Source organism: Halobacillus sp. B23F22_1 (assembly GCF_043497005.1).
GTDB lineage: Bacteria > Bacillota > Bacilli > Bacillales > Halobacillaceae > Halobacillus_A.
Genome location: NZ_JBIEKE010000001.1, coordinates 345,674 through 461,016, shown reverse-complemented (window position 1 = coordinate 461,016; position 115,343 = coordinate 345,674). Strand labels below are relative to the sequence as shown.

Genomic DNA, 115,343 nt, shown 5'->3' with positions numbered 1-115,343 from the left:
TCGCTCAAGCATTAGAGGAGGCTTGCCCTAATGGCGTTGATATTTATTTCGACAACGTAGGCGGAGATATTTCTGACGCTGTTTATCCATTACTCAATAAATTCGCGCGCATTGTGCAGTGTGGAGCCATCTCCTCTTACAATACGCCGAATGATCAAGGACCAAGAATTCATATGCAGCTCATCAAATCAAGTGCTCTTATAAAAGGGTTTACAGTCGGAGATTATCAAGAACGCTTTAATGAGGGATTCCAACACCTTTCTAAATGGCTGCAAGACGGAAAGCTAACGTATGAAGAAACAATTGTCGAAGGGTTCAATCAAATTCCAGATGCTTTCTTCGGCCTCTTCAAAGGGGAAAACTTAGGGAAGCAACTTGTGAAAGTAGCAGATCCAGAATAAACAAAAAGCGCAGGGGGCCTCTCCCCTACGCTTTTTCTACAGTAATACCAATTTCATTTAAAGCTTGTTTTAAATTCGCCCTCGTTTTAACTTGAGTAAAATTAACCCCTCTTTCTACAACAGAACGGGCAATTTCCGGACGGATGCCTGTAAGTGTAGTGTCCACACCTACTAATTCCAGCGAATGACTCACTTGGAAAAGAAAGTGGGCTACCGTAGCGTCAATTTCTGGAACGCCGGATATATCAATAAGTAAGTATTGAAGCTGATATTTTGCACTTTTCTCCAATGATTTTTCCATGATAAGCTGAGCACGATCTGGATCCAGTTCGCCAATGACTGGCAGCACAGCTACACGATCTGCAATAGGGACTACAGGAACAGATAATTGAGTTAATTTATCTTGTGCTTTCTCGTAGGCCTCATTATTATGCCGGATATAAATTTGACTAAATTGAAAAATAACTTGGTCTAATAACGGGTTTATAAATTTGTTAACATCTAAAACTGTGATGGCTGCAAACTGGTTTTCCTGCAGCTCTTCATCAAACGTTTTCCAAATCAGCGTTCGATAATATCCCATTGTGGCAATGGTTTCATTAAGAGGAACCCCTTTTTCCACTGCTTTTTCGCCAATTTCATTCGCCCAGTTCGTGACTTTCTCTTTCACTTCTTCATAATTTTCGAACAGCGATTCCCCAAGCAGTTGAAAAAAATAAGAACGCCACTCTCTAATTTGTTCCCGCGTTAAATCGGATTGATTTATACTTGATTCATAGGAATCTTGTTCATAATTCTCAATTTCTAAAGTAAGCTCATGTCTGAATTCAATAATACGGTTTCCAATATACTTTAATTCTTCTTTCATAAGTAAAGAATCTCCTTCGTTCTTTTTTTATATTATAAGTATTTTACATAATCATTGTAAAAAAATCAGTCATACCTTGGCTGATCATATTGACCAAACCACTCATAACGTCTGCTAGAGAACCATTTATATAAACGTACGCCCCATACTTTCATACCGGGGAAGTATAATATCAAACCAGGCATGAAGAAAAGAGGGAGCTGCAGCAAAATAAACCGGATTGAACGAAACCCTTCAAGTACTTTTCCTTGATCGGTTAAAAGATGAATCTCTTCAAGCAGCGGCCGTCCCTCCAAGTAAGGATACCGCCCGTTTTCATATACTTCTTGAGCGGAAACCCATTTCATACTAGCTGTCCAATCGAAGCGTTGAACCCACTTCTTAACATAATAGCAAAAAGGACATTGCGCATCGTAAAAAACGATATGTTTCATCTTTTGACCTCCTTACACTATCTCGACTTTAATCCACCCCCGTACTCCGTTGATCATCCATACCTCTTCACAAGTATGCAATTCACTTTTATAAATCTTTTTTTCTTTTATCTTTCTTTCTGAGAGCAATAATTCCCGTAACGTCCCTCTTAATAAACCTGAACTTACGGGCGGGGTGAAATATTCTCCACCTTGCTTGACGACTACATTAGCCATCGTAAACTCGGTCAATTCTTCCTTTGAATTCCATAACAACACGGAAAAGGCACCTTCCTGCTTGTGAACTTCGTATACAGCACGATGTGTCGTTTTATGGTATAAGAAAGGATCACTTTCGTCCACAGGTTTTTTCGCAAGCGCACAGATGACCCGTTCGGGAGGTGGTTGGATGGATTGCACCTCCCCCTCCACTTTTCCGCTTTCATCGAGGAGCAGCCTGACTTTAAAAAGGCCGCGTGGATTATCTTCCCGCCATTTATTAAGGATGTTATAAACGAATTTTTCATCATAACGAAAATTAAAATAATGAGCAGATTGTTTAAGACGCTCCATGTGATAAGAAAGAAGCGGATATTCTTTCCCTTCTAATTTCAAAGATTCCAATAATTGGAATTCCGGACGCTTCTCTACCAGCAATTGTGCTTTTGCCTTTATCTCTTCATATTCATTCATGGGGGTTGAGTCCCACGTTACGCCTCCTCCTGTACCGTAAGAAGCTTCGTTCCTATCCAGCATCACGGTTCTTATCGGAACATTAAACACAGCTTCTCCCAGCGGGGTCATAAATCCGACGGCTCCACAGTATACATCGCGGGGTGAGGTTTCTAAATCAGCTATGTATTCCATTGTTCTTACCTTTGGAGCCCCAGTAATCGAACCGCATGGAAACAATGCTTTAAAAATATTCCACATCGACTGATGATCTTCCAGTACAGCTTCAATCGTAGATGTCATTTGATGGACAGTAGGATACGTTTCAATCTCAAACAACTTAGGAACGCGAACGGATCCGGAGACAGCTACCTTTCCTATATCGTTCCTTAATAAATCTACAATCATAACGTTCTCGGCTCTCTCTTTCTCTGACTGCAGGAGAAACTGCTTTTGTTTTTCGTCTTCTTGCACCGTGCAGCCTCTTCGCGCTGTTCCTTTCATAGGTTTAGTTTTAATTTTTTTTCCCTTTTTACGAAAGAACAATTCAGGAGAAGCAGATACTACCCGGCGCCCATTACCAAAGTTTAAATAAGCACTGTACCCGGATTTTTGGTTATTGGTAAGCTGCTTATAAAATGAGAGATCGTCCCCATTAAAAGAAGCCCGAAGCTTTGTTGTATGATTAATTTGATACGTATCCCCGCGTTTAATCGCCCTTTTTATTTGGTTGATTCCTGTAGTATAGCTTTCTAAGTCACCTTCCATCTTCCATTTCGTAACTGTATATTCAGTCTCCCTGATCGCTGACTCTTCAGTCACCGGCTTTTCAAATACTCCGAACCAGGCAAGCGGCCACTTCGCTCCACTATTCACTTTATAAGAAGAGTCAAAAGCTGGTGCCGCTTCATAGGAAACGTATCCTGCAACATAACAACCTTCTGACAGAGCTTGTTCAACTTTTGTGAAAACACCTTCTACTTCATCTATTTTATGAGCCTCAACTACAAAAATAGGGTGAGAAAACTGTTGAGTTTGAATCTCTCCATTATCTTCTTCAAATTCAAACATCATGTGAACGTTACTCATACTGTCGTCCCCTTTGCTTTTTGGTTCATGAACTCAACCGCATGGTTGTAGACATTTTCCAACATTTCAAAACCATACTCCGTTAAAATAGCTTCCGGGTGAAATTGAAGTCCTTCAATAGGATATAAGTGATGGCGTACTGCCATTACTACTGAATCTTCGGACATCGCACTAATTTCTAAACAAACGGGCATGTCATCTAGAGGTGTGTGCAGGGAGTGATAACGCGTCACTTGAACGGGAGTTGCCAACTGTTGAAACACTGTTTTTCCGTCGTGAGTAATTTTAGTAACTTTTCCATGCATGGGCTGTGTACCTTCTTCTGTTCTCCCGCCGAAATGTTCGACAATTAATTGATGCCCCAAACAAACCCCTAATATGGGTACAGAACCTGCAAAATGTTGAAGTGCCTTTTTACAAATACCTGTCTCCCCTGGACACCCGGGTCCAGGAGAAAGAACGAGAAGGGTCGGCTTTTGTAAAATCAATTGTGCTAAGGTAATTTCATCGTTTCGAAATACAACAACATTACTTTCCAATTGTTTAAAATATTGAACTAAGTTATACGTAAAAGAATCATAGTTATCAATTATTACGATCATAGTTAACACCTTCGTTTTAATAATTATGCCGATTCCTATTATATCTATCCTTCCCTTACTTTTCACGCTAGATCTTTTTTCCTATTACATCCAGTACAACTATAATTTCACTTGAATGTATCTAATATTTTGATAAATCAGTTAAATATATTGAAAGACTTTCAAATAACATAGTATAATGAACTGTGTGTAAGCGTATACAAAAATAATTTACACATACAAAATTATAGGAGGGGTTAATATGAGTGCGATCTGGCTGGCTGTAGCTGGAGGTATCATATTCATACTAGGTTATAAGTACTACTCAAAATTTATCGCAGAGAAAATTTATCGATTAGATCCTAATTATACAACTCCTGCCCATCAATATAAGGATGGCGTAGATTTTGTTCCTACAAATAAATTTGTATTGTGGGGACACCACTTTACCTCGGTGGCCGGTGCGGCTCCGATTGTAGGACCTGCTATTGCAGTATACTGGGGCTGGCTTCCTGCACTCCTATGGGTCTTGCTCGGTACGGTTTTTGCAGCTGGTGTTCATGACTTTGGGACACTTGTTTTATCCGTCCGTAATAAAGGTCAATCCGTCGGTACTCTGGCAAATAAATTAATCGGCCAACGAGCTAAAATACTGTTCTTATTCATTATCTTACTTCTCGTCCTCATGGTAAACGCTGTTTTTGCCTGGGTTATTGCTAACTTGTTTATTTCATTTCCTGCTAGTGTTCTATCCGTGTTTATTCAGATTCCTCTTGCGATTTGGATTGGCTATAGTGTCTACAAACGTAAGAAGAGTATGCTTCTCCCTTCCATTGTAGCATTAGGTGTTATGTATCTAGCCGCTATTGTTGCAAGCTATGTACCCGCCCTGCAAATTGATTTAGTCCGTTATTTCGGTGGTGAAAACGCTTCAGGAATATTTGGTTTAAATGCCACAGCTTCAGCATTCTTTGTATGGATTATTGTGCTGATGGTTTATGTATATATTGCTTCTACCCTGCCCGTTTGGAAGCTGCTCCAGCCTCGTGATTATATTAACTCTCACCAATTAATTGTAGGTTTAGGACTGCTTTATTTAGGTTTATTATTTACAAACCCAGAAATTACTGCACCCGTAAGCAACAGCTCTGCAGATACTTCGTGGTTCCCGCTTCTTTTCATTACCATTGCGTGCGGCGCCATTTCCGGGTTCCATGGTCTCGTTGCTTCTGGTACGTCATCTAAGCAGTTAAATAAAGAAACGGATGCTCGATTTGTTGGTTATTTAGGTGCTGTTGGAGAAGGGGCATTAGCTTTAATCGCAATCATTGCCGTCATCACCTTCTTCCCTAGTACTGCCGAATTCTCTGCCACATACAGCGGATTCACAGCTGCAAACGGCGAAGGATTAGGCGTATTTATCCAGGGTGCAGGAGCACTAGCTGCCGGCTTAGGTATCCCTGCCTCAGTAGCATCAACAATTGTTTCTGTAATTGTTGTCAGCTTTGCAGCAACGACACTCGATTCATCTGTACGTCTCATGCGCTATATTATTGCTGAGCTTGGTACAGAATATAAAGTAACTCCATTAACAAAGACTCACGTTGCTACTACAGTCGCTGTTGTATCTAGTGCCGCTCTTACTCTTATCCCAGAAGGTCCAAATGGATTTGGTTCCGGCGGATACTTGCTGTGGCCGTTATTTGGTACTTCCAATCAATTGCTGGCTGGAATCAGTTTACTGTTAATCGCGATCTGGCTGAAACGTCAAGGCAGAAATTATTGGCCGGCCGTGATTCCAATGGCTTTCCTAATGTTTATGACCCTTTATGCCATGTTCCTTCAAGTTATGACGGAGTGGGCACCATGGGCCAACCAAAGTGACTGGCTGCTCTTCACGTTCGGGGCAATTATATTCGTATTTGCTTTGTGGATTATGTTCACAGCTGCTTCTGCTTTAATGGGCAGCAATAAAGATCGTATAGAAAAAAGTGCCTAAAAGTATTAAGAGAGTCGCGCATTAAATGTGCGGCTTTCTCTATTTACCTTGTTCTAATTCTTATGTGATAAGAAAGGAGCACGTTGTTATGGTAGAGGTTGTGATTATACGTCCTGAAAAAGAAATAGGCATGGGTTGTTGTGGAGGCGTATGCGGGGAGGGATTCATTGAAATGAAAGACGAATTTAATCATCATGATGAAGACCGTCAGCGAATGGGTGAGTTGTACAGAGCGCTAAGTAACCAATTTGGTAATCAGATTGAGATTACGTATGTAGACCCAAGAAATTTGTTTGCTATTGCCCTTTACTTTATAAAACAATTAAAATACCGGCACATTACTTTGATAGAGGCGGCTGAGAACTTAATTCGTCATATTAAGTACAATGCCGTTTTCGTGAATGGCAAATATTCTGAAGGTACTAAGGATTGTGATACACTTATTAAACAAATGTTAATTCTCGCTCCATAACGAACCTTTTTTAAAGAGGTGAATGAAATGTCTGAACGTAAATTTTCATTAAAACGACTATTTCAATTCTATGATGAAGTTCTAAGCCTCCCCCATAAGAATGAAGTAGCTCGAGAATTAAGAGATGAAGATGATCTTTTTCTTCTGCTCATCTACTCTGACATGCTTGGCATTCCTAATCCAGCCTTTTATTACACGTTAGAGCTTTATCCTTTTATTATTGAAAGGTTCCATGACTGGCACTTACGTATGGGTATGGAGAAATCACCATTGGATGGAATCAGGTGCTGCTAAGGAAGGAGTGACAAGTATGACTGACTTATCATCAAATAAAATTCTATTTGTCGGCGGTAAGGGCGGTGTAGGCAAATCAACTTCTTCTGCCGCTTTAGCTGTTGCCTATGCAAGAGCTGGGCACAAAACATTAGTCGTCTCCACTGACCCCGCCCATAATTTAGGAGATATTTTTCATAAAAAAATAAAACACGAAAAAACCGTGTTGGAAGAAAACTTATGGGGGATTGAAGTTGATCCTTCAAGAGAATCTAAGCGTTATATTCAAGGCGTAAAGGATAACTTGCAGGGATTGGTAAAATCTCGTATGGTCGAAGAAGTTCACAGGCAGATAGATATGGCCAGCGCTTCCCCGGGAGCGGATGAAGCTGCATTATTTGACCGGCTGATTTCCATTATTTTAGAAGAGGCCGATCAATTTGATAAAATCGTATTTGACACCGCCCCTACAGGCCACACCATTCGACTGCTGACGCTCCCGGAACTAATGAGTGTCTGGATCGACGGAATGCTTGAAAGAAGGCAGAAAATCACAGACAATTATACTCAGCTGCTGAATGATGGAGAACCTGTCGATGACCCCATTTATGATGTGTTACGAAAAAGGAAAGAAAAGTTCGCCGCTGTTCGCGATATCATTTTAGATCCTCAACAGACGGGATTCATTTTTGTACTTATCCCTGAACGTCTCCCGATTTTAGAGACACAGCAAGCGATTAAACAACTCGATCAGCACCACCTGAACATTAAAACGTTAATTGTCAATAAGGTGCTCCCTGAACATGCGGATGGCGTTTTCTTAGAAAAACGCAGAAAACAAGAAAGAAATTATTTAGATGAAATTGATCGAGTCTTTAAAAAGCAGCGGCTTATTAACGTACCTCTTTTTGAAGAGGATGTTTCCGACATGGACAAGCTGTCCATTTTTGCAGACCATTTAAGCAATTTAATGAAGGAGGAGACGCAATAATGAAAGCCATCAACCACTCAAATTATGAAGGCCTAAACGGATTATCCTATGAAGAAATGGACCTCCCCCCTGTGGAACCAAATACCGTGAGGGTGAAATTGAAAACAGCCGGAATGAACCGTAGAGATGTAGCCGTTACAAGCCGGCACAAAACGGATCAGCCACCGCTTATTTTAGGATCTGATGGAGCTGGTATTGTTGATGAGGTCGGAGCTGAAGTCGAACATGTTCAAAAAGGCGAAGAGGTCATTATAAACCCTGGTCTAGGGTGGAAACAAAACAGTGATGCTCCCCCTGCAAGCTTTGAAATTGTGGGCATGCCAGATCATGGCACATTCGCAGAGTACATTACGATTCCAGCTGATAACGTAGAACCGAAACCATCTCATCTAAACTGGGAAGAAGCAGGTGTACTATCTCTTGCTGCCCTTACTGCTTATCGAGTGTTGTTCACTCGTGCAAAAATTAAACAAGGTGATACCGTCATGCTGCCCGGCATCGGAAGCGGCGTACTTACATTTGCCTTAAAGTTTGCCAAAGCTGCAGGAGCACGTGTAATCGTCACCTCTCGAAGTGAGGAAAAACTAGAAAAAGCAAAAGAGCTAGGAGCAGACGAGGCGATTTTAACCCAATCGGACTGGAATGAAAAGTTAAAAGACGAGCAAGTCGATGTACTGGTTGAAAGTATTGGACGTGCTACTTTTGATAAATCATTACAAATCATTCGTAAAGGTGGGACAATTGTTACCTTTGGAGCGACTACAGAAGATGAGGTCGCAATTGATATTAGGAAGTTTTTCTACGGTCAATACAATCTCCTGGGCTCAACTATGGGAAGTGGCGAAGAATTTAAAGCGTTACTTCAGTTTATTGAACAGCATGACATTAAGCCTGAAGTCGACCGCATGTTTGAGCTTTCTGAATACAAGGAAGCTTTTGCATACCTCCGCGACTCCAAGAATTTTGGAAAAATCGGTTTCACTATCAGTTAAACTGAACCCTATGACGAGTCACGTCATAGGGTTTTTCATCACCTCTCGCACTTACTCATAAATCTTCTAAATTTCTCTTCATAAACCATTGCCAACCCAGGCTTTAAATTATAATATTAGTAGTATTGACATTGTGAATCGGTAAAGGAGAGCTAAAGGAGGGTTCTGCAGTGAGGTTATTAATTGTCGATGACGATGAAGCGATGAGAGAAATGATGAAGGATTTATGTGAAAGAGATGGTTTAACTGCGGACACTGCCGTGGATGGAAGAGATGGTTTATACTTATTTAACAAAAATCACTATGATATCTTAATCGTTGATTATCATATGCCTATTATGGATGGGTTGGAGCTGGTCAAACAAGTACGCTATGAAAATCAACAAATTCCCATTCTTGTCTTAACAGAAGATGATCGTTATGAAACGGCAGATGAGTTCCTCCAGGAAGGAGCGACAGACTTTGCTTTAAAGCCTATTAAAGCTCTTGATATCATCTCTCGCATTCACCTCCACATTCAAATTGTAAACATGAGAAACCGATTAAAAATTGAAGAAGATGTGTACACGGCTAAAGGTATAAGTAAAGGTACACTTGATTCCATTGCCGCTTACTTGAAGCAGCATCACACACCTAAATCAGTGGATGAGATCTCTTCAAGTGTTGGTTTGGCCTACCCGACTGTGTACCGTTATCTTATGCATTTGCTAGAGGATGGAAAAGTGAAACAAGTCGTCCGTCACCAAAAGATCGGGCGCCCTAAGAAGTTATATGAATGGTATACTCATTAAAAAATCGCCCGCTGTCAGGGTGATTTTTTAATAGGAAAGTTTTTTAGACATTTTATAAACAATTATGAGTCATTACGAACATTTTCTCTTATCATGATTTACTACTTGAACAAGTAGTGTCGAAATCCCCCTCTTAACACCTCTAAAACCCCCTCCCCTTTCCCAATAACATTTCATATGAAACCATGTTATCATAAAATTGTAACAATTTAGACATTACATAATTTTTTGCCCGGGCTCTTATGTAATCAACAAAAGGAGGACATTGAATGAAAAAGCAATGGAAGTGGATAGGATACATCCTATTATTAGCGCTTGCTTTATCCACAGCTCTCGGAAGCGCCGTAAGTGCCGATTCTAAAGAATCTCCGGTTGACGATTACTTAATTGGTTTTAAAAATGATGTTCAATCAAATTCCGTTAATCAATTAGGCGGCGAAGTTGAACATCAGTATAAACATATGAATGTAGTGAAAGCAAAACTTCCTGAACAGGCGGTTGACGCACTTTCAAACAATCCTAATGTAGACTTTGTAGAAAAAGACCAGGAAGCAAAAGCTTTGGCACAAACGACTCCAGAAGGCATTGAACAAATTAATGCTGATGATGTTCAAGACAGTGGGAATACTGGTTCCGGTGTAAAAGTAGCCGTATTGGATTCTGGAATTGAAGCTGCCCATGAAGATTTAAATGTTGCAGGCGGCGAAAGCTTTATTAGTGAAGAACCAGACCCATTTAACGATCAAAATGGTCATGGTACCCATGTTGCCGGTACAGTAGCTGGTGTTGATAATGACCTTGGCGTTCTTGGTGTAGCCCCTGAAACTGATCTTTATGCTGTTAAAGTACTTAATGGAGAAGGAAGCGGTTCTTACAGCGCTATCGCTGAAGGAATCGAATGGGCTATTGACAATGATATGGATGTTATTAATATGAGTCTTGGAGGACCAATCGGATCTTCAGCGCTTGAAGAAGCGGTCGATAACGCAGATGATAGTGGTGTCCTTGTTGTGGCTGCAGCAGGTAACGAAGGATCATTTGGTCCCTTCAACACGATTGGATACCCTGCAAAATATGATTCAGCTATGGCTGTCGGGGCTGTAGATAGTGACAATAATGTCGCTTCTTTCTCCAGCCGTGGAGAGGAATTAGAAGTTATGGCTCCAGGAGTAGATGTATTAAGTTCTATTCCTGAAAACTCTTATGATGAGTTTAACGGTACATCCATGGCCAGCCCTCATGTAGCTGGTGTGGCAGCTCTCGTTCTTGCTGACGATTCAAGCTTAAGTAATGATGAGGTTCGCACAGTATTAAACGAAACCGCTACTCCGCTTGGCGATTCCTTTGACTATGGTAATGGACTCGTCAATGCGGAGGCAGCTGTTCAATAAATTACCCCCCTTTTTATCCCTGAAAATTTTTTCCAGTAACCTTTAATGGTTACTGGTCTTTTTTTTAAGTGGCAGTGTTATGATAAATAGAATACAAGTTGGAGAAAGAGAGGGACAAAAATGCTGAACTTTTATAAGCGCATGTCTTCTGAGATTTATGACATTGACAAACCTATTGGTCATTCATTTGGGGATGTGGAGTTTTACAAAGAATGTTTGGATGGGGTCTCAGGACCTATTCTAGAACCTGCTGTAGGGACAGGAAGAATACTAATTCCATTACTTGAAGCAGGATTAGATGTGGAAGGATTCGATCTATCAGATGAAATGCTGGCCATATGTCGTAAAAATTGTGAAGAACATAACTTTTCGCCTCGCTTACACCAGGGGAGAATGGAGAGTTTTCCTACGGAGCGAAAATATGATGCGATCATAATCCCCACAGGCACCTTCTTACTCCTGCACAAGCGCAATGAATCCATTCAATCCCTGGAAGAATGTCACTCACACTTAAACAAAGAAGGTAAGCTCATTCTTGATGTCTTTGTTCCAAAAGAATTCTCTATAGGAAGAATTTCTACAAAAACATGGCATTTAGATAATGGAGATATCATTACTTTGGAAGACAAGCTGGTTGAGGTTGATTTCATTAATCAATACACGATTTCTCACAACCGCTATGAACGCTGGAGAGAAGGAAAGCTCGTTGAAACTGAATTGGAACAGTTCCCACTTCGATGGTATGGGGTAGAAGAGTTTCGCCTCCTCCTAAACAGCCTTGGCTTCGAAGACATCACTATATCTAGTGATTACTCCCGTTACAAGTCGCCTGCTCCATCCACTGAGATCATTACTTTTGAAGCTACAGCCGTGCATACATAAAAAGAGGGTGAACTTAAGTTCACCCTCTTTTTTATCTGCGTCGAAAAAATTCAAAAAACTCTATAAATGCTTGAAACATTGCCATGGACTGAAATGTGATAAGGCTCAACGCTGTTAACGAGAAAAACCCAATAAATAGAAATCGAGCAGCATGGATTCCATGTAACCAAGCCATATTAATTCCTCCTTATGGATACACCCTCTTCTAGCGGATATACCTATTCTACTCTTCTTTTGGTAAATTTCAAGCATTTTATTTGTCGAGCGACGTTAGTCAATTTCTTGATACCTATGGAACCAAGGCCGTGCACGTTCAAGCTGGCCAGCTAACTGAAACAGCGTGGCTTCATCTCCAAAACGTCCCATAAAATGAGAACCAATTGGCAAGTGATGGTCTCCCCAATATAAGGGAACACTCATCGCCGGCTGCCCGGTTACATTAGCTATTGGAGTTAAATGAGCATAATTTGCTGATACTTGTAATATCTCATCGACTGTTTTTTCATTTCCATCGTACTTCCCAAGTGGTAAAGGAGGCTTTAAATTAACGGGATGAAGTAATACATCATATTTTCTAAAGAAGTGATGAACTTTTACACTCTCATCAAATAGAAACTGCCGGGCTTCTTCATATTCAAAAACCGTATATTGACTACTCTTGTCGATAAGAGTATGCAACAATTTCTCCAAAGAATGCGAGTCAGCTTTTCTACCGTTTAAGCGGGCTGCATTCTTTACTGCTACCGCGCCGCCTACTACCCATACGGTCACATAAGCCTCCATAAATCGGTGTATATCAAATTCTGGATAAGCAATTTCTACTTCATGCCCCAGCTCTTCACATAATTTCGCTGTTGATTCAACCGCTTTTTGAACTTCCGGTTCGATGTTCATCACATCCCCAAAATCAGCCATATATGCGATTCGCAAAGGTTTGGGGTCCGTTTCTACGAATCTTTCAAACGGGGCATCTTGGTTTGGCGTGGAGAACGAATCACCAACTTGCGGTCCTTCCAAAACGTTTAATAAAGCAGCACTATCCCTGACGGAGCGAGTTAGTGAATGGTGAACAGCGACACTATTAATACGCATAGATAAAGGAGTTCTGCCGCGCGTCGGCTTCATGCCAAACACACCGCAGCATGAAGCTGGAATTCGGATAGAACCTCCCCCATCACTTGCGTGTGCAAAAGGGATCATCCCAGAAGCTACGGCCGCTGCTGCACCTCCGCTGGATCCGCCTGGTGAAAAGTCAGCGTTCCAAGGATTTTTGGCAAACCCTAAAAAACCTGACTCCGTCGCTGGTGTAAACCCAAACTCCGGGGTGTTCGTTTTCCCAATAATCGTCAATCCTGCACGTTTATAGCGTTTTACTACTTCATCGTCCCACGAAGCTGTATACCCTTCCATAACTTTGGATCCATAAGTGAGAGGCGTCCCTTTCACTGCGTTTAAATCTTTGATTAAAAAAGGAAAGCCTCCGAACCGCCCCGCACCTGGTTTAAATTCTTTTGGGAGATCTTCATAAATAGTATGAACCACTGCATTTAGACGATGATTACGTTCCGTTATCTTTTGTTGATAATAGTTCGTCAGCTCACTAAGTTTAACCTCTTTCTTTTGAAGAAGTGCGAGCTGAGCTAATCCATCAAGTTTCCGAAGTTCATTGAGCATTACATCTTCACTTCCTTTAAAAAGATCATGCTACGTAACTTATTTCTTTATTTTTTCTTGGATGGCTTCCATAGCTCCTAGATATCTTATTGTTTCTTTGTGGTACGTTTCTAAAGACTCTTGGTCCGCGACAGCTTTCATGAAGTTCTCTACCTGGAGGCTGTATTGATCTCCTTGTTCAACAAACTCTTTAACGCCTTGCTCATTTTCTACGGTTATTTTTCCTACATGATTCTTTTTATCAGGTCGGTAGGCATCTTGAACCTTAATGACTCCTTCTGCCCCAATTACTTCATACGTGTTTCTTCCCGCAGCATCAAAACTACAGTCTACCTGAACAACCACCCCATTTTCTAATAACAATGAAGCAGAGGAAGTGGTATCCACGTGATAATCTTCATCTAACTTAGCCGTCGCTGTTACACGCCTCACCTCTTGATCGATAAGGTGAAGGGCAGAATGGATTCCATAACACCCAACGTCCCAGAGCGCTCCTCCCCCTTTATCAGCATCAAGCCGAATGTTGTAATTTGACCGGTCAAATGAAAAAGAAAAACTTGCCCGAACTAAACTAACATCTCCAATCACGCCTGAATCTATCAGTTCTTTTACTTTTTGGTGCTGCGGGTGAAACTGATACATAAATGCTTCAAGAAAATATACACCGTTTCGATTGCATGCTTCGATCATTTCCTTAACATCAGATTGACGGAGAGCTGCAGGCTTTTCACAAAGAACATGCTTTCCCGCTTCCGCCGCTTTAATCGACCATTCTTTATGTAAGTGGTTAGGTAAAGGGATGTAAACAGCCTCTATGTTAGGATCCGCTAAAAGAGATTCATAGCTTTCATACGTATAAGGAATCTTAAACTGGTCTGCAAACTCTCTTGCTTTACCACTCTGGCTTGCAATAGCAAAAACCTCAGCCCCTTCTGTTCGTTGGATCGCTGGAATTAGAGTTTTCTTTGCTATACTGGCAGCACTCAATATGCCCCATTTCATCAATATCTTCCTCCCTGCTAGCATTTCATAAAATTATAACATTCCTTTTTAAAATTTGTTATTAATCACCTTATTTCAACACGGACAATGGAACAAGTTGTATAGTTTTATTTAACATCGTTCTATCTTTAGTCAGAACTTTTAACCTTCGAGCCTATAAAACTCATTGTTTTTATTTCAACCTACCCAAAATGCTCGGTTTATTTCGTGTCCAACCGGGAAAGTTATAAGCAAAGCGTTAGGAGATGATAATAGTGAATGGCACGTCACTTCGTTCCTCCCCTGTCTTTATTGCAATCGTGTGCATAGGTCCAATGACCTTCTTTTACACAAGCGGTTTTTTCATCGAAAATTTAATCCGCAGTTTGATCGCTTTTTTAATTGTTCCGCTTGCTATTCTCTTCGCGAATACCCGGCACTTTTGGTTTTTGCATTCCCTCCGATGGATGGTTTATTTTAGTCATAAGCTTCTTTTAAGTATAATTATTTTTACAGTTGGAGTTCTTCTGAGCTATGAGCTCTTAAACCTAATGCCTACTTCTATTGGTTTTATCATTCATGCGTTCATCTTGACTATTAGCTCTATGATTTACTGGGCGCCTTTACTCGTAAACTGTCCTTTTCGCAAACCTAGAGAGTATGCGGATAAAGTTGCTTATTTTACAGTCACTTGTTCCCTGTTTTTTATCTACCACCAAGGGACTTTTCTTTACTACGACAGCTCCCCTACTCTTGGCTTCATGATTGCCGGGTTAACGGTAATGCTCATCACCTTGCTCTACTTATTTATTGCGTGGTATCAATCGGAAGAGCAGATCGATCGTCCGACGGTAGAAGGACATATCCGTTCCATTCCAACTGAAAAAAACTCATAAAAAAGGACAGAAGTCTATGGAGGCCGCTGAAAAAGTTCCTTCTAACCTAAAGAGCTTCACGAATCGCTTTTCGGTGGATGCTTGCCGCGGTCACGGCCTCAGCTGACTTGGTCAAGAAGATCACTTGACCAAGTGGATCTTCGGCTCGCGCTGTTCCCGTGACGCACCGGACGTGCAAGTGTCGATGTTGGCCACAGGACGTGGCCGGTTTTAATCGACCAGGCGTCACCCCGAACGCTCAGCGTGGCACCAACAGAGATCCATTTAAAACCCATTCGTATGTTCAAATTTCTGCAGGAATAGAAGGCGCAGATCTCTTAATAGTTAGCAGAAAAGCGTCCTGTGTGGAAATTAAATTCCACACAGGACGCTTTTCTAAATCTATCTTTTATCGACCTTAAGTTTTTCAGTGGCCTCCGTCTAAGTCTGTCTTTTTTATGAGTTTAGCCTCTTGGAGTCATGAACATTTGAGTCCAATACGTGCCGTATCGATCGCCGCTCTCTTCTACATAACCGACTCCAATATGAGTGAAGTCTTCTTTCATTATGTTTTCGCGGTGACCAGGGCTGTTCATCCATCCTTCAACGACTTGCTCAGGACTGCGTTGTCCCGCAGCAATATTCTCACCTGCTGACCAATAGGTAAAGTCATACTGATCCATCATTTCAAAAGGAGAGCCGTAGGTAGGGGATGTATGATCAAAGTAATCATTATCCGCCATATCTTGGGATTTAAGACGAGCTAAATCACTTAATCGACCGTACATTTCCAGCGGGTCCAGATCCTCTTTGGCACGTTCTTCATTGACTAACTCCACCACTTCTTTTTCAAATTGAGAAGGGTCTTCATCCTCTAAAGAACTTTCCGAGGTGTCTTCTTGCTCATCTTGAATATTTTCTTCCTCTTTCAGCTGTTCATTCAGCTCTCTTTGTTTCGGCTGCCCATCTTCATTTGCTGGGAGCTCTTGAGGATTAAATAAACTTTTCAAGTTAGACTCGAATTCTTCCACCGTCACATCTTTTTCGGCTAACCAATCCTTTATTTGCATCGACCATTTATCGAACGTCGCTGTGCCCTCATTTTCTTTCTTCCACATTTGCTCAGCTAATGCGGGAGTGGCAACAGATACCATAAACAACACACCAATAAAGACAAGTACATATTTTTTAAGCATACAAGTCCACTCCTTCATGCTTGGTACCATTCAGTATTTCATTTCCACTGATTGACGTCTAGAGGATTTCCATTCATTTTATGATAAAAACTTATGGTACTGCCACCAATTATTTCTACTATTCCCTTTCGACCCTGTATCTAAAACAATTACAGGCTTGAGAACTAAATAAAAACATAAAATCATCCGAACGATTCTGTTGAAATCAGTTCGGATGATTCATGTTTAAAAGAATTTACAGAGTGAATACTTCACGACAGTCTCAGCTAAGACCTCTTTCCTGAGGAGACTTCGTATTTTGACTATTCTAATGATAAAGAGATTCGTTTAGCGGTACCGCAGTTTGCCTTTGATGACTTCACCTTTCTTTAAATGAAAATCATGGTCACGTGCAATTTTCTTTAATCTTTTTTCTTCCACAGGATTAACAAGAGATATCACGACTCCTGAAGAGGAACCAACTCTTGCTGTTCTGCCTGCCCGGTGAACATACGCTGAAAAGTCTTTAGGAACATCAAAGTTAACAATGCAGGTAATATCCGGGATATCAATTCCCCTTGCCGCTACATCCGTCGCAAGGAGCAGATTATACTCCCCGTTACGATATCCTCTTAAAGCTTTCGCACGCTGTTCTTTTTTAGCATCACTATGAAGAACTTCAAGCTCAATTCCTTTAAATCGAAGCTTTTCTGCATATACGTTTAAATTGCCAATATCGCGCATAAACGCTAGTCCTTTAAAATGATCCGTGTGTGCTAATTTTCTTAATACTTCCACCTTTTCACGATCTTCACAAGGTATATACAAATGCTCGACTTCCGGTTTCTGTGCTTCTTCCTTAACCCGTACAATTTCCGGCGACTTCATAAATTCGGAAGCTGTCTTCTCTACCTCTTCAGGCAAAGTTGCGGAATACAACAAGATCTGGCGTTCTTTCAAGGTGCTTTTAATAATATTTTGCACCATTTTTATGTGCTCTGGTACGAGAAGCTGGTCCGCCTCATCTAAAACGATCGTTTTAATTTCATGAGCCTTTAATTTTTTCTTTTGCATCAGCTCGTACACCCGTCCCGGGGTCCCAATAACAAGCTGAGGTTTCTTCTTTAATTTTTCGATTTGACGTTTTACATTTGCTCCGCCAATTAGCGTCGCACTTTGAACTCCACTGTCTTTCGACCAAGTTTGTACTTCTTGATGAATCTGCATGACAAGTTCATGAGAAGAGGCGAGGATAAGTACCTGGGTGTGTTTTTTCTTAGTATCAATGCTTTGTAGCATGGGCAGCAGATAAGCAAGGGTCTTCCCGCTTCCCGTAGGTGCTTCTGCAATGACATCTCTGCCCTTCAGCACGTAAGGAATACTTTCATTTTGAATCGTGGTCGGCTGGGAGAATTGCGATTGCTTCCAAGCTGTTTTAGCAAATGGCAGCATTTCTTGCAGCCATGCAGGTGTATTGTTGTTAGTCATTATTTTTAATCTCCTTCTCGTAAGGTGACGATTAATAAAAAAGAGGTCCCCTTTCAAAGCGAGACCTGTTTCCGCACATTACCGTTCTTTTATTATAACATTTCTCTTTCAGTAGTTGCCACTGTCACTCTCTTGCTCTATAAACTCTTTTAAGAGATGTAAATGATTTTCATCTTCTTTTTTAATAATTTTCTTAATCAGTGGCTGAGCCAGCTTGTTGCGAATCCCTTTCGTAAACAATTCTCCTACAAATTCAACCTTCGTCCCCTCTGTCGTTTCTACGAAGGTGTAGTGGTATCGGAGATCGAGTCCGTTCTGTTCACTGCTTGCAGTATAGGATTTATTTTGCTCGAAATCGGTAATTTCTATCGTAGAGGCTGCCTTTCTCCCTCGAATTTCCCGCACTTCTCTAAATTGATAGCCTTTACGTACAGGGCCATCTGTTAAAGGTTTAACTTCGACAACCGCATCCATGATTTTAGGACTTTTTGTAAAGTCTGTTGCGATTTGAAAAACTTCTTCTAACGGTTTCTTAATAATTACTGATCTTTCAAGGAAAGACATAACATTTCCTCCAATCATCGAATTTACTCTCTAACTAATTCGTCACGATTAAACAAACTCCTCTTCTTTTCAAGGCGCAAACCCATAAAAAGAAAGGATAAAGATGAGTAATGAAACGTAGCCGCACCCCGCAATCGTAATCACGATTGCTCCTTTAATAACGAAAAGGTTTTTTAAATCCGGCTTCCACTTATAAAGTTTATAAAACAAGAAGAGGATCGTTGGGATTATAAAAGCATAACCAAAAATGAGCACCCACTCAAAGAGAGCTGAAAAACCGCCTTCCATAGGACGATCATATAGCTGGTAACTGGCAGATATATAAAACAATCCTGTCATAAATACCATCGATAGCGAGATAAAGTAAAAGTAAGCTGAGTACTTCAGCTTTGGCCTCTCCCTATTAAACAAACTAAACAATCCTATGAGCATTAAAGCTAGTAGTAGAATTTTTAACAACTCGTTCACTCCTGTTACTAAATATGGAAAACATCTCCTATCAGGCTATCATAATGACTACAGGAGTAAAGAGACGTAAAGCAGCCAAGGGACGATACGTCCCTTGGCTGCTTTATCTAAAACATACCTGGACTCAGCATCTCAGGAATATAGAATGCTACTCCAGGAATAAATGAAATAACGGCTAATACGACTAAAACAATAGCTATATAAGGCATTACAGCGCCAAATGATCGTTCGATTGGCAGCTTGCCAATTTTCGCAGCTAGAAGCAGACATAATCCATAAGGAGGCGTCACTAACCCAATTGCTAATGTCATGATCGTAATAATGCCTAATAGAAGAGGGTCCACTCCGAAGCTCTCAGCTACGGGTAAGATGACAGGCACAAATAAAATCATTGCTGGAATTGCATCCATAAAGGCGCCCACAAAAAGGAAGAAAGCAATGATAATCAGTAGAAAAATCCACTTACTATCTACCGAACTAGCAAAAAACTGCTCTGTCCACGAAGCAAGTTGATAGTAACTCATCAACTCACCAAGGGCATTTGCTGCTGCAAGTGCGAATAAAGACAAGGAGCTTAACGTAAGCGTATCTACTAAAATCTTAGAAAAATGCTTAATTTTTAATGTCTTATAATAAAACATTCCAATTATTATTGTGTATATTGAGGCAAAAGCTGCTGCTTCTGTAGCAGTGAATATCCCCGATACAACACCGCCGATTAGAATAATCGGCGTAAATAAAGCCGGTATGACATCAAGAAATTGTTTTATAAAATTACGGAAAGAAGCTCGTTGATATACTGGATAATTTCGTTTCTTAGCCAATATATAAATCAATACCATCATTCCCCCGCCAATCAACACTCCTGGAATAATTCCTACAAGAAACAATGCTCCTACTGAAACATTTGTTAATCCTGCAAAAATAATCATGGGAATACTCGGCGGAATAATGACCCCTATAGTGGATGAAGCTGCCGTTACTCCGACAGCAGTGGCATTATCATACCCTTGTTTCTTCATATTAGGGATTAGAATTTTTCCTACACCAGCCGTGTCTGCCTGTGCCGCTCCTGATATACCGGCAAATAACATGGATACTAGAATGTTGGCATGAGCCAATCCCCCTCTTATATGTCCTACAACCGAAAGAGCAAAATCTATTAATTTTTGAGAAATCTGTCCGCTGTTCATTAGGTTAGCTGCCAATATAAACAGCGGTACAGATAATAGAACAAAGGAGTCTAAACCGTTTAACATTTTCACAGGCATTAAAGCTTCGGGGGTGTATGGAATATTCATAAATCCCAGCAAAGCTACGATTCCTATAACAAAGGCGATAGGGATCCCTAATATCATTAATAAAATAAACAGCCCCACCAATACCAGACCAATCATCAGGCAGACTCCTCTCTATTAAATGTTTTCACGTTGTTAAGCATATGAGCAATTGTATAAATGACCATCGTTCCTGCCATGGTTGGTATAGAAAGCCATACATATCCCATCTTCATTTCAGGGAGTGATTCCCACCTAAAGTTCCAAAAACTATTTACCACCATTATGCCTAAAATAAATAGCGTTACAGTAAATAGCAATAAGATGCTGTCATTAAACAAATATAGTGACTTCTTCTTTTTTCCTTTCAGCTTATTAAGGAGCAAATCAAACTGAAAATGATCTCTCTTATTAAGCATTACGGCCGCTCCCATAAAAACCGACCAAATAAATGAGTAGGTCGCTACTTCTTCGGTCCAAATCGCAGAGACCCCCATGAATCTAGTCAGTACTTGTATCACAATGGTGACAAAAAATACGATGAGGAACAGTATTCCTACAGCTAGTTGAGTACGTTCCAGTAGTTTAATAAACACCCTGCTCTCCTCCTTAAAAGCGTCCATTTGTTACAATCATGGTGAATCTTTTAAATCCTTTATTTCTGTTAGAAGTTTAACAGCACCAGGTCCAATATCCTCTGCCAATTTTTCTTGATAAGGTTCTGCTAATTCGATGAACGGTTCACGGTCGATTTCATTTACTTCAGCCCCTTCATCAATGGCTAACTCTTTGTACTCTTCTTCTTGTTCCATGTCTACTCTGCGTTCTTCTTCTACAGCTGCTTCTGCTGCTTGTAATACAATCTCCTGCTGTTCTTCGGTGTATTCATCAAACTTATTTCCGTTCATGAGCAAGAAACGTGTGGTGTAATCATGTGCAGTTTCAGTAATATATTTTCCGTTTTTTGTCTTATGGTGGTTTTGCTGAACAAAGTAAGGATATGAGTTTTCAGATGAATCCACGATCCCTTGCTGCAGACCTTGATACAGTTCACCCCAAGAAACATTCGTTGGAACGGCTCCTGCGGCTTCCCAGTATTCAGCAATGGCTCCGGAAGTTTGGGTACGGTACTTCATTCCTTTTAAATCATCTATCGACTCTAAAGGTTTTCCACCATAGTAATGACGAACACCTGCGCTCCAATATCCCATCATTTTAAAATCACCGTCTGATTTTTCTTGAATGGACTGTGCTACTTCTTCCCCTACTTCACCGTCAACCACTTGTTCCCAATGCTCATAATCCTCGAAAATGTAAGGCATTGCGAATAAGTCTATTTCTCTAATTCCTGTTTGAGACATAAATCCTGGAGAAACGAGCACAAGATCCGCTCCTCCGAGCTTAAGCTTCTCTACTAATTCTGATTCACTAGTACCTAGAGTACCTGCATGAACCTCTACTTCTATATCCCCGTTTGATTCTTTTTCGGCCACACGCTTAAACTCTTTCATGCCGAATTGGTACGGATTCTCAGGAGAAGTCTGATTATGAGCAGCAATAATCTTAATCTTTCCATCGTCATCATCCGGACCTCCTGCAGCATGACTGCAGCCACTAAGAACGAGCAAAGCCAAGATAATGACCAGCCAAACCGTTTTTTTCATGTAAACTCCCTCCTCCACTTGTTGAACACGCTTTCATAAAAAGGAAAACTTAATGGTTTTTTGAATATAACGTTCAGCTTCTATCGTTAACCTTTGATAATCTTCATCCGATGTTAATTGATCTGCTGCTACAAGCTGACTCCCTATACCGACAGCCTGCACTCCGGCATTAAAGTACTCCTCTAGGTTATCTAAGTGAATACCTCCTGTAGCCATAATCGGGATTTGCGGCAGCGGACCACGTATATTCTTAATATAGTCTGGTCCCATTGAGCCCGCAGGAAAAACTTTAACCATCTTCGCTCCTGCTTCAAATGCTGTTAACACTTCAGTAGGTGTCAGAGCTCCGCAGACAAAAGGTATGCCGTAGCGGTTAGCCATTTGGATGGCGCTCTTATTTAAAGTTGGGGAGACGAGAAACTGTGCACCAGCCCCAATAACAGATTTTGCTGTTTCTGGATCTAACACAGTTCCTGCGCCTACCAAAATATCAAGACTGCTATTTCTCACTTTTCTTATTAATGCTTCAACACCTGGTGTTTCAGCTGTTATTTCAATGATCTTTATGCCACCCTCGTAAAGAGATTCGGCAATAGGGAGTATATTATCTTCGTTTGCCTTTCGTATTACAGGAATGATTCTGGCTTGCTCTAATTGATGCATAGCTATATTCCTCCTATTCAAGATTTGCGTGACGGTTCGTCATTTCATCATTGTTTGTCTTCTTTGATTGATTAACAGCATAAATAATCACAGCATCCAAAAGTAAATGAAGAGATTGGTCGAATTGATTACCAAGAGGCTGAATCGTCTCAGGCTCTTCAGGGAGCCTCTTCTTCGTAGCAGCTTGAACTACGAGCACATGGTCACTAACTTCTCCCAGCCGTGATTCAGCATTCGTAGTGACAGCTGTGATTACCGCACCTTGACCCTTAGCTTTTTCTGCAAATTGACAAATTGATCCTGTGGAACCCGAACCTGAGATCGCTAGTAATAAATCTCCTTCATGAATACTCGGAGTGATCGTTTCACCTGTAACATACACTTCATATCCTGCATGCATCAACCTCATGGCAAAAGCTTTACCCATTAATCCAGAGCGTCCTTCTCCTGTAACAAAAATTCTTTCCGCGTTTTCAATCGATTGAGCTGCTTTTACCGCTTGGTCCTCGTCTACATTAGCAAGCACTTGACTCACTTCATAACTAACTGTGTGTATTGTTTGTTTCATACGAAAGGATAACCTCCTTCATTTGTTTAGCTGCTTGTCTACGGTATTTCTCTTTAGTAATAGCACTGCCTACAATTACGGTGTCCGGTTGGTGTGAAATAATGGCAGGTAATGACTGAAGGTTAATCCCACCCGCAACCGCAACTTCTAATTGAGGGGAGTCCTTTATAAGTTCAAATAAAGTATGGTCCAGTGCCCCGTTTTGCTGCATGTCTTTGCCAAAGTGAAGACTTACCAGGTCAATTCCTAAGGAACTGAGCTGTTCTACTCTTTTCGGATCCTTTACGTTTAGCAGATCGACCATAACGCGACCGTTATATTCCTTTGCTTTATGAATCATATCTACGATGGTTTGATCTGCAGAAAAAGCCATCACGGTCGTAATATCTGCCCCTGCTTCAAATGCCTGTACAGCTTCGTGCGATCCTGCATCACACGTTTTCATATCGGCTACGATTGTGGCGTTCGGATATTGGTTTCTAACCTTGCGTACGATCTCCATTCCATACTCTTTAATCACACCCGTTCCGACTTCAATCCAATCTACGTACCCGTTTGTTTCACTTAAAATCGTCAAACATTCTTCTTCCGACAACCGGTCAAGCGCAATTTGAAGATTCATATTCTCACCTCTCGATTAATTCCTTTTCTCCAAGCTTTATTAATACACTCTCAAGTTCGGGTAAGCCTTCATTATCTCCTGTAACACTGACGACCATTGACCCGATAACATTAGCCATTTGCAGGATTCGCTCAAGCGGCCACTGCTGCAGCAATCCATAAACAAAACCTGCGTCAAATCCGTCTCCTGCTCCTACTGTATCGACTACTTTACTTGGAGGGATCGCATCCGCTTGTATGGTTTCTCCTTGATGATATGCCACAGCTCCATTTTCCCCTTTTTTTATAGCAATGGTTGAAATGCCGTAGGATTTACAGATTTCTATCACTTTTTTAGTATCATGAGTATCAAATAAGAGCTCAGCTTCTTCATCACCGGTGAGCAGTACATCGACATAATCTAACAGCTCGGTTAGGCTGGACTTTGCTTGTTGTTTACTCCAGAGCTTCAAACGGATATTAGGGTCCAGAGAAACTATAGCCCCTGCATTTTTCGCCAAAGCAGCAGCTTTCTTTAACAGCGGGATATTCTTACTAGGATCTATCGCTGCAAATACGCCGCTAATATGAAGCAGTTTACAGTCAGTAAATGTTTGTTCGGTAAAAGAAGCTTCCGTTAATGCTTTTGTAGGGGAATTCTCTCGATAATAAAAGGTCTTTCCGCTTCCGTCCTCGTTGATTTCTTTAAAATTTAATGAAGTAGGATAGCCGTCCAACAAATTCACATTCGTTACGTCGATACCTTCTCCACGTGCAAAATTACGAACAAATTTACCAAATTCATCGTTTCCTAGTCTGCTGATCCACTCCGTCTTCAACCCAAGACGAGCACACCCAATTGCAAAATTGAATTCTGCTCCGCCTGCTTTGCGCTCAAATGATGTCGCAAAACGCATTGGCCCATGATGGGAAGGATTGAATGTTACCATTGCATCCCCGATCGTTATTACATCTCTATCCATTATTGATCTCCCCCTTTAACTGCTACAGAAGCACGTGGAATTAATTGAGGTTCAAACCGGTCATCAGGGCGGTCATCTTCTGGCTGTTTTTTATGAATTTTATCAAGCAAGACCTCAGCTGCTTTTTTCCCCATTTGAAAGGTCGGCTGCGCTACCGTTGTTAATGGCGGATTGTAAAAATCAGCGTAGGGGACGTCATCAATCCCAATTATAGAAAGGTCTTCAGGAATCGAAAGCTTAGTTTCTTTAACAAATGTTAAAACCTCTCTTAACACTCGATCATTTCCCGCTAATATCGCCTCTGGAGGATTGTCCTTTTGCCACATTTCTAAAAGAGTATCCTTCACTTCATGAGGCTCCACGCTCTTCACATATTCTTCAATAACATCCAATTCGAGAGAATGGTGGGCTTTTCTGAATCCTTCTATCCTTTCAACTCGCGGCGAGACATTATCCGCTATTGAAGCAGTGATCATAGCAATTCTTCGCCAGCCTTTCTCATAAAAGTGATTGACTGCCAGCACAGCAGCTTTCTCGTTTTTCAGCATTACTGAGGAAACAGGTATGTCTGTTACTGGCCGGTCTAAGAATACAACCGGGTATTTTTCGGCAAGCATTCTTTTATATAAATCTCGATTATTTCCTGTTGGAAAAATGATTAGCCCGTCAACTTGCTTAGCTCTTAACATTTCAATGTACTTTTTTTCTTTTGCAGGATCATCATCAGCGTTACAAATAATCGTGTGAAAGTCCGAAGAGTGGCACACATCTTCGATGGCTCTGCTCACTTCCGTAGAAAAAGTGTGCAGAATATTTGCCACAATGACACCGATCGTTTTTGTCGATTTCTGTTTTAGGCTTCTTGCTACAATATTAGGCTGATAGCCAAGTTCTTTGATAGCTTCTTCAATTCTAAGTTTCGTCTTCTCCCCCATATAGTCATAGCGTTTATTTAAATACTGAGAAACGGTACTTTTGGAAACGTTTGCTTGCTTAGCTACATCTGCCATTGTCACAGTTTTCATAATTACTACCCCAAATCATTACAAACTTTATACTAAATCGGTTTAGTAAATCGATTTAGTTTAGTATAAATATAATGAAAGCGTTTTACAACCTTTTTCGAACAAAAAATAATAGAAATCTTTTATAATGAAAAATAATTCACTTTAAAAAGGAGCTGTTTTTATGAAAAAAACTCTCGATCACATAGGTGTGGCTGTGCGTCAAATTGATGAAGCCGTTGACTTTTATATTCATGTTTTAGGAGCCACTATGATCGACCGTTACCGCAGCGAAGCCCCAGGTGTGGAAAGTGAAATTGCAATCTTAGACGTTGAAGGTGACCGCACCGAACTATTATGTCCGACCAATAATACAACTTCCCCTATCGCCCGCTTTATTAAGCAAAAAGGCAAGGGAGTACATCATATTGCCTACCGGGTAGACGATTTAGATGCTGCTATTAGTGAAGTGAAAGAACAAGGCATTCGAGTCATGGAGGATACGCGTCGGACGAATAAACACGGCAGACGATTAATATATTTAAACCCCGCGGATACAGAGGGTACCATAATTGAATACTGCGACTACCCAAACGGCTAGAAGGTATCCTTCTAGCTTTTTTACTATTCAAATGCATACTATTCCCCCTCTTCACTCAAGCTAATGAAGTAGAAGAGCTATGGAAGAGGTGGCAACATGGACTTTATATCAATCATTCCTTTTATTGTTGTAATTATTGCCGCAATTTGGACAAAACAGGTGATCCCCAGTTTATTATTTGGAGTAATTGTCGCTGGATACCTTGTTGATCCCCACTGGCTTAATGGAATGATCAAAACGCTGCAGTTCATAATGGAAGGATTATCGGATGAAAGCAACTTAAAAATTATTATTTTCTTATACGCTTTTTCTGCATTAATTGGCCTTGTGCGAATGTCAGGAGGTATTAAAGGTTTTGTCAAAGCTGCCACAGAACGAATTGAAAATAAACGTGGAGCTTTTATTTTGACATGGGTTTCTTCCGTAGGTACTTTTGCTGCTCCAAGCTTTCGAATTGTTACAATCGGCCCCGTCATGAAGGCTATGCGCAAGAAAATTCCGATGGCTAAACAAGAGCTCGCTTTCGTTATTGAAACCACTGCTACTCCACTAGTTGTGTTAATTCCTGTTGCTACAGCATTTGTCGGGTACATGACCTCAGTGGTTGATTTATCCTTACACCAAGCTGATGCGACAGGAGATGCTTATACCCTTTTCCTTCAAAGTATTCCCTTTAACTTTTTTGCCTTTGCTATGCTGATTCTTGGATTTTATTTGAGTTTTTTCCATAAGAGTAAAAAGTCAGCGAATGATAAAGAAAAAACACCCGAAGAAAAACAAGAGGAAGAAGACGATCAATGGGAGGACTGCCACCCTGCCGTAATGCGCGATCTGCCTGCTAAACCATGGAACTTAATCATTCCTCTCTTTAGTGTCATTGCCCTGACCTTCATCTTTATGTATGCAGTAGGGGTAGAAAATGGCAAGTCTGGTTTTGGGGCTTTAATTAATGATGGTGTATTAGACGCCATGGTTTTAGCGGTTGTCGTCACCATCGTTTGGTTTGTCGTCTATTTAAAGTTCAAAAAAGAACATTTAAAACGCATGATGGATGGTTTAATAGACGGTGGAAACGACATGATGAACGTTATTCTTTTACTTGCAATGGTGTGGGGGTTAAGTAAAGGAACTGAAGCCCTTGAGTTTGCGGATACCATCTCTAAGTGGTTCGATTGGATCCCCGGAAACTTTGTAGCTGTCGTGATTTTTGTCGTTGGATGTGGGTTATCTTATTTCATTGGCTCAGCCTGGGGCACGTGGGGGATTCTTATGCCGGTTGCCCTATCCATTGCTGTTACAGCCGGAGGCTCACTTCCTATTACGATCGGTGCCGTATTCGCAAGCGGCACATTCGGTGCTTTTTCCTCTCCTTTAAGCGATGACACGAATACATCTGCAGGCATTTTAAATTTAAATACGATAGAGTATGCAAAATTTAAGTTAAAGCCTGCATTAATTGCTGCGGGTGTTGCTGCCGCAGGATATCTCTTATTATCTTTCTTTGTTTAGGATTTTGTACACCCTCTTAATTCGTCTGTACCCCTCGTATAATCTAATAAGCTTTCACATCCAGGAGTTTTGACCGATATAAACCTTAGAGCTTACTTGCAGACGAAAACCTCATGTAAATGATTGGAGGGTGAACGATGAAGTTATTATTAGAAAATTGTAAGAAGCCGCTAGTCATGGTGGCAGCGGTTCTTCTAATTGGAGCAATGCTTGCAATATCCCCAACACCTATTGAAATTGAGGCGACAAGCTGGAAGCATGAGCTGGCCCAAGAGAATGCAGAAGACGCCAAATATCCAGGAGAAATTGTAGACGGTGTGTATAAGACCTTAAGAAAAAAGGCACGAGGCCCTCTTTCTATCTCTGAAGCACTCATGACGATCAATACGATGAGTAAGGTCGATGTGATGGACAGTTACTTAGATCATTACGGAAAAAAGGTCTCACCTGCAGAAAGCCGCCGTATCATCTACCAAATCTACGGTATTGATTTGGAGGCTGTGTCTGATCTGGGAGCAGGCAATGCTAACGGTTACCCGGAGGAAATTGTGAAAGGTGTCAAAAAAAGTGCTTCATTCACCCAAAGTGAATGAAGAGTATCTCATGAACCTTTCAAAAATAGAAGTAATGGATTTATATATGCAATCATTTGGACAAAAGATTTCTGGGCCAGACATAAGGTCTCTAATCAATGGAATCTTCGGGATTAATTTAGATGGCATTGCTGGTTTGGAAAGTTCAGGCGTATCACTCTTTTCTAAAGAACAATGGATCTCTCAATATGAACGTGATCTTTTCGTTGTTCATACTGGAGTAACTGACGTAGATGTCTGGGTGTATCCCACTGCCTACTTTACGGAGCAAACCAGCTTAACAGAACTGCCTGGGGAGCTTCAAGAAAAACTTAAGATTCTCGGGTTTACTTATAATGAAGGGGTAAAAGCCTTTTATTACAGTCACCCAAACGGAGAGTCTGTATCAGACGACTTTAAAGGACAGACGCTTGGGACCATCATTGCTTTCGTTCATACTTATTATGAAGAGATTTAATAAAGCATACTACTACGCGAAAAAAGCAAAGCTAAATCAGCTTTGCTCAACTTGTGGAGAAACCCCTGTTTTTCCGCAAGCTTTTTTGCCGCCAGGAGCGAAGACCCCTTCCCTTTCCGCGGACGAGCGCCCGAGCTTCCTCGCGAAACCCACGCTCGGTGATCTCGGCTCACTCGTTCTTCCGCAGGAGTGGAAGGGGCCCCGCTCCTTAGATTTTCTATTAATTCTGGCAGGCAACTGTCACCAGCACTTGTGCGAAAACACTTTCCTATCCCGATAAGCGACAATAAATCAGCTTTGCTCTTTTTCGATAAATGACCACTAAACCAGTGACGTTTAAGAGTTACTTTTCCAAAGGTTCCGAGAGTATGGCTTTAAATATAAAAGGAAAGGATTGCCTGCTTCTGCGGGACGTGAATCCTCCCAGGTCGCAGTAACCGAGGAAGTTTTCCGTCTTGCATTGCGGTAAGCAGCGCTTTATCTTATTTCTTTTCTCCATACTATAAGAACCAAACTATAAACTTATATTCCCCCCTTTTGCCACAGCCTGGAGATCAGAGCTAAATCAGCTCTGATCTTTTTGTTTGGTAAAAAGTCGAATCATAGATCAATTTGCAAAAAATTATCAGTAATTGTAAAACGATTAAAACAGGGTTTTTAATTTTTTTGTAGAAACCATTAAGTATAAGGTTACGGCTCTCAAATTAATTACAAAACAGGAAGGTGAATAAAATGCTTAAAAGAGGTATGTTTAAGAACGCTTTATACAAGTGGATGCCGCACAAAGAACAATATATTTGCGAAAGAAAGCTAATAAGGGTGATCAAGCGTTTAAAGATTGAAGACTTTAATTTTAATTGGGATCGCAGCAGCTGCTTTATTGAATTTCATTATCAAGATACACCTTACAGGTTGGAACATTCTATTGAGAAAGCCAAAGAAAGAGGTATTATTTTAAGGAATGGATTGGATTGTTTAACAGAATTAACCTTATCCCTTGAAGATCTTTGTGAAATTATTGATAGAGGAACTTATAATTTCGAAACATGGATATCTGGTATGAAACAGTCTACTCCAACCCAAGAAGTCCCTGAATTTCAAGAAGAGTTTCATATAAGATATAAGTCCTCAGGGAAACACACTCACCCCGAATTAAAAAGGCATGAGGAATTTACACCCTTTCCGCCTGAATCTTCCTCTCTAAAAGAATTTGAACCGGAGAAAATAAAAGAGCAGGTTAACGAACGCACTCAACTTAAATAAAGAAGATATTCAGGAGCATAAGCTGTAGAAAAACACGCGTTTATTCGAGGCCACTGACTTTGAAAAGTAGAAATTTAATAAGGCGGTCTGTGTGGAATTTATTTTCCCTGCAGACCGCTTTTCGTTTAATTTCAAGTGAGTCAGTGGCCTCGGTTTTTCTCCAACTTTTTTACAGGAAATGAATCCATTACTTTTTTCCTGATATATTGCGGCCTTTCCATGTCGTTTGCTTAAACAAAAAAGTCTTCAAGAGCGAATATATAAATACAACAACAAAAAAGGTAAAATGCAAAGGAAAAAGAAGAGCATCATACCAGCGGAAATTCCCAATATCCTGAAGGACCCGGTAAAGCCAGCAAGCAAGGAGAAGATAACCACCTACACCCCACCAGCCTATTTTAGGCGCATTTATAAGGTAAGAAATAATAGATGTAATCCAAACAATATTCGCTGCAGTCATCCACGGCGATGCGGTTTTCGCTCCTGAGGCAAAACTTTTCGACCATCCATCTATAACTACTTTCAGGCTGGCTTCATACATACGCATATTGACGACCCTTTTGCCACTAAACGCATACGTTTTAACACCTTTTGATTCAGCGCGTCTTGCCAGCGCAAGGTGTTCCACAATTTCACTGCGAATGGCGTGATGACCTTCCAATTCCCAATAGGTGTTAGCATTAATGAGTAAGCAAGGACCGAATCCTCCTCTTGTACCTATTTGATCTCTAAAGATCGTGGTAATTCCTGATGAAGCAAATACCACTAAATGAAAAACAGAGGATAACTTTTCCCAAAAAGATTTCATGTAATGATAGGGATGAACCGTAATTAAAACGTCATCTCCCTTTGTTTCTAAGTATTGAATGAGCTTATTCGGACCGCCGGGAGAGAACCACGTATCCGCATCAAGAAATATTAAAGAATTACCTTCAGCTTCTTTAGCAGCGTTATAGCACGCCCACGACTTTCCCATCCAATCTTCAGGCAAAGGAGGATTGCTTATGACCTTTACTCCATAGGCTTCGGCAGTCTCTCGCGTTCGATCCTCCGATTGATCATCCACTACGATCACTTCTCTATCTTCATTTTCCTCGTCAAGAATGGATGAAAGCAGCCGCTTCAAGTTTTTTTCTTCATTTCGGGCAGGGATAATAATTGAATACGACCCTGTGGTTTTCTGTTTTTGAATAGGAAAAGAAACCCTCTTCCCAAAAAGTAAAAGCGTAACTGTAACAGCCGCAATCATAAACCACATCTCGATTCACCTCATACTTTTTCAGTTTTATCACAAAATCTATGTATTTGATATGCATGTACCCTTTTTTCTGCTCCCCAACGCAAAAAACATTCAAAGGTGCAGTTCTGATTACATTGTCAGGTTAAGGGGTAAACGTAAAATAAAAAAGAGGGATGTCCATGTTTACTCATATTGTTGCAAGATCACTTCGCCTTTTACCCAATCAGGAAAAAAAATCCCCTATGGTACCTCACCAAGAAGTAAAAGGAATTAAAGAAATCATGATCGAAACAAGCATAAAAGACACATACATTTCCTGCTATTATCCGTTAGAACCTTCTGATAAGAAACTTCCCGCATATATGAACTTTCACGGTGGAGCTTTTATTATGAACGATAAAGAAATGGATGATCCCTACTGCCGGCAGCTAGCAAACCACATTGGCAGTGTCGTAGTAAATGTTGATTACGCCAAGGCCCCGGAGCATTCTTTTCCAGACCCTGTTGAGCAGGCTTATGAACTCATTCTATGGCTCAGAGCAAATGCCGGCTCTCTCGGCATCGATGCTGAAAGAATAGCTGTGGGCGGGCAAAGTTCAGGAGCTAACATAGCAGCTGCTCTCTGCTTATTATTAAAAGAGCGACGGGCACCTCAACCTGCCCTTCAGGTACTTTGCTATCCGCTGCTCGATTTCGTCACTCCCCATGCAGACAAACCAGAGCCCGACCCGAGGCGAGCGAAATTCCCCCAGGTGGCAAACTTTTTAAACAAATGTTATGTGCCAGACCCAAAAAAAGCTGAGCATCCTTTCGCATCGCCCGTATGTGCTGAAAATGTAGAAGGGGTAGCCAATGCGCTAATCGTTGTTGGAAAGTGTGATGCTTTTAACCCAGAGGCGGGAAGATATGCAGAGAAATTAAAGAAGGCAGGCGTACCAGTCCGTCATGAAGAGTTTAAAAACTGCTCCCATGCCTTTACACATTTAGGACCGAAACAAAAGGCTGAAGAAGCCTGGATGTTGATTGAAGAGGAATTAAGAAATGCTTTTGGGTGGGTCCGAACTTAAACAAACGTCCAATCAACTTATAAAAAAGCAGGCAGCCCGCCAATAACGTTAACTGGGGTATACCTGCTTTTTATAGATTACCGGTGTTAGCCTATTAAAATCTAGTATAACCTTTGTAGTGCTTCTTTATTGAAGGGTAATAAATCATCGGCTCTGCCATCATCCACTTTCTTTACCCACTCAGGATCCATTAATAAAGAACGTCCAATAGCTACCAGGTCAAACTCCTCTTCCTCAAGCTTTTTAATAAGGCCATCTAAACTGGTTGTGTCAGCACCGGAGAAGCTTGTAAATTCTCCATCAAGTCCAACGGATCCGACAGAAATTACAGGCTTGCCCGTTAGTTTCTTTGTCCAACCTGCTAGATTCAAATCAGAACCTTCGAATTCCGGTTCCCAAAATCGACGGGTAGAACAGTGGAAAATATCTACCCCTGCTTCTACTAGAGGCTGCAGGAACCGCTCCAATTCATCCGGCGTTTCAGCAAGCTTAGCTTTGAATTCATTCATTTTCCATTGGGAAAATCGGAAAATAATTGGGAAATCAGGCCCTACTTCCCGTCGGCACGCTTCGATCACTTCAACTGCAAATTGAGTTCGTCCAACGATGTCTCCTCCATAACGATCTTTACGCTGATTTGTTTTTTCCCAGAAGAACTGATCAATTAAATAACCATGCGCTCCGTGAATTTCAATCCCGTCGAAACCGAGTCGTTTTGCATCAGCTGCTCCTTGAGCGTAAGCTTCCACCAGTTTAACAACCTCTTCCTCGGTCATTGACTCAGTTACTTTTTCTCCATCCAAGTTCAGGCCAGATGGTCCAACAGGCAATGCTTCTGGATTTGGAAGATCTCCCTTTTCACGGGTCATCCCCACATGCCAAAGCTGTGGGACAATTTTTCCGCCAGCTTTATGAACTTGATCTACCACATTGGCCCATCCATTCAATGAGTCTTCTCCATAAAAAACTGGAATACTAGCACCTGATACAGAAGCCGGGTGATTAATCCCTGTTCCTTCAGTAACAATCAAGCCTACTCCGTTTTCAGCTCGACGCCGGTAATAGGCTGCTACATCATCTCCGGGAATCCCTTCAGGGGAGAATCCACGGGTCATTGGTGCCATTACTGTGCGATTTGGCAGTTTTATTTTTTTATTCGTAAATGTTTGAAATAATGGTTCAGTAGATCTATTTGTATTACTCATTTTACGTCCCCCTCTGTACTAGTTCAATATGAATTATTTCAAATACCCTCGAGGAAAAAAAGATATCTGTTTATCCATTGTTTTCATTCATCATAAAAAAACCTTAGTAAAAGGACGTTTCCTCGTCCTTTTACTAAGGGTGTTAGTCACCAGCTTATACCTTTTCTTCCCAATTTTTCTTCTCTTCCTCTTTCATCATATCCTCTGCTTCTTGAGGATACGCTGTACGGAAAGCATGATGATCGGCTTCAATGACTTCTACCATCTTATCAATCATATTCTGTGGATCATACTGCTGGTCAAGAATCTGCTCGGTTTCTGCAATCGATTCTCTAGGCGTAAAGTTTTTATTTTCGTCGTACCATTTATGTTTCTCCTCAAACATCCGATCATTAAAGCCGGTTTCGAACGGTCCGGGGTTAATCGTAGCTACCTGCACACCAAATTCTTCAAGCTCGGCTTTCATCGTTTTCGCAATCGCTTCAATCGCATGCTTTGAAGAGACATAGGCGCCCAAGTAAGGCATACCAACGATGCCAACAATTGAGCTTAGAAAAATAATTTTGCCTTGTTTCTTATTTACAAATTTCTTCGCAGCAATCTGAGCATTTTCAAGCGTACTAAATACATTTGTTTCATAAACGTCTCGAACACGGTCGACTGGAATTTCAGCAATCGGGCCGCCCTCGCCTATAGCTGCATTAGCTACAAAGACATCATAGTCGTACTCGTCAATCAATTGTTGGTCACGCTTGCTCTTAATATCTAATTTAATGACTTCTAATTCAACACCCTCTGCCGAAGCCGCTTCACGTAAACTTGTAATTTGTGAAATAATTTCAACAGCCGCAATCACACGGTGGCCTTTTTTCGCTAAGCCGATCGCTGTTCCTTTGCCTAAACCTGTGCCTGCGCCGGTTATAAAAATCGTTTTGCTCATTCCTTTTTCCTCCTCAAAAAATAGCAGCGTATTAAAGAGATTACCCTCCACCGTTTTTTCTAAAACTTCCCAATAGAATAGACCCTATTGAAAAATGAACAGGCTCCTTGAACAAAAAGTACCTGCTTCCTAAAAGGAACAGGTACTTCTCTCCTCAAGTGCCGCAAAACGTTCGATACGGCTGACCGGATGGCTCGGGTAATTCAGCGTATTCGTCTTGCTCAGGTGAATACGCATAGGGATCTGATAGTACATTCATCAACCGTTCCATCACACTGTAATCTTCTTTTGCTACGGCAGCTTCAAGTGCTTCCTCTACGCGATGATTACGAGGAATAACCGCTGGATTCGATTTTTTCATCAATTGAGAAACCTCACCTTTTGAGGCATCCTGACGACTTAATCTCGCCTGCCACTGATTATACCAATTACTAAACTCAGTCGTGCCTTTCATTGGCGTGTTTTCAGGTTTATCTAAAGTTAAAGCACGAAATGTGTTTGTAAAGTCAGCACGATGCTTTTCCATAATACGAAGAAGGTCTTCAATTAAAGGTTCGTCCTGTTCTTCTTCATTATGAATACCTAACTTATCTCTCATCCCTTCCATCCAGTGATCATGATAGAGCTTCTCATACTTCGAATGGGCTTCTACGGCCAGCTCTACCGCTTTTTCTTGTTCTTCATGAAGCAGCGGCAATAGAGCTTCTGCAAAGCGAGCAAGGTTCCATTGCCCAATCGGCGGCTGGTTTTGATAAGCGTATCGGCCCTGCACATCAATGGAACTGAATACCGTTTTCGGATCATATTCATCCATAAAAGCACACGGGCCATAATCAATGGTTTCACCACTGATCGTCATATTATCCGTATTCATCACCCCATGGATAAAGCCGACAAGCTCCCATTTTGCAATCAGTGAAGCTTGACGCTTAACCACTTCTTCAAATAGAGCAAGATAGCGCTCCTCATTATCTTCAATATCAGGATAATGGCGATGAATTGCATAATCAGCAAGCGTGCGAAGCTCTTCTACACTCCCCCACCTTGCCACATATTCAAAAGTACCTATACGAAGATGGCTGGCAGCCACACGAGTCAAAACGGCCCCAGGCAGCTCGGTTTCACGCCTCACAGACTCTCCAGTTGTTACTACTGAGAGACTCCGATTCGTAGGAATACGAAGGCCATGCATGGCTTCACTAATGATATATTCACGCAGCATCGGTCCCAGGGATGCTCGGCCATCGCCCCCGCGAGAATACGGTGTTCTCCCTGACCCCTTAAGCTGAATATCAAAACGTTCACCAGAGGGCGTAATCTGTTCGCCAATCAGCACTGCACGTCCATCCCCCAGCATCGTAAAATTTCCAAATTGATGGCCGGCATATGCCTGAGCAATCGGCCGTGCACCTTCTGGCACCTCATTTCCAGCGAGCATGTTTACTCCTTCTTGACTTTGCAGATGCGTTGCATTCAACCCTAAAGATTCGGCCAATGAGTGATTAAAAATGACTAAATTTGGTGAATCTACAGGGGATGGATCAATACTTTCAAAAAATGTCTCTGAAAGACGAGAATAGCTGTTATCATAATTCCAACCTATTTCTTTATTCTTTATCATCTTATCTCCTTTGTTTGGTTTGTCATGTGATACCCACTTCTATTCTTCTACAAAAATCAATATATCATCGCACAGTAAGGAAAAAATTATCTGTTGCGATTAACTTCCATATAGAACACTTACACCCCTTGTTAAAAGGAAATTGTTCTTCTATTGTTATTTACCCCTATAGAAGTATTTTATAACTAAATTACAGAGACACAAAAACGGGCCCAATCTGTCCGCTCAGATCTGCCCGCTCTATTAAACCGTTCAACTAATTTTTGTCTGCATACTCCCTATTTACTACTTCCATACGGGATGCTGCATCCTTCGCCTGATTGCAAGCATTTTCAATATCATTACCTTTACTAAGTACCACTGCCATGCGGCGGCCTAACTTGGCAGAAGGCTTTCCAAATAAGCGTAACTGAGTGTGTGGAACTTCTAAAGCTTTTTCAACACCGGATATTTGATAGTCCCTGGACTCAATCATTGACTTGACTGCGTAGCTTGCACCTGCAGATACAAGCTCTACATCTTCAATCGGTAATCCTAAAATCGCTCGCACATGAAGCGCGAATTCTGATAAATCCTGTGTTACTAATGTTACCATGCCTGTATCGTGCGGTCTTGGAGACACTTCACTAAAGTAAACCCCGTCTGAAGTAATAAAGAGTTCTACTCCAAAGACCCCGTAACCACCAATCTCATCGGTAACTTCTTTCGCAATTGACTCTGCTTGTTTTATGTGTTCCTCACTCATTACATGAGGCTGCCATGATTGGATATAATCTCCGTCCTGTTGAAGATGACCAATCGGAGGGCAATAAAATGTACCCGTTGAAGACCGAACTGTTAACAGCGTAATTTCCGAATCAAAATGAACAAACTCTTCTACAATTACGCGGGTGTTGTTTCCCCGTCCACTGTTAATGGCTTCCTCCCAAGAACGCTCCATATCTGCTTCTGTTCGACATAGGCTTTGCCCCTTTCCCGAAGAACTCATAATTGGTTTAATTACACAAGGGGTACCAATGGTCGCAACTGCCTCTTTTAGTTCATCCAGTGAGTTGGCAAACTCGTATTTAGCTGTCGGAAGTTGTAATTTTTCACTTGCCAGACGTCGGATACCTTCACGATCCATCGTCAGTTGGGTGGCGTAAGCAGTCGGGATGACATTATATCCTTCCTGCTCTAATTCCAGCAGTGTTGCTGTCGCAATGGCCTCTATTTCAGGAACTATTAAATCTGGTTTCTCCTGTTCGATCACCGCGCGTAATTTTTCACCGTCGAGCATATCAGTCACGTGAAAACGATGAGCCACCTGCATGGCAGGTGCTCCATCATAACGATCAACGGCTATAGTTTCTATCCCTAGTCGTTGAGCCTCTAAAACTACTTCTTTTCCTAGTTCTCCTGCTCCTAATAACATTATTGTTTTAGCATAATTCTGATTCGGTGCTCCAAACACGATGTAACCCCTCCTGAACGTTTTGCTTTACAGTTATTCTAGCGTCATACCTTAAGAAAAATCAAGGGTTCATGGGTGAAATCACGAACATTTTCTAAATTTTATCACACATTGTTCATGTTATTTCATTTTAAAAATGAATGGCAGGGATGCCAGGTCACTCGTGAAAATCCGAATCATCCTTCCACATTTTCATCGTCTCTGCCATCTCCCAAAATAAGTATTCAAATTTACTCGTATGAAGAAAAATTTCTTCAAGGTGAGCTTTTTCCCGTTCTGGCTTATCATCAGCAAGCTGGTTCATAAGCTGTTTCATATTTTCAGCAAGGTCAGTAAATTCATCTGATGCATACATCTTAATCCAATCCCCGTAGAACTCATGTTCACTAGCTCCCTCTTTTTGATTCAATGTTAAGCCTATTTCATTATAGCTCCACGCACAGGCTAGTACACAGGCTGCAACCTCCGCTTCTGACCCCTGCTGCGCCTTGTTCAGCATGTAACTTGTGTAGGCTAGAAGCGTAGAAGAGGGTTGTGTGTGTTCCAGTTCTTCTCGGCCAATTCCAATTCTTTCTGCATATCTTCGATGAAGTTCCATTTCCTCATTCAATGTAGAATGCAGCATCTCCGCAAACATCGTCATCGTTTTTAATTGATTTGCTTTTACACTTCCTAAAGCAAAAACCCGGCAATAATCAATTAAATATAAATAATCCTGTTTCATGAAGAACTTAAACTTTTCAAGTTCTAAGCTTCCATCACCAATACCTTTCACAAAAGGGTGTTCGAGATACTGATCCCATATCGGCTTAGCTTTTTCGTAAAGTCTATCAGTAAACATTATGTTTCATCCTTTCTTTCTAAATGTTGAAACCAGTCAAATAAAAAAGCAATCATCGTTTTCGTAAATCGCAGAAGCTGTTTCCTTTCAAGTGATTCATTAACAGCATGGGCTTGATCTAGTGTGCCCGGCCCGTATAAAACTGTTGGAATGCCTGCTTCTGATAACCATCCTCCATCTGTTACAGTCGGAGACATTGAATAGCTTACCGGGACGTCATGTATAAAATGATGAGCTTCAGCTAACCTTTGAACCCCGTTATGACTAGTGTCTACTGAAAAGGCAGGAAAGATTTCCCCCTTCTCCTCAATCATTGACGAGCCACCCCAAGAAAATTGAGGGGGATGGTCCTTTAACCAGGGATCGGCTTTTGCTGCATAAGTGATGTAATCTTCAATTTCACGGATCACTTCCTCATAATGTTCTTCAGGATAATAATGCACCGTAATCCATAGTCTGCATCGATCTGCTACGAATGCAGGGTGCCGTCCTCCTTCAATAACGGCTGGGTTGATCGTGTTTGAACCCGGGGGAAAACCGGGACTAGATTTAGTTATCGCCCAGTGCTTTTCAAGATCCTGCAAAGTATTAATCACTTTCATCATTTTTTCAATCGCACTCGCCCCATGCAGTCCCCCGCCAGCGTGGGTCATAGAACGTCTGCTTGCATCATGAAACGTGTGAGGACTTTCAACGGTTATCCATCCTGTAATTACGCCTCCCTGCCCTTGAATATTACAATCACTTGTATCTACGACCACAGCTAAATCAGCCTGATAGCCTCTTTCGCAACAAGACTTAGTCCCGGCTTCTCCCACTTCCTCGCCAACGACAGATTGGAAATAAATATTTCCATTAGGTTCAATTCCCCTTTCGTGAAGCAGCTTCATAGCAAACAGAACCCCGGCCATCCCACCTTTCATATCGGCTACTCCGCGTCCAAATACTTTATCTTTCGTCACTTTACATTCAAACGGGTCATACGCCCAGTTCTCATTCTTTTCGATAGCTGCTACATCAAGATGGCCATTGATGATGAGACTTTTGGCTTGACTCTCCTGTCTGCCCCTCTTCGTACCTACCACGATTGGATCTCCAGGGTAAAGGTCCCAGGAATCAATCGTAAAATCGAGTTCTTTCAATTGATGAACGACATACTCTTGTGCACTCTCAGCATTTCGCGCAGGTGGACTTAAAGTTGGATATGCTACCAAATCAGTTAATAATCGCAGCAGCTCGTCTTCCCTTCTGTTCACTTCCTGCAGTAATTGTGATAACTCATTATTCATATAAAAACTCCTTTTTTCACGAAAAAAGCCCGCTCCTGAAAAGAAGGAGCGAGCTTTTTCATAAGAATTTCAAATGGTATGTAGAGTGACTGCCCGCTTCACTTCCCTACGCTAGTATGATCTAGATCAGGTTATAAGAGTCAAAGCTTCCTGCTTTTCTCAGCCGAGTTGCGGCTCCCCTAGTGAAGAATTTGAATTATTTTATTAGTCATTATTAGAACACATTCCTGCCAAAATAACAAGAAGGCTTATCGCACAGTTAACTCCCCGATCACCTAAACTCTTATCTGTCTAATAATTTATCTGACTTCGCATAAGAAACCTTACAAAAAGAAAAACTACAGATTAAGCATTTCCATTATTTCAATGAAATGAAAATGAAGTGCAACTTACCACATTTAACAACAAGAACACTACTTAAACTGGAGGGATAGAAGTGGGTAAGAAATCAAGAATTGTGATGACCGCTGCACTCTGTATTGTTGTCTTTATTTTCAATTTCTTAATGGTCAACGTTGCCTCCGCCCCTTCCCTCCCGGATACTGCTCATAAACCAGCAAACGGAAGCTATCAAATGGTTAACCAGCCGCTTGAGAAACAAACGGATGATGACTATACGTTTGTCTGGATGTCAGATACGCAGTATTACTCAAAACGGAATCCGCACATTTATAAAGCCATGGTGAACTGGATTGCAGAGAAGAAAAACGAACTTTCCATCCCTTATGTCATTCATACTGGCGATATCGTCCACAATTGGGACGATGAAACTCAATGGAAGCATGCCGCTGACTCAATGAATGTACTGGAAAATGAAGACATACCATATGGAATGTTGGCAGGTAACCATGATATCGATTTAAAAAACAAAGACTATAGTACATTTTCGAAGTATTTTGGACAATCCCAATTTGAGAATCACTCTTACTATGGTGGTTCGTATAAAAACAATCGAGGACACTATGATATATTAAACGTTAATGGCAATAATTTTATTATGATATACATGAGCTGGGGAATTGACCAAGAAGAAATTGACTGGGTCAATAAAGTATTACAGAAATACCCGGAGCATACAGCTTTTCTTAACCTCCATCAATATTTATTACCAAATGGAAAACGGAGCCGACTCGGGGAAAAACTATTTGAACAAGTTATTACACCTAATGAAAATGTAGCTGTTACTCTCAGTGGTCACTATTACGGTACAGCCTCAAGGGTCGACACGATTGATGATAATGGTGACGGCATGCCAGACCGCAGCGTTCACCAACTATTTGCTAATTATCAAGGAGGACCGGATGGCGGCCAAGGATATATGCGCTTACTGCATGTAAGTCCAGAAGAAAACAAAATTTATGTGAAGACCTATTCCCCCTACATGGATAACTATAATTATTACGATACTGAAGACTATCCAGGGAAGGATGAATTTGTAATTGAACTTCCACTGAATGAAAGTAATGATCCAACATAATAAATCTGCGATATACCTGAATTACGCATACAATCATCCGAACGATTCTATTGAAATCCGTTCGGTTGATTAATGTTCAAGAAAGAACTTTCACCATCACTCCTTCAAAATACTTAGCTTTCCGCAATTCAATTTTTTCGGTTTTTGACACAATAATTTAATTAGGTACAGCCTCATTATGTTCTACCTAAATAGGTGACGGGAAGTTCATTTTCATTCACTACCTTATGAAAGGAAACATGATAAGCCCGAGCGTTAGGACGCGAACTTACAATTCTCTTTATTTCCTGATCAATATAATGTATAGCTGCCCCATCATCTGCTGCAATGCCAGGCTGTAGTTTTCCTTCATGAACTAATGTAGTGTAGGACGGACGCCTCTCAGGTTCACCGTCGTAATGAGGACAGTTACTCCCTTTTAATAACCCTAAACATGATAGAGGTTCAAGCCCATCTCCATAGGAGTCCGTAACCCCTTCTTCAAACCAGCAAATCGAACCTGCGCTTACACCCGACAGGATAATTCCTTGATTCCACGCATTTTTTAAAATGGAATCCAACCCCCATTCCTTCCAAAGCACTAAAAGATTTTTTGTATTGCCCCCTCCTACATAAATAATATCCTTATCTAAAATAAATCCTTTTAAGTCACGGGTTGGTGGTTTAAACAACGATAAATGGGAGGGGATGCAATGTTGTTTTTCAAAAGTACGATAAAATCTCTTAATGAAATCGTCTGAATCACCGCTTGCTGTCGGGATAAAGCAGATCTTAGGTTTACGCTTATTCGCCTGCTCGAGTATGTATTGGTCTAATAATATATTATCAGACTCCGTTAGGAATCCTCCCCCACCAAGAGCAATAATTTGTTTCATGACTATACACCCCTTTAGCTCGTATATTCACTCTTTCAAACAATACCCGAATTTGCTGATTCCTTTCCATACTACCATGAATTTTCTTACATCCACTTCTTTCTATTCGAAAAATAAACAGTACTTTAGGATTACTTGCGAGTCCTTCAACTGTTTAAATCATTTCAATCAGACCGATCGCCACTTCTATTGATGTAAGACTTTTAATTTATATAAGTTTAGTAAATAAATATATAACTTATTTGTATTTAACCTGCTTTTATCCAACATATAAAATGTAAGAATATTACGAAAAAGGAGGATTCTTTTATTGAAAGGCATAAAACGATTTCCAATCTCAGTAATTCTTCTTCTATTAGCCTCTACAATAGCTTCTCCCCCCTATGTAGGCGCTGCTGAATTTAAAAACCAGGACTCTTCGGTTACAGGATATGGTGGAGCCGTGGCCTCAGAAGATCCAGATGCCTCAGCTGCCGGGATGGAGATTCTTGAAAAGGGCGGAAACGCCGTTGATGCTGCAGTTGCAGTCGCAGCAGCTCAGGGAGTAACCCGACCATTTTCCGGCGGTATTGGAGGCGGTGGTATGATGCTTATTCATATGGAGGATGAAGAAGAACCCGTCGCTATCGACAGTCGTTCGATTTCACCACAGTCTTTTCACGAGGAAACATTTATGGATAATGAGACTGGGTTGATTGCGCCTTCAGCTCAACGCATCTCAAGCGGCGCTGCGTTTTCTGTACCTGGAACCGTAAAAAATTGGGAAGAAGCTTTAGATTCCTTTGGCACGATGACCCTTCAAGAAGTTTTGGCCCCGGCCATAAGGATAGCTGAAGAAGGCTTTGAAGTGGATGCTAATTTTGCGAGAGAAGTTGAAGAAAATGTGGAGCGATTCAGGTTATTTTCTTCGACACGAGAACTGTTTTTAGATGAAGCAAACAATCCCCCTGCACCAGGGGATATTTTAACGAACGAAGACTTGGCTGATACATACCGTACGATCGGAGAAGGCGGCAGTACAGCGTTCTATGAAGGACAGCTGGCAGATGAGATTATTAACACCATCAATAGCCCTCCTCTTGTAGAGAATCCTGATTTCTCCGCAGTTAGTTCCCTTTGGGAAGAAGAGAAGGTCATTGAAGGTGATATTACGTCAGAAGATCTAGCAGATTACACAACGAAAACATACCAAGCGACAAAATCCGATTATGGAGAGTTTGACATCTATGGTGTGCCCCCGTCTTCAAGCGGTGGTATTACGATTGGAGAAACATTTAATATTTTAGACCAATACGATCTTAGCAATTTGTCAAAAACGGAAGCCTATCATTACTTCATGGAAGCTACACGCCTTTCTATTGCAGACCGCCGTGAATATATAGGGGACCCTGACATGGCTGAGGTTCCAACAAAAGGAATGCTTTCAAATGGATTTGCTGAAGAAAGAAATTACAAGATCGAAGATGATAGAGCTTCTCACGGTCAGATCGCACCGGGAAATCCATGGCCATACGAAGAAAACCCGAAACGCAAGCCAGAGAAACCCGTGCAGAAAACAGCTTTCTCCTATAACTTCGATGGAGAAGATGGGAGTGCTTGGAATAAGGAAAAGTTTCACCGACTCGATACAGGTCCGCAGAGCAGTCCAGATGATTCCTCTCTTACCCTTAAGAATAATACAGGAAAACTTTCTTTAAATGAAAGAAAAGACGGAAGAGGCAGTGCCTACGGGCGTGCTACAGCTAACATGAATACCTTTGAAAATCCTGAATTAAAAATGTCTTTCAGAGCTTCTGAAATTGGTAACGACCAGCGGCTACGGCTTTGGCTTCAAGGGGATGTCTGGAGGTCTGGGAGTTCTATTCCTGAGAACGGATACGGACTTGAAATAAATACAGAAACAGAAGAGATTGTTCTGCTTCGATCGAAAAATTCCAGCTTCTCCACATTAGATCGTTTTGATTTCCCTCTTACTACAGATTGGCACAACCTGCGTTTTGTAGTAGACGAAGACCAACTAAAAGTCGGGATTTGGAAAAAAAATGAAGAGGAGCCTGAAGAGTGGCTTGCCGTTCACTCTATGTCAGAAAACGACCAACTTTCTTATTCAGAAGGAAAACTATTGATAAGTGGTATTAACTTTGAACCAGACTCTGAGATTGATTTCTTTTTAGATAATGCAGCCGTTGAGGAATGGGACGATGGAGAGGAACCCGTAGAACCAGCAGAAGCTGAGACTCAAACGTTTAATTCATCATCTTCAAACACCTCCACTACAATTGAAGAGGAAGAAGCATATATTGAGCAAGAACAAGAACGATTAGCAGAAGATCGAGAACAAAGCGTAGAAGCAGATGAGTCTACTATCCATGCCTCTGTCTCAGATCGTGATGGAAACATAGCAAGCTATACAACCACGATTGTTTCTATAGGAGGCAACGGCATGGTTGTACCAGAACATGGTTTCTTATTAAACAATGCGCTCTACGGACGTATTCCGACAGAGGATGCTTCACACCCTAACTATCCGAAGCCGGGTATGCGTTCATTAAGCAGTATGTCCCCGACTTTAGTAATGAATGAAGGAAAACCTGTGCTGACACTTGGAGCACCGGGAAGTGACACAATACTCACAACCGTTTCACAAATAATGATAAGTTATTTAGACTTTGACATGACTCTCCCTGAAGCTTTTGCAGAACCGAGAGTCAGTCAGCGTAACAATTTTAACAGCAGAGCTGAATACGAAGAGAATTACTGGAATGACGAGTTTGATTCAATGAAAAATGTCTGGGAAACAATGGGCCATCGGTTCTCCGCAGTAACTGCCGAGCAGGGAATTGGTGCTGCTACCGGTATAGCCTTTCACAATAACGGAAAGGTAACTCCTACTGCCGAAGAAGTAAGACGCGGAGGAGGAAGTGCAGTCGTTGAATCAAATAAACCGATTAAGCCTGGCAAAGGGCCTCCTGGCGATATTCCTGGTAAAGGTCCTGGAAATGGGCCGCCGGAAGAAACACCTGGTAATGGACCACCAGAAGACCTTCCCGCAAAAAAATTTCAAAAGTAAAATAACCACAGTTGCATCTAGCATGATGCAACTGTGGTTTTGTTTACACTTCCACCATTTCCAGTATAGAAAGAGCTTCTTCCGTGACTTGGCGCTCATTCTCTTTATGCCAAATCAAGGAGATCGAGCTGAATAAATGGATATCTTTTAAATCCAGCCCAACGATATTACGGTCATCTAGTAATTCAATCATATCTTCCGGCAGGATTGTGATTCCAATATTCTCTTTCATTAAATTGGCAAGTGTTAAAATTTCGGGACCTGCGCCTATCGTTTTTGGGACAAAACCTGCTGAAAGACAAGCATGTTCCACTAACGAATATAGCGCTGGTGAATGTTCGGGATCAAAATGAAAAAACGTTTCCTCTGCACAACTCTCTAATGCCACGGATCCAAATGAAGCATAAGGATGCGTACTGGAGACGGCAAGCTTTATCTGGCTCCTTTTAAATTCTTTCCACTGTAATGGAGGTTGTATAGTTTCTTTAATGTCAATCGGGGTACGAATGAAAGCCAGATGATACTCCCCATTTTGAACCAATTTGGCTGCATGAACCGAAGTGGTTTCTTTAATAAAAAAACTAAGCTTAGGAAACCTTGTTTTTAACTCTTTGAGCAAAAACGGAACAATGTGACTCGCTGCTGAAGGTACCGTTGCTATTTTAATTGTCATTTGAGCGGCAGCTCCGTTTTGTCGTAGTTCATTGACGCTGTTTTGAATGCTGTTAAAAGGAGGAGCAAGCTGCTGATAGAGAAACTCGCCTTCCCTCGTTAAAGAAACTTTTCTCGTCGAACGTTTTAACAGTTTTACATTCAGTTCTTTTTCTAATATGGAGATCTGCCGGCTCAGTCCTGGTTGGGATATATGTAAAGCTGCAGCAGCCTTGCTGAAATTTAAATGATACGCAAGACTTAAAAAATATTGCAAGGACAAATAATTCACGAGAAGTCACCTTTCCTTCAATAAACGATGAATGGTATATATTTTTACTATTCAACAAAAACACCAAATAACCTTCTAAAATACAATTGCTTAAAAGTAAGGCTTGGACATAAATAATGCAGTGATGTTTAAAAACGAAGATTTGTAAACACAGATCATTACCGAAGTATTTTGGCAGAGCGGTGGTAGATAACAAAAAACATCCGAACGAATATCATTAGAATCGTTCGGATGTTTTTATTCTTTATTAGTTTAGTCTCAGCCTATCGTAATTAGATCTTTGCCTACAATATTACTGTACTTTTTAAGGCTGCGATAAATAATTCAAAGTCTTCATGCATTTGAGTGGAGATTTCAGGGTCTTTATAATTTTCTTCATGTAAAAGTGAAAGACGGGGTTCAATTTCCAGTACACGTCCTCCCATAAATACAATTTCAATTTTTCCAGGAGCGGTATTGTCCACCAGGCTGTAGTTCTCAAAATATTCCTTCATCGAGATGATTTGTTCTATAAACAAGGTTTCTTTCGTCACATTCATCTTTGCATCAACACTTAGAATCGTAAGGGTGCGGTCATTTCGATTCACAATAAACAGCTGCTGCTGTTCAGGAGTAAGAACTTCTAAAGACCGAAAGTTACCTGACTCGAACACTTCTTCTGTGAACTCTAATACTGCTGCCGTTCGTAAACTCTCCAGGCCAGAAGTGGTTAACCTTTCTCTCACTGTAATACCCATCTCTTTTAAAAACCTCCTCAAATTTTTCTTACAATGCCAACATTCCCCCTCGGGCTTTTACAAAACCTAAATTATGGAAAATGAACGGTTGGATCTATTTTTCTTTTCATACGATACGACCAAAGATACACGTCCGATTTTAATCGACATAATTATGTAAAACTAAGTGACCAGTACGCTCTTAATACAACGAGTCCGCATAAGGGTACCAGGTACCGAAAAGCTGTAAAAGAGTGAAGTGCCAAGTGTGATTTCGGTACCTGGTACCCGGAGCCACAAAAATAAACCGAACTGATTTAAATAAAATCGTTCGGATTATTTAATGCCTTATTCAGTTTGGTCCCAGCCTCGTTCCATCATATTATTTATCTATTGCACGTTATGAGTTCGGGTTCCCGATTACAGATTGCAAGATCGCTTTTTGAACGTGCAGTCTATTTTCCGCTTGCTGGAATACTGCAGAATGAACACCGTCGATCACGGATGCCGTCACTTCTTCTTCTCTGTGAGCAGGAAGGCAGTGTAAAAAGCTTACATCCTCTTTTGCGATTTTAAGCAAGTCATCATTCACTTGATAATCAGCAAGAGCTTTTAAACGTTCTTCTGCTTCTGCTTCTTGCCCCATGCTGGTCCAAACATCTGTATAAATGACGTCTGCTCCTCGGACAGCTATAGCTGGATCATTCTCCACTTGCACAGATCCACTGTTCTCCTTGGCTACCTCTTCTGCTTTTTTCACGATCGCCGGGTCCGGTTCGTAGCCTTTCGGAGAAGCGACAACAACCTCCATCCCCATCATTGCAGATAAGATCATTAACGAATGAGCGACGTTGTTTCCATCACCGATATAAACAATTTTAACACCGCATAAACGCCCTTTTAACTCAAGGATCGTAAATACATCAGCTAGTGCCTGACATGGATGATAAATATCGCAAAGTCCGTTAATGACTGGTATTGAAGCATGTTCAGCCAATTCTGCCAGCTTTTCATGGGAAGTGGTTCGGTACATAATTGCATCTACGTAGCCTGATAGCACCTGGGCAGTATCAGCAATCGTTTCCCCGCGGCCGATTTGAATATCACGACTGTTTAGATACAGGGCATGCCCTCCCATCTGAACCATTCCCACTTCAAAGGAGACTCGTGTGCGGGTAGAGGATTTTTCAAAAATCATCCCTAAGGTTTTTCCGCTTAACATGCTGTTGTGCGGGTTCTCTTTTAAATCTTGTGCCTGCGCCAGCAGCTGTGATACGTCCTTTTGAGTAAAATCCAACCATGTCAATACGTCTTTACCTTTTAAGGCGTGGTTAGTAGTTGTCATCATTTCCATTAAGTTCATTACACGCACTCCTTTTCTTTACTCCCAGGCAGCGGGGTTGGTTGATAAGGGTTGTGGGCTAGTGAATCAACGTAAGCATTAAATGTTGTAACTTGTGTAAATACAGTCACCCCGGCTTTTAATGCTTGCACTCTTTTTAGTGAATCTTCCTCTGTATTTCCATTGTTCATATAAACCTTAGCTTCTTTTAATTCAATCCATTCAATAAAATTTAAATCGCTCGACTTTCCTTTCACAAAGCTATTAGATTCGATTAAGCATACATTCTCCTTCTCATACAGATTAGGAAGATGTTCAAATACTTTAGCCATCGCTCCTTCTACTGTATCAGCAAGGCACATTCCTTCCCCCGTAGAAAGCATATTGGCACCGAGTTTATGGTCGAGTTCAGGAAGCGCATGAGAAGAAAATAACGGATATTTTACGGCTGCTTTTTGAATAACCGGCTGTGGAACATCCTGAAGAGAGTTCCCTGACTCCGTCACAAGAACTTTCACAGCGAGATCGACCATCGATACGTCAGACACTTTGCTAATGATTGGAACCGTACGACTGGCACGCGGATTAACTTCTAAGACGTAGACCGTTCCCTCTGATATTAAAAATTGAATGTTCATTAATCCTTTATAGTTCACCTTTTGTACAATTTTTTGTGCATAATCCCTAAGAGTAGCTTTAACAGCAGGTGGGAGGTTTTGAGCCGGGAAAAGTGCCATGCTGTCACCTGAGTGAACGCCTGCCGGCTCTACATGCTCCATGATTTCCGGAATAAATACGTTCTCTCCATCCGCAACAAGATCAATTTCCGCTTCGCTTCCCGTCATAAACTGATCGAGGACTATTGGATAGTGCCGCTCATCTGTTTCCTCTAGAGCTGATTTTAATTGCTGTTCATTTTCTACCTTTACCATACCCTGGCCGCCAATGACGTACGATGGACGGCAAAGCAGCGGATACTCATATGAACTTGCTGCTTCAAGCGCTTCGCTCATCGTATGGCACATTTCCCCTGGAATGTGCGGTACATCTATGCTTTGTAATACAGAGTAAAATTGTTCCCGATCTTCAAGTTGAGCAATGGTATCTACATCTACTCCAGCGAGAGGGATCCCTGCTTCACTTAATTCATCTGCAATATTAATCGCTGTTTGCCCTCCAAATTGAGTAAAGACGAGATCAATATCTTCATGCTCAACAATGGATTCAATGACCTCTTTATTAATCGGATCAAAATATAGACGGTCTGCTGTCGTATAGTCAGTGCTCACGGTTTCTGGGTTGTTGTTGATCATCACCGTGGTCCATCCCAGCTTCTGCAGACTTTGTATGGCTTTTACTGCACTGTAATCGAACTCAACACCCTGGCCTATTCGAATGGGGCCAGAGCCAACTATTAACGCTTTTTTATTTGCAGAAAGCGGCTCGATTTCGTTCGTTCCTGAATAAGTGGTATACACATAGTTCGTTGCCGCTTCAAATTCCGCTGCACATGTATCCACCATTTTGTAACTCGGCTTAACACCTAATTGATTTCGCATTTGCTTCACTTCAGTTTCACTTATATCTTTAAGCTCGGCAATCTTCTTATCAGTGAAACCTTGAATTTTAGAAGTTTTCAATACTTTTGCATCTAGATCCTGCGTTTTAATCTGCTGCTCCATCTGCACGAGATTCGCAACAACCTGCAAGAAAAATAAATCAATCGCTGTTTTTTCATGAATTTCTTTTATCGTATTCCCCTGCTTCAACATCTCTACAATTGTGAAATATCTTAAATCTGTGGGCTTGGTTAAGTGTTCTTCAAATTGCTCTTCAGGGATTTCAGGAATGGTTTGATCAAGGGAGGCTACAGCCTTTTGGAAAGCTCCTTCGAGCGTGCGATCAATTGCCATGACTTCACCTGTTGCTTTCATTTTCGTCCCTAGTTTACGATCAGCATTAGAGAACTTGTCAAACGGCCACCTCGGGAACTTTACGACAACGTAGTCCAGGGCTGGCTCGAAGCTCGCATATGTTGTTCCTGTTAATGGGTTGATTAGTTCATCTAATTGAAAGCCAAGCGCCAGCTTCGTCGCCATTTTAGCGATTGGATAACCTGTCGCTTTAGATGCCAGCGCGGAAGACCGGCTGACTCGCGGGTTCACTTCAATGACGTAATATTTTTTACTATGGGGATCGAGCGCAAGCTGCACGTTACAGCCGCCGATAACATCGAGAGCTGAAATGATCGTAAAGGCCGCGGTTCTTAGCATTTGATATTCCTGATCCGTAAGCGTCTGAGACGGAGCGACTACGATTGAATCTCCTGTGTGCACCCCAACGGGATCAAAGTTTTCCATATTACAAACACTGATGCATGTGCCATTTACATCACGCATTACTTCATACTCTACTTCTTTAAATCCGGCGATGCTTTTCTCAAGGATGACCTGGCCAATTGGACTTGCCTTAAGTCCGTTCGCAACCAATTCTGTTAACTCTTCCTCATTATCAACAATACCGCCTCCTCGGCCCCCTAATGTATAAGCCGGACGGCTGATGACGGGATAACCAAATTTAGCGGTAAAGTTCAATGCTTCTTCCACACTGGCAATGACTTCACTTTCCGGCACGGGCTGCTGCAATTCATCCATTAGTTCACGGAACAGCTCTCGATCTTCTCCTTGTTGGATCGATTGGACACTCGTTCCAAGGAGCTCAAGATCATATTTTGCAAACAAATCATGCTTATTCATTTCTACGGCTAAGTTCAGTCCAGTCTGACCGCCAAGACCTGCCAAAACAGAATCGGGCTTTTCTTTTTTTATAATGGCTTCGACGCTTTGCACCGTTAATGGTTCACAGTACACCTTATCGGCGATTTCATTATCTGTCATGATGGTCGCAGGATTGTTATTAACGAGTACAACTTCATGCCCTTCTTCTTTGAGTGCAAGGCAGCCTTGTGTGCCCGAATAATCAAATTCTGCTGCTTGACCAATGACGATTGGTCCTGATCCTATAACAAGAACTTTCTTAGGCATACATCTGCACTCCTTTCTTTTTGTTCAGACTTGTGAAGAATTCATCAAATAACCATAAGGCATCTTCTGGTCCTGGACTGGCTTCAGGGTGAAACTGAGCCGATAGAATTGGTTTAGACGGATGCATTAATCCTTCTACTGACCCGTCATTCACGTGACTAAAACTTACTTCCAGCACGGTATTTTCTAAACTCGCATCATCTACGACATAGTTATGATTTTGGGAGGTGATAAACACCCGTCCTGTTTGAACATCTTTTACAGGATGGTTTGCCCCGCGATGTCCAAAAGTAAGCTTCTTCGTATCTGCTCCATAGGCTAATGCAATCACTTGATGACCAAAGCAAATACCTAACGACGGATACTGCTCGAGTACTCCTTTTATCTCAGATAAGAATTTTGTCGCGTCTTTAGGGTCGCCTGGTCCATTCGATAAGACGACCCCATCTGGATTTAGCTCGTGAACCTTATGCACATTCGTAAAAGGAACGACTGAAACTCGCACCCCTTTTTCTACGAGCTGATCCACAATTGACCCTTTATAACCAAAATCGATCACTGCAATATGACGAGCCCCCTCACCATAAGCAGCCCCTTTCTGTTTTGACGCCTGATAAATCTGACCAACTGTTTTTGTATCTGACGGTTTTAGCGCTTGGTGGCCTAGTACTGCCTGGCACGTGCCTTCACTGCGAATAGACTTCGTAACTTCTCTCGTATCCACTTCCGTTAAGAACGGGACGTTCCACTTATTCAAATAATCTTTTAAAGAAGTGGTCGCCTGGTAATGATAAGCTGTCTCCGCACATTGCATCATGACCACTCCGCTTACCTGCGGCTTTTCACTTTCAAAATCATCTTCATTGATTCCATAGTTACCAATTAATGGATAGGTAAACACAACGATCTGCCCTTTATAGGAAGGGTCTGTTAAAACCTCTTGATAGCCTGTCATACCTGTAAAGAAAACAACCTCTCCCTCTACCGGTGTCTCCCAGTGGTCAGAAGCCTCTCCTTGAAAGCTCTGACCTTCTTGTAAAGTTAAGAACCCCTGCATCTTCTACACCTCGCCGTATTTTTATTAATTATTCAGTATTTTTATACATATGTTTGCGTAAAAATACTTTGCAGGGCCGATCGCACTCTTCCCCGACAAAGCATTTGAATTACAATTGATTCGCTTTCTCTAACTGAAGTACATCTTCAAGAATGGATACTGCTTTGTCTAATTCTTCACTCGTTACGTTTAATGGTGGAAGCAGACGAATAACATGAGGACCAGCAAGTACAGCTAACAGACCTTTTCCACGCAGCTTATGAATAAGGTTTATCGCTTCCTGATTCAGCTCAACACCTATCATAAGGCCTTTTCCTCTAATTTCTTTAACGCCTTTCAAAGGCAGCAGCTTAGACTCAAGCAATTCATTGAAATAGTCACTTTTATCCTGTACTTCTTGTAAGAATTGCTCGGGGAAAACCGTTTGAAGAGTCGCTTTCACCGCTGCAGAAGCTAACGGATTACCACCAAATGTAGATCCGTGAGAACCAGCTGTAAATGTCTCAGCGAGTTCAGCTTTTCCAAGCATAGCACCGACAGGAAAACCACTCCCCAGCCCTTTCGCTGAAGTTACAATATCCGGATCTAACTCAAAATGCTGATAGCCAAATGGTTTTCCTGTTCGGCCGATGCCAGTTTGCACTTCATCAATAATCAACAAAGCACCTATCTCATTACATTTATTTTGTACAGCCTGTAAAAAAAGCTTAGTTCCTTCAATGACACCGCCTTCTCCTTGAATCACTTCTACCATAATGGCAGCTATGTCTTGACCATCGACTTGTGACACTGCCTCAGCATCGTTATAAGGCAAGTATTCGAAAGTGGGAAGCAGAGTCCCAAACCCCTGTTGTACTTTTTCCTGTCCCGTTGCGCTCATCGTGGCAAAGGTTCGGCCGTGGAACGACTGTTTAAACGTAAGAATTTTTTCTTTTTCTGTATGCTTGCGGGCAAGCTTTATTGCCGCTTCGTTTGCTTCAGCCCCGCTATTACAAAAGAAAGCATAATCTAGATTTGTCACTCCAGTAAGAAGTCCGGCTGCTTCTTGTTGAAGTGGAATCTCGTATAAATTCGACACATGCCACACTTTGCCCAGCTGTTCTTTAACCGCTTCTTCTACTGCAGGAGGACGGTGTCCTAAGTTACATACTGCGATACCTGAAACAAAGTCTAAATATTGATTTCCTTCATGATCAGTAACGACTGTGCCTTCTCCCGACTCAATGGTGAGGGGAAAACGATTATATGTTGGAAAAATACTCATTTGACGACACCTTCCTTCACATCTTGATAGATCGTTGTCCCTTTTATGACGTTTCCCTGGACTAATGATTGTTCTCCACTTACAATAAGCACTTCATTTAAATGTGAAGATAAAGCATTAACTGCGGATTTCACCTTCGGAATCATTCCTCCGTATATTACCCCGTCTGCTATAAGCTGCTGAATTTCTTCAGGAGTCGTTCGAGAAATAATTTCGCCTTCATGTAATATTCCAGGCACATCGGTGACATAGAGCAGCTTTTCTGCTTTAAGTGCGCTGGCTACAGCAGCGGCGGCAACATCGGCATTCACATTAACCATTTGATCTTCCACTGTCGTTGCTAACGGAGCAATGACTGGAATATAATTTTGTTGAATAATTTGCTGAATAAGGCTTACGTTTACTTCTTCGATGTCTCCTACAAATCCAAGCTTTTCTTTATTAATAAACCTAGCCTTCAGCAGTCCGCCATCGGATCCCTTGAGCCCTACACAAGGAACACCCTGTTTTGTAAAAGCTGAGGTCACTTGAGCACTTACTGTACCGCCTAATGTCATCGTTACGACTTCAAGTGTCTCAGCTGTCGTTTTTCTAAGACCTTCAAAAAATTCCCCTTTTATATTTAAATCATCCAGTAAGGAGGTGATGGCCGGTCCTCCGCCATGCACCACTACACATTGATAATGCTTCGTTAGTTTACAGAAACTTTTATAAAAGCTTTCTGAAATTTTATCAATCATGCTGCCGCCAAGCTTTATGACAAGAACAGGTTTATGATTACGTTCGGTAGCTTGCATTGATTTTGACATAGTCATATGTTAAATCACACCCCCATGCCGTTCCTGACCCTGCTCCTTCATTAAGCGCTATGTGGATCATTACGGTCTCTTTACTCATATCTTCAATCGCCTGATCTTCTGAAAAAACACAAGGTGTTCCCTTACTAAATACGAGCTGGCTTTCAATATAAATGTCACAATTTTCAGCGCTTACTTGAGCATCACTATGACCAACAGCCCCAACAATCCTTCCCCAGTTCGCATCCACACCATAAACCGCAGTTTTCACTAAGTTGGACCCTACAACTTTCTTAGCAACAGTTCGCGCATCTTCATCCGATAATGCGCCTGTAACGTTAACTTCAATTAACTTTGTAGCACCTTCCCCATCTTTAGCAATTTTTTTTGCTAAATCTTCACATACGAGCTGAAGCGTTTTTTGAAAAGCTTCCCATTGTGGATGTTCAGGTGTCAAAACCTGGTGATCTACCGTTCCATTAGCCATAGTTAACACCGTATCATTTGTTGAAGTTTCACCATCTACAGTTATTTGGTTAAAGGATTTTTCTATGGACTGACTTAAAGCGTTTTGTAAATGTTCCGACTCAATCTTTGCATCCGTCGTAATAAAACCGAGCATAGTAGCCATATTTGGATGGATCATCCCCGACCCTTTTGCCGCTCCAGCGACTGTTACGGTTTTTCCGTCGACTTCAAGCTGGTAGCATGCTGATTTTTCACATGTATCTGTTGTTAATATAGCTTGCTGAAAATCATGATCGCCTTCTTTTGATGGGTGTACATTCATAGATCCACGCTCGATTTTTTCCATTTCGAGCTGCTGTCCTATGACTCCAGTTGAAGCAACTGCTACATAGTCTTCAGGTATGACGTAGCGTTCTGCAATTAAAGACCTCATTTTATAGGCATTTACTAAACCCTCTTCACCTGTGCAAGCATTAGCAATGGCACTATTAACCACTAATGCCTGTAACTTTTGAGTTGAAGCTATACTTTCCTGGGTAACTTTCAATGGAGGTGCTTGAAAATGACTTTGGGTGTAAACGGCCGCGGCTGAGGCGGGCTGAACACTCATTAATAATCCAAAATCTTTTTTTGAACGTCGCAGACCGCAGTGCAGACCTCCTGCTACAAAACCTTTAGGCGACGTAATGGTTCCATCCTCTACCTTCACTATCTTGTGCGCGTCCGTTAATTGAATCAATCGCTCTCTCCCTTTCCTCTACTTATGGGTATAATGAAATGTGGGTAAGTCCTGTTGTTTCATTTAACCCAAGTACTAAATTCATATTTTGTACCGCCTGGCTTGCTGCACCCTTCATTAAATTATCAATTACGGCAACAATTGTAAGTCGGCCGGTTCTTTCATCGAGTGCTAAGCCAATATCACAGTAATTCGAAGCATATACATCTCTCGTGCATGGAAATTCTCCAGCTTTTCGTACTCTTACGAACGGCTTATCTTGATAAGTCTGTTGATATAAATGAACCAATTCCTCTAATGAATAAGAGACTTTTAAATCAACGTAAATGGTTGACATAATGCCACGGGTCATCGGTACAAGATGTGTAGAAAAAGTAACAGGCTCCGTGGCTGCATCCCAATGAAGCAGCTGCTGTTCAATTTCCGGAATATGCTGGTGCTGATTCACTTTATAAATTCGGAAATTCTCTTGGGTGTTAGCAAAGTGTGTCACTGGGCTTGCTTTTTTTCCTGCACCGGAGACACCTGATTTTGCATCGATAATAATTCGTGATGAATCAGCCATTTGCTTTTGAAATACAGGCCCTAAACCTATGAGCGTAGCTGTAGGATAGCACCCGGGATTAGCAATAATTTCTGCCGACTGTATTTCTTTCTTATTCCACTCTGGCAGGCCGTACACCGATTGTTCGATGACCTCTTCTGGCGCGGCCTCGTTTTTATACCAATTTGCGTACGCCTCGCGATCCTTTAGGCGAAGGTCACCGGAAAGATCAATAACTTTCCCTTTCCCTCCTGCAAGCTGAGAGGTGAGTTCACTGGAAACCCCTGCAGGCGTTGCAAGGAATATGATATCCAGCTGCTCTTTCATTTGGTCTGGTACAAGATCTTCTAATAAGTACTCTTCATTATTCACATGACTGTATATTTCCTGAAAGAATTCTCCGCTTTGTGTGGAAGAATATAGTTTAATAGTTTTTACTTCCGGGTGGCCGTTCAGCAGCCGAAACAGCTCTACACCGCCATACCCAGTGGCTCCGACAATTCCAATTTCCAACCTTCATTCACCTCATTTTTGTGTATGTATATTTATTATATATAACGTATATTTATGCTATTATTACTCGTGTAATAAAATCTGTCAACAGCTAAGGGAAAAGTTTTAATCTATATAGGAAGATTTTAATTATGAAAGTATGATTAAATACAGTTAGTAAGCGTTTACAAAAATTCCGGGAATTTTTTATGAATATTTGTAGAGGAGATCTCAGTCGTTTACCGTTTGGATCAATTACTAACGAGCGGCCATTTTATGTATACAAAAAAACCAGCTCATTAAGAGCTGGTCAACTTATGAAGATCCGCAAGCTTTTTATCTTGCCGCCAGGAATTAAGGTCTTGAGGCCACTGAGTAAGTCTTATCTAATCTTAAAGAGCCTCACGAATCGCTTATCGTGACATCAACAGAGATCAATCTAAAAAACCATTCGTATGTTACAACGTGCAATGGCCACAGTCTAAGTGAAACGAATCATTAACTTATGAAGGAATAGAAGTCGCAAATCTCTTAAAACATTAGAAGAAAAACGGTCTGTGCGGAAATTAAATTCTTCACAATCCTCTAATCGACCCTCAGTTCTTCAGTGGTTTTGGCCCTTCCTTTCCGCGGACGAGCGCTCGTATAAACGCAGATAATTAGCGTAGTCAAGATACGTTGACTCCTGTGGGAACAGCACGAGTTAATGATCCCGCAGGAAAGCGGAGTGTTTTGACGGAGCGGCGTACATTCGATGTAATATAAACAATCCGAACTGATTTCAATAGGATCGTTCGGATTATTTTATACTTTATTTAGTTTTAACCCAGCATATTTTACGTTTATTCAATATCGAAAGATTGAAAAATACTTTTCTCAGGTAGCTTGTATACTTCGCGTCCAAGTAAATGATTGATAATTACCTTATTCCGATGAACGGCTAACCCTAAATTCGTTGAACCTACACCATGGGTGTGGGAAATTCCACTATGCACATAAATTTCATTTTCAACATTTTCGGTTTTTTTCAATCGGTAATCTGCTTCTACTTTATATCGCCCTTCATCATCCCACTCGAGAAAGTCACTGAGATAATGAATGAATTCAGGAACGTACGGCTTATAGCCCGTAGCTGTAATAACCACTTCAGACTCATGCTGGTATGATTCTTTTTTCTGCCAATGAAAACAATCAAGTACATAACCGTTACCTTCGCTTTTCGGCTCTATGCCTCGAACCTCACTAAGCACCTGAAGACCAACGTTTAACTGTTCGTTTCCAACGGAGTATTCGTAGAGCAAGTTATAGATATCTTCAATGGTATGATTACTGATTCCTTTGTAATACAATCCTTGATTGGCAAAAATCTCGTCCTTATCTTTCTGTGGAAGCTGATAGAAATATTTTACGTAGTCGGGAGAGAAATGTTCAAGACTCAGTTTTGATTCCTCCATGGATTCAAAGCTTGCCGATCGCGTGATCCAATCAAGTCTAAAGCCACATTCCCGTTGTTCTTTTAACAACTCTCTAAACGCCTCAGCGGCACTTTGACCAGAACCGACAACAGTTACTGATTCAGCTTTGCGACAGCGTTCTTGTTTGGGTACGTAATCAGCTGTATGGAAAACATCATCTTCTGATAAGTTCTGAAAAGACTTAGGCATTACAGGAACGCTTCCGGTCCCCATAACCATATGCCTGGTCTTATAAACATTTATTTCGTTTGTTTTTACGTTTTCCACCGTCACTTCAAAATAAGTCTCTTCTTCTTTCACATGGCGGATGTTTGAGACTCGATGACCAAATTGACAGCTGCTTAAATGTTTAGACACCCATTGACAATAGTCATTGTATTCACGACGGGGAATATCGAGCCTCTGCAGAAAATAGAACTGATACATTCGGTCATTTTTACTAATGTAATTTAAAAAACTATGCTTATTTGTAGGATCGGCCATCGTAACCAGGTCCGCTAAAAAAGGGACCTGCAGCTTGGTTCCTTCAATTAACATTCCTGGATGCCAGTCAAATTGTTCTTTTTGTTCAAAAAACAGACTGTTGACGTCATCTATTTCGTCTAATAAAGCGGCAAGGCTTAGATTAAAAGGTCCTACTCCTACGCCGATCAAATCATGTATTTCTTCCTGCTGTGCCATTTCGGTTTCACTTCTCCTTTTTCTAAAAACACCGGCCATTTTATATATTCTAATCTCCCTCATAGTATCATAATCCCTATAAAAACTATAACAAGCTTTTGTTTCTTCTTTATATAAGAAAGCGAGAATTGTTACCTTTAGCGTTTCCATAATACAAAAGGTTATCATTCAATATGTACAGGAAGAAATAACTAATTTAAATCATACATTGCCCACCCCAGCAAAATAGATTCTATTATGAGAGACAATACAGAAAGGAAATTTTTTATTAATGTAAATTCTTTCATTATTTTTGAGAGGAGTTTTCTATAAAATGTATCATAATAATTAAATGGGATCACATAGGGGAGTCCATGTTATCCACGATACGAATTGGCTTTATTACCCTTGTCGTACAGGATAGAATCGTATTTCAAATTAAAAAGAATGAATAGAATAATCGTTCCTGACCGGTTTATTTATGTACGAAAGGAGGAAATAATACGTAACAAACTGAGGTGTGGCGTTGCTGACCTCCCACGTTTCTTTCTAATACAGGGGTGGGCTGTATTAAGCCTCATCCCTGCGTCGTTTAGTTATCACTTATCTGAAGAGGAGATTTAAGATTGTTGATCTTTAAACTTCATTATTCCTGAGAATAAAAGAAGTATGGCTCCTAAACCAATTAAGACGGAGTCCGCTTCATCAAAAGCAACTTCGATATTTAACAGCCACAAACCTACCCCTATTAGAAATAAAATCCATCCAGTAATCGATAATTTACGTTGCATGGAATCTCTCCTCTCCGCTCAAACTTATAAAAATTGTAACATGAACGAAACCTTTTCGAATGAATGACCGTAAAAAGAATAACATAAAAAGAATACAAAGGAGCTTAATATTATGGCGTACATGAACCCCATTTATAATCGAAACGACTACCTCCCGTTACTTCTGCTCGCGGATGAAAATGATGAAATTGTATCAGGGTACATAAATGAAGGGGAAATGTATGAAATCATCGATCAAGATCAATTGGCAGGCGTATGTTTATTTGTATTCCCCCAAAATAATGTTGTTGAAATTAAAAATATCGCGATTTATCCAGAAAAACAAGGGAAAGGTTTGGGACGTAAAGTCCTACTTGAAGCATTTACGATGTTTCAAAAACGGGAATTACGTGAAATTATAGTAGGGACAGCAAATTCCAACTTAAACAATATTGCCTTCTATCAAAAATGCGGATTTCGAATGAATGCCATAAGAAAAGGATTTTTCTCACATTATCCTGAGCCTATTTATGAAAATGGCATTCAAGCACTTGATATGATTGTTTTTTCAAAACACCTTAGATAAAAAGGAGAGGAATGGATTGAAGAAGAAACTTTACAAATCAACAAGTAACAAAATGCTGACAGGTACGTTAGGTGGAATTAGTGAGCTGTATGATATTGATTCAAGTTTGTTAAGAATATTGTATGCAGTAGGAATATTTTTAAGCAGCGGATTTCTCTTGCTTGTTTATATCGTCGCGGCAATTATTATGCCGACAGACAAAGAATTAAATAACGAAGGCTAAAAAATCCCCCACAACTCCTTCAGTTGTGGGGGGATTTTATTCACCTAAAAATTTATCTAACTCTTTCTTCACGGTAGTTGCTTCAGAACCAATAATGATTTGAATGTTGTGCTGATCGATTTTAATAACTCCGTGAGCACCTGTTTGTTTAATCTTTTCCATATCTACAATCGTTGTATCTTTCAACTCTAACCGCAGTCTCGTCATACAGTGATCATTCGTTGTCACATTGTCTTTTCCTCCAATATACTGAAGGATTTTCTTAGCCATATACTCATGGTTGGAGTGAGAAAGCTTTAATTCTTTCTCTTCTTCGCTAGCTTCCTGATCGAAATCAATTTCTTCTTCCCTGCCAATTAAAGGAATGTCCTTTTTCACGATAATGAAATAGAACGTAAAGTAGTAGAGTGCAAAGAATGCAAGTCCGACTGGAATGATGAGGAGTCCTCCATCCGAAAGATTTAAATTCACGACATAGTCGATGACTCCTGCTCCCCATGAGAAGCCATGTCTTATATGCAATAGATAAAGCACGGCCCCAGCTAATCCTGTATAAATAGAGTGTAAGAAGTATAGTAAAGGAGAAGTGAATAGGAACGTAAATTCAATTGGTTCAGTAATTCCCGTTACAAAAGAAGTTGCCGCTCCTGAAGACATCAATGTTTTTGTCTCTTGTTTTTTCCTTTTAGCAGCTTTAGTAATCGCTAAAGCGATGGCTGGAATACCAAACAACATGGTTATAAAGAAACCACCTATAAAATAACCAGCTGTGGGGTCTCCGCTTAAAAAGCGTGTAATTTCCCCAGTGACCACTTCACCTGAGGCCGTTTCATACTCCCCTAATCCAAAGTAGGCATACGTATTAAGAACGTGGTGTAATCCAAATGGCAGTAAGAATCGATTTAAGAAGCCGAATATGAATACACCAAATGCCCCTAAACCTACCAACGTTTGACTAAAGGTATTAATTCCCGCTTCTGCATACGGCCATATAAGAGCCATTAATCCAGATACAGGGATCATCGTAAAAATAATCATCGTAATTGGAAATTTTTCTCCACTGAAGAAAGCAAACATACTTGGCAGCTTTGCATCCTTAAACTTGTTGTAAATATAAGCAGCCAGCAAACCTGCCAGGACACCCCCAAACACACTCATGTCTAAATCCGAATTTATTATTTCAAGTCCTTCTTTTAAAACAGTGATTGAGAGAAATCCAGTAAGTGCAGGTATTCCTTTATCTTTTGTTTTAGCGAGTCCCATTGCAATCCCAATCGCAATAAGAGCATCCATTTGTGCTAAAATAACGCCCGCGGCCTGATAAAGGGGAATATCGAGCATATCTTCAGCCGTCAAACGCATTAAAAGACCAGCAATTGGCAAAGCAACAATTGGAATGAGCAGTGACTTTCCTAACTTCTGCAAAAAGCTTTTCATGATTCTTCCCCCTCAAAATTAGTTATGGTTAAAGTTCTCGAAACGTGGAAGTTCTTATATCCGTTCTTGAACGAATGAGTTGTACTCTCGCCTGATCAGTAAGAAACTCAACTTCATCTACCCGTGGATACGTAAATGATGAGGTAGAAAGTAACTTCTTATCTAAATATGCTGGATGAGCCATCACTTCTATCGTGTCATGTTGATCAAATAATTCATCAAGAGACTCTCCATTTTTTAAAGCGGTTTCAATTAAATATGAAAAAGAACTTGTCGTTTTAACCCCGTTATTTTTAAACTTTTCCATAACGTCATCGCTCATATTATTACGGACAGGCAAGTCATATTCCTTAGCAAGTCTCATAAATACCTTAGGCATCTCCCCAAATGAATTAATATGATGGTGACTGTCTAAGTGGGTAGGGTTTAATCCATAGGAAAGAAACTTCTCAATTTGGGCTTTCCACTCGGCATAAACTTCCTCATAATCAATCGTGAAGGCCCCTTGATAAAAACGCAGGTTCCGAAAATTCCCTTGTGCGTCCACAATCGTTCGATGAGTATCTAACAGGGGGCGACCACAAGTTAATACTAAATGGACGCCAACTCCTAAAGACGGGTTATCCTTGGCCAGCTTTGCTGCTTGATCTCTTCCAGGCATATTGCTCATAAAAGTTGTTGATGTTAACACACCTAGTTGAAAAGAATCGATAATACCAAAGTTGACGCCTCGCGAATAGCCAAAATCATCTGCATTTATAATCAGCTTTTTCATCACCACTCCACCTTTTTAAGTCTCCTTAGGAGACATTCTATTGATAATTCGGCCAATATCCTTTATTAGCAACTATTAAGTCTTCAACAATAGCCTTTGCTTTTTTCACGTTTACTACTGTGCGATTTAACGTTAGCGCTTGAATAAGTTTTTGTTTATTATTTTCAAAGTATGATTCAACCACTAACTTTTCATAAGCTAATTGACCTTCAATAAGACCTTTATAGAAAGTTGGAATTTCTCCTACAACCAACGGTTTGGCTCCCTGACTTGTTAATAAGCAAGGTACTTCTACCATCGCATCATCTGGCAGGTTGGCAATAACACCGTTATTTTCTACAATCACAATAAAACGCTTGCCCGAATTATAAGCAAGAGACGCTGCTGCTTTTATCATAAAAACACCATGAATATCAACGTGTATGGCGGCACCTTTCGCTGTTCCTTTTTCTATCATTTGATCACACGTATCGTGAACACGCTTTTGTCTTCCCTCGATCACTTGTCTTGCTCTTGTATGGTTAGGATCTTCCTTTTCTACCATATCTTCCGGGTATAAATAGTATTGCAAGTAAGTGTTTGGCAAGAATTCCGGGAAGTCAATCAGTATTTGCCGGGCTTGTTCGAACGTTTTTTGCCAGGATACGTCGTTTGCAATTTCCGTATCTTCCGGAGTAAAGCCTGTTTCTATAATTAATTGCTTCAAGCGTTCCGTATGATCATTACCTTCTTTATCATAAATCTTTGTAAACCATCCAAAATGGTTCAGCCCAAAGTATTCAGGTACGAGGTCCCACACCTCTACATCAAGGATTTTTGCGTAACTAATCATAATAGCAATCGGCATGTCACAAATATTTAGAAGACGGTAATCATGTGGGAATTCTCTCTTTAAGGCATCCGCAACAATAGCAGCTGGATTAGTGTAATTAAGAATCCATGCCTCTGGAGCATATTGGCGAATGTCATTAACGAGTTGAATCATATCTCTGATAGACCTTAAACCATATGCCATTCCTCCAGGTCCACATGTTTCTTGTCCGACCACTCCATGCTTCAAAGCAATTTGTTCATCTTGCTCCCGCATCGCCAGCCCACCCGTACGAATCTGTACAAATACAAAATCAGCTTCTTTAAAGGCTTCTTCTTTATTGGTAGTGTAAGAAAAAGACTCTAATTCGGGGTACTGTTCTTGAAATAGAATTTGCGTAGCTTTCGCATTCCTTTCTTGACGTTGCTCATCTATGTCATAGAAGACAACCTCCTTTAGTGGAAAACGTTCTTTTTCTTCTATTAGACTCATCATCATCCCCATCGTGTAAGTGCTTCCACTTCCAGCGACGACTAAGCGCTGCTTTTTCATGGTTTGTCTCCTCTCTTTAAATTATCTGTTAATTTATTTATAACACTAATTTAATACAAGTACAATACCAAACATGAATTAAATATGTATTATAAAGAATAAATAATTTGCTTTAATGGAAGTATTTAGATAATTGAAAGTATAAATAATAAAATGGATGAAATTTACCTTTATATGATTTATAGTTGTATTATGTATTAATACAAGTTAACTTTTAAAACAGGATGGTGACCATGTTGAATACCGGCTCCCCTTTATATAAACAAGTAGCAGAGCAAATAAAAAAAGATATTATTAAAGCCAAATTAAATAAAGATGAGGCCATTCCCTCAGAAAATAAACTTGTTACAAAGTATCAAGTTAGTCGTGTAACTATAAGACAAGCTATACAACTTCTGGTACAAGAAGATATTCTCTATAAAGTTAGAGGAAGCGGGACCTATGTAAAAAATGTAAAGATTGAACACGATATCTATCGTTTACAAAGTTTTACTGAAGAAATGACTCACTTAAACCAAACGCCTACCAATCAAATTTTAGATTTTAATATGCAAAACCCTAGTGAAACCATCAAAGAAACTTTACAACTCAAGGAGGGAGAGAAAGTCTTCTTTATAAGGAGATTGAGATGTGTAGATGACGAGCCTATGATCTTAGAGGAAACGTATATGCCAGTTTCTTTATTTCCTGACCTTTCAGTCGAAGTGATGACAAAATCTAAATACGATTATGTGGAGAAAAAAGGATATGTGATCAAAGAAAGACAAGGAGAAATTTTACCTTTATCGCCAAATGAAGTGTTAAAGAAAACTCTGCAGCTTGAAAATGATTCATCTATACTGTCTATGAATTTATGGGCTTACTTTGAAGATGATACGATCTTTGAATTTACTAAGCTTTACTATAGAAGTGAGAAATACACCTTTAAATTCACCTCTAAGCGCTTTTAACGAAGGAGAGTGTATTCAATGAAAATCATTAAAGTGGCATCTTACGAAGAAATGAGTGCTCATGCAGGTCAAATCATCATTAATAAAGTTAAAGACCATCCTTCTTCTATTTTAGGTCTAGCGACAGGCGGAACTCCTGTAGGAACTTATAGAAGAATAATAGAAGACCATGAAAGCATACTTCTTATCGAGATGCTTCGACAATAAACCTTGATGAGTATGTGGGATTGGGCGAGGAGCATCCTCAGAGTTACCACACGTACATGAAAGAACACTTATTCAGTAATATTGATATCCAGCTGCAACACACCTATCTGCCTGAGGGGACAGCTAAAGACCTGTCAAAAGAGTGTCAACATTATGACCGATTGATAGAAAAATTAGGAGGCATTGACCTTCAACTATTGGGCATTGGCCAAAACGGACATATTGGCTTTAATGAACCAGGAACTTCGTTTGAGAGTCGAACTCATGGCATTGACCTTTTGGAATCCACTCGACAAGCCAATGCCAGATATTTTTCAAATGTAAATGAAGTCCCCCGCCACGCTATTACAATGGGGATAAGATCCATTGTTGAAAGCAAAGAAATTCTACTACTGGCTTCCGGTAAAAAAAAATCCAGCGTGCTTCGCAGATTATTAGAAGGCAATGTAACAGAAGATTTTCCAGCCTCTATTTTAACTACACACCCGCAAGTAACGCTTATTGCTGATGAATCAGCTTTGTCCCAAATATAAAAGCCGGCACCCAAACGATAACAGGGCTTAATAAAAAAGAAATCAATCGAATTGAACGTCTCTTAACAGGAAAAGCCCTCTATCTCTGTAGAATAGAGGGCTTTCTTCTTTGTTAATCTCCAACTACGATATAAGCTACCATCGGGCCATCTGTTTCAAAATCTGCATGTGTTGTGCAAATCATCCGGTATACTCCCTTTTTATCAAACTGCAGATCCACCACAGTTTCATTCCCCTTGTGAACAATTCCTTCTTGATCCGTTCCTTCTATAACAAAAGGATGCTCCTCTCCATTGACTCCATAAATGCTTAATTTAAAAGGTTCCCCCTTTTCAGCAAAGATCGTGCCAGGGTCCCAGCGATAAGTTTCAATTTCTTCCCCATCTGCCGTCTCTGCTTTAAATTCTCCTGTCACTAAGTTTACGGTTCTCACTTCTTCCTCTGCATCTTCTCCAGAAAATGTAGGGATCGATCCGCCAAATGAATTAAATACAAATAATAGTGCTGCAAATAACACACACCCACTGCAAATCCACATAATTTTCTTCCCTGATAATACTAAGGCTTTCAACTTATTCCCTCCTTAAGGCATGTTTAATTTATATGTATGCGTACATGCCTAAGAAACTTGTCTATTTTTTTATTATTTATGTAAGTGATTACTCACTTCACTTTTTGAGATAAAGACTTTATAATAGATGTGAGTAACCACTCACTATTGGGGAGGAGAGCATTATGAAAAGTGTGGTTGATCTACAAAATGTTTCTCATCAATTCGGGAAAAAAATTGTTTTATCCAACATAACCCTCAGCATGAATAAGGGAGAAATTTTTGGTTTACTCGGACCTTCAGGTTCCGGCAAAACGACCTTGGTAAAATTAATTACGGGTTTATTAAAACCTTCCAATGGTTCTGTTTATATTAACGGAGAAAAAATGCCATCCTTAGCTCAAATGAAACGCTATGGATTCATGGCTCAATCCGATGCCCTTTACCTAGAACTTACAGGTAAAGAAAACCTTAATTTCTTCGCCTCTATATATCGCTTAAACAAACAAGAAAAAAAGCAGCGAATTAGTAAAGTAATGGAGATGGTGGGTTTAAGCGATTATATCGATCAAATCGTTGAAACTTACTCTGGGGGGATGAAAAGAAGACTGTCTTTAGCAGCTGCTCTTCTCCATGATCCAGAGTTGATCCTCCTTGATGAGCCAACAGTAGGGATTGATCCTGTGCTTCGCCGATCCATATGGGACGAACTGCGTCAGCTTAAAGATAAAGGGGTCACCATTATCCTGACTACGCATGTGATGGATGAAGCTGAAAAATGCGATCGTTTAGCGATGCTGCGTGAGGGTAACATTATCGCTATGAATACACCTGAGAAGCTTAAATCCGATTGTCAAGCAACTACGATAGAAGATGTTTTTCTTTACTATGGGGGTGCGGCAAAATGAATACTTGGACGGTAACCCGAAGAATATTTACACAGTTCCGTAGAGATAAACGCAGTATGGCACTGTTGATCTTAGCTCCTATCTTTGTTTTCACTCTCATGTGGCTCGTGCTGGATAGTGACGAAACCACATTAGAAATTGCAACGATAGGTGTCCCTGGTTCTTTCAAAGAACATTTATCTGATGAGGAAGACGTAAAAGTAACGAGTCTCTCCGAAGCGGAGGCCCAGGAAGAAATAGCAGAAGCAACAATTGATGCTTATATTCTCTGGAAGGATAGTCAGCCAGTTGTCACCATTGAAGGCAGTGACCCGACTATCACATCCTCTATAAAGGATTTGCTCCAAAATACAAATAGAGAGGTCTCATCCAAGCCATTTGAGTTACATTTCTGGCATGGATCTGACGATTTAGAATTATTTGATTACATTGGGCCTGTTTTAATCGGTTTCTTTGTATTTTTCTTCGTTTTCATCGTTGGTGGTGTTTCTTTCTTGCGCGAGCGGACACAAGGAACGTTAGAACGCATTCTTTCCACTCCGCTAAAGCGAAGTGAATTAGTTTTCGGCTATTTATTAGGCTTTGGCTTATTTACGATCTTGCAATCCTTTTTAATTGCTGCTTACTCTATTTATGTGCTTGATGTATATATGGAAGGTTATTTTCTTTACGTTTTACTCGTGACCTTTTTATTAGCGTTAACGGCTTTAAGTTTAGGCACACTTTTATCAGCATTTGCTAAAAATGAATTTCAAATGATTCAATTTATTCCACTCGTGATTGTACCGCAGGTTTTCTTTTCAGGGCTCTTTCCTATAGAGGGATTGGCCGACTGGCTGCAAGCTATCGGGAAAGTCATGCCATTAACATATGGGGCTGAGGCTTTACGTGGAATTATGCTAAGAAGCGAAGGATTTACTGACTTTCAGTCGCAGTTGTACGTTTTATTAGGATTCATCATTTTGTTCACAAGCCTTAATATATTCGCCTTGAAGAGACATCGAAGTTTATAGTACGATTAACCCAATTATGAGAGGTGAATCCAATGACTGAAGACTTTAACGACCTATTAAAACTTCTCGAAGAAGATGAACAGAAAAAAACGCCAAAGCAAGCTCAGATTTTAAAAGCAGCTGTAGAAATTTTTGCAGAAAAAGGCTATGCCTCCTCGTCTACAAGCGAGATTGCTGCTAAAGCAGGAGTCGCTGAAGGGACAATTTTCCGGCATTATAAAACTAAGAAAGATTTGCTGATTTCCATTGTCACTCCTGTAATGATAAAGTTTACACTCCCTATATTCGCTTCTCACTTTACGACTCAAGTATTTGAAGAACTTCCAGAGAACTTCGAAAAATTTCTATCTAAAATTATGAAAAACCGTTATAATTTCGTGAAAGAAAATCGTCCCTTAGTTCAAATCATGCTTCAGGAAATGTCATTTCACGAAGAATTAAAAGAACAATTTCAGAAAGTCTTTCTTGAGGAAGTCTATCCCCGGTTTAACCGTGTGATACATCATTATAAACAAGAAAACAAACTGGTGGATTTTCCTGCTCCAACAATTATTAGAATGGTAATGACGACCATGATCGGATTTATATTAACACGCTTTATTATTTCGCCGCAGCTTGAATGGAATGACGAAGAAGAAATGGAGAGAACCATACATTTTATCATGCATGGGCTTTCTCCAAAGTCATGATGCATCTTACTCAAAAGATGCATCATTTTTTATACAGACGCCCGGCTTTCTGCTTGCTGTGCTTTCACTAAATCAGAATAGAAGCCGCCCAGTTTCTGTAATTCTTGATGATTCCCTCTTTCGATGATCTCGCCGTGTTGAAGAACTAGAATTTGATCAGCTGCCCGGATCGTATTCAACCTGTGAGCGATGACGAAGCTCGTCCTTCCTCTCATCAGCTTAGACAGGGCATCATTAATTTTTATCTCGGTCACCGTATCAATACTGCTTGTTGCCTCATCTAAAATTAGTAAGGCTGGGTCTGCAATCATGGCGCGGGCAATAGATAAAAGCTGACGCTGCCCATGACTCACTCCTCCCCCGTCCGAATCAAGGATAGTACCATATCCGTCAGGAAGCTGAGAAATAAAATCATGAGCATGGGCCGCCTTGGCAGCTTCCTCCACTTCTTCATCCGACGCATTTAATCGTCCATAGCGTAAATTTTCTCTAATGGTGGTATTAAACAATGTAGTATCCTGTAGTACCACTCCCATTTGATTTCGTAAGCTATCCCTCGTAATCGTATTAATTTCCTTGCCATCAATGAGGATAGCTCCTTCATCAATTTCATAAAAGCGTGACAGCAGTGAAATGATGGTTGTTTTACCAGCACCTGTCGGACCGACCAAAGCAACTGTCTCGCCGGGAGCAGCGTGAAAATTGATATGAGACAACGTCTGCTCTTCCTCTTCATAGGAGAAATGAACATCCCGAAATTCAATATCTCCTCGCATGTTTTTAATATCTTGCGCTTGTTTTTCATCTTGCTTTTCTTCATTTTCGTCAATCACTTGAAACACGCGTTCTGCTCCAGCAACAGCTGATAAAATCATGTTGTACTGGTTAGCCAGATCATTTAAGGGACGAGTGAACTGTCTGGAGTAGGTAGTAAAAGTCACGATTACTCCGATAGATATGCTTCCGTTTAAAGCAAGCCACCCGCCTGCTCCGACAATGATCGCAAAACTGACGTTATTCAGCATATTCATAAGTTTAGGAATAAACCCTGAATATGTCTGCGCCCAGTAACCCGATTGTTTTAATGCTTCATTCTTCTCCTCAAACTCTTTGATAACTCGTTCTTCTCTTGAGAAGATGGAGATAATTGTTTGACCAGAAAACATTTCTTCAACATAGCCGTTCACATCACCCAAATGTTTCTGCTGTTCTTTGAAATATTTCCCTGTCCGCTTCGTAATCCATTTCATGCCGAAATACATGACGGGCACAATGGTTAAGGTCAATAAAGTTAACAGAGGACTCAGCCATAACATAATAACAAGAGTCCCTAGAATCGTCAGTACACTTGTCACGAATTGAATAACCGCTGTATTCAGCGTACGGCTGACGTTTTCCATATCGTTCGTTAACCGGCTCATAAGCTCACCCTGCTGGCGTCTTTGGAAAAATAAAATCGGCAGACGCTGCAAATGGGAAAACAAATGATTACGTATTCTAAATACCGTGTTTTGTGAAATATCAATCATCCAGTAATTTTGCAGCCAGAGAAAAAGCGAGTGAAAGGCGTAAACAACAAACAGCAAGCACAGCATTATCCAAAGGGTCCCCGCATCAGGCTGGTCAATTACCCGGTCTACTGTCATCCCCAGTAAATATGGGCCCAGCAATGACAAAGCAGAGCTTAATACTAGAAGGGCAAGCACCACTTTAAATCTTTTCTTTTCATGGGCCATGTAACTCCCAACCCGCTTTAATGTTGTCTTCATGTCATCTACTTTAGGGGGAGCGGTTCCGATTCCATGATGATGTCTCCTTATAGGAGTTTGGTTTCGTGACTGTGGTTCTGCCATTACATCACGTCCTCTTGCTGGGATTGATAAACTTCTTGATAATAAGGACTTATCTGCAATAATTGATGATGCTCCCCTTGGGCAATTACTTCACCTTTGTGCAAAACTAAAATATGGTCGGCAGCCCTTAATGAACTAATTTTTTGAGCTACCATAAAAATCGTACACTCTTGCTCTTTTAATGTTTGTAACAAGCGTGTCTCTGTATGAGCATCGAGCGCACTCGTACTATCATCTAAAATTAACACCTTAGGTTTGCGAACAAGGGCTCTGGCAATAGACAAACGTTGTTTTTGCCCTCCAGAAAAAGTAACACCTTTTTGCCCAAGTATAGTATCGTATCCATTTGGTAACGTTGTAATAAAAGAGTGAATTTCAGCCTGTTTCGCTGCCTCAATAATCTCCTCTTCTTCAGCTTTCTCTTTCCCCCATGCAATATTTTCTTTAACCGTTCCAGAAAACAAATGAACTTCTTGTGGAACAAGGCTGATCTGTTCCCTTAAGCTTTTAATATCTAAGTCGTTCATTTCAATGTCATCAAATAAGATACTGCCCTTTTCTTTTTCATGTAATCTCGGAAGCAAGTGAAGCAGTGATGTTTTTCCTGATCCCGTTTCACCGAGGATGCCAATCATCTGACCCGCCTGAACTTGAAACGTAATGTCTTTTAAAATTTTTACACGGTTACGGAAAAATGAGACATCTTTAAATCTAATATTTCCTAACAAGGGCTTACGTCGCCCATGGGGATTTGTAAGAAACTCAGGTGACTTCTCCTCCAATACCTCACTTACTCTATTAGCGGAAGCATTACCTCGAGAAAACACCATAATAAGAAAAGAGAAGATCGAGAAAGTGAACATAATTCTTGTCGCATAATTAATGATCGCGACCACTTCTCCAGCTTGAGCTCCGCCAATATTTAACTGGATAGCTCCTGTGAACAGTAAAACAAGTATAATTACATTCATGCCAAGCATAACCACCGGCATAGCAATTTCCATCAACCATAAGGCACGTTTATTTTTAACCATAAGCTCTTGATTTACACCATGAAATCGTTCTTCTTCATATTCTCCTCGATTAAAACCTTTAACTAAACGTACGCCCGCTAAATTTTCTCGAATCACGGTATTTACTTCGTCTAAGCGAGTTTGAACACTTTTAAAAAGCTTCACTCCTTTCAGAAGCACCCAGAACAAGAAACCACCAAGTAAAGGAACAGACACGACGAGGATAGAAGCTAAAGTTACATTTACTGTAAAAGCCATAACTAAAGCGAATATAATAAAAAGCGGAGCCCGAAGAGCAATCCGCATCAACATGAGTACGAGATTTTGAATCTGAATTACATCATTCGTCATACGTGTAACTAGATTCGGCGTGGAATAAGATTGAAAGTTTTCATTCGTAAAGCTTTGTACTTTCTTAAATAAATCCCTGCGGAGATCAAAACCTACTCCTTGACTTACATTCGCAGCGAAAAACGAGTTTGTGATGCCAGCCGCAAATGCTAATAATGACAACCCTACCAGTCCCCCGCCCCATAAAGAAACTACGGTATAATTCTCTTTCATAATTCCTTCATCGATTATGTGAGCCATTAATAATGGTTGAACAAGCTCGACAGCTAATTCAATCAACATAAGTAATATAGCTATGATAGCCGATGCTTTGTACGCTGATGCATATGAGAAAACCTTTCGCATAACTTGTCCCCCACTAAATCTGAAAGTTTCTATAATTATACAGGATTTAAATCTATGATAGAACTGATTAGATTAACGTAAAGCTGCCCCGTTTTTTTGATAAATCTTTTCGCCAACCTTCCTATTACAGTACCGGCTTATTAGTAACAACAGTAACAAAATTGTAAGTACTTGTAGAGATTTAAAAACCGCATAAAAAATTATCATATGCGTTTTATCGCAGAGGAGCATAAGACATCTTCTTTTTTGAATCCATGAATAAATGGGAACTGGCGCACAAGCAGATGAATGCCTCTAAGTCAGAAATGGCAGAGATCATAAATAGCGAAGAAACCGAAATAAATATGAGCAATGCCAAAAAAGCGGACTGAGCATATACAGTCCGCTTTTAATTCCTAATGGTCAGCTGGATATGAAACACCCATTTGCCTTCTTGATTCTTGTAATATTTCGGCAGCCAATAAACTGTTCTCATTTGAATTGTTGCAGAAAGGACGATTATCATCTTTTACCTGCTTGTAGAATTCTTCAATCTCATAATACATGGGCGGATATTGATCAGGGAGGTCAAGGCTCTCCACTTCCCCGCTATTGTACTGAATGTAAACATCTTTTGGCTCTGAGATATTAGGAATGATGATCACCCCTTCTTCTCCCTGGATTTCTGAAGCGGCATGAGAGTGACTTATTTTTGAATGCATAATGATGGCTTCCATATCCTTATACTGCGCAATAATGCTTCCTTCTCCGTCTACCCCGGATTCCAAGGTTACTCCATTAGCTGAAATTTTTTCAGGCCGGCCAAATAATACGACCATTGGATATATGCCATAAACTCCTAAATCCATAAGTGATCCATTCGAGAACCTCGGATTAAAAGCGTTAAGGACCGTCCCTTCGCGATAAGCATCATAACGAGAAGAGTATTTGCAGAAGTTTCCCACATAACGCCGTACTTTTCCGATTTTATGAAGGTTCGATTGAATAGACAAAAAGGAAGGCATAACTGTTGATTTAACTGCTTCCATTAATACAACATTATTTTTCTTTGCTGCTTCAACCATTGAACGTACTTCTTTTTCATTTGAAGCCATCGGTTTTTCACATAATACATGTTTTCCATGCTCCATAGCCATAATAGCTTGCTCAGCATGAAACGAATTAGGACTTGCCACGTAAACAGCATCTACCTCATCACTTTTCACCATATCTTTAATCGAAGTAAATGTTAGAGGGGCATTATAGGTCTGAGCAAATTCTCTTGCTCGTTCTTCTGTTCTTGAATAAACGCCCTGGACTTTAAAACCCTCAAGATGCCTTCCTGCTTCAATCATAAGCTTAGTAATAAAATTAGTTCCTATAATACCAAAACGAATCATATGTAAATTCTCCTTATGTGTGTGATTACTTATATTATAACAAGTTGTCTCTACAAATCCTAAAAGAGCAGAGACACCGACTATGAATCAGTGCCTCCCTCTTTTATTTCTTTTAATCCTATGTTTGCTAAAACAATCTGCCCCTCAACCGTTGGATGAACATCATCTTTTAAAATATATTCAGGATGGCCTTTAAATGCCTGGTAAGCATCCACCAGCTTCACTTCAGTAAAGTGACTTAATAGTTCAATTAAAGAACTATATTGAACGTTAATGTAGTGAAGAGGCTGACCCAATGACTTCCCTTTTTCTGGATAGGGATTATAAATATTGTAGACGAGAATCTGACCATTTGTTAATTTATCTAATTCCATAACCGTTGAATAAACGTTAAATAACAGGTTACGAACCACAATTGCCACTTCATCCATTTCAATACCTTTTATTCCCTTGTGCTTTTTTAATAAATTTAAAAGATCATTTCCTCCAATATAGAGCACTACATAGTCTGCGTCACGAAGGGTTGAACGAAATACTTCGTTTTCATGAACAGCAGCCACTAATTCTTGCGAGGTTAAACCTGGCACTCCTAAATTTGTTACCTCGAGACCCGCCTTTTCCCCAACCATATAAGGAAATGCTTTTCCGGAGGGGTATTGGTTATCTTTGCTTAAATTATAACCATATGGAATGGAATCACCAATAGCCACAAGTTGTTTAGATGAAGCATATAGAGAGTAGGGCTGAACCATCTGCAGGATAAAAAGGAAGCAGAGCACATATATTATTTTTTTCACATAGACGACTCCCTTTCTTTATTCATATCTAGACTCTTTATTAGCATTCCTGAGTCCATAAGATATCAGTCAATGTTAATTCTTCCAATCCATTTGTGGCCAAACGGAAAAAGAGCTCTTTTCATCTTTTCTAGACATAAAAAATGCTTGCAGAGAATACAAAAGTTTCTCTACAAGCAGTTAAAACGACAATATTACTTTCCGACGAACATTTGCGTCCAATAGTTACCGTTTTCTTCATAACCTACGCCAATATCAGTCATATTAGCGTTCATAATGTTTTTACGGTGGCTAGAGCTATTCAGCCAGCCATCGACTACTTCTTCTGGGGATTGCTGCCCAGCTGCAATGTTTTCAGCCGCAGTATTAAAATCTACGTCATACTCTTGAAGCATATCGAAGGGACTTCCATAGTTAGGGGATGTATGGGAAAAATAATCATTTTCTGCCATGTCCTCAGACTTTTCCTGTGCTACCTCAGATACTTCTTCACTTAGTTCTAATGGTTCTAAGCCTTGTTCTTCACGTGCTTCATTCGTTAATTGAACCACTTGTTCATGAATATCGCCTGTAACTTCCTGTCCGTCATCTTGCCCCTCATTGTCTTCTCCTTCTCCACCTCGCTCAATATCCTCACCGCCGTTCGGGTATGGACCATCATTATCTTGAGCTCGGTCTTCCATGTTTCGATCATACGGGTAAAACGGGGTTTTATTATCAAATGGGAAGTTTTCATCAAGACGATTTAGATCATTCATACGACCATCTTCATCTTGAGCCCCTGGACTATGTGTGACTTGATTAAAATCAGAAGCGGCATTATCTGCTGGATCATTATTATTAGCACCACATGCCGCTAGTGTAGTTACACACAATGCCATGCATGAAGTGTAGATTATTTTTTTCATCATGTTGCCTCCTTAAGGAAATTCCTCTCCTTTACTATGTGCACGAAAAGGGAAACTATCCTTATGAAAGCAAAGGAAAAAGCCACTAATTCAGAGTGGCTTTTCCTCCAGTTAAAGTAATTTTTCTTGTAGTCTAAACGATACAACCTTTGCTTCTGTCATAGCTTCAATCGCAAATTGAATACCTTCACGTCCAATTCCCGAACCCTTCGTTCCTCCAAATGGCATCGCATCAATGCGATAGTCACTACTGTCGTTAATCATGATGCCGCCTACCTTCATATGTTTTACAGCATAAAAGGCTTGATTGATATTGCTTGTGAAAATACCGGCTTGAAGACCATAGTCTACATTATTTGCTTGTTCTACAGCTTCATATAAAGAATCAACCGGGTATACCAACACAACAGGGCCAAATATCTCTTCCTTAGCAATAGTAGCCTCATCAGAGACATTTGTTAAAATTGTCGGGGTGTAATAAGCGCCTTCACGCTTTCCTCCAAATTCCACTGTGGCTCCTTTAGCAACAGCTTCATTCACCCATTTCTCCACTCGCTTCGCTTCTTTTTCGTTAATTAATGGCCCCATATCAGTTAATTCATCCATTTTGTCACCCACATTTAACTCGGCAGTTCGATTAACAAAGGTATTCAAAAACGTTTGGTAAATCTCTTTCTCAACATATATCCTTTGAACCCCTATACAGTTCTGACCTACAGCTGAGAAAGCTCCTGAAACCGTCGACTGAACCGCGTCGTGTAAATCCGCGTCTTCTAGAACAATAACGGGGGAATTGGATCCAAGCTCCATGCTCAACTTTTTCGTTCCAGCTTTCTGGGTGATTTTTTCACCTGCTTCAGTACCACCTGTAAAAGAAACCATTTGAACAGCAGGATGAGTAACCAGCGTATCACCAATCTCTCGGCCAGATCCCGTTACAACCGACAGAAAACCTTCAGGTAAGCCGGCATTCATAAAAGCTTCAGCCAATTTCAAGGCACTGAGCGGTGTGACTGAAGCTGGTTTCAAAACAATGGCATTCCCTGCAGCAATTGCTGGACCAATTTTATGAGCAACCATATTTAAAGGGTCGTTAAAAGGAGTAATAGCTCCTACCACACCAACTGGAAAGCGGTAGTAATAGCCTACACGATTCTCGCTGCCTTCATTCTGATCAAAGTTCAGTGTCTCCCCATTTATGCGGCGGGCTTCTTCAGCACTAATTTGAATAGTTTGCGCGGCTCGCTTTACTTCACCCCGCGCTTCGTTAATTGTCTTACTCCCTTCACTGGCAATAATCTCAGCGAACTCTTCGACATGCTCCTTCATATAATTAGATACCTTCGTTAAAATGGCTATACGTTCATGAGTGGGCCATACAGTAGTTGTTCGATACGTGCGTTCTGCTGTTTCAATAGCTTCCTCCATTTGCTCTTTAGATGCTAAAGGCACCCTTGCAATCGCTTCATTATTTTGAGGATTTACGACTTCAAATGTATCCTTGCCTTCCACCCATTTCCCACCGACCAACATTTTCATGGCTTTCACCTTCGTATGCATACTAATCACCACCCATTAAATTTTGGCTAGCTTTTTCTCCTTTTGGTAATGGATTAAATCAATTAACAGCGAAAATCCTGTTTCCTGTAAACCTGCTCCTGCACCTGTTAATAAAATAGGCCCAGATAAGTCACATTCATAAAGAATAGCATTCGTCGCCCCTGTGACACTTGAAAGAGGGTCACTATTCTCGATACATTCAGGCTTTACGGAAGCTTTTACTTTTCCGTTTTCTCGTGTAATGCGGGCAAGAAGCTTCCACCTTTTCCCTTCCTGTAAAGCAGTTTGAACCTGTTCTAAGGTAACATCACTGATACCTTTACATTCTATATCCGTGTGAGAAATAGGAGTGTCCATAATATAATTGGATAAAATAGCAGCTTTATAACGTGCATCGAAACCTTCTACATCACTCGTAGGATCTGCCTCTGCATATCCAAGTTTTTGTGCTTTTTCTAAAGAATCTTTATAAGATTGACCCTTTTCCATTTCAGTCAAAATATAATTCGTAGTTCCATTTAATATGCCGCGGATTTCAGAAATCTGATTCCCGGCTAAAGTTTCCATCGGCATTCGCAAGGCAGGTGTACCGCTCATGACTGTACCTTCAAAGCCAAAGAATGCCTGGTTTTGTTCCGCTAATTCTGATAATTCACGATAGGCTAAAGCAACAGGGCCTTTATTCGTGGTGACGACACTTTTCCCATGTTCAAAGGCTGTGCGACAGTGAGTAATCGCAGGTTCTCCTGTGGTTACATCGGTATATGTTACTTCAACAATCACGTCAGCATTAGTTTTTGTAATCGTCTCGATGCTGCTTAACCCCGTGGTCACGTGAGAAGCGTCTTTATACGCTTCTACGGTTCCTTTTTCCCGTACAGCGGTTAGAAGTTTATCAATTTGTAAACCCTCAGGATGATATACAGATCCCTTCATTACGTCTGCCACGGCCACCACTTTAGCATCTAATCCATAGGTAGTAAGCAAGCTATCTTTTCTATCCCGCAAAATTTCTGCGAGCGCTTGACCGACACCGCCAAAACCGATAAAAGCAATATTAGTCGTCATTGTCCTCCTCCTCACTTTTTAACAACCGCTGAATACATCCTAAGAATATCGCAACGCCATCAATTAAAGCGCCTTCATCGATGTTAAATTGCGGATGATGTAAACTGCGTCTTTCCTTCAAGCCGCAACCAAGGAAAAACATAGCTGCTGGTAATTTTTCCGTAAAATAGCTGAAGTCTTCACTTCCCATGCCAAAAGGCTTTCTAACTACTTGAAACCCTTCTGAGGCTTGTTCGATGACCTGATTGATATAAGGGTGATTTTGTAAAGCAGGCTCCCCCTGGTTAATGCTTAATTGGTAATCCCCCCCTAATGACTTAGCTATAGATGCGGCATTTTCCAGCTCTTCCATTAACTTGACACGAACACTTTTTTCATAAGAACGAATAGTCCCTTTTATTTCAACTTCGTCAGGAATTACATTATGAGCTTCTCCACCGTGTATTTGGCCTACACTAATGGTACCCACCTGTAAAGGATCAATTCTTCTTCCATTTATACTATAAAGAGCTTGAAGCACAAAAGAAGTCAACCACATGGGGTCCATTGCATCTTGAGGATAACCTCCATGACCTCCTCTGCCTTTAATAATTAAATTAAATTCATCGTTGTTGGCCATACTGGGTCCATCATGCAGCTGGACCGTTCCTCTTTTCTCCCAGGGACACATATGCAAAGCAACAGCACGATCGATACCATCAAGCATACCGGACTGCAGCATCTTTACTGCACCCGATTCCCCATTCTCGTCACAAGCTTCTTCAGCAGGCTGAAAGATAAGTTTAACCGTTCCTTGAATTTGATCTTTAATTTCACTTAATATTTTTGCTGTGCCAAGCAAAATAGCGGTATGGGCATCATGTCCACAGGCATGCATCACTCCTTCATGTTCGGAGACATAGTCGTGCTCACCCTGCTCTTGAATGGGTAAAGCATCCATGTCTGCACGTAAGGCAACCGTAGGACCATCCCCATGGGAGAGGGTGGCTACTACCCCATAACCACCCACGTGCGACTGAATTTGATAATGATGAAAGCTCTTCAAGATATCAATCACTTTACTGCTCGTTTGTTTCTCTTTAAAGCTCAACTCGGGGTATTTATGAAAATCTCGTCTCCATGCCACCAACTGAGGATATATTTGTTCAGCTAAAGTGATGTTTTTTAGTGGATTTGCCATCATTCCAACCCCGCCTCAACTCAGCTTTGTACTGCCAAATCCTTTGGTAGAGCTTTAAAAGCTTGCTCCAGATCTTGCTTTAAATCCTCTATATCTTCAATTCCAGCTGAGTAACGAATTAGTCCTTCCGGAATTCCCATTGCTGCACGTTCTGCCGGCGTACATTCAACATGGCTTGTCGTTCGCGCAGGTCCCACAACTGTTTCTACGCTGCCAAGGTTCGCTGCACGGTTGGCATACTTCAGTTTAGGAAGTAAATGACGAACGGTGTCAACGCCTCCTTTAACAGCAAAGCTTAACATTCCTCCAAAGCCTTTCATTTGATCTTTTGCAATGTCATGACCAGGGTGTTCAGCTAAACCTGGGTAATACACATCCTCGACGATATCAATTTGTTTTAAAAACTCTGCGATTTCCTGTGCATTTTGATTTTGTTTATCAATGCGCAGCTTTAATGTTTTCATTCCTCTTAATAAAAGGTACGCTGCCATAGGGTCTAACGTCGCACCGTTAATTTCACGGTAATGGTAGACCTTTTCAACTAATTCCTTGCTGCCGCAGACTGCTCCCCCCAATGCATCAGCATGACCTCCGAGAAACTTAGTCGCGCTATGAATGACTAGATCTACACCAAGGTCTATTGGATTTTGGTTGACGGGTGTCGCAAACGTATTGTCAACAATTACCGTTGCTCCTACGGCTTTACCTGCTTGAGCCATTCTTTTAATATCCGTAATTTTCACAGTTGGATTTGTTGGGCTTTCTAGATAGAGCACTTTACAGCCTTTTTCAATTTCCTGTTCAATAGCTTCGTGATCTCCCGTATCACAAAGCATCACATCTATATTAAGTTGAGGAAGAAATTCAGTGAAAATTTTATTCGTGCCGCCATACGTGTCTTTAATAGACACAATTCTGTCTCCAGGGCGCAGCAATGTTCCAAGTGTATTGCTAATGGCTGCCATGCCTGTCGAAAAGCTGGTGGCTGCTTCAGCTCCTTCAAGAATACGAATTTTTTCTTCAAAAGCTTCAACAGTAGGGTTAGTATTACGCCCGTAAATGTGACCTTTCTTATTGCCAATAGCCACCTCATACCAGTCATCCATATCATCGTAGCCAAAGGAAACACTATGCACTACAGGTACCTGTGTGGCTCCAAACGCTAATTGCTCCTTTTCCCCTGCCCAGATTGATTTTGTACCAAATTTAGCTTCTCTCATGACTTTCTTCCTCCTCCAATAATTGATAAACATAACGTGCAATCGCAGTATCCTGAGCTCCTGTTCCTGTCAAATCGCAGATCGTGATTTGATTTGGATTACTGCGTCCGATTTTTCTTTCACTCGTAATCTCACCGAGTTCTACAGCCGAACTTCTCACCTGCTCATTTGTACAAGCTCTTAATTCTCCAAGGCGCAGAGACTGCTCCACTACATCACATACAAATCGGTCGGATGCTTCTAATACTTTGGCGTCAAGCTCTTGCTTATGCTCAGCATCGGATCCCATTGCTGTGATATGCAGGCCTGGATGCAGCCAATCTGATTGGATAATAGGTTTTGTCGCCGGCGTAGTTGTAATCACAACTTCACTTTCCTGCACAACTTCTTTAGGCGTTTGTTTTACTTCTACAGGGATGTTTAACTGACTTTCCATATCTCTTTTGTATGCTTCAGCTTTTTCTGTTGAACGCCCGTATACATTCATCTTTTGAATATCACGCACATTCACCAGCGCTTCCATTTGGTATCGTGCTTGAGAACCTGTACCAATCACGCCTGCTACACGACTGTCCTCTCGACTTAAAACTCGGGCAGCTACAGCTCCAGCAGCAGCTGTCCGTAAGTCTGTTAAAAGTCCGTTATCAGCAAATACAGCCAGAGGCTCTCCGGTAACAGCACTTAACAAAATCATCATGCCATTTGCACTCGGAAGACCTCTTTTTGGATTATCAAAAAATCCAGAGGATAGTTTTACCGCAAAACTGTCCACTCCCTCAATATAAGCGGATTTAATATCAACTTCCCCATTATTTCGGGGCACATCAATTCGCATAATCGGCGGCATTATGACTTGCTTTGTCGTTAAATCTGTAAAGGCGCTCTCTATCTCATTAATCAATGTCGTGTCTAGTCGAATCACTCGATCTATTCGATCTCGATTGTATAAACGAATCGTTCCCACCCCCTTAGCTGATTTGATCACTGCTATTTAAAAGGATTGATGATTCACGCTTCACTATAAGCTCTTGAGGATAAGTAGTGAATCGTTCGCACCCTTTTTCTGTAACTCGAAAAGTTTCGCTAATCTCAATTCCATCATAGTCAAACCATAAGCCCGGTATTAAATGGAACGTCATATTCGGCTGGAGTACTGTCATATCGCCTCTCCTAATACTCGCTGTATGCTCACCCCAGTCAGGCGGATAGTTGAGACCTACTGAATAACCAAGCCTCGCTTCTTTTTCGAAGCCGTGCTTTTTAATACTCTTTGCCCACACAGCTTCAAGATCACTGCACGTCACTCCAGGCTTTGCCGCTTCTAAAACATTCTGAATTCCCTCGAGTACTACAGGTGCCAGGATTTCCAGCTTTTGGCTCGGCTCACCAATCGCCACCGTTCTTGCTAGAGGAACATGATAACGCTTATAACATCCCGCCAGTTCTACTATGACCGGACTTCCATCTACAAACGGACGATCAGACCATGTGAGATGAGGAATAGAGGTGTGATCTCCTGTTGGCAGAAGTGGAACAATCGCTGGATATTCCCCGCCATGCTCAGGAGTTCCTTTTATCAATTGATAGTAAATCTCCGCAGCCGTATCACATTCCCTTCGACCAGCACATATACTTTCAACACCTCTAGTCATCGCTAAATCGGCAATTGCAGCCGCACGCTTCATATATTCGATTTCTTGATCGGATTTCACCATTCGTACACAGTTTACAATCAAGGAAGCATCTTTAAATTGTGCATTAGGCATTCCTTTTTTCAAACGTTCAAGAGCCATACCCGTAAAATAGTAATGGTCCATTTCTACGCCGATACTTCTTCTGCCCTGCCCGATTTGGGTAAGAATTTCAGCAATAAAATCCATAGGGTGGTAGGTATCTGAATGAACATAATAGTCAGGGTAGGCGATTACATTTTCATCGTAAATCCAAGTTGTCGCTCGCGCCCCATTTGCGTCTTGATAGCGTCCAATCCATATCGGCTGCGGCTCATCAATGACAATGACGAGCATTTGATGAACATAAAAGGACCAGGCATCATAGCCAGATAAATAATTCATATTTGCTGGATCCGTAATCAGCAGCACATCGATTCCCTTCTCAGCCATGCGCTCCTTTGTCCCCTTAATTCGTTGATGATATTCTAAAATATCAAATGGAAGCACCATAAACTATCCCCCCTATTATCTGAATATTTAATATACTATACATTCATTGTATTCATTGGGTTTTTGTTATGTAATGTAAAAATTGTATGAAATTTTATGATGCTTTTTTATACAGAAATTTTGTTAGACAGCAATCGACTCAGTTCATTCATTTCGTACAAGGGAAGTTATCAGAGACCCAATCCAGGAATAAACTATACTTGAACTGAAAAGCCATGCTATTCCATTCTCATACAAAAAATGAGCCCGGACATAAAGCAGGGATGCCAAAAGAACGGAGTCTCTTCTGGGAACAGCACCCGCAGGAGCGTGCTCTTTGCTTTAGAAGAAGCTGAGTCCTTGCCCAAGAAAATCGAAGTATGTTGACGGAGCATTAGTATAAATTCTCTTCCACATAAATAACCCGAACGGATGTGAGGAGAATCGGTTCGGGTTATTTTAAGCTTTATTCAGTTCCCAGAGCAACTCAAGCTGTGAAAAAGCTGAATAGGGGGTGGAGGGTGACATAGAGGTGACGTGTAAATTCAAAAAGACCCGATCCTATTCTTTTAAAGGTTCGGGTCTTGGGAGGCTGAATATTATTTTTTAATTTTCTCCAAACATAAATGTTCGATGGTGATAGGATACCGAAAAGGCGAGTCCTATGGCTACTAAGAAAGCTAGCAGTGAGCTTCCTCCATAACTAATGTATGGAAGAGGAATCCCTGTAATCGGCAATAGTTGAATAGACATGCCTATATTCTGAAACACATGAAAAGAAACCATACAAATGAGGCCTACCATAACATACGTACTAAACTTATGATTCGCTCTAGTCGCAATCGTTGTTAAACGATAAATAAACAAGAAGAAAGCTAACAAGACAACACAGCTTCCTATGAACCCATATTCCTCTCCAATAATACTAAATATAAAATCAGTATGGGCTTCAGGCAGGTAGAGTTCTCTTTCTCCCAGTCCCTTTCCATACATTTGACCAGAACCAATGGAACGCATAGCTCTAATGAGTTGAAACCCTTCAGACGAACCATATTGCTGAGGGTTTAACCAAGCATAAATCCTTCCGAGCTGGTATTGCTTAACACCTAAGTATTGATCTAATAACTGCGGAAACTTGACGGCCAGCCATAAGATTCCTATCCCTGCTGCAGCAACCAAACCGAAAATAGGGGTGATAATTTTCCAGCTGACCCCTGATATTAAAATCATCCCAGCCATAATTGCCAGAAAGACCAACGCAGTTCCTAAGTCAGGCTGCTGCATAATTAAAGCCAGAGGAAGCGCAGTCAACCCCAATATCTTACCTAAAAGGATAAAATCATCTTTAACCGTTACGGACCTTACTTTTTCGTGATGATTCGAGATCACATTCGCTAATATAAGAATCGTAAAAACCTTCATAAATTCAGATGGCTGAATAGACCCAAAGCCAGGCAAGATAAACCAACTCTTCTGACCTTTTACAACGGGAGCAATTGAAGCTGGCGCGAACACTAATGCTAATAACACAAGAAGGCCTGCTATGTAGAGAGGCCAGCTGATCTTCTTGTAAAAATCAGGCTCAAAATAAAGCATTATCCCGATAATTACGCCGCCTACTCCAAACCAGACAAGCTGTTTAAGCATGAAATTTTCATTATATTGAGGACTTTGCTGCGCACTATATAAAGCCACACAGCTGATCGTTATAAACATACATAAAATAAAACAAAGCTTCCAATCAAACCGTTCTTCAAAATTCAATGGATACCGCTTCCCCCTTTCTAAGGGACGTTAAATGACTCAACGCAATCTATTTAATCATACAATAAGTATTAAGAGAAGAAAGAACGATAAAAACACTACAATATCTTCACATCTCTAAAACTATATTTTATCACATAACTACCGTTTTAAGGTATATCGATAGGCTACATTTTCTTACTTACTAGCTATTGGAAAACCCTATGGTAATGCTTAAGGCATAAACTCCAAGGCTGGATGTTTGAGATAAGCCGCTGGGGCAGAGGAAAAAAAGATCGTTTTATTACTAACATCTCTGAAACGAAACTTCACGCAGCCTGAGTCGTATATAAAAGGAAAGCGAAACAAGTAGTTAGAGTCAAGCGCTTGGTAAGATAAAGAAGATAGAAAGGAAGAGATATCATGTTAAAGGCAGGTTTTTTCTTTGGAATGCTTCTAACAGGGCTGTTTGGCGGACAGTTTATCATCCGCTTGCTTAATGACGGGGATTTCTACTATATTGAATTTGGGATAGGTTTATTCGGACTTATAGTTCTTATTTCTTCTTTATTCAGAAATAGAACAATAAAAGATGGTTACAATAGTAAGCCCAACTTCTAAGGAGAAAGGATCAGTACAATGAAAAAATACATTGTTTTTATCATTAGCTTTTCATTACTTTATATCATCTTTGACCTCACCTCAGGGTTTATCATAACAATGAATCATCAGCCAGACTTCACTGTAAATACTTCCCCAGCCTCAACAGAGAACTTTGGACAAGCATCATTGATGACTTTCCTCATTGCTTTACTTTCTGCTTTTCTGGCTTATATTTTTTTACAAGTATTAGAAAAGCGTTTATCCTGACGGTACATGAGTCGATTAGGAGGATTACCCATGACACCATCACAAGTGAAAGGCATTCAGCTGGATTCACAAACCCGATGCATTCACTACCATAGCGAAGTGGATATCATTGCCATTAAATTTCACTGCTGTAATAATTACTACGCCTGTTACTACTGTCACAAGGAACTGGCAAATCATTCCGCTACAAAATGGCCTAAGGAAGAACAAAACGAACAGGCTATATTGTGCGGCAGCTGCCAACATGAACTCACAATAGAGGACTATATGCATAGCCAATCATGTCCTAACTGCAGCCACCTCTTCAATGAAAAATGCAGCCTTCACTTTCCTCTATACTTTGAAACATGAGAACAGGCTGGGACAAAACCGATTAAAACAAAAAACAATCCGAACGATTTGATTGAAATCAGTTCGGATTATTCATGTGGAGTTTACCATCGCTCCGGGTACCAGGTACCTTTATCTGCCTAAAGCTTCTCCACCGCCTTAGCAACATCCTCTGCTTCCGTAATAGCAGAAATCACTGATACTCCATCTGCACCTGCCTCTATGACTTCATGGGCATTATCTACCGTAATCCCCCCAATGCCAACAAGCGGTACCTCAGGGTGTAGACGCTTAACTCTTTCAATCCACCTTACGCCTACAGCTTCCTTTGCATCCACCTTCGTAGATGTATCAAAGACGGGACCCGCTCCCAAATAGTCCACTGCTTCAATCGAACTCCCCAGTAACTCATCTTCATTCGAAATAGAAAGTCCTATGACTTTATCTGGAAAAAGGGTTCGCAGTTCCTCTACATCAACATCGTCCTGACCTACATGGATGCCATCTGCCTCAAGAGGCTCCACCAATTCGCTGTCATCATTTACAATAAACAACACATCATGATTCCGGCAAAGAGCACGAAACTTTTTGCCTAGCTCTACCTTTGCTTCGCCTTCTAAAGATCCTGGACCCTTCTCCCGATATTGAAATACTGTAATGCCTCCATCAATTGCTTCCTTCAAAATATCGACGGGGTCACGGGAACAGTTTTGACTGCCCATAATTAAATATTTTCTTAATTGATTGCTCAGGTCCATCCTTCAGCCCTCCTCAAGCTTCGTCAAATCCATGGCTAAAGCATCAAGGAAACGTACAGCAAAGGTGCCGGGTCCATTAACATTCGTGTGGCGAGCTGCCTTTTCAGCAGCTAACCCGTAAAACCTGACTGCGGCATGTGCTTGCTCAAGAGGGGTACCGGATGTGGAGAGGCAGGCGGCCAATATCGAACCTAATAAACAACCAGATCCCGTCACTTTCGCAAGCCATTCATGTCCTGCTTCATTCGCCAGAACTTCTTCACCATCGCTTACTATATCCACTTCACCCGTGACCATGGCGATGGTGTTGTATTTAGCGGCCACTTTTTTGGCGATCTTCTCGGGATCTCCTTCTCCAATTGAATCCACACCTTTTGTTTCTAAAGAAATCCCGACAATGTGAGCCATTTCTCCTGCGTTTCCTTTAATGGCTGCAGGTTGGACCTCTGATACAATACGTTCAAATGCTTCCGTACGATAAGAGGTAGCAGCTACCCCGACTGGATCAATCACTACGGGAACGTCATATTCGTTAGCAGCTTTTCCAGCAAGAATCATCGCCCGCAGATGAGGTTCTGTTAACGTGCCAATATTAATTAACACACCATTTGAAATCCTGGCAATATCTGCTGAATCTTCTTCCGCCATTGCCATGATCGGTGAACCTCCAAACGCCAGCAGTCCATTAGCACTAAAATTCATAACTACCTCATTGGTTAAGTTATGAATCAGCGGCTTCTTCTCACGCACTTCATTCACCAGCTTGATACTCATAGGTTCATTTCCTCCTTGCGTATTGCAAAGTGATTGGTTGGTCCACTTCCTTCTCCAAGATCAATAGAATGACGTATAGCTTCCGTTACAAAATATTTTGATTTTTCTACAGCTTTCTCTATAGGCATGCCCTGACTTAAATAAGACGTAATGGCAGCTGCATACGTACAGCCAGTCCCGTGTGTGTTTGTGGTGTCTATACGCTCGCTTTTAAACTCGTGCAGGACAGAGCCGTCATATAAATAGTCAATTGCATCCCCTTTTAAATGTCCTCCTTTTACTAATGCTGCCCCTGCACCAAACCTCGTACAAATTTGCATGGCTGCATCCTTCATATCTTCTGTATTACTTATCTTCTCATCTAGTAAAAATTCAGCTTCAGGAATATTTGGGGTAACAACTGCTGATAAAGGAAGAAGGTGATCACGTAAAAAACCTCGTGATTCTTTCTCGATTAATGGATCACCGCTTGTTGCGACCATCACAGGATCCATAACATAAGGGGCTGGAACATTCGGCATCCACTCAGCGATCACTTTCATCATATCCATATTCGAGATCATTCCTGTTTTCATCGCGTGAATAGGTATATCTGAGGAGACAGCTTCTAATTGACTTTTAAGGAACTCCACGGGCAGATGATGAACATCCTTTACTCCCGTCGTATTTTGAGAAACGACAGAAGTAATCACACTCATTCCATAACTTTTCAACTCTTGAAATGTCTTTAAGTCGGCCTGGATCCCTGCGCCTCCGCTCGGGTCTGTACCAGCAATTGTTAACGCAGTATTGACTTTATTCATCTCGAATTCACTCCTTCTCCTTGCGGCCATTCTTCACAAGTGTACGCCATTTCCCAAAATTTCAATTCGAGCTGGCAGCTTTTTCGAAATGCATCTTTCATGCGTTGACGCTCAGTTTCTGAGGCAAAATCGGCCAACTCATTCAGTCGTTTCCGCATAGCCTCTGAGAGTGTTTCAAATTCCTCATCTGCATAAAACTTGATCCATGGGAAGAACGTATCATCTGTTGTGGGCTGATATTTTTTCATTAAATGTTGTCCTATTTCAAGATACGTCCACGGACAGGGAAGCATTGCAGCTAATATTTCACCTAAACCTCCCAGCTGGGCGTGGTACATCATGTGTTTTACATAATGATCAGCTGTAGGCGGTAATGGATAGCCGTGCAGTTCATCGTAACCAACACCAATAACGTCGCAAAAGTTCTGATGAGGGTGAGTTTCACTGTTTAAAATGAAGCCTATTTGTTCATTAAAGTATTCAATATCTTTGCGGTTGGTTGACTTTGAAATTCCAATTCCGTAAATGTGCATAAATGCATTTAAATATTCATAATCTGCTTTAATGTAGTGAGCAATTGATTCGTGAGGTACTTCCCCTTTTCCAATCCCATCAACAAATGGATGATTAAAAATAGCTTCGAATATATCTGTGTTTTCCCGTCTTAAAGTATCCGTGAAACTCATACGTTCGTCCTCCTTTTAAATTGTTGTTCAGTTAATAGTCTAATTGAGTAATTGGTTTAGTCTGTTTCAATCGCGTTACAACGAACCACCCAAGCAATGATCCGCTAATACTGCTTACAAAAAATGAAGGTAAAAATGCCAATGCTCCAGCTGAACTTCCCATTAAGATGTTTGCGAATGGAACAGCGAATAATGCTCCAATCATACCGGATCCTGCCAATTCCCCAGAGACTGCAGCCAATGGTTTTCTCGTCCACTTGTATAAGTAACCGGCAAATAAAGCTCCGATCATGCCCCCTGGAAATGCGAGCAGCGTTCCTAGCCCTAGCAGGTTTCGAAGCAGACCAATTGTAAATGCTATGGCGACTGCGGGAATGGGTCCCAGAGTAATAGCCGCCATCACATTGACTGCATGCTGAACTGGATAAGCTTTGGCTGCCCCTGCAGGAAACCATAATAATTGAGCTCCTATTGTCCCAATGGCAACAAATACGGCCATGGTCGTGAGCATTCGAGTTCGGTTCATATACTTCCCCCCTTCCTGAGTTACAGAGCTGCCCACAAAAAAAGTCAGGCCCCTTTTAGAGGACCTGACTTTTATAGGTAGAGTAATAGACAAAACGTCTGACTACTTCCCTCCGCTGGTGCTAACCAGATCAGGTATATAAGAGTCGGAAAGCTTTATACTCTCCTCTCAGCCCATTTGGGCCCCCCTAGTAGTGAATGTAAATATTTACTTGGTTCCATTCATCATAACAAAGCATCTTGTTTTTGTCATGAAGAAGGGTGTACTATTTGAAGTAACTACAACTTTCATATGTGCAAGGGAGAAGAAACCAATGATAAAAAAATGGTGGTTACTTATTTTAATCGTTATGGCAGGATGCGGCACGACAGACGTAGAAGAAAAAGAGGAAGCTGACAGTGATTCAACGGACGAAACACAAGAAGAAACCTCTGCGTATTCAGGCTATGTAATGGACCAAAATGAAACAAGTATTTTAGTCGTTGATACCATTGAACCTAATGGCGGAGAACCGATATGGGTTTCAGGAGTAGAAAAAGACATGTGGCTAGGTAAAAAGGTGGAGGTAACCATTGATGGGGCTGTAGCAGAATCCACTCCCATGCAAGGGGAAGCTGGTAAAGTAACAGTAGTAGATGCTGATCAGCCTGAAGGGGCTGATATGAATGAATCCCAGGCTTTAGCCACAGCATTAACCGAAGTTGACCGTGGAAACGCTCTAGCTGTTGAGTCATTAACCTATGAAAAAGAATCAGATGAGTGGGTAGTGAAAATGCGGTCTACCGTTACTGAAAGCGGAAGTGAGAAAGTCATTGTTTCAGATGAGAATTTTGAAGAACAACCATAGTGAAGTGATCTTCTCTTCAGGCGTTTGAAAAGTCGTACACTGGTTTAAAAATGAAATCCCACGGTTCTTTTCTTCAAAAAGTCTCCATTACAAGTATCCTTTATCATGGATAAAATAAGGAGGTCCGCTCTTGTTATTTTCTTTCCGCAGAAGTTTCACAATTCCCGGACCTCGATGAATTTGTGACCCTGAAATTTCTTATAGTAAAGGTTATCATGGCCGTTTTCTGTAGTTGTGATAATTTAATCTTCGTCTACTTTCTTTAACATCCAGAGCCTCACACTTAATTCAAGCAAAAACATATCGTCAGCATTTAATAAAGACAGGCCTGTCAGTTGCTCAATATTACGCAATCTATGGAGTAAGGATTGGCGGTGTAAATTTAAAGCCCGGGCTGTTTGACTGACATTACTATTGTACTTGTTATAGACAATAAACGTATGAATTAAGTCTGTTTGTCGTTTTTGATCGTATTCAATCAGTTTATGCAGCGTGCTTTTAACAATCTGCTCTATTTCTTTCTCATGAGAAAGCGCCATTAACAGCCGATTCATCCGGGTGTCACTAAAAAAGGTCCGCTCCCCTATTTCATGCTGCTGCCGCCCGATGTTAAAGGCTGTGACTGCTTCATTATAGCTTTTATGAAAGTTATAAATTCCGTCTTTATGCATGGATATTCCCCAGGAAATATTTATCCCGGCTAATAATTCATTTAAGCGTCGTTCGACTAAATCAAGAAACTGGTTGGCGGTCTCCATATATGGCCGACTGTCTGCCTCAAGAAAAACAATAACTTCTCCACCTTCAAAAGTTGCCATCGTCCGCCTTTTTAAGACATCTCCAGCATGTGCAACTTCTTTTTGAATGTAGTAATTTCGACTATGCATAGAGGAAGACATAACGGCTTGGTCCGGCGTTCCGATATGGTCATCGACTTTTTTTGTAAAGCGGATTTCCCCAACGAGACAAATATACGGTTTTGTTAAATCATACCCAAGTAATTGCGCCTTTGATTGAAGTGGTTTATCCATTTCCATATCGGTTTTGGCTAAGTCAAGCAGGAAATTATCCTTCAAACGAATCTCCGTCATTTCAATTGCATTCTCTTTTACAAAATAAAGGGCACATGCTGTAAGAGCATGCTCCAGTATGTTTAAGTTGGACCATGTAAGCTCGGCTTCTGATTCAGGTTTAAACAGTAAATATCCTTGTTTCTTATAATTGGACAAAATCGTTAGTTGATAGCAATAGCTGGCCCCTATTTGGTACTCTTCGATGTAATGATACAATGGATGGTCTTTAAAAGGTGTTTCTTGAGATGGTATGAGCTGGTAGTCTCCTTCCACTTCTCCATTTAATACTTGAATCATGTGCTGGTCAAAATAGTAATTCGCACGTACGAGTTTATTATGATCACTAATCGCCACAGGAATGACTGTGTTTTCGTAAACGATCTTCATAATCTCTTGCAGCCCTTTACCATTAAGCACACAGTTAATCAGCTCTTGTCTAATCTCTTCTGTCCGTTGCTGCTCAACTTGCTTTTGTCTGCTTATTTCCTGAAGAACGTCATGCAGTACATCCCCAAACCTGACTTCCCATGGCAGCTCTAATAAAACAAAATCATGCTTGGAAGCTGCTTTAATCACTCGATCCGGAATCTTATAAATGTGTCTCCCTGTTGCAAAAGCAAGAGCAGAAGCTCCCGAATCAATCACATCCTGAACATAACTCTCTAAGGCAACAGGGTCTTCACTACAGCCAATTCCTGTACTTAAAACAAATTCGTTCTTCCTCACAAAGTTTTCCACGGGCGTTTCGATAACGGAAATCCATTCAATTTCCCTATTTTCCATGTGGGGGCCGCCCGTTAGAACTCTCGCTGGCTTTAACACAGGTATTTGCAAAACATCTTTAACAGGTATTCCCATCCTACCACCCCATTACATTCTAATCTCTACCCTAACTGCCGAATCATTTGATGATCAACATTGTTTCCAGTAACCACGATGACCACATGGCGGCCATCTCCATCCTTTTCTTGCATAACCCTGCCAATTCCAGCGGCAGCGGCACCTTCTATAATCATTTTATGATATTCCATCATAAAAACGATTCCTTTTTCAATCATTTTTTCAGAGATTAGAACACTGCTATCCATATATTTTTTTGTTAACGAGAATGTGTATTTGTTATCGGGACCAAGACCGCCCAGCAGACTATCAGCTAAGGTATTTGATTCTTTCAGAACGACAGGAGCTCCTTGTTTGAGGCTTTCATGCATAACCGCCGACTTTTCCATCGTCACACCTTGGATGGTTATGTCAGGTGCTATTGACTTTAACGTGTAAGCTATACCTGAAAGTAACCCTCCTCCTGACAAAGGAATGACAAGTTCCTGCACTTCAGGGAGCTGTTGAAGTATTTCCAAGCCTATAGTACCCTGCCCGGCAATCACGTGTAAATCATCAAATGGTTTAATGACACATAAGCCTTTCGTTCTTTCCAGCTCATAACAAAGAGCTTCTGCATCATCCTGGTTTTCACCCACTTTCACAACCGTAGCGTCTAATCGTTCCAGACGGTTTACTTTCTCCTCCGGCACGCGGTTGGAAATACATACTGTAGCATGAATGCCAAGCTGTTTTGCTACATAGGCTACGGCAATCCCATGGTTCCCTGTAGAAAAAGTGGTAACCCCTTTCTGTTTTTCTTTAGAGGTGAGCGAAAGAATCTTATTTGCTGCCCCTCTTAATTTAAATGCTCCGGTTGGTTGAAGATTTTCCAGCTTGAGATAGACCTGATTTCCAGATTCCTTTGATAATTGTTCTGAATAGACAAGCGGTGTTTCTGTAATGATGTCATGGATACGTTGTCTTGCTTTAAATACGGAACGCAGGCTTATCGAATTCTCCACGCTTCCCCCTCCTCCAGTCCTTTTGGTTTCAGATTTTTCTGATAATATATCATAAAAAATAAGATCGTACGAGCGTACGACCTCATTCTTTAATTTTGCTTAATGATTCAAAAATAACATTTTTTAATGCTTCAGGATCTCTAACAGATTCTATAGAAGCTTTAAGTACTTGCTCTTTTGGTACTGCTGCCCAATCTATGAAATATCCAGTTTCTAAGGCGAGACAGCGTATAAACTCACGTAGACTCCGCCCATTTCCTTCACGAAAAGGATGAAGTACATTGATTTCAGCCATATAGTGGGCTAGACGAACAGCAAGCTGTTCTTTATTCATAACCTCCCATTCTTCTTCTATAAGCTGGGAGAAGAGTGCTAAAGCCGCTTCACGTATGAATTGCGCCTGTGCAAAGGTGAATCCGTCTTTTGTGATATTTTCACTTCTTAATTCTCCGGCAAATGGATATAAATCTTTAAAGATGTTTTCATGTATCTTTTGCAAGTGCCGTAAATCAAATTCTCCCTCTACCGGGAGAGCCTGCATTTCAGACAATCGTTGAGTAGCTAATATGTTTTCCATACTTTGAAGCTGTCGGTCATCCATAATATCGTAATGGTTAATAAGGACCGATGTGCCTGGATAACAATAGCGGGAGGCTCCGCTTCCATACCTTGAACTAGGCATGGCGCGACAATTCCAGAGCCCGCTTTAAAAATTCTTTATGCGTAATCGAGCCTGTTAAACATTTTTTAACGAGGCTTTCTTCACGTTGACTTAAATCCAATCCCTCTATAGCCATGGAAGCCTTAGCAGACTGCATAAGACTTTCTGCTTGCTCATCTGTACGAACGCTCATCTAAACAACCCTCCGACCAAAATGATCTATTATTATTATACTACAAAACGTAGGATAAATACAGGGTTATAGTTCGACAAATCGCTACACAGCAAGGTCTTTGTTTAGGACGTTTTCTTTTTGCGAGTTGACTTTTTAGCTGGCGTTTTCTTTTTCGGAGATATCTTTTTCGATTCCTTTGTACTTTCTAATGACTGTTCTAGTGCCTCCATTAAATTCGAAACATTCTCTTGTGGCGTTTTCGGTTTAGAGGTTGTAACTTCTTCATTATTTCGTTTCGCTTCAATAAGCTCCATCAATGCTGTTCTGTAGTCATCTGTATACTTTTCAGGTTCAAATTCAGCTGTGAGCTGATCAATGAGAGTAATTGCCGTACTAACCTCTTTTTTACTTAACTCTGTCTGCTCAGGTACGTTAGGAACATCTGCAGCGTTACGAACTTCATCGGGGAAATGAATCGTTTCCATAACCAGTGTGTTTTGATACACTCTCACGATGGCTAACTGTTCCTTTGAACGGATAATGATTTTTGCGATTCCTATTTTACCTGTATCACTTAACGCTTTGCGAAGAAGCCCATAGGCTTTTGTCCCTCCGTCATTAGGAGACATAAAATAACTGCGTTCAAAATAGACGGGATCAATTTCCTCTAGTTTTACAAAATCCAATATTTCTACAGATTTATCCGCTTGTTCCTTCTTTAGATTCTCTAAATCTTCCGCATCCAATACTACGAATTTGTTCTTCGTATACTCATAAGCCTTGACGATTTCTTCATTAGCTACTTCTTTATCACAAACCGGACAGCGCTTTTTATATTCAATAGGCGACTTACATTCTTCATGCAGCTGCCTCAGCTTAATGTCTTTATTTTCTGTGGCAGCATGCAATTTAATCGGAATATTGACAAGGCCGAAACTAATGGTCCCTTTCCACATTGTGTGCATTGTTTTCACTCCTTTTTTCATAGCATGCACCTTGAAATAAGAAATTATGATTAACCTCACTCATATCGCTTAAACTAACAAGTATAAAGCAGGTGATAATGATGAACAGACCAATGCTCCCTACCCTATCTGAAAAAATCCCTGAAGGAAATGAGTGGTCCTATGAAATAAAATATGATGGCTTTCGTGCGTTTCTCATAGGGTCTGAAGACAATATTCAATTAATCAGCAGAAACGGAAAAAACTTATGCGTGCAATTCCCAGAAATCGTTAATGACTTAAAACAGCAGGCCGCTCCCATAAAAAATTTTATTTTAGATGGGGAGATCGTGATTTTAAACAACGCTTATCAAAGTAATTTTGACTTGCTTCAAACTCGCGGACGTCTAAAAAACAAAGAGAAGATTAAAGAGCATTCTTCTATACGCCCTGTCACATTCATGGCTTTTGATTTGCTCAAGCATGAAAAAGATATTACAAACGAAGCTTATCTAGCAAGAAGGAAAAAGCTTAAAAAATTCATCAATAGTATGAACGCTTCAAGAATAAAATGTGTAGAGTCCTTTCACGACGCTCAAACGGCTCACAAGATTGTTTTTGATTATCTTGGAGAAGGAATAGTAGCTAAGCTGAATAACAGTCTCTACACCTACAGCAAACGCTCAAAAGAATGGTTGAAAATTAAATTATGGCGTACCATTTCCGGGTTTCTTACGGAATACAATCCAGAAAACGACTACTTTACAGCTGAAGTTTATAACGATGAAAAGCGCATAAAACTCGGGCATGTGAAACACGGATTAAATGAAGAACAATTTCAAACATTGCGTACGTTCTTTAGAGAAAAAGGACAAGACTGGAGAATTGATTCTGGAGTATGTGTAGATATCCATTGTCTCCAAGCTCAAAATGGGGAATTAAGAGAACCCTTGTTCAAAGGTTTTCGTTTTGACTTGGAAGCTTCAGATTGTACAGTAAGGAAGCTGCGTTGGAGCCTTTCCCTTTTTCCTGAAGAAGTTGAATTTACTAATACGACCAAGCAACTATGGCCTAATGAACTTCGCAAAGAAGATTATTTAGTTTATTTGCGGCACGTTTCCCCATATATGCTGCCTTACTTTTTCAACAAAAAAGTTACTGTAATCCGTTATCCTGATGGTATTGCTCAGACGTCTTTTTTCCAAAAACATAAACCTGATTATGCGCCTTATTATGTTACAGGGTGGCCGGAGGAGGACGGGGAAATCTCATTAAAGGCAGACCAGCTTTCGCCATTATTGTGGCTGGGAAACCAAGGAGCGTTAGAATTTCATCTCCCTTTTCAAAAAGCATTATCAGATGTTCCCGATGAGATCATTTTTGACTTAGACCCTCCTTCTCGTAAGGAATTTCAATCAGCTGTATTAGCAGCACAGCTATTAAAACATCTACTCGACAAGTTAGAGGTCCACAGCTTCGTGAAAACGTCTGGAAACAAAGGTCTTCAAATCCACATTCCGATTGAGGAAGGTGAAATGAATTATGAAGATACCAGGCAATTTACTGAGAGGTTAGCCCAGCTGCTCGTAAATGAAAAGCCTGATCTATTTACCGTGGAACGCTTAAAGAAAAAGCGGGGTCACCGCCTCTATATCGACTACGTCCAGCATGCAGAAGGAAAAACAATTATCGCTCCTTATTCTGCTCGGGCTACGAATGAAGCCAGTGTTGCTACACCTTTATACTGGAAAGAACTAACTGAAAGCTTGACCCCTTATTCTTTTACGATTATGACTGTGATCAACCGTGTCCAAACTTTAGGCTGTCCATTCCAAACGTACGATGAAGTAAGACCTTTGCAGCCCATTCAAACAATGAAGAAGCTATAGCTTCTTCACAGCTTTTAGAGAAACCTTGAAGAGTGTAAATTTACTGGCATAAGGGTACCAGGTACCGAAAAGCTGTAAAAGAGCAAAGTGCTAATTTCGGCACCTGGCACCCCTGTAGAAAGCGAAATGTTTTGACGGAAAGGTGGTAATTTCCTTTCTTGGCACATAAATAATCCGAACTGATTTTAATAAAATCGTTCGGATTATACTATGCCTTATTCAGTTTTGTCCCCGCCTGCTTCTTTTCCTACGTTCGAGTTTCAAGGCTTTCTCTCAGTTTAAATTTCTGCAGCTTGCCGCTGGCATTCCGCGGAAGCACATCTACAAATTCGTAGCGTCTCGGGCGCTTATATCTAGCCAAACGATTGGAGGAGGTGCAGAATTCCTCTAAGTCTGTCTCTGTTAAGCTTTTTTCTTTAGGGACAACGTAAGCAACTACTCGTTCCCCCCACATTTCGTCCGGCTCTCCAACTACTGCCGCATCGACGACTTGGGGATGATCAAATAATACATCTTCTACTTCTCTTGAGTATATGTTTTCTCCACCTGAAATAATCATATCTTTTACCCGGTCACTTACCCATAAATACCCCTCTTCATCGAATGACCCTATATCACCGGAGTGATACCATCCTTTGTACATAACTTCTTCGGTCGCTTCAGGCCGATTGTAGTACCCCTTCATCGTACTCGGTCCTCGCACTACAATTTCTCCAAGCTCTCTTGGCTCGCAGACATCTTCAGGATCTGCCGGTCCATCTGCTCTTGTTCTTACGACACGGACCTCATGATTAATAAGGGCCCTTCCCGCCGATCCAGCTTTTGAAATCTGCTCATCTTCTAACAGCGCCGTTATGGCTGGTCCCATTTCTGTCATGCCGTAAGCTTGCAGAAGCTGCACGCCCAGTGCCTCATGCAAACGAGTAGTTAATGCAGGTGCCATTGGCGCCCCTCCATACAACCCTTGCCGCAGTGAAGAGAAATCGTTCTGTGTGAATTCTTCCTGAAGTACCATGTTCCACATCGTCGGCGCGGCAAACATTGTTGATATTTGTTCTTCTCTCACAGTTTCAATCATAGCTTTTGATTCAAAATGGTGGAGAATGATATTTGTCGCTCCTACCATAATCCTTGGAAAGAACGTACAGTGGAGTTCAGCACAATGGAACAAAGGAGCGACACTTAATCCACGATCTTCAGCGGTCAATCTTAGAGTGGCGGTTAAAATAAGCGCCTGATCTACCATATCTCGATGCGTGTGAAGCACCCCTTTAGGAGCACCTGTTGTGCCTGACGTATACATAATGGCGTAAAGGTCATCTTCATCCACCTCCACGTTAGGCCTCATTGCTTGTGCCTCCTTAATCGCATCGTAGTAATGTTCAGCATATCCAAGCTCTTTCTCGTCAATTGACCAGAACGTAGTATGAGGAAGTGAAGCAGCAATACCTTTAACGGAGACAGCCGTAGCCTTTTCAAAGATAACGACTTTAGGGTCAGCATCATTGATAATGTAATCAATTTCTTGAGCGGTTAAACGAAAATTAATGGGATTAAATACGGCTCCAATTTTCATGCAGGCAAATAATGTCGTGGCAAATTCTGCTGTATTAAACAGGACCGTGGAGACTCGATCCCCTTTTTCTATCCCTTCGGCAAGAAGTGTGTTGGCCAGTTTGTTTACCTCTTCATCCCATTCACTGTATGTCCACCTTGTTCCTAATCGCAGGTCAACTAACCCTTCTTTATTTGGATACTTGGCTACGGTTTGTTCAAACATACTCGTTAATGTAGGTCCCATACCTAAACCTCTCCCTTTTTAATTTTTAGTCGCCTATCTCCCCTACTTCGGCTGCAACCTTATCGCACCGTCAAGGCGGATCACCTCCCCGTTTAACATAGGGTTTTCAATTATGCTTAACGCAAGTTTGCCATACTCCCGGGGACGGCCAAGGCGATTTGGGAAAGGGGTAGACTTTCCCAGAGCCTCTTTAGCTGCAGCAGGAAGAACGTCAAACATAGGAGTTTCAAATAATCCAGGGGCTATTGTCATTACGCGTATACCGAATCGAGCTAACTCCCTTGATACAGGAAGCGTCAAACTAGCAACCCCGCCTTTAGAAGCACTATAAGCGGCTTGTCCGATCTGACCATCAAAGGCCGCAATTGATGCCGTATTAATGATAATTCCTCGTTCGCCTTCTTCATCTGATTGGTTTTCTATCATTTTTTCAACTGACAGTCGTATCATATTAAACGTTCCAGTCAGATTAACTTCAACAACTTTCTGAAAAGCATTTAACTGATGAGGTCCTTCCTTCCCATAAACCTTCTCCGCAATAACGATGCCGGCACAATTTACAAGGGCATTAATATATCCGAAATGGTGGACTGCTTTAGTAAGCACTTCTTTAATTTGCTCTTCATTTGTAACGTCTAAAAGGTAAAATTCCGCTGAATCATTCAGCTCTTCAGACAGTGCCTCGCCTTTCTCAGCGTTCACATCTGCTATAATAGCTTTACCTCCGTGCTCGACAATGCTACGAACAGCTGCCTCTCCTAGACCTGAGGCGCCTCCTGTCATAACTGCCACAATATCCTTTGGATTCATTGTTCACCCCTCCAGCCGCTCAATAATAGTTGCATTGGCCATCCCCATCCCTTCACAGACAGCCTGAAGACCATATCGACCCTTACTTCTTTCTAATTCGTGAACTAAAGTTGTCAGCAATTTAGTTCCTGTCGCGCCTAAAGGATGGCCTAGTGCAATAGCACCTCCGTTTACATTCAGTTTGTTCCGTTCAACACCTGTCTCTTTCAGCCAAAATAAAGGAACAGTAGCAAAAGCTTCATTGACTTCAAATAAGTCAATATCATCAAGGTTAAGCCCAGCTTTTTGTAATACTTGGTGAGTAGCTGGTACGGGACCCGTAAGCATAAATGTTGGATCAGAGCCAACTACAGAACGAGCAACGATTCGGCATCTTGGCTGCATTCCTAATTCTTCCGCTTTTTTGCGAGACATTAAAAGAACCGCCGACGCACCATCACTAATTTGACTTGCATTTCCCGCTGTAATTACACCATGCTCGTTAAAAACGGGCTTAAGCTCAGCTAATGTTTCTGTCGTTGTACCCGGGCGCGGTCCCTCATCGTGCTGCATCATAATCGGCAAACCTTGTTTATCTTTAGCCTCTACTGCCATTATTTCTTTATCAAAACGCTCTTCTTTCCTTGCACGCAGAGCGCGTTCATGACTGCTGGCTGCATATTCATCAAGATCCCTGCGGCTCAGCTTCCAATGATCAGCAATTCTTTCAGCTGAAAGTCCCTGATTTATAATTTCATACCGATCGGTGAGTTTATCACTGTACTTTGACCCCTTCATATTTGAGAACATAGGAACCCTGGACATGCTTTCTACTCCTCCAGCAATGACAATGTCCATATCCCCGCTTGCTATGGCTTGAGACGCAAAATGGAGAGCTTGTTGACTTGAACCGCATTGTCGATCAATCGTTACCCCAGGAACTTCCTTAGGAAAGCCTGCAATGAGGGCAGCTATACGAGCCACATCCCCTGCTTGCTCCCCTACTTGAGAAACACATCCGGCAATGACATCGTCTACTTTTCCTGGGTCTAAGGAAACACGATCCACTACTTCCCGTAACACTTTTGCTAACAATTCATCCGCTCTAATATCACTTAACACACCGTTTCTTTTTCCTACGGGGGTGCGTACAGCCTCTACGATAACTACTTCATTCACTTCTATTCCTCCTAACTATTCACTTACCTAGTCCCATCTTTTTTGCTATGATGGATTTCATGATTTCATTAGACCCTGCATAAATAGCTGTAACAGGTGCATCTCGGAACCTTCTGGCAATTTCATACTCTTCCATATATCCATAACCTCCATGTAAATGCATACAAGAGCCGGCTACCTTTTTAACAAGGTCAGTAATCCACCATTTAGCCATTGAAACTTCCTTCTCTACATCTTCACCATTTATATGGGACTGAATGGTACGGTCTAAAAAAGTCCTTCCGATTTCTACTTCCGTTTGCAGTTCAGCCAACTTAAATTGCGTGTTTTGAAAAGAAGCTATAGTCTGGCCAAAAGCGTGTCTATTTTTTACATAATCAATGGTAATCTCAAGCATCCGCTCACTCGCTGAAATTCCTCCAATAGCAACAATTAAGCGTTCTTGCTGAAGCTGGTCCATCAAGTAATAAAAGCCCTTCCCTTCTTCACCTATTAAATTTTCTTTTGGTACCCTTGCATCTTCAAAAATCAACTCTGATGTATCTTGGCTAAACAATCCTACTTTTTTTAATTTCTTCCCTCTCGAAAATCCCTTCGTCCCTCTTTCAACGACTAACAGACTTATTCCTCTATGAGAAGGTTGAACTTTTGTATCTGTTTTACAAACCACAAGTACCAAATCAGCATGTACACCATTCGTAATGAAGGTTTTTTCTCCATTTAACACATAGTGGTCCCCATCAAGATGAGCACTAGTTCGAATACTCGCTAAATCAGATCCTGCTCCAGGCTCAGTCATGGCAACAGCTGTGATCACCTCACCAGTGACACATTTAGGCAGCCATTTCTTTTTCTGCTCAACTGTTCCATAATGAGATAAATAAGGCACAACGATATCGCTATGTAACCCTATTCCAATAAGACCTGTGCCAACTTTTTCTAATTCTTCGTTAATGACAACCGAATATCCGAAGTCTGCTCCATAGCCTCCAAATTCATCTTCTACCCAGGGACACAAATATCCTTGCTCTCCAAGCTTATTCCAGAACGAGCGGGGAACCTCCCCTTTTTCTTCCCACTCATTGAAAAAAGGATAAGCTTCCTTTTCCAGGAATTTCTTTAAGGAGGTACGAAGCATTTCATGTTCTTCCTTTAAGTAAGCAGGTTTCATAACGAACCCCCTTTTACAGAATTTTCAGATATGTGAAAGCACAAAATATCTCACTTATATTAATTCGTGTCTCCAACTCAAATTCCTGCTTAATTTAGGTAAGCGTTTTCAATAATAAAAAACGCGGACCTCATCTTAGGATGAAGATCCGCGTTTTTTATATAGGAGGAGACTTTAGGTAGGGTAGTACTATATTATGCTGGAGCACAAGGACTTATGCCACCTCTGAATTATAATACGCTCTCAATCGCTTTAGCTACTCCGCTTTCATCATTCGTATTTGTGACCCACGCCGCAGCTTTCTTGACATCTTCTTGAGCATTCCCCATGGCGACACCAACCCCTGCCTCTTTGATCATTGCTAAATCATTTAAACTGTCACCAACTGCCATTACATTTTCCATCTTCATATTCAAGCGTTCACAAACTTTTAGAAGTGCAGCTGCTTTATTAACTCCTGCCGGGTTTACTTCGATATTCGTTGGACTAGAATTTGAAATTTCCAACTCATCATTATTTAAAAGTTCATCTAAGATAACTTTTCTAACTTCATCATCTTCAATATCAAAGCCAAACTTCAACCAGTCATAGTCGCTTACCTCTTTGTCGAAGTTCTGTGTACTATTGAATTGTCCTTGTACGGTAGTAGACCAATAATGTACTTCATGTTCCTGACGAAGCTCCCATAGACGTTCCACGAGTTGTGAATCAAGCAGGGTCTGGTCAACTAATTCAAATTTATCGTTATAAATTTCCCCGCCGTTAATCGTTACAATATAAGAAGAACGCCCCAGTGATTCCGCAATTTCTCTGCAGCGGTCAAGGGAGCGGCCAGTACTAAGTACTACATGAATTCCGTTTTCCTTTGCTTTTTGAATGGCTTTATAATTTTCTTCTGAAACTTCTTCTTCTGTATTTAATAATGTACCATCCATATCCAATGCAATCAGTTTTATATCTTTCTTCATAGATGTTTCACGTCCTCTCTTTTGCTTCCCTTATTTTAATATAAATAAAGGAATTGTTACAGGCTTATGATTAATCTTTTCCTCGTTATGTTTTGAAAGAAAAAGAAATTCTATTATATTCTGATTAACAAAATACTTATGAGGGTATATTACGTATAAAAATTAAACAATGAGGAGGATAATTATGTTTGATTACACAGTTTCGACAAATAAAGGAATTGAAGAAGCTGTCGAAAGTCTTGAAGCCAGTCTGAAAGAAGAACAGTTCGGGGTACTTTGGACATTTGACATTAAGGATAAACTCCAGGAAAAAGGTTTAGATTTTAATAAAGAATATAAAGTATTAGAAGTTTGCAACCCTAAAGAAGCTCAACGAGTTTTAAGTGAAAACCAGATGGCCGGTTATTTTTTACCGTGTAAAATGGTGGTGTATGATGATGAAGGAACAACCAAGATTGGTATGCCTAAGCCAACAGCACTCATTAGTATGGTGAATGATGACACGATTGAATCACTGGCTAAGGATATTGAAGAACGATTAATCGTTTGCATGGACAAGAGTGTTTAATAGAGAGGGGTTATGCTGCCCCCTCTTTTTAATGCACAATTGGAGGAATCGCGTCATCATCCTCTATTTTCGTCGAATATACAAATTTCCCTGACGGTGTTAGAGCTCCATAAAAAACCTCTTGTATATCTTTAATTGCATGTTTATCTAATTGCTCTTGTATCCAATTTATATCTTTGTTTAACCTTTTTAGCATGTCCTCTTGAAGTTCTCCATCTAAAATAATGGGAACATCATACTCACCTCTTGAGATCTTACCGCCCACGTCTCCCTTTGTAGCCCACTCTTTGTCTCCTTTTAATTTTACGGATAGTTGTCCATTCGCTTCTACAACGGCTATTTCAACATCCTGGATCGTGAATACACTCTTCTCTCTTAGCATTTGAGCAATATTATCAATGGCATAGTGCACTTTTTTCATATTTTTATAAAGGAACTTCCCATTATATATAACTACTGTAGGCTCAAACGTAAGTAATTTACCAACCTTTCGGCTCTTCAGCTTCAAATAAATAATGAATTGATGCAATAAAGCAATCGCAACCATAGCTACTACGGTATGAATATGATCGATACTTGGGTCTGCAATATCTGCCCCCACAACGGAACCAAGAACTAATACGACTAGAAAATCAAAAACAGGAAGTTCTCCTATGGAACGCTTCCCCATATACAATCCGACCACTAGAAGAAGTGGAAGGATTGTTACAATCCTACCTAGCACTTTTAGAGCGTCGATAAATATATCCACTTAATATCACCTCAGTTTTAGGCTTTCCAAAAAAGTTTGTTTTAACGGTTGACTTTATACCCAACGGGGTATATTGTGAGTAATGTACTGTTATTCATTAGCAAAAATTAAACTCCAAAAACAAGGAGGTTTACCATATGGAATACAACAGCTCAGTAAAAAACCGAATAAAACGAATGGAAGGCCAGCTGCGAGGTGTGCTGAAAATGATGGAAGAGGGGAAAGATTGCAAAGATGTTATCACCCAGCTTTCAGCTACACGCAGTGGACTTGACCGGACGATCGGATTAGTCGTGGGTTCCAACCTGGTTGAATGCATTCAAGATGCTCAAGATGAAGAGAAAAAAGAAGAATCCATTAACGAAGCTGTACAATTATTAGTGAAAAGCCGCTAATTTTTTTGAAATAAATAATACCCTTAGGTGTATAAGTATATAGGAGGATGACGAATATGTCAGAAACAAAGAAAACGAATATTATCTTATTCAGCGGAGATTACGATAAAGCGATGGCTGCCTACATTATTGCTAATGGAGCAGCAGCATATGATCATGAAGTAACTATCTTTCATACGTTCTGGGGATTAAATGCATTACGTAAAGATGGTCACGTAGCCGTCAAGAAAAACTTTATGGAAAAGATGTTTGGCAAAATGATGCCTCGAGGAGCAGATAAGATGGGGCTCTCTAAAATGAACTACGCAGGTTTTGGACCGAAGATGATTAAAGATGTCATGAAAAAGCATAATGCCATGCCTTTGCCTGATTTAATTGAAATGGCTCAAGAGCAAGAAGTGAACTTAGTCGCTTGTACGATGACGATGGATTTACTTGGACTTCGCAAAGAAGAGTTACTTGATGAACTTGAATACGCAGGAGTCGCCGCTTATCTGGGAGAAGCAGAAGACGGTAACGTCAACCTATTCATTTAAGGAGGGTGATGACGAGTATGAAAACAATGACAGCAAAACAAGTAGAAAATCAGCACAAAGAGTTAAACATTATAGACGTAAGAGAAACGGATGAAGTGGCAGCTGGCAAGATACCTGGAGCGCAAAATATACCTCTGGGGCTTTTAGAACTCCGTATGAACGAGTTACACAAATCAAAAGAATACGTTATGGTTTGTCGTTCTGGGGGACGCAGCGGTCAGGCTGCGCAGTTTCTTGAAGGGCAAGGCTATCATGTCATTAACATGGATGGCGGAATGATGAATTACAAAGGAACAACCGAATAAATCTAAGGAGGAATTAGGTATGGATATTAAAACAAATGAAGTTTTGGACGCAAAGGGACTCGCTTGCCCGATGCCAATTGTGAAGACGAAGAAGACCATTAAAAATCTTGACGCAGGTCAAGTGCTTAAAGTAGAAGCTACAGACAAAGGCTCTACCGCTGATATGAAAGCTTGGGCTGAAAAAACAGGACACCAATACCTTGGTACTACTGAAGAAAATGATGTGCTAAGCCATTATATTCGCAAATCAAGTGATGAAGATTCACAAGAAAAGCAGTACCCACACGTCGTTGATAATGAAGTCCTTCAATCTCTAGATGAAGATGCAATTGTTTTAGATGTTCGTGAATCTGCGGAGTACGCTTTCGGCCATATTCCAGGTTCAAAGTCTATTCCGCTTGGTGAACTAGATGAACGTATGAGTGAAATTGGTGATACGAAGAATATTTATGTGGTTTGCCGCACAGGAAACCGCAGCGACATGGCAGCGCAAAAGTTAGCTGCTAAAGGCTATAACCATGTATACAATGTTGTACCAGGAATGAGCGGCTGGTCAGGAGAAACAACAAAATCCAACTAAATTTTTAAGCAAAATAATACCTTAGGGGGTAATTTGTGATGACTGTAAATGCTATGACTGCTCAGCAGGTCACTAAAAAAATAGTAAACAATGAACCACTTTTTATTTTAGATGTTAGAAATGAAGATGCTTTTCAAGACTGGAAAATTGAAGGGAAAAGCTTAACGTATTTAAATATCCCATATTTTGATCTACTAGACGGTGTTGAGGAGATCCTTGACCAACTGCCAAACGACCAAGATGTGATTGTCGTTTGTGCAAAAGAAGGATCTTCTGTGATGGTGGCTGAAATGATTTCTGAAGAAGGCAGAAATGTTTTATATTTACAAGGTGGAATGAAAGCTTGGAGTGAATATCTAGAGCCTGTTAAGCTGGCTGACTTAAAAGATGGTGGAGAGCTCTTCCAATTTGTTCGAATCGGTAAGGGATGTCTTTCTTATATGGTCATCTCAAATGGAGAAGCTGCGATCATAGATGCTGCACGCATGACTAAGATTTATACTCGTTTTGCAGAAGAAAAAGGAGCTAAAATCACTCACGCTTTCGACACTCACCTGCATGCCGATCACATTTCAGGTGGTCGTAAATTAGCTGAACAAACAGGATCCACCTATTGGCTTCCGCCGAAAGATGCTGGTGAAGTGACGTTTAACTATGCACCATTAGAAGATAATAAAGCCGTGAAAGTTGGAAAAGCGGAGATCGCAATTCACGCATTGTATTCTCCGGGTCACACAATTGGTTCTACTTCATTCGTTATCGATGATCAATACCTTCTTTCAGGTGACATTCTTTTCATTGATTCGATTGGACGTCCTGATCTAGCTGGTAAAGCAGAAGACTGGGTAAACGATTTACGTGAGACACTCTACTTTCGTTACAATGAGCTTTCTGACGAACTGATCGTACTACCCGCTCACTTTATGAGTATGGATGAACTTAACGAAGATGGAACAGCAGCAGAAAAACTAGGAACATTGTTTTCTAACAACCATGGTTTAAACATTGAAGATGAAACAGAATTCCGCAAAATAGTGACGGAAGATCTTCCGCCGCAGCCAAATGCTTATCAAGAAATTAGAGAAACAAACATGGGGAAAATCTATCCAGATGAAGAGGAACAGCGCGAAATGGAGATTGGACCTAACCGTTGTGCGGTTAGATAACACAATAAACACAAATAAATGTTGGAGGTTTTAAATGATGGATTCTACTAAAGTATTAGACGCAAAGGGACTTGCTTGCCCAATGCCGATCGTAAAAACAAAAAAGGCAATGAAAGAACTTGAAACAGGAGATGTGCTTGAAATTCACGCGACGGATCAAGGAGCTAAAGGTGATTTAACAGCCTGGGCAAAATCCGGCGGACACGAATTACTAAAGAGCGACGAAGAAAATGAAGTACTAAAATTCTGGATTCAAAAAGGATAAAAAAGAAAAAGGGAACCTCGAATGGTTCCCTTTTTTAAGGAGTGTAGGTTATGGAGTTTGGACTTATTGTTACCGTATTCTCAATTGGTTTTGTTGGATCCTATATCTCAGGCATGCTCGGCATTGGAGGTTCGATTATAAAGTACCCCATGCTGCTTTATATTCCTTCTCTTGTTGGTTTTACTGCCTTTACAGCTCACGAAGTTTCCGGAATCAGTGCCGTGCAAGTTTTCTTTGCAACAATTGGCGGGGTATGGGCCTATCGTAAGGGCGGATATTTAAATAAAACGCTCATCCTTTACATGGGTGTAAGCATACTAATCGGAAGCTTTATTGGTGGTTATGGATCCCGATTCATGCCAGAGGATGGCATAAATCTAATTTACGGCATTTTAGCCTTAACTGCGGCCATTATGATGTTTGTACCAAAGAAAGGAATAGATGACATTCCATTTGACCAGGTGAGCTTTAATAAATGGTTAGCCGCTATACTCGCCTTCATCGTGGGAATTGGTGCTGGTATTGTTGGAGCAGCTGGTGCCTTCTTATTAGTACCGATTATGCTAGTCGTACTAAAAATACCAACGAGGATGACGATTGCTTCTTCTCTAGCCATTACATTAATATCATCCATCGGTGCTACGGTTGGCAAGGTCTCTACAGGACAAGTCGATTATATCGCTGCCGGAATAATGATTGCGGCCAGCTTAATCGCTGCACCACTAGGAGCTAGAACAGGTAAGACAACGAATACTAAAGTATTGCAAACAATACTAGCTGTTTTAATTGTAGGTACAACTATTAAAGTTTGGTTAGATATTATTTAATTTGAAAGTAAAAGCCTCCACCATTAAGGTGAAGGCTTTTATCATTTATTCTTCGTCCTGATCGGACTCTTCTTCTTCAATTAATTCAGTCTCATCGAGGTAGCGTAGCAAATCACCATAAACGATAGAATCTGACATTTGGAGCTCTTCTTCAGCTTCTGCAAATAATGGCTCACAAGCTTTACTATCTACTTCTTCTCCTGTTTCACGATCATAACAGGTGTCCTTAACACCTACATAATCTTCGTTAGCAAAGTCTCCATCCCGAGTAATCATCATTTCACGACGGTCTTCACTAAATAAGTCATGTCCAAACTGAATGGGATTGTCATCTTCGACTCCAAGCATATTCATCAATGTCGGTCGTAAATCAATTTGTCCTCCAACTGTATCACTTTCCTGAGGTTCAATTCCTTCACCGATCATTAACAATGGTACACGCTGCAGCTGGAACTGTTCATAATCATTAATATCTTTATCCAAATACTCACCCATGGCTTCCTGGTGGTTTTCAGAAATTCCATCATGGTCACCATAAATGACAAGAATGGTATCATCATAAAGATCGGATTGTTTAAACTCTTCCACAAATTGCTTCAACGCTTCATCTTGATAACGAATGGTTTGGAAGAAACGATTTAATGTTCCACTATTTGTTTCACCTTCATCAATATACTTCTTATCATCAGGAAGTGTAAAAGGATGATGGTTCGTTAATGTAATCATTTTATTGTAAAAAGGCTGTTCCATTTCTTCCATCTTACCAAGGGATTCTTCAAAGAAATATTCATCAAGATAGCCCCAGCCGTACGACTTTTCCTCCGTGACATTATAATCCTGCTTGCCATAAAATTCATCATAGCCTAGAGAATCATACATAACATCACGATTCCAGAACGATTTATCATTAGCATGCATGTTACTGGTGAAATACCCATTTTCTCCTAGAATTTCAGGCGTAGCTTCATACTCATTACCTGAATGTGTAAAGAAAGCTGCCCCACGATTAAGTCCATATAATGAATTATCAAGTATAAACTCTGAATCTGAAGTTCGGCCTTGCTTTACTTGATGATAGAAATTACTAAAGTAAGCTCCTTCTTCTTTCAAATCATTAAAATATGGAGTTAATTCTTCCCCATTTAACTCATTATCTACTACAAATGTCTGGGTACTTTCAAGTGAAAGAAGAATAACGTTTTTACCTTCAGCCACACCTGTCATTTCACTATTAGGCTCCGTTTTCTTTTCATTCAAATAGTTTAAAGCAGGTACAAGTTCGTTACTATCGGCAAAAGTCTTTTTCATTTCTGTTTGACCTTGAAGTACAATATCATACACATGATAATTAATGACCCCAATATACTTCACTAACATATTACGGTCGAAAGCTCTTTCAAGAAGATCGGTACGCTCTGTTTCCGCCCATGCAAGGTTGACTAAGAAAAGCGGAATAGCGATAGCTGCCATAATCGCACCTTCTCTACGTTTAGGCATAAACCTGGGGAAACGACTAGATTTCAAATAGAATAATAGAAAAACTGCAGCAAAAACATCAACAAATAAAAAGATATCCGCCAAAGATAGAATATTTGTGATACTGCCGCCTAATCCAGCCAGGTTAGCTACTTGGCCAAGCATTGGTACAGTTATAAAGTCGTTGTACTCTCGATAGAAAAGTACATTTACATACAAAAGAATTGAACCAATTATATAGGTTACTAACAAACCTTTGCGGCCGGCAAGTAGAATCCCAAGCCCAAACAATAAGAAAATACTGCTTAGAGGGTTAAAAGCCAGGATAGCAGCTTCGTTTGCATTCTCAACACCAAGGGTAAATATACTCCCCTGGATAAAGTACATTTTCATCCAAAAAATAGCGATAACGATAGCGTATACGGCCCATTTATTCAGTTTTTCTTTGCTTAAATATTTATTATTTGTAAACATCGTAAAACCTCCGTTAATTTCGCACTCACTTATTCTACCTTATATCCCCCAATTTTTGAACTTAAAACTGTGTCTTTTTAACAAATTGAAATATTTGTAACGAAGTATTCGTTTTTTTGACACATAAAAATAGGCCATTATCCTCGTGACAGGCTGTTTTACCTATTTAGTATGATTACAAGATATTACAAGCAAAGCTTTATCGTTAACCTGTTTTATATCGAATAATACCTTTATTTTGAGATGTCCAATTTCTATATAAGAATTAAAATGAGTAAAAGCACCTATTTTATCGACTATTTTTTATTGCATAGAGAAGTGACCAAAGATTTATCGGTTAAATTAAAGAAATCTATTATACCTTTAAACCATGTCCACTTTCAATAGAAACTTTTAAAATCCACTCTTCAAACAACTTATAAGTATGCTCGATCAGCTTATCACCAAGCATTAAAAATGGCGAAAACTGCAGGCCGGTAAAGGAAGCGGAGCTATACGCTGTTAATTAAACCGCTGTCTGAAGAAACTGCTCAATGCAGCTTTTGAGCACGAGATTTATCATATTAGGAAACCTTATGTCTATGTACAAGAAATGAAACACACAAATCTTCCTTTGCATGGGAAAACAATTTATCATCATCTTATTTTTGATAAAACTATAATTATCCCCCAATAAGTTAACTTTTAATTTATAAAGTTAACTTATTTAGGAGTGTGAAGTAATGCTCCTTCAAAGTAAAAGATTACATATAATTATAAATAGCGCGATATTTGCGGCCATAACAGCCATTTTAGCTCAAGTTGAAATCCCGCTTCATTAGGAGCTGCGGGACTCCCCGTATTTGCAGGATTCAGCGGCGGCCCTACAGGAGGCTATATATATGGTTTTATAGCTGCGGCATATGTTACAGGACTAGTACTTGTAAAAACGAGGTTTACTATCAATTGTGCGAGGGTCGCCAACACTTTTTGGGATGAGTATTACATTATTGTTAGGTATGCTCCAGCTGGATTTGAATTTTAGTTAGACGAAGGCTTATTCAGGTTCGGCTTTTATCTAAATGTAAAGAAGAGGCCTAAAACCACCCTCCATAGGTGGTTTTTCTAATTTCCATAGAATATTTTGTTCTTTTTTTTGTTATAATAAGGAAAAATGTCCGGTTCAATTTTTGCTAGTAAAGGAGTTTGATTTACGTGAAAGTATTTCTAGCTCTCACATTGTGTCTATTTGTGACAGCATGCAGTGAATCCCCTGCCCCCCACCAGTCAATTACTCATCCGCACAAAGAAATTTCTTTGCAAGAAAAACAATCTTTCACTCCTCAGGATAAAATTAGTGTGTCCGCAGTAGGTGATATGTTAATTCATGACCGTGTTTACAATGACGCTAAATCTTCAGATAGTTTTAACTTTATGCCTATGCTGGAAAAAGTAAAACCATACTTGGAAGATACAACGATCACCATGGCGAACCAAGAAACAATGATAGGCGGAGAAAGCATAGGATTATCCAGCTACCCTTCTTTTAATACGCCTCAGGAATTTGGTGATGCTCTCAAAGAGCTAGGTGTTGATGTTGTCACCCTCGCCAATAACCACACGTTAGACAGAGGCGAAAAATCAGTGCTGAAAGCTATTGAACACTGGGAATCACTTGAAATGATGTATACTGGTGCATTCAAAAATAAAGAGGATCAAAATAAAATAAGGGTTTATGAAACAAAGGAAGGCATTGACGTCTCTTTTCTAAGTTATACATATGGAACAAATGGTATTCCAGTGCCTAAAGGAAAATCGCACCTTGTAAACCTTATTGATAAGAAACAAATAAAAAGTGAAGTAGAAATGGCAAATCGTAAAAGTGATGCAATTATCCTCAATATGCATTTTGGAGATGAATATGAGCCTCTCCCTAATAAAGAACAAAAAGATTTAGCACAATTTGCAGCGGATTTAGGAGTAGATGTGTTAATTGGACATCACCCCCATGTACTACAGCCTATTGAATGGGTAGAAGGTAAAAATGAGCACAAAATGCTAACAGTCTATTCCCTGGGAAATTTCTTTTCGGGACAAAATGCCTTAGAGAAAAGAATTGGGGGAGTATTTAAGTTTGACCTTATTCGAAAAGAAGAAAAAATTGCCGTAGAAAAGCCTCGATTTTTATTAACTTATGTAACTTCTGAAGGATCTCACGCGTATGAAGTCCTCCCAATGCACGAATTAGATAATAATCTTCTGCCTGACTATAAAAGGATAATGAAAGAAGAGAAAGTACATCTTAAGCAATGGATGCCAGAACTTGAATTTGTGAAGTAGAGAAACACCTTTACGTAATATGGTGAGAAAACTTGTCTCTTAGAAAGCGGCGTTTTTTTCTGTTCTCTACTTCAGCCGATTAAGATGTTCTACTATAAAAATACTTCCAAGGGAAAATTAGGTTACTAATTGTAACCTAATATACGTTTTTCATTTAATAACTTTTAGTTTCGTGGTATATTACCCTTAGGAGTGATTGCAATGAATAAATCCGTTTGTCCTCGTTTTGAGAAAGCTGTTACTTTATTGAGTCAACGCTGGACAGGTTTAATTATATATCAATTATTGGAAGGCAAACAGCGCTTTAAAAGTATAGAATTATCTATCGGGATTAGTGGTAAAGTACTTTCAGATCGCCTTAAGGATTTAGAAAAGGAAGGGCTGGTTCTTCGCGAAGTAATTCCTGAAACCCCTGTAAGAATAGAATATTCCTTAACTGATAAAGGAAAGGCTTTAAAGCCTGTTATTGATAGTATTCAAAACTGGTCCCATGATTGGATTGAAAATAATAAAAGTAAGAGTCTCAGCTAATTAGAATAAAGCATATAATCATACGAACGATTCTATTGAAATCAGTTCGTATGATTTATATTCGATAAAGTTTATCGCTGTTTCAACGAACTTTATTTTTCTTAGCACGGCGGGAGTCACACTTTTCCCCGCTCCGTCTCTAAGAAAAAATGAAAGAACTACTGTATACTCCAATATACAGTTCCAGGCTTTTTAATAGTTTGGACCGATATATTGGGATCTTTTTTTTGCAATTTCCCAGGAAATACTGAGATTATCATTTTTTAAAATAAATAATTATAAAATTATGGGAATTTACCCATACTATTAGATAACCATACTCTTTTATAAAGGAAGCGAAAAAATTGAAACCTTATTTATGTCCTAATTGTAAAACCAATCGATCAAGATTTAATAGGATTAAGCAGGTTGCTACTTGCATTAAACTTGATCCTCGTTCTGGAGAGGTAATATCTGAGTGTAACCCTGATCAGTTAGCTGTCTATCATGTGGACTATAGAGGTCCAGAATATAAAGTGCAATGCGGATCATGTGGTTCCATTGAAGATGAGCGTGCATTCTTAAGTTACGCAAAAAACAACCCGATGGCTTAGTCCGTCATTAAAATAATCTCAGCCCGACTTTTTGTTTTTTCTCTCCATTATAAACCCCCAGTCAGATGATGATTGGGGGTTGTTTTTACTTATTCATACTGGACAAGAAATCCCCTAAAGGATCCTCTTCTTCTTGATCTTCATCTTGAGATTCTTGTAAAGAGTGAATATCACCTTGTAAACTATCCAAACTTAGATCATCCAGTTCAAAGTCACTGCTAGTTTCCATCGGTTCTTCGGTTTCTTCTTTTATTTCAGTCACACTTTCTTGACGTGATTCTTCAAGAGAAGCAGCTGTTTCTTCCTGTAAATAAAGAGCTTCATCAATATCTACAGCATTACTATTAAGAGAAGCAAGCAGCGTCATCGCTCGAGTAGGGTCACTTAGCAACTGGTGGATTATACTTCCCATCAGGGCTTCAGAATGCTCATGTTTTAACCAATTACGCTGTTCTTTTGTCAGTTGGCGAGGTAAAGGTATTGTGACTGTTTCTTTTTCTTTAGATAATGACTGGCTGACTCCGTCCATTACAAACTGTGCAATTTTACTTGAGAAATTCCGTCTCTCACGTTCTTTTAATGCAGTTAATTGTTTTAACAAATGGTCAGGTGTATCCGAGGGGACACGAAATGTAATGGATTGCCCCCTTTCTACGCCCTTCTTGGAACTACTCATTTAATCACCTTACTTCGATGGTGCTTTTTCTTTTTTATCTTCTTTTTTATTATGGATCGGTTCTGTCTTGCGAATATAGTCTGAAATTAATTTATAGTATGCATTAGCCATCATCCAAATACTCTCGTTTTCATCTTCAAAGAAATCAATATTGAATCCGTCAAGCTTATTATTGAGCGTTTTAATATATTCCTTCAGTACAGCTGAACCTCCACCTACAAAGTAGCAAATCTCTGACTGGGAATTTTTCTGCCATACATTTCTTAAGAATCGGTATTGCTTTTTCGCTAATTCCAGTAAGATACGATCAGTGATGTCATGTACGCTGGTTCGGCTTCCTCTCACCATAATATGGTGACGATCATTTTTCCTTGTAATTATATCTACTACATCTCGACGGCTGTCTAACTCTACCCCATGCTTTGTTAAAATTTCATCTCTAATTTGTTCTAGAGATTCTGCCACCCCTAAATTAAACCCCTGTGCTTTATCATCGTCTACATTACGGTTACGTATTACTGCTATATCCGTAGAAAGCCCGCCAATGTCCTGAATAAGGATTTGTCTGTCAATCAAGTCTTTATTAATGATATTTAAGTCATTATCCATAACCAGGTTCACATATGCCGCAAAGCCCTCTGGGTACACTTTAACTTCATCAAACTTAATATTTACTTTCATACCTTGATATTTTGGTGTAACTAGAAATTCAACTTGGTGAACAGAACCTAAAAGCTGCGATCTGTAACCTACGTCTTTCCCTTCTTTCACTTCACGCAAAGGCAGGCCTGTGCCCAGTGTGTAATTAGCTTCTACTACACTGTTTTTAGAAGACTGGGCGTCTTTACCAGCTACAGCGTCTAACGCCAGAGAAGTAAACAACATAACCAGCGTTTGATCTTCTTCTGATTTACTGCTGCCAGGATCAAGTTCAGTTGAATTATCACTTTTAGCAGCTAGATTACCCACACGATAAATCGCGTTATTTTCCTGAAGTGCAGGAGAATGCACGCGAATATGTATGTTATCTAGAGGTTCTTTATCATCAAGTTCTTCAATTCCTATAACAGGTCGATCTTCTAAATCTCGCGCTATAACATTAGGTATATATAATTCAGATTCTAATTTCCCGAAGTTTGCTTTCACTGCATCGTTCCCAACATCAACAGCAGCAATTCTTGATTTTGTCATTTAATAGCTCTCCTTTAAATTAAAGAATTTTGCTAGATTACTAGCTTACTATTAAACATATTAGATTGTACCAGAATAGTCAATGTGACTATTTTCGTGTTCGTAATTGTGTGCAATTAACTTATTTTTGTTTACTTGTTTACATTTATGTACGCAAGCCTTTATGCCAGTTTGCAAT

The 115,343-nt window shown here is 40.6% G+C and carries 115 protein-coding genes, 1 pseudogene and 2 riboswitches (1 of these 118 cut by a window edge); of the genes and pseudogenes, 43 read left to right on the top strand and 73 right to left on the bottom strand.

Translation table 11 applies throughout. From position 1 onward, the window contains the following. A protein-coding gene (locus ACGTNH_RS02305) for an NADP-dependent oxidoreductase (protein WP_394584728.1) crosses the window boundary here: on the top strand, positions 1-401 show its final stretch. Its footprint begins 601 nt before the window's first position; 401 of the gene's 1,002 nt are visible here — the last part of the coding sequence; the start codon falls outside the window, past its left edge; it ends in the stop codon at positions 399-401. A gap of 25 nt (positions 402-426) precedes the next feature. Here the strand turns inward: ACGTNH_RS02305 and ACGTNH_RS02300 are convergent, their stop codons facing one another. From ACGTNH_RS02300 to ACGTNH_RS02285, 4 genes are all read right to left on the bottom strand, one after another. After that, complete coding sequence (locus ACGTNH_RS02300) at positions 427-1,269, bottom strand: STAS domain-containing protein (protein WP_394584727.1); 843 nt, start codon at positions 1,267-1,269, stop codon at positions 427-429. 65 nt (positions 1,270-1,334) lie between these two features. Beyond that, positions 1,335-1,703, bottom strand: coding sequence for a thiol-disulfide oxidoreductase DCC family protein (locus tag ACGTNH_RS02295; RefSeq protein ID WP_394584726.1), 369 nt, complete (start codon positions 1,701-1,703; stop codon positions 1,335-1,337). Positions 1,704-1,715: 12 nt separating this feature from the next. After that, positions 1,716-3,443 (bottom strand): aminodeoxychorismate synthase component I, encoded by a 1,728-nt coding sequence (gene pabB, locus ACGTNH_RS02290; RefSeq protein WP_394584725.1) that lies wholly within the window; start codon positions 3,441-3,443, stop codon positions 1,716-1,718. Continuing rightward, positions 3,440-4,045 carry an anthranilate synthase component II gene (locus ACGTNH_RS02285; RefSeq protein ID WP_394584724.1) on the bottom strand — a complete coding sequence of 202 codons (606 nt, stop codon included), beginning with the start codon at positions 4,043-4,045 and terminating at the stop codon, positions 3,440-3,442. Before ACGTNH_RS02285 ends, pabB begins: the two co-directional genes overlap by 4 nt. 241 nt (positions 4,046-4,286) lie before the next feature. Between ACGTNH_RS02285 and ACGTNH_RS02280 the strand changes: the two genes are divergently transcribed. The 8 genes from ACGTNH_RS02280 (at position 4,287) to ACGTNH_RS02245 (ending at position 11,815) form a co-directional block, all read left to right on the top strand. Beyond that, a complete protein-coding gene (locus ACGTNH_RS02280; RefSeq protein WP_394584723.1) occupies positions 4,287-6,023 on the top strand; it encodes a carbon starvation CstA family protein in 1,737 nt (578 codons plus the stop codon). Positions 6,024-6,111: 88 nt separating this feature from the next. Continuing rightward, positions 6,112-6,495 (top strand): hypothetical protein, encoded by a 384-nt coding sequence (locus ACGTNH_RS02275; protein ID WP_394584722.1) that lies wholly within the window; start codon positions 6,112-6,114, stop codon positions 6,493-6,495. A gap of 27 nt (positions 6,496-6,522) precedes the next feature. Then, complete coding sequence (locus tag ACGTNH_RS02270; protein ID WP_394584720.1) at positions 6,523-6,789, top strand: cory-CC-star protein; 267 nt, start codon at positions 6,523-6,525, stop codon at positions 6,787-6,789. 16 nt (positions 6,790-6,805) lie between these two features. Further along, positions 6,806-7,759 carry an ArsA family ATPase gene (locus ACGTNH_RS02265; RefSeq protein WP_394584719.1) on the top strand — a complete coding sequence of 318 codons (954 nt, stop codon included), beginning with the start codon at positions 6,806-6,808 and terminating at the stop codon, positions 7,757-7,759. After that, complete coding sequence (locus ACGTNH_RS02260) at positions 7,759-8,751, top strand: zinc-binding dehydrogenase (protein ID WP_394584718.1); 993 nt, start codon at positions 7,759-7,761, stop codon at positions 8,749-8,751. Before ACGTNH_RS02265 ends, ACGTNH_RS02260 begins: the two co-directional genes overlap by 1 nt. 170 nt (positions 8,752-8,921) lie before the next feature. Further along, positions 8,922-9,542, top strand: a complete 621-nt coding sequence (locus ACGTNH_RS02255; protein WP_394584717.1) for a response regulator — start codon at positions 8,922-8,924, stop codon at positions 9,540-9,542. A gap of 269 nt (positions 9,543-9,811) precedes the next feature. Then, positions 9,812-10,933 carry a S8 family peptidase gene (locus ACGTNH_RS02250; RefSeq protein ID WP_394584716.1) on the top strand — a complete coding sequence of 374 codons (1,122 nt, stop codon included), beginning with the start codon at positions 9,812-9,814 and terminating at the stop codon, positions 10,931-10,933. 120 nt (positions 10,934-11,053) lie between these two features. Beyond that, positions 11,054-11,815, top strand: a complete 762-nt coding sequence (locus ACGTNH_RS02245; RefSeq protein WP_394584715.1) for a class I SAM-dependent methyltransferase — start codon at positions 11,054-11,056, stop codon at positions 11,813-11,815. A 31-nt stretch (positions 11,816-11,846) separates the two neighbouring features. Here the strand turns inward: ACGTNH_RS02245 and ACGTNH_RS02240 are convergent, their stop codons facing one another. From ACGTNH_RS02240 to ACGTNH_RS02230, 3 genes are all read right to left on the bottom strand, one after another. Beyond that, complete coding sequence (locus ACGTNH_RS02240; RefSeq protein ID WP_394584714.1) at positions 11,847-11,990, bottom strand: hypothetical protein; 144 nt, start codon at positions 11,988-11,990, stop codon at positions 11,847-11,849. Positions 11,991-12,085: 95 nt separating this feature from the next. After that, entirely contained in the window at positions 12,086-13,489 is a 1,404-nt protein-coding gene (locus ACGTNH_RS02235; protein WP_394584713.1) for an amidase, read from the bottom strand. Positions 13,490-13,528: 39 nt separating this feature from the next. Next, entirely contained in the window at positions 13,529-14,491 is a 963-nt protein-coding gene (locus ACGTNH_RS02230) for a Gfo/Idh/MocA family protein (RefSeq protein ID WP_394584712.1), read from the bottom strand. A gap of 254 nt (positions 14,492-14,745) precedes the next feature. Between ACGTNH_RS02230 and ACGTNH_RS02225 the strand changes: the two genes are divergently transcribed. Beyond that, the gene (locus tag ACGTNH_RS02225; RefSeq protein ID WP_394584711.1) at positions 14,746-15,366 is read left to right on the top strand and encodes a hypothetical protein; all 621 of its coding nucleotides are present in this window, start codon (positions 14,746-14,748) and stop codon (positions 15,364-15,366) included. Positions 15,367-15,809: 443 nt separating this feature from the next. On the opposite strand, the gene ACGTNH_RS02220 is transcribed toward ACGTNH_RS02225, so the two are convergent. The 12 genes from ACGTNH_RS02220 to ACGTNH_RS02165 all read right to left on the bottom strand — a co-directional run bounded on the left by ACGTNH_RS02220 (position 15,810) and on the right by ACGTNH_RS02165 (position 25,820). Next, entirely contained in the window at positions 15,810-16,541 is a 732-nt protein-coding gene (locus tag ACGTNH_RS02220; RefSeq protein ID WP_394584710.1) for a CAP domain-containing protein, read from the bottom strand. 327 nt (positions 16,542-16,868) lie between these two features. Beyond that, positions 16,869-18,008 carry a DEAD/DEAH box helicase gene (locus tag ACGTNH_RS02215; RefSeq protein ID WP_394584709.1) on the bottom strand — a complete coding sequence of 380 codons (1,140 nt, stop codon included), beginning with the start codon at positions 18,006-18,008 and terminating at the stop codon, positions 16,869-16,871. 108 nt (positions 18,009-18,116) lie between these two features. Beyond that, a complete protein-coding gene (locus ACGTNH_RS02210) occupies positions 18,117-18,572 on the bottom strand; it encodes an SRPBCC family protein (RefSeq protein ID WP_394584708.1) in 456 nt (151 codons plus the stop codon). 69 nt (positions 18,573-18,641) lie between these two features. Then, the gene (locus ACGTNH_RS02205; protein WP_394584707.1) at positions 18,642-19,031 is read right to left on the bottom strand and encodes a hypothetical protein; all 390 of its coding nucleotides are present in this window, start codon (positions 19,029-19,031) and stop codon (positions 18,642-18,644) included. 116 nt (positions 19,032-19,147) lie between these two features. Continuing rightward, positions 19,148-20,437: a TRAP transporter large permease gene (locus ACGTNH_RS02200; protein WP_394584706.1), complete on the bottom strand. Its 1,290-nt coding sequence runs from the start codon at positions 20,435-20,437 to the stop codon at positions 19,148-19,150. Next, entirely contained in the window at positions 20,437-20,913 is a 477-nt protein-coding gene (locus ACGTNH_RS02195; RefSeq protein ID WP_394584705.1) for a TRAP transporter small permease, read from the bottom strand. The genes ACGTNH_RS02200 and ACGTNH_RS02195 overlap by 1 nt, the downstream gene beginning before the upstream one ends. Before the next feature lie 36 nt (positions 20,914-20,949). Next, entirely contained in the window at positions 20,950-21,981 is a 1,032-nt protein-coding gene (locus tag ACGTNH_RS02190) for a TRAP transporter substrate-binding protein (protein ID WP_394584703.1), read from the bottom strand. Between the two features lie 33 nt (positions 21,982-22,014). Then, positions 22,015-22,644 (bottom strand): bifunctional 4-hydroxy-2-oxoglutarate aldolase/2-dehydro-3-deoxy-phosphogluconate aldolase, encoded by a 630-nt coding sequence (locus tag ACGTNH_RS02185; RefSeq protein WP_394584702.1) that lies wholly within the window; start codon positions 22,642-22,644, stop codon positions 22,015-22,017. A gap of 13 nt (positions 22,645-22,657) precedes the next feature. Further along, complete coding sequence (gene hxlB, locus ACGTNH_RS02180) at positions 22,658-23,212, bottom strand: 6-phospho-3-hexuloisomerase (protein WP_394584701.1); 555 nt, start codon at positions 23,210-23,212, stop codon at positions 22,658-22,660. Continuing rightward, complete coding sequence (hxlA, locus tag ACGTNH_RS02175; RefSeq protein WP_394584700.1) at positions 23,187-23,834, bottom strand: 3-hexulose-6-phosphate synthase; 648 nt, start codon at positions 23,832-23,834, stop codon at positions 23,187-23,189. The genes hxlB and hxlA overlap by 26 nt, the downstream gene beginning before the upstream one ends. A 4-nt stretch (positions 23,835-23,838) precedes the next feature. Further along, on the bottom strand, positions 23,839-24,795 hold the full coding sequence (locus tag ACGTNH_RS02170; protein WP_394584699.1) for a sugar kinase: 957 nt from the start codon (positions 24,793-24,795) through the stop codon (positions 23,839-23,841). Beyond that, positions 24,795-25,820, bottom strand: coding sequence for a LacI family DNA-binding transcriptional regulator (locus tag ACGTNH_RS02165; protein ID WP_394584698.1), 1,026 nt, complete (start codon positions 25,818-25,820; stop codon positions 24,795-24,797). The genes ACGTNH_RS02170 and ACGTNH_RS02165 overlap by 1 nt, the downstream gene beginning before the upstream one ends. A gap of 163 nt (positions 25,821-25,983) precedes the next feature. Here ACGTNH_RS02165 and ACGTNH_RS02160 point away from each other — a divergent pair, with 163 nt between their 5' ends. From ACGTNH_RS02160 to ACGTNH_RS02140, 5 genes are all read left to right on the top strand, one after another. Next, on the top strand, positions 25,984-26,400 hold the full coding sequence (locus tag ACGTNH_RS02160) for a VOC family protein (protein ID WP_394584697.1): 417 nt from the start codon (positions 25,984-25,986) through the stop codon (positions 26,398-26,400). Between the two features lie 96 nt (positions 26,401-26,496). Continuing rightward, positions 26,497-27,909 (top strand): Na+/H+ antiporter NhaC family protein, encoded by a 1,413-nt coding sequence (locus tag ACGTNH_RS02155; RefSeq protein WP_394584696.1) that lies wholly within the window; start codon positions 26,497-26,499, stop codon positions 27,907-27,909. A gap of 137 nt (positions 27,910-28,046) precedes the next feature. Beyond that, positions 28,047-28,502 (top strand): hypothetical protein, encoded by a 456-nt coding sequence (locus tag ACGTNH_RS02150; protein WP_394584695.1) that lies wholly within the window; start codon positions 28,047-28,049, stop codon positions 28,500-28,502. Continuing rightward, positions 28,465-28,959, top strand: a complete 495-nt coding sequence (locus tag ACGTNH_RS02145; RefSeq protein ID WP_394584694.1) for a hypothetical protein — start codon at positions 28,465-28,467, stop codon at positions 28,957-28,959. Before ACGTNH_RS02150 ends, ACGTNH_RS02145 begins: the two co-directional genes overlap by 38 nt. Positions 28,960-29,733: 774 nt before the next feature. Continuing rightward, positions 29,734-30,222: a hypothetical protein gene (locus ACGTNH_RS02140; protein WP_394584693.1), complete on the top strand. Its 489-nt coding sequence runs from the start codon at positions 29,734-29,736 to the stop codon at positions 30,220-30,222. 187 nt (positions 30,223-30,409) lie between these two features. Here the strand turns inward: ACGTNH_RS02140 and ACGTNH_RS02135 are convergent, their stop codons facing one another. Further along, the gene (locus ACGTNH_RS02135) at positions 30,410-31,480 is read right to left on the bottom strand and encodes a glycosyltransferase family 2 protein (protein WP_394584692.1); all 1,071 of its coding nucleotides are present in this window, start codon (positions 31,478-31,480) and stop codon (positions 30,410-30,412) included. Between the two features lie 161 nt (positions 31,481-31,641). Here ACGTNH_RS02135 and ACGTNH_RS02130 point away from each other — a divergent pair, with 161 nt between their 5' ends. After that, on the top strand, positions 31,642-32,529 hold the full coding sequence (locus ACGTNH_RS02130) for an alpha/beta hydrolase (RefSeq protein ID WP_394584691.1): 888 nt from the start codon (positions 31,642-31,644) through the stop codon (positions 32,527-32,529). Positions 32,530-32,630: 101 nt separating this feature from the next. Here ACGTNH_RS02130 and ACGTNH_RS02125 read toward each other — a convergent pair whose 3' ends face one another. The 6 genes from ACGTNH_RS02125 to ACGTNH_RS02100 all read right to left on the bottom strand — a co-directional run bounded on the left by ACGTNH_RS02125 (position 32,631) and on the right by ACGTNH_RS02100 (position 39,878). Continuing rightward, positions 32,631-33,734, bottom strand: a complete 1,104-nt coding sequence (locus ACGTNH_RS02125) for an NADH:flavin oxidoreductase (protein ID WP_394584690.1) — start codon at positions 33,732-33,734, stop codon at positions 32,631-32,633. Between the two features lie 154 nt (positions 33,735-33,888). Next, entirely contained in the window at positions 33,889-34,674 is a 786-nt protein-coding gene (locus tag ACGTNH_RS02120) for an SDR family oxidoreductase (RefSeq protein ID WP_394584689.1), read from the bottom strand. Between the two features lie 154 nt (positions 34,675-34,828). Further along, positions 34,829-36,295, bottom strand: coding sequence for a protein adenylyltransferase SelO (locus ACGTNH_RS02115; RefSeq protein ID WP_394584688.1), 1,467 nt, complete (start codon positions 36,293-36,295; stop codon positions 34,829-34,831). Between the two features lie 256 nt (positions 36,296-36,551). Then, positions 36,552-37,748, bottom strand: a complete 1,197-nt coding sequence (purT, locus tag ACGTNH_RS02110; RefSeq protein WP_394584687.1) for a formate-dependent phosphoribosylglycinamide formyltransferase — start codon at positions 37,746-37,748, stop codon at positions 36,552-36,554. Between the two features lie 157 nt (positions 37,749-37,905). Next, positions 37,906-38,589, bottom strand: coding sequence for a thiaminase II (gene tenA, locus ACGTNH_RS02105; RefSeq protein WP_394584685.1), 684 nt, complete (start codon positions 38,587-38,589; stop codon positions 37,906-37,908). After that, on the bottom strand, positions 38,589-39,878 hold the full coding sequence (locus ACGTNH_RS02100) for an acetylornithine deacetylase (protein WP_394584684.1): 1,290 nt from the start codon (positions 39,876-39,878) through the stop codon (positions 38,589-38,591). The genes tenA (ACGTNH_RS02105) and ACGTNH_RS02100 overlap by 1 nt, the downstream gene beginning before the upstream one ends. 86 nt (positions 39,879-39,964) lie before the next feature. Beyond that, a riboswitch (TPP riboswitch) is annotated at positions 39,965-40,069 on the bottom strand. 245 nt (positions 40,070-40,314) lie between these two features. On the opposite strand from ACGTNH_RS02100, the gene ACGTNH_RS02095 reads away from it, so the two are divergent. Beyond that, the gene (locus ACGTNH_RS02095) at positions 40,315-41,355 is read left to right on the top strand and encodes a metallophosphoesterase (RefSeq protein WP_394584683.1); all 1,041 of its coding nucleotides are present in this window, start codon (positions 40,315-40,317) and stop codon (positions 41,353-41,355) included. Between the two features lie 176 nt (positions 41,356-41,531). Here ACGTNH_RS02095 and ACGTNH_RS02090 read toward each other — a convergent pair whose 3' ends face one another. Further along, entirely contained in the window at positions 41,532-42,230 is a 699-nt protein-coding gene (locus ACGTNH_RS02090; RefSeq protein ID WP_394584681.1) for a Type 1 glutamine amidotransferase-like domain-containing protein, read from the bottom strand. A 310-nt stretch (positions 42,231-42,540) separates the two neighbouring features. On the opposite strand from ACGTNH_RS02090, the gene ACGTNH_RS02085 reads away from it, so the two are divergent. Then, entirely contained in the window at positions 42,541-45,300 is a 2,760-nt protein-coding gene (locus tag ACGTNH_RS02085; RefSeq protein WP_394584680.1) for a gamma-glutamyltransferase, read from the top strand. A gap of 43 nt (positions 45,301-45,343) precedes the next feature. Here the strand turns inward: ACGTNH_RS02085 and ACGTNH_RS02080 are convergent, their stop codons facing one another. From ACGTNH_RS02080 to ACGTNH_RS02035, 10 genes are all read right to left on the bottom strand, one after another. Continuing rightward, on the bottom strand, positions 45,344-46,243 hold the full coding sequence (locus ACGTNH_RS02080) for a LysR family transcriptional regulator (protein WP_394584678.1): 900 nt from the start codon (positions 46,241-46,243) through the stop codon (positions 45,344-45,346). 284 nt (positions 46,244-46,527) lie between these two features. Beyond that, positions 46,528-46,980, bottom strand: coding sequence for a hypothetical protein (locus tag ACGTNH_RS02075; protein ID WP_394584677.1), 453 nt, complete (start codon positions 46,978-46,980; stop codon positions 46,528-46,530). A 379-nt stretch (positions 46,981-47,359) separates the two neighbouring features. Further along, the gene (gene argF, locus ACGTNH_RS02070; protein WP_394586113.1) at positions 47,360-48,307 is read right to left on the bottom strand and encodes an ornithine carbamoyltransferase; all 948 of its coding nucleotides are present in this window, start codon (positions 48,305-48,307) and stop codon (positions 47,360-47,362) included. 14 nt (positions 48,308-48,321) lie between these two features. Then, positions 48,322-51,345 carry a carbamoyl-phosphate synthase (glutamine-hydrolyzing) large subunit gene (carB, locus tag ACGTNH_RS02065; protein ID WP_394584676.1) on the bottom strand — a complete coding sequence of 1,008 codons (3,024 nt, stop codon included), beginning with the start codon at positions 51,343-51,345 and terminating at the stop codon, positions 48,322-48,324. Then, complete coding sequence (locus tag ACGTNH_RS02060; RefSeq protein WP_394584675.1) at positions 51,338-52,402, bottom strand: carbamoyl phosphate synthase small subunit; 1,065 nt, start codon at positions 52,400-52,402, stop codon at positions 51,338-51,340. The genes carB and ACGTNH_RS02060 overlap by 8 nt, the downstream gene beginning before the upstream one ends. A gap of 109 nt (positions 52,403-52,511) precedes the next feature. Beyond that, positions 52,512-53,666 (bottom strand): acetylornithine transaminase, encoded by a 1,155-nt coding sequence (gene argD / locus ACGTNH_RS02055; protein ID WP_394584673.1) that lies wholly within the window; start codon positions 53,664-53,666, stop codon positions 52,512-52,514. After that, positions 53,663-54,481 (bottom strand): acetylglutamate kinase, encoded by an 819-nt coding sequence (gene argB / locus ACGTNH_RS02050; protein WP_394584672.1) that lies wholly within the window; start codon positions 54,479-54,481, stop codon positions 53,663-53,665. The genes argD and argB overlap by 4 nt, the downstream gene beginning before the upstream one ends. Then, the gene (gene argJ, locus ACGTNH_RS02045; protein WP_394584670.1) at positions 54,444-55,670 is read right to left on the bottom strand and encodes a bifunctional ornithine acetyltransferase/N-acetylglutamate synthase; all 1,227 of its coding nucleotides are present in this window, start codon (positions 55,668-55,670) and stop codon (positions 54,444-54,446) included. Before argJ ends, argB begins: the two co-directional genes overlap by 38 nt. Before the next feature lie 22 nt (positions 55,671-55,692). Beyond that, positions 55,693-56,727, bottom strand: a complete 1,035-nt coding sequence (argC, locus tag ACGTNH_RS02040) for an N-acetyl-gamma-glutamyl-phosphate reductase (RefSeq protein ID WP_394584669.1) — start codon at positions 56,725-56,727, stop codon at positions 55,693-55,695. Between the two features lie 821 nt (positions 56,728-57,548). After that, positions 57,549-58,862: a lysine N(6)-hydroxylase/L-ornithine N(5)-oxygenase family protein gene (locus ACGTNH_RS02035; RefSeq protein WP_394584668.1), complete on the bottom strand. Its 1,314-nt coding sequence runs from the start codon at positions 58,860-58,862 to the stop codon at positions 57,549-57,551. Positions 58,863-59,215: 353 nt separating this feature from the next. Between ACGTNH_RS02035 and ACGTNH_RS02030 the strand changes: the two genes are divergently transcribed. Next, positions 59,216-59,296: a DUF2292 domain-containing protein gene (locus ACGTNH_RS02030; RefSeq protein ID WP_394586111.1), complete on the top strand. Its 81-nt coding sequence runs from the start codon at positions 59,216-59,218 to the stop codon at positions 59,294-59,296. 165 nt (positions 59,297-59,461) lie between these two features. Here the strand turns inward: ACGTNH_RS02030 and ACGTNH_RS02025 are convergent, their stop codons facing one another. Beyond that, complete coding sequence (locus ACGTNH_RS02025; RefSeq protein WP_394584667.1) at positions 59,462-59,632, bottom strand: hypothetical protein; 171 nt, start codon at positions 59,630-59,632, stop codon at positions 59,462-59,464. A 112-nt stretch (positions 59,633-59,744) separates the two neighbouring features. Between ACGTNH_RS02025 and ACGTNH_RS02020 the strand changes: the two genes are divergently transcribed. Continuing rightward, complete coding sequence (locus ACGTNH_RS02020; RefSeq protein ID WP_394584666.1) at positions 59,745-60,197, top strand: GNAT family N-acetyltransferase; 453 nt, start codon at positions 59,745-59,747, stop codon at positions 60,195-60,197. Between the two features lie 16 nt (positions 60,198-60,213). After that, a complete protein-coding gene (locus tag ACGTNH_RS02015; protein WP_394584665.1) occupies positions 60,214-60,420 on the top strand; it encodes a PspC domain-containing protein in 207 nt (68 codons plus the stop codon). Positions 60,421-60,456: 36 nt separating this feature from the next. On the opposite strand, the gene ACGTNH_RS02010 is transcribed toward ACGTNH_RS02015, so the two are convergent. From ACGTNH_RS02010 to ACGTNH_RS02000, 3 genes are read right to left on the bottom strand one after another with little or no spacing between them, the layout of a single operon-like run. Continuing rightward, positions 60,457-61,857 carry a PTS transporter subunit EIIC gene (locus ACGTNH_RS02010; protein ID WP_394584664.1) on the bottom strand — a complete coding sequence of 467 codons (1,401 nt, stop codon included), beginning with the start codon at positions 61,855-61,857 and terminating at the stop codon, positions 60,457-60,459. Positions 61,858-61,885: 28 nt separating this feature from the next. Then, positions 61,886-62,632 (bottom strand): chitin disaccharide deacetylase, encoded by a 747-nt coding sequence (gene chbG, locus ACGTNH_RS02005; RefSeq protein ID WP_394584663.1) that lies wholly within the window; start codon positions 62,630-62,632, stop codon positions 61,886-61,888. Positions 62,633-62,669: 37 nt separating this feature from the next. Beyond that, positions 62,670-63,995, bottom strand: a complete 1,326-nt coding sequence (locus tag ACGTNH_RS02000) for a 6-phospho-alpha-glucosidase (protein WP_394584662.1) — start codon at positions 63,993-63,995, stop codon at positions 62,670-62,672. A 233-nt stretch (positions 63,996-64,228) separates the two neighbouring features. Here ACGTNH_RS02000 and ACGTNH_RS01995 point away from each other — a divergent pair, with 233 nt between their 5' ends. Then, positions 64,229-64,945, top strand: a complete 717-nt coding sequence (locus ACGTNH_RS01995) for a GntR family transcriptional regulator (protein ID WP_394584661.1) — start codon at positions 64,229-64,231, stop codon at positions 64,943-64,945. Between the two features lie 18 nt (positions 64,946-64,963). Beyond that, positions 64,964-65,685, top strand: a pseudogene (gene nagB, locus ACGTNH_RS01990) (glucosamine-6-phosphate deaminase). A gap of 112 nt (positions 65,686-65,797) precedes the next feature. On the opposite strand, the gene ACGTNH_RS01985 reads toward nagB, so the two are convergent. Beyond that, complete coding sequence (locus ACGTNH_RS01985; protein WP_394584660.1) at positions 65,798-66,256, bottom strand: cupredoxin domain-containing protein; 459 nt, start codon at positions 66,254-66,256, stop codon at positions 65,798-65,800. A gap of 164 nt (positions 66,257-66,420) precedes the next feature. Here ACGTNH_RS01985 and ACGTNH_RS01980 point away from each other — a divergent pair, with 164 nt between their 5' ends. Genes ACGTNH_RS01980 through ACGTNH_RS01970 form a run of 3 tightly spaced genes read left to right on the top strand, consistent with a single transcriptional unit; the run spans position 66,421 to position 68,845 of the window. Continuing rightward, the gene (locus ACGTNH_RS01980; RefSeq protein ID WP_394584659.1) at positions 66,421-67,143 is read left to right on the top strand and encodes an ABC transporter ATP-binding protein; all 723 of its coding nucleotides are present in this window, start codon (positions 66,421-66,423) and stop codon (positions 67,141-67,143) included. Beyond that, on the top strand, positions 67,140-68,156 hold the full coding sequence (locus ACGTNH_RS01975; protein ID WP_394584657.1) for an ABC transporter permease: 1,017 nt from the start codon (positions 67,140-67,142) through the stop codon (positions 68,154-68,156). The genes ACGTNH_RS01980 and ACGTNH_RS01975 overlap by 4 nt, the downstream gene beginning before the upstream one ends. Positions 68,157-68,188: 32 nt before the next feature. Continuing rightward, a complete protein-coding gene (locus ACGTNH_RS01970) occupies positions 68,189-68,845 on the top strand; it encodes a TetR/AcrR family transcriptional regulator (protein WP_394584656.1) in 657 nt (218 codons plus the stop codon). Positions 68,846-68,874: 29 nt separating this feature from the next. On the opposite strand, the gene ACGTNH_RS01965 is transcribed toward ACGTNH_RS01970, so the two are convergent. The 12 genes from ACGTNH_RS01965 to ACGTNH_RS01910 form a co-directional block, all read right to left on the bottom strand. Further along, the gene (locus ACGTNH_RS01965; protein ID WP_394584655.1) at positions 68,875-70,698 is read right to left on the bottom strand and encodes an ABC transporter ATP-binding protein; all 1,824 of its coding nucleotides are present in this window, start codon (positions 70,696-70,698) and stop codon (positions 68,875-68,877) included. After that, positions 70,698-72,407 carry an ABC transporter ATP-binding protein gene (locus ACGTNH_RS01960; protein ID WP_394584654.1) on the bottom strand — a complete coding sequence of 570 codons (1,710 nt, stop codon included), beginning with the start codon at positions 72,405-72,407 and terminating at the stop codon, positions 70,698-70,700. Before ACGTNH_RS01960 ends, ACGTNH_RS01965 begins: the two co-directional genes overlap by 1 nt. A 395-nt stretch (positions 72,408-72,802) precedes the next feature. Further along, a complete protein-coding gene (locus tag ACGTNH_RS01955) occupies positions 72,803-73,786 on the bottom strand; it encodes a Gfo/Idh/MocA family protein (RefSeq protein WP_394584653.1) in 984 nt (327 codons plus the stop codon). 80 nt (positions 73,787-73,866) lie between these two features. Continuing rightward, positions 73,867-74,583, bottom strand: coding sequence for an SGNH/GDSL hydrolase family protein (locus tag ACGTNH_RS01950; RefSeq protein ID WP_394584652.1), 717 nt, complete (start codon positions 74,581-74,583; stop codon positions 73,867-73,869). A gap of 194 nt (positions 74,584-74,777) precedes the next feature. Then, positions 74,778-75,491, bottom strand: coding sequence for a CAP domain-containing protein (locus tag ACGTNH_RS01945; RefSeq protein WP_394584651.1), 714 nt, complete (start codon positions 75,489-75,491; stop codon positions 74,778-74,780). Between the two features lie 111 nt (positions 75,492-75,602). Continuing rightward, entirely contained in the window at positions 75,603-77,051 is a 1,449-nt protein-coding gene (locus ACGTNH_RS01940) for an aldehyde dehydrogenase family protein (RefSeq protein ID WP_394584650.1), read from the bottom strand. Positions 77,052-77,066: 15 nt separating this feature from the next. Next, positions 77,067-78,119, bottom strand: coding sequence for a homoserine dehydrogenase (locus ACGTNH_RS01935; protein WP_394584649.1), 1,053 nt, complete (start codon positions 78,117-78,119; stop codon positions 77,067-77,069). Then, complete coding sequence (locus ACGTNH_RS01930) at positions 78,109-79,299, bottom strand: M20 metallopeptidase family protein (protein ID WP_394584648.1); 1,191 nt, start codon at positions 79,297-79,299, stop codon at positions 78,109-78,111. The genes ACGTNH_RS01935 and ACGTNH_RS01930 overlap by 11 nt, the downstream gene beginning before the upstream one ends. 20 nt (positions 79,300-79,319) lie before the next feature. After that, the gene (locus ACGTNH_RS01925; protein ID WP_394584646.1) at positions 79,320-80,519 is read right to left on the bottom strand and encodes a cystathionine gamma-synthase family protein; all 1,200 of its coding nucleotides are present in this window, start codon (positions 80,517-80,519) and stop codon (positions 79,320-79,322) included. Next, positions 80,506-81,483: a cyclodeaminase gene (locus tag ACGTNH_RS01920; RefSeq protein WP_394584644.1), complete on the bottom strand. Its 978-nt coding sequence runs from the start codon at positions 81,481-81,483 to the stop codon at positions 80,506-80,508. The genes ACGTNH_RS01925 and ACGTNH_RS01920 overlap by 14 nt, the downstream gene beginning before the upstream one ends. Before the next feature lie 4 nt (positions 81,484-81,487). Next, on the bottom strand, positions 81,488-82,702 hold the full coding sequence (locus tag ACGTNH_RS01915) for a M24 family metallopeptidase (RefSeq protein ID WP_394584642.1): 1,215 nt from the start codon (positions 82,700-82,702) through the stop codon (positions 81,488-81,490). A 585-nt stretch (positions 82,703-83,287) separates the two neighbouring features. After that, positions 83,288-84,445, bottom strand: a complete 1,158-nt coding sequence (locus ACGTNH_RS01910; protein WP_394584641.1) for an FtsW/RodA/SpoVE family cell cycle protein — start codon at positions 84,443-84,445, stop codon at positions 83,288-83,290. Positions 84,446-84,847: 402 nt separating this feature from the next. Between ACGTNH_RS01910 and ACGTNH_RS01905 the strand changes: the two genes are divergently transcribed. From ACGTNH_RS01905 to ACGTNH_RS01895, 3 genes are read left to right on the top strand one after another with little or no spacing between them, the layout of a single operon-like run. After that, positions 84,848-85,045 (top strand): hypothetical protein, encoded by a 198-nt coding sequence (locus ACGTNH_RS01905; protein ID WP_394584640.1) that lies wholly within the window; start codon positions 84,848-84,850, stop codon positions 85,043-85,045. 18 nt (positions 85,046-85,063) lie between these two features. Beyond that, a complete protein-coding gene (locus ACGTNH_RS01900; protein ID WP_394584639.1) occupies positions 85,064-85,294 on the top strand; it encodes a hypothetical protein in 231 nt (76 codons plus the stop codon). 30 nt (positions 85,295-85,324) lie between these two features. Continuing rightward, positions 85,325-85,645: a CHY zinc finger protein gene (locus tag ACGTNH_RS01895; RefSeq protein ID WP_394584638.1), complete on the top strand. Its 321-nt coding sequence runs from the start codon at positions 85,325-85,327 to the stop codon at positions 85,643-85,645. Positions 85,646-85,764: 119 nt separating this feature from the next. On the opposite strand, the gene thiE is transcribed toward ACGTNH_RS01895, so the two are convergent. Genes thiE through thiW form a run of 5 tightly spaced genes read right to left on the bottom strand, consistent with a single transcriptional unit; the run spans position 85,765 to position 89,171 of the window. After that, positions 85,765-86,382, bottom strand: a complete 618-nt coding sequence (thiE, locus tag ACGTNH_RS01890) for a thiamine phosphate synthase (RefSeq protein WP_394584636.1) — start codon at positions 86,380-86,382, stop codon at positions 85,765-85,767. Positions 86,383-86,385: 3 nt separating this feature from the next. Continuing rightward, positions 86,386-87,156, bottom strand: coding sequence for a hydroxyethylthiazole kinase (gene thiM, locus ACGTNH_RS01885; protein ID WP_394584635.1), 771 nt, complete (start codon positions 87,154-87,156; stop codon positions 86,386-86,388). After that, positions 87,153-87,959 (bottom strand): bifunctional hydroxymethylpyrimidine kinase/phosphomethylpyrimidine kinase, encoded by an 807-nt coding sequence (thiD, locus tag ACGTNH_RS01880; protein WP_394584633.1) that lies wholly within the window; start codon positions 87,957-87,959, stop codon positions 87,153-87,155. The genes thiM and thiD overlap by 4 nt, the downstream gene beginning before the upstream one ends. Further along, positions 87,956-88,645, bottom strand: a complete 690-nt coding sequence (tenA, locus tag ACGTNH_RS01875) for a thiaminase II (RefSeq protein ID WP_394584632.1) — start codon at positions 88,643-88,645, stop codon at positions 87,956-87,958. The genes thiD and tenA (ACGTNH_RS01875) overlap by 4 nt, the downstream gene beginning before the upstream one ends. A 31-nt stretch (positions 88,646-88,676) precedes the next feature. Further along, positions 88,677-89,171, bottom strand: a complete 495-nt coding sequence (gene thiW / locus ACGTNH_RS01870; RefSeq protein ID WP_394584631.1) for an energy coupling factor transporter S component ThiW — start codon at positions 89,169-89,171, stop codon at positions 88,677-88,679. 90 nt (positions 89,172-89,261) lie between these two features. Next, a riboswitch (TPP riboswitch) is annotated at positions 89,262-89,370 on the bottom strand. A 114-nt stretch (positions 89,371-89,484) separates the two neighbouring features. On the opposite strand from thiW, the gene ACGTNH_RS01865 reads away from it, so the two are divergent. Next, entirely contained in the window at positions 89,485-90,018 is a 534-nt protein-coding gene (locus ACGTNH_RS01865) for a DUF3221 domain-containing protein (RefSeq protein WP_394584630.1), read from the top strand. Positions 90,019-90,260: 242 nt separating this feature from the next. On the opposite strand, the gene ACGTNH_RS01860 is transcribed toward ACGTNH_RS01865, so the two are convergent. The 5 genes from ACGTNH_RS01860 to ku all read right to left on the bottom strand — a co-directional run bounded on the left by ACGTNH_RS01860 (position 90,261) and on the right by ku (position 94,736). Then, positions 90,261-91,949 carry a PucR family transcriptional regulator gene (locus ACGTNH_RS01860; RefSeq protein WP_394584629.1) on the bottom strand — a complete coding sequence of 563 codons (1,689 nt, stop codon included), beginning with the start codon at positions 91,947-91,949 and terminating at the stop codon, positions 90,261-90,263. Positions 91,950-91,975: 26 nt separating this feature from the next. Next, a complete protein-coding gene (locus tag ACGTNH_RS01855; protein WP_394584628.1) occupies positions 91,976-92,935 on the bottom strand; it encodes a pyridoxal-phosphate dependent enzyme in 960 nt (319 codons plus the stop codon). A gap of 82 nt (positions 92,936-93,017) precedes the next feature. Then, complete coding sequence (locus tag ACGTNH_RS01850; RefSeq protein WP_394584627.1) at positions 93,018-93,617, bottom strand: Fic/DOC family protein; 600 nt, start codon at positions 93,615-93,617, stop codon at positions 93,018-93,020. Beyond that, the gene (locus ACGTNH_RS01845; protein ID WP_188377172.1) at positions 93,610-93,789 is read right to left on the bottom strand and encodes a hypothetical protein; all 180 of its coding nucleotides are present in this window, start codon (positions 93,787-93,789) and stop codon (positions 93,610-93,612) included. The genes ACGTNH_RS01850 and ACGTNH_RS01845 overlap by 8 nt, the downstream gene beginning before the upstream one ends. Positions 93,790-93,893: 104 nt before the next feature. Then, positions 93,894-94,736 (bottom strand): non-homologous end joining protein Ku, encoded by an 843-nt coding sequence (ku, locus tag ACGTNH_RS01840; protein WP_394584626.1) that lies wholly within the window; start codon positions 94,734-94,736, stop codon positions 93,894-93,896. Between the two features lie 101 nt (positions 94,737-94,837). Between ku and ligD the strand changes: the two genes are divergently transcribed. Beyond that, positions 94,838-96,604: a DNA ligase D gene (gene ligD, locus ACGTNH_RS01835; RefSeq protein WP_394584625.1), complete on the top strand. Its 1,767-nt coding sequence runs from the start codon at positions 94,838-94,840 to the stop codon at positions 96,602-96,604. A 247-nt stretch (positions 96,605-96,851) separates the two neighbouring features. On the opposite strand, the gene ACGTNH_RS01830 is transcribed toward ligD, so the two are convergent. The 5 genes from ACGTNH_RS01830 to ACGTNH_RS01810 form a co-directional block, all read right to left on the bottom strand. Beyond that, positions 96,852-98,405 carry a fatty acid--CoA ligase gene (locus ACGTNH_RS01830; protein WP_394584624.1) on the bottom strand — a complete coding sequence of 518 codons (1,554 nt, stop codon included), beginning with the start codon at positions 98,403-98,405 and terminating at the stop codon, positions 96,852-96,854. Positions 98,406-98,447: 42 nt separating this feature from the next. After that, entirely contained in the window at positions 98,448-99,215 is a 768-nt protein-coding gene (locus tag ACGTNH_RS01825; RefSeq protein WP_394584623.1) for a 3-hydroxyacyl-CoA dehydrogenase, read from the bottom strand. A gap of 3 nt (positions 99,216-99,218) precedes the next feature. Next, a complete protein-coding gene (locus ACGTNH_RS01820) occupies positions 99,219-100,373 on the bottom strand; it encodes a thiolase family protein (protein ID WP_394584622.1) in 1,155 nt (384 codons plus the stop codon). Between the two features lie 19 nt (positions 100,374-100,392). Then, the gene (locus tag ACGTNH_RS01815; protein WP_394584621.1) at positions 100,393-101,544 is read right to left on the bottom strand and encodes an acyl-CoA dehydrogenase family protein; all 1,152 of its coding nucleotides are present in this window, start codon (positions 101,542-101,544) and stop codon (positions 100,393-100,395) included. Positions 101,545-101,774: 230 nt separating this feature from the next. Then, positions 101,775-102,512: a Cof-type HAD-IIB family hydrolase gene (locus ACGTNH_RS01810; RefSeq protein ID WP_394584620.1), complete on the bottom strand. Its 738-nt coding sequence runs from the start codon at positions 102,510-102,512 to the stop codon at positions 101,775-101,777. 184 nt (positions 102,513-102,696) lie between these two features. Between ACGTNH_RS01810 and ACGTNH_RS01805 the strand changes: the two genes are divergently transcribed. Further along, positions 102,697-103,080, top strand: coding sequence for a DUF302 domain-containing protein (locus ACGTNH_RS01805; protein ID WP_394584619.1), 384 nt, complete (start codon positions 102,697-102,699; stop codon positions 103,078-103,080). 28 nt (positions 103,081-103,108) lie between these two features. On the opposite strand, the gene ACGTNH_RS01800 is transcribed toward ACGTNH_RS01805, so the two are convergent. After that, positions 103,109-103,831, bottom strand: a complete 723-nt coding sequence (locus ACGTNH_RS01800) for a DUF421 domain-containing protein (RefSeq protein ID WP_394584618.1) — start codon at positions 103,829-103,831, stop codon at positions 103,109-103,111. Positions 103,832-103,968: 137 nt separating this feature from the next. On the opposite strand from ACGTNH_RS01800, the gene ACGTNH_RS01795 reads away from it, so the two are divergent. Genes ACGTNH_RS01795 through ACGTNH_RS01765 form a run of 7 tightly spaced genes read left to right on the top strand, consistent with a single transcriptional unit; the run spans position 103,969 to position 107,905 of the window. Next, on the top strand, positions 103,969-104,226 hold the full coding sequence (locus ACGTNH_RS01795; RefSeq protein WP_394584616.1) for a metal-sensitive transcriptional regulator: 258 nt from the start codon (positions 103,969-103,971) through the stop codon (positions 104,224-104,226). A gap of 56 nt (positions 104,227-104,282) precedes the next feature. Beyond that, complete coding sequence (locus ACGTNH_RS01790) at positions 104,283-104,762, top strand: DsrE/DsrF/DrsH-like family protein (RefSeq protein ID WP_394584615.1); 480 nt, start codon at positions 104,283-104,285, stop codon at positions 104,760-104,762. A 17-nt stretch (positions 104,763-104,779) separates the two neighbouring features. Continuing rightward, on the top strand, positions 104,780-105,067 hold the full coding sequence (locus ACGTNH_RS01785; RefSeq protein WP_394584614.1) for a rhodanese-like domain-containing protein: 288 nt from the start codon (positions 104,780-104,782) through the stop codon (positions 105,065-105,067). 19 nt (positions 105,068-105,086) lie between these two features. Further along, positions 105,087-105,647, top strand: a complete 561-nt coding sequence (locus tag ACGTNH_RS01780; RefSeq protein WP_394584613.1) for a sulfurtransferase TusA family protein — start codon at positions 105,087-105,089, stop codon at positions 105,645-105,647. Positions 105,648-105,685: 38 nt separating this feature from the next. Then, positions 105,686-106,813 carry an MBL fold metallo-hydrolase gene (locus tag ACGTNH_RS01775; protein WP_394586109.1) on the top strand — a complete coding sequence of 376 codons (1,128 nt, stop codon included), beginning with the start codon at positions 105,686-105,688 and terminating at the stop codon, positions 106,811-106,813. A gap of 37 nt (positions 106,814-106,850) precedes the next feature. Next, the gene (locus ACGTNH_RS01770) at positions 106,851-107,078 is read left to right on the top strand and encodes a sulfurtransferase TusA family protein (RefSeq protein WP_394586107.1); all 228 of its coding nucleotides are present in this window, start codon (positions 106,851-106,853) and stop codon (positions 107,076-107,078) included. 50 nt (positions 107,079-107,128) lie between these two features. Further along, positions 107,129-107,905, top strand: a complete 777-nt coding sequence (locus tag ACGTNH_RS01765) for a sulfite exporter TauE/SafE family protein (protein WP_394584612.1) — start codon at positions 107,129-107,131, stop codon at positions 107,903-107,905. A gap of 45 nt (positions 107,906-107,950) precedes the next feature. On the opposite strand, the gene ACGTNH_RS01760 is transcribed toward ACGTNH_RS01765, so the two are convergent. Beyond that, positions 107,951-109,855: an LTA synthase family protein gene (locus ACGTNH_RS01760; RefSeq protein ID WP_394584611.1), complete on the bottom strand. Its 1,905-nt coding sequence runs from the start codon at positions 109,853-109,855 to the stop codon at positions 107,951-107,953. Positions 109,856-110,732: 877 nt separating this feature from the next. On the opposite strand from ACGTNH_RS01760, the gene ACGTNH_RS01755 reads away from it, so the two are divergent. The 4 genes from ACGTNH_RS01755 (at position 110,733) to ACGTNH_RS01740 (ending at position 113,298) form a co-directional block, all read left to right on the top strand. After that, complete coding sequence (locus ACGTNH_RS01755) at positions 110,733-110,879, top strand: hypothetical protein (RefSeq protein ID WP_507161309.1); 147 nt, start codon at positions 110,733-110,735, stop codon at positions 110,877-110,879. Between the two features lie 170 nt (positions 110,880-111,049). Further along, complete coding sequence (locus tag ACGTNH_RS01750) at positions 111,050-112,174, top strand: CapA family protein (protein ID WP_394584610.1); 1,125 nt, start codon at positions 111,050-111,052, stop codon at positions 112,172-112,174. A 201-nt stretch (positions 112,175-112,375) separates the two neighbouring features. Continuing rightward, a complete protein-coding gene (locus ACGTNH_RS01745) occupies positions 112,376-112,705 on the top strand; it encodes a winged helix-turn-helix transcriptional regulator (protein WP_394584608.1) in 330 nt (109 codons plus the stop codon). A 344-nt stretch (positions 112,706-113,049) separates the two neighbouring features. Beyond that, positions 113,050-113,298: a DNA alkylation repair protein gene (locus ACGTNH_RS01740; protein WP_394584607.1), complete on the top strand. Its 249-nt coding sequence runs from the start codon at positions 113,050-113,052 to the stop codon at positions 113,296-113,298. An 85-nt stretch (positions 113,299-113,383) separates the two neighbouring features. Here the strand turns inward: ACGTNH_RS01740 and ACGTNH_RS01735 are convergent, their stop codons facing one another. Together ACGTNH_RS01735 and ACGTNH_RS01730 are read right to left on the bottom strand one after the other, a co-directional pair. Continuing rightward, positions 113,384-113,974 carry a hypothetical protein gene (locus ACGTNH_RS01735; RefSeq protein WP_394584606.1) on the bottom strand — a complete coding sequence of 197 codons (591 nt, stop codon included), beginning with the start codon at positions 113,972-113,974 and terminating at the stop codon, positions 113,384-113,386. A 9-nt stretch (positions 113,975-113,983) separates the two neighbouring features. Beyond that, positions 113,984-115,165, bottom strand: coding sequence for an Alp7A family actin-like protein (locus ACGTNH_RS01730; RefSeq protein ID WP_394584604.1), 1,182 nt, complete (start codon positions 115,163-115,165; stop codon positions 113,984-113,986). Positions 115,166-115,343: the final 178 nt, after the last annotated feature.

Bases quoted from the DNA above. Each gene is read 5' to 3' on its own strand.
- ACGTNH_RS01975 (WP_394584657.1), top strand. From the start codon at position 67,140: ATGAATACTTGGACGGTAACCCGAAGAATATTTACACAGTTCCGTAGA.
- thiW (WP_394584631.1), bottom strand. From the start codon at position 89,171: ATGAACCGAACTCGAATGCTCACGACCATGGCCGTATTTGTTGCCATT.
- ACGTNH_RS01775 (WP_394586109.1), top strand. From the start codon at position 105,686: ATGACTGTAAATGCTATGACTGCTCAGCAGGTCACTAAAAAAATAGTA.
- ACGTNH_RS02215 (WP_394584709.1), bottom strand. From the start codon at position 18,008: ATGACTAACAACAATACACCTGCATGGCTGCAAGAAATGCTGCCATTT.
- ACGTNH_RS02230 (WP_394584712.1), bottom strand. From the start codon at position 14,491: ATGAAATGGGGCATATTGAGTGCTGCCAGTATAGCAAAGAAAACTCTA.
- ACGTNH_RS02235 (WP_394584713.1), bottom strand. From the start codon at position 13,489: ATGCTCAATGAACTTCGGAAACTTGATGGATTAGCTCAGCTCGCACTT.
- hxlA (WP_394584700.1), bottom strand. From the start codon at position 23,834: ATGAATCTTCAAATTGCGCTTGACCGGTTGTCGGAAGAAGAATGTTTG.
- ACGTNH_RS01980 (WP_394584659.1), top strand. From the start codon at position 66,421: ATGAAAAGTGTGGTTGATCTACAAAATGTTTCTCATCAATTCGGGAAA.
- ACGTNH_RS01765 (WP_394584612.1), top strand. From the start codon at position 107,129: ATGGAGTTTGGACTTATTGTTACCGTATTCTCAATTGGTTTTGTTGGA.
- ACGTNH_RS01745 (WP_394584608.1), top strand. From the start codon at position 112,376: ATGAATAAATCCGTTTGTCCTCGTTTTGAGAAAGCTGTTACTTTATTG.
- ACGTNH_RS01815 (WP_394584621.1), bottom strand. From the start codon at position 101,544: ATGAAACCTGCTTACTTAAAGGAAGAACATGAAATGCTTCGTACCTCC.
- ACGTNH_RS01915 (WP_394584642.1), bottom strand. From the start codon at position 82,702: ATGGTGCTTCCATTTGATATTTTAGAATATCATCAACGAATTAAGGGG.
- ACGTNH_RS02125 (WP_394584690.1), bottom strand. From the start codon at position 33,734: ATGAGTAATACAAATAGATCTACTGAACCATTATTTCAAACATTTACG.
- chbG (WP_394584663.1), bottom strand. From the start codon at position 62,632: ATGAAAAAGCTGATTATAAATGCAGATGATTTTGGCTATTCGCGAGGC.
- ACGTNH_RS02190 (WP_394584703.1), bottom strand. From the start codon at position 21,981: ATGAAAAAAACGGTTTGGCTGGTCATTATCTTGGCTTTGCTCGTTCTT.
- carB (WP_394584676.1), bottom strand. From the start codon at position 51,345: ATGCCTAAGAAAGTTCTTGTTATAGGATCAGGACCAATCGTCATTGGT.
- ACGTNH_RS01830 (WP_394584624.1), bottom strand. From the start codon at position 98,405: ATGGGACCTACATTAACGAGTATGTTTGAACAAACCGTAGCCAAGTAT.
- argF (WP_394586113.1), bottom strand. From the start codon at position 48,307: ATGATGACAACTACTAACCACGCCTTAAAAGGTAAAGACGTATTGACA.
- ACGTNH_RS02150 (WP_394584695.1), top strand. From the start codon at position 28,047: ATGAAGTTATTATTAGAAAATTGTAAGAAGCCGCTAGTCATGGTGGCA.
- ACGTNH_RS01860 (WP_394584629.1), bottom strand. From the start codon at position 91,949: ATGGGAATACCTGTTAAAGATGTTTTGCAAATACCTGTGTTAAAGCCA.
- ACGTNH_RS02115 (WP_394584688.1), bottom strand. From the start codon at position 36,295: ATGATAAAGAATAAAGAAATAGGTTGGAATTATGATAACAGCTATTCT.
- ACGTNH_RS02060 (WP_394584675.1), bottom strand. From the start codon at position 52,402: ATGCAGGGGTTCTTAACTTTACAAGAAGGTCAGAGCTTTCAAGGAGAG.
- ACGTNH_RS01780 (WP_394584613.1), top strand. From the start codon at position 105,087: ATGGATATTAAAACAAATGAAGTTTTGGACGCAAAGGGACTCGCTTGC.
- ACGTNH_RS02240 (WP_394584714.1), bottom strand. From the start codon at position 11,990: ATGGCTTGGTTACATGGAATCCATGCTGCTCGATTTCTATTTATTGGG.
- thiE (WP_394584636.1), bottom strand. From the start codon at position 86,382: ATGGACCTGAGCAATCAATTAAGAAAATATTTAATTATGGGCAGTCAA.
- ACGTNH_RS02270 (WP_394584720.1), top strand. From the start codon at position 6,523: ATGTCTGAACGTAAATTTTCATTAAAACGACTATTTCAATTCTATGAT.
- ACGTNH_RS01770 (WP_394586107.1), top strand. From the start codon at position 106,851: ATGGATTCTACTAAAGTATTAGACGCAAAGGGACTTGCTTGCCCAATG.
- ACGTNH_RS01925 (WP_394584646.1), bottom strand. From the start codon at position 80,519: ATGAGAGAAGCTAAATTTGGTACAAAATCAATCTGGGCAGGGGAAAAG.
- ACGTNH_RS01865 (WP_394584630.1), top strand. From the start codon at position 89,485: ATGATAAAAAAATGGTGGTTACTTATTTTAATCGTTATGGCAGGATGC.
- ACGTNH_RS02075 (WP_394584677.1), bottom strand. From the start codon at position 46,980: ATGGGTATTACAGTGAGAGAAAGGTTAACCACTTCTGGCCTGGAGAGT.
- ACGTNH_RS02025 (WP_394584667.1), bottom strand. From the start codon at position 59,632: ATGCAACGTAAATTATCGATTACTGGATGGATTTTATTTCTAATAGGG.
- ACGTNH_RS02265 (WP_394584719.1), top strand. From the start codon at position 6,806: ATGACTGACTTATCATCAAATAAAATTCTATTTGTCGGCGGTAAGGGC.
- ACGTNH_RS01795 (WP_394584616.1), top strand. From the start codon at position 103,969: ATGGAATACAACAGCTCAGTAAAAAACCGAATAAAACGAATGGAAGGC.
- ACGTNH_RS02295 (WP_394584726.1), bottom strand. From the start codon at position 1,703: ATGAAACATATCGTTTTTTACGATGCGCAATGTCCTTTTTGCTATTAT.
- ACGTNH_RS01965 (WP_394584655.1), bottom strand. From the start codon at position 70,698: ATGGCAGAACCACAGTCACGAAACCAAACTCCTATAAGGAGACATCAT.
- ACGTNH_RS01790 (WP_394584615.1), top strand. From the start codon at position 104,283: ATGTCAGAAACAAAGAAAACGAATATTATCTTATTCAGCGGAGATTAC.
- ACGTNH_RS02160 (WP_394584697.1), top strand. From the start codon at position 25,984: ATGAAAAAAACTCTCGATCACATAGGTGTGGCTGTGCGTCAAATTGAT.
- ACGTNH_RS01845 (WP_188377172.1), bottom strand. From the start codon at position 93,789: ATGAGCGTTCGTACAGATGAGCAAGCAGAAAGTCTTATGCAGTCTGCT.
- ACGTNH_RS02140 (WP_394584693.1), top strand. From the start codon at position 29,734: ATGCCGCACAAAGAACAATATATTTGCGAAAGAAAGCTAATAAGGGTG.
- ACGTNH_RS02000 (WP_394584662.1), bottom strand. From the start codon at position 63,995: ATGAAAAAGCAGCGCTTAGTCGTCGCTGGAAGTGGAAGCACTTACACG.
- ACGTNH_RS01810 (WP_394584620.1), bottom strand. From the start codon at position 102,512: ATGAAGAAAGATATAAAACTGATTGCATTGGATATGGATGGTACATTA.
- ACGTNH_RS01900 (WP_394584639.1), top strand. From the start codon at position 85,064: ATGAAAAAATACATTGTTTTTATCATTAGCTTTTCATTACTTTATATC.
- ACGTNH_RS01930 (WP_394584648.1), bottom strand. From the start codon at position 79,299: ATGGCAAATCCACTAAAAAACATCACTTTAGCTGAACAAATATATCCT.
- ACGTNH_RS02100 (WP_394584684.1), bottom strand. From the start codon at position 39,878: ATGAATAATGAGTTATCACAATTACTGCAGGAAGTGAACAGAAGGGAA.
- ACGTNH_RS02090 (WP_394584681.1), bottom strand. From the start codon at position 42,230: ATGAAACAAATTATTGCTCTTGGTGGGGGAGGATTCCTAACGGAGTCT.
- ACGTNH_RS01805 (WP_394584619.1), top strand. From the start codon at position 102,697: ATGTTTGATTACACAGTTTCGACAAATAAAGGAATTGAAGAAGCTGTC.
- ACGTNH_RS02010 (WP_394584664.1), bottom strand. From the start codon at position 61,857: ATGAAAAGCTTTTTGCAGAAGTTAGGAAAGTCACTGCTCATTCCAATT.
- ligD (WP_394584625.1), top strand. From the start codon at position 94,838: ATGAACAGACCAATGCTCCCTACCCTATCTGAAAAAATCCCTGAAGGA.
- ACGTNH_RS02210 (WP_394584708.1), bottom strand. From the start codon at position 18,572: ATGTCTTTCCTTGAAAGATCAGTAATTATTAAGAAACCGTTAGAAGAA.
- ACGTNH_RS02250 (WP_394584716.1), top strand. From the start codon at position 9,812: ATGAAAAAGCAATGGAAGTGGATAGGATACATCCTATTATTAGCGCTT.
- ACGTNH_RS02155 (WP_394584696.1), top strand. From the start codon at position 26,497: ATGGACTTTATATCAATCATTCCTTTTATTGTTGTAATTATTGCCGCA.
- ACGTNH_RS01895 (WP_394584638.1), top strand. From the start codon at position 85,325: ATGACACCATCACAAGTGAAAGGCATTCAGCTGGATTCACAAACCCGA.
- ACGTNH_RS01850 (WP_394584627.1), bottom strand. From the start codon at position 93,617: ATGCCTAGTTCAAGGTATGGAAGCGGAGCCTCCCGCTATTGTTATCCA.
- ACGTNH_RS01760 (WP_394584611.1), bottom strand. From the start codon at position 109,855: ATGTTTACAAATAATAAATATTTAAGCAAAGAAAAACTGAATAAATGG.
- ACGTNH_RS02285 (WP_394584724.1), bottom strand. From the start codon at position 4,045: ATGATCGTAATAATTGATAACTATGATTCTTTTACGTATAACTTAGTT.
- ACGTNH_RS01960 (WP_394584654.1), bottom strand. From the start codon at position 72,407: ATGCGAAAGGTTTTCTCATATGCATCAGCGTACAAAGCATCGGCTATC.
- ACGTNH_RS02170 (WP_394584699.1), bottom strand. From the start codon at position 24,795: ATGGATAGAGATGTAATAACGATCGGGGATGCAATGGTAACATTCAAT.
- thiM (WP_394584635.1), bottom strand. From the start codon at position 87,156: ATGAGTATCAAGCTGGTGAATGAAGTGCGTGAGAAGAAGCCGCTGATT.
- ACGTNH_RS01955 (WP_394584653.1), bottom strand. From the start codon at position 73,786: ATGATTCGTTTTGGTATTATAGGAACTAATTTTATTACTAAGCTTATG.
- ACGTNH_RS02135 (WP_394584692.1), bottom strand. From the start codon at position 31,480: ATGTGGTTTATGATTGCGGCTGTTACAGTTACGCTTTTACTTTTTGGG.
- thiD (WP_394584633.1), bottom strand. From the start codon at position 87,959: ATGAATAAAGTCAATACTGCGTTAACAATTGCTGGTACAGACCCGAGC.
- ACGTNH_RS01935 (WP_394584649.1), bottom strand. From the start codon at position 78,119: ATGACGACTAATATTGCTTTTATCGGTTTTGGCGGTGTCGGTCAAGCG.
- ACGTNH_RS01940 (WP_394584650.1), bottom strand. From the start codon at position 77,051: ATGCATACGAAGGTGAAAGCCATGAAAATGTTGGTCGGTGGGAAATGG.
- ACGTNH_RS02035 (WP_394584668.1), bottom strand. From the start codon at position 58,862: ATGGCACAGCAGGAAGAAATACATGATTTGATCGGCGTAGGAGTAGGA.
- ACGTNH_RS01825 (WP_394584623.1), bottom strand. From the start codon at position 99,215: ATGAATCCAAAGGATATTGTGGCAGTTATGACAGGAGGCGCCTCAGGT.
- tenA (WP_394584685.1), bottom strand. From the start codon at position 38,589: ATGTTTACTGATAGACTTTACGAAAAAGCTAAGCCGATATGGGATCAG.
- ACGTNH_RS01905 (WP_394584640.1), top strand. From the start codon at position 84,848: ATGTTAAAGGCAGGTTTTTTCTTTGGAATGCTTCTAACAGGGCTGTTT.
- argB (WP_394584672.1), bottom strand. From the start codon at position 54,481: ATGACTATGTCAAAATCAATGCAAGCTACCGAACGTAATCATAAACCT.
- ACGTNH_RS02120 (WP_394584689.1), bottom strand. From the start codon at position 34,674: ATGAGCAAAACGATTTTTATAACCGGCGCAGGCACAGGTTTAGGCAAA.
- hxlB (WP_394584701.1), bottom strand. From the start codon at position 23,212: ATGAAACAAACAATACACACAGTTAGTTATGAAGTGAGTCAAGTGCTT.
- ku (WP_394584626.1), bottom strand. From the start codon at position 94,736: ATGCACACAATGTGGAAAGGGACCATTAGTTTCGGCCTTGTCAATATT.
- ACGTNH_RS02275 (WP_394584722.1), top strand. From the start codon at position 6,112: ATGGTAGAGGTTGTGATTATACGTCCTGAAAAAGAAATAGGCATGGGT.
- ACGTNH_RS02200 (WP_394584706.1), bottom strand. From the start codon at position 20,437: ATGATTGGTCTGGTATTGGTGGGGCTGTTTATTTTATTAATGATATTA.
- ACGTNH_RS02020 (WP_394584666.1), top strand. From the start codon at position 59,745: ATGGCGTACATGAACCCCATTTATAATCGAAACGACTACCTCCCGTTA.
- ACGTNH_RS01970 (WP_394584656.1), top strand. From the start codon at position 68,189: ATGACTGAAGACTTTAACGACCTATTAAAACTTCTCGAAGAAGATGAA.
- ACGTNH_RS02245 (WP_394584715.1), top strand. From the start codon at position 11,054: ATGCTGAACTTTTATAAGCGCATGTCTTCTGAGATTTATGACATTGAC.
- ACGTNH_RS01945 (WP_394584651.1), bottom strand. From the start codon at position 75,491: ATGAAAAAAATAATCTACACTTCATGCATGGCATTGTGTGTAACTACA.
- ACGTNH_RS01785 (WP_394584614.1), top strand. From the start codon at position 104,780: ATGAAAACAATGACAGCAAAACAAGTAGAAAATCAGCACAAAGAGTTA.
- ACGTNH_RS01995 (WP_394584661.1), top strand. From the start codon at position 64,229: ATGTTGAATACCGGCTCCCCTTTATATAAACAAGTAGCAGAGCAAATA.
- ACGTNH_RS02185 (WP_394584702.1), bottom strand. From the start codon at position 22,644: ATGCATCAATTAGAGCAAGCCAGAATCATTCCTGTAATACGAAAGGCA.
- ACGTNH_RS02220 (WP_394584710.1), bottom strand. From the start codon at position 16,541: ATGCTTAAAAAATATGTACTTGTCTTTATTGGTGTGTTGTTTATGGTA.
- argD (WP_394584673.1), bottom strand. From the start codon at position 53,666: ATGAGTATTTTTCCAACATATAATCGTTTTCCCCTCACCATTGAGTCG.
- tenA (WP_394584632.1), bottom strand. From the start codon at position 88,645: ATGAGTTTCACGGATACTTTAAGACGGGAAAACACAGATATATTCGAA.
- ACGTNH_RS02130 (WP_394584691.1), top strand. From the start codon at position 31,642: ATGTTTACTCATATTGTTGCAAGATCACTTCGCCTTTTACCCAATCAG.
- ACGTNH_RS01735 (WP_394584606.1), bottom strand. From the start codon at position 113,974: ATGAGTAGTTCCAAGAAGGGCGTAGAAAGGGGGCAATCCATTACATTT.
- ACGTNH_RS02030 (WP_394586111.1), top strand. From the start codon at position 59,216: ATGTTATCCACGATACGAATTGGCTTTATTACCCTTGTCGTACAGGAT.
- ACGTNH_RS02300 (WP_394584727.1), bottom strand. From the start codon at position 1,269: ATGAAAGAAGAATTAAAGTATATTGGAAACCGTATTATTGAATTCAGA.
- pabB (WP_394584725.1), bottom strand. From the start codon at position 3,443: ATGAGTAACGTTCACATGATGTTTGAATTTGAAGAAGATAATGGAGAG.
- ACGTNH_RS02260 (WP_394584718.1), top strand. From the start codon at position 7,759: ATGAAAGCCATCAACCACTCAAATTATGAAGGCCTAAACGGATTATCC.
- ACGTNH_RS02280 (WP_394584723.1), top strand. From the start codon at position 4,287: ATGAGTGCGATCTGGCTGGCTGTAGCTGGAGGTATCATATTCATACTA.
- ACGTNH_RS02165 (WP_394584698.1), bottom strand. From the start codon at position 25,820: ATGAAAACTGTGACAATGGCAGATGTAGCTAAGCAAGCAAACGTTTCC.
- ACGTNH_RS01730 (WP_394584604.1), bottom strand. From the start codon at position 115,165: ATGACAAAATCAAGAATTGCTGCTGTTGATGTTGGGAACGATGCAGTG.